This window comes from Synechococcus sp. W70.1, from assembly GCF_047461515.1.
Taxonomy (GTDB): domain Bacteria; phylum Cyanobacteriota; class Cyanobacteriia; order Thermostichales; family Thermostichaceae; genus Thermostichus.
In genome coordinates this window covers 54,227-149,664 of record NZ_JANSHH010000033.1, presented here as the reverse complement: position 1 = coordinate 149,664, position 95,438 = coordinate 54,227, and the positions used below count along the sequence as shown (strand labels likewise).

Genomic DNA, 95,438 nt, shown 5'->3' with positions numbered 1-95,438 from the left:
GCGGAGCGCTTTGACGCGCATGATTCTAGTTTATCAGGGGAAACCTTGGATAAAAAATTTTATCAGGGGAAACCTTGGATAAAATGCTGCGCCTTACATCCCCACCTTCAAAGGCGGGGCCTTACGGCGCTTTTTGGTAGAAGGAGGGTCCCGTGCCCATCCTGGTCCTCAACGCCGGCTCCAGCAGCCTTAAATCCTCTCTCTTTGCAACCGTTGAGAGTACGGTGGAGACCACCCCCCTTTGGCAGGCGCAGGTGGACTTTGCCTACCAGCCCGACCAGGCCCTGATTCAAGTCCGACGGCAGGGCGGTCCCTGGGAGCCTTTTCCCGCCCTTTCCTCTCCCTCCGGCATTAGCGGTTTGGCTCCCCTCTTTCAAAGCCTCTGGCAGGGGGAGGGATCCCTGCTGGCAGGGCCGACTGAGATCAAGGCCATTGGCCACCGGGTGGTGCATGGGGGATCCCTCTACCACCAGCCCACCTTGATCACACCCGAGGTGGAACAGGCCATCGAACAGCTAAGCCCCCTGGCCCCAGCTCACAACCCCCCTGCTCTTGAGGGCATTCGCCTCATGCGCCAGCTATTGCCCGGGATCCCGCAGGTGGCGGTCTTCGACACTGCCTTCCATCAGCAGATGCCCCCGGCAGCCGCCCTTTATCCTCTTCCCTACGCCTGGGCCGAGCAAGGGATCCGCCGCTACGGCTTCCACGGCATCAACCACGAGTACTGTGCCCGCCGCGCCGCTGAGATCCTGGGCCGCCCCCTGGAAGAGCTGCAGCTCATTACCTGCCACCTAGGCAATGGCTGTTCCCTGGCAGCCATTCGCGGGGGCCGAAGCGTCGACACCACCATGGGCTATACCCCCCTAGAGGGCTTGATGATGGGATCCCGCTCCGGCTCGGTGGATCCGGGGATTTTGATCCATCAGTTGCGCCGGGGGATGAGTGTGGAGGAGCTAGACCGGATCTTGAACCGGGAATCGGGCCTGAAGGGCGTGTCTGGCCTGAGCGGCGACATGCGAGTTATCCTGGAAGCCATGCAGGCAGGCCATGCCCGTGCCGAGCTGGCCTTTAACCTCTTTATCCACCGCCTGCGCAGCCAGATCGGGGCCATGCTCATGAGCCTGGATCGGCTGGATGCGTTGGTCTTCTCTGGCGGCATCGGGGAAAACGCGGCGCCAGTACGGGCGGCGGCCTGCGCCAACCTGGGCTTTTTGGGGATCCAGATCGACCCAGTTCTCAATGCTGGATCCCCGCGCAACTGCGACATCAGCACCCACGACGCGCCAGTGCGGGTCCTGGTCATCTCAGCCCAGGAAGACTGGGCCATTGCCAGTGCCTGCCAAAGGCTCCTGCAAGGGGAATAAGCTGCTTCCAGCCAGGTTTTCTTTTCTGATGCCCTAAACCTGAACTTCAAGGTAAGGAGAACCTATGCAGCCTGCGCAGCGCATGGACAGACAGATCCCCCTGCTGCTCCTGGGTGCTGTTTTGGCAGGGTGCGGGGAGACGACTGGCAGTAGCCCCCTGCCCCCACCGCCTCCCCTACCCCCTCCCTCCCTCACCATCACCGATCTTTCCCCGCGTGCTGTCCCCGTAGGGCAGACCCCCACCTTTGTCGTCTCCTTCCGCGTCGAGGCTCCTGCCGGGATCCGCGGATCCAACGCTTTTTTGGCTGCCGTCACCACCCCGCTAGGCAACTTCATCCCCTTGGGGGCTTTCGACGCTTCCCAATTGCCCGGCTGCTTCGTCGGAGCCACTGCCTGTACGGTAACAGGGCTTACCCTGACCCAAAACCGCTTTACCGTCACCCAGACGGGATCCCATCAGCTTACCATCAGCGTTTTCGATCGCCAGGAGCGGCTGGGCAGCGGCAGCTTTACCTTTAGCGGCCTGCTCTAATCCAGCCTCTAGTGGTTGCCAGGCAAAACGCCGCGCCTCACCGCTGCGGACATTGACGAGGCTTTACTACTCTGAGGACAATTTCCAGGAGCCATAGAACGGCTTGAAGAAGGCTGAGGGCCGCAAAGCAGGGAACTAGTCCTGGCCAAGCTCCACCAACCGACAGCCCACCCAACCTTGAGAGAACTTGCCGTCCCAGCAGAAACCTTTGCAGGGCAAGGCCTTGCTGGTCAATGCTAGGCGGCAGTTTGACTTGCTAGCCTGAATGAAGGCTGCTGGCCGGACAGGCGCTAGATTGGCTCACCACCCATGGATACTCGCCTAATCAACATTGGCTTTGGCAACATCGTCGCCGCTGGGCGTGTGATTGCCATTCTTAGTCCCGAGTCAGCTCCCATCAAACGCATCATCAGCGATGCCCGCGAAAGAGGCCAGTTGATCGACGCAACCTACGGTCGCCGCACCCGCGCTGTCATCATCACCGACTCAGGACACGTCATCCTCTCGGCCATTCAGCCGGAAACCGTTGCCAACCGCTTCCTTACTGCCAAAGTCGGGGTGCCGGAGGAACTTGAGTAAAAGCCTCACAGGCAGCCTGCAAAGAGAGGAGTAAGATATCCTAAAGCAAACAAACAACCGTCCAGCCTTCCTCTGTCGATGGCTATGGCCGCCTCTCCTACCGTCCTCCCCTTGCCAGGTTCCCCTGAGGTTGGGCAGGCTCAGGGAGCACCCCAATCTCCTACTCCTCGCGGTCGCCTAGTGGTTTTGACGGGGCCCAGTGGAGTGGGCAAAGGAACTCTGGTCAGCCACCTGCGCCAGCGCCACCCTGAGCTGTATCTTTCTGTCTCGGTCACCACCCGTCCCCCTCGTCCCGGTGAACAGGAAGGTGTCAACTACTACTTCCGCACTCGCGAGGAGTTTCTCAGGCTTGTCGAAGCCGGCGAGTTGCTGGAATGGGCGCAGTATGCAGGCAACTTTTACGGCACCCCTCGCCAGATGGTCTTTGAAAAACTCAGCCGGGGACAGGATGTGCTGCTAGAAATCGAGCTGGCTGGAGCCCGCCAGGTGAGAAAACTGTGTCCAGAGGCCATTCGCATTTTCTTGTCCCCTCCTTCTCTGGAAGAGCTTGAACGCCGCATTCGCCAGCGCGGCCAAGATTCCGAAGACAGCATTGAACGTCGCCTGCAGCAGGCCCGCAAGGAATTGGAGGCCAAAGACGAATTCGACTACGTGATTGTTAACGACAACCTAGAGCGAGCTTTGCAGGAGCTGGAAGCTTTACTTTATCCTCCGTCTCTGGGGAAGAACCAGACGTAGTTAAGCTGCCGCAAGCCAAGGTCTACATTCGAAAAGCGCAAGCAGGCCTCAGCCCTAGGAATGAAGCCACCAAATCTTTACCCATCCCCTCGCAACGTCCTGCTGTCCTCAAACAGAACCTCGAAAATCCAAACTTGGCAGGAGGTACAGCGGTGGCGCTCGGCTTTGAGAGGGGCGGCAGGAGAGCTGTATTCCTACCTTCCGGGAGTTGCTATCAGGCGGTGCGCCAGTAGGACGTTTGGCTTGGCAAAGCCTGCCTTGGTGCCAGATGGCAAAGAGAGGTTCTGTTGATGCTGGGCAGTTGGTTGTGGATTTTGGCGATGGGCTTTTTTGTCGGCCAGATCGTGGGCCGATTGGGGATGCCGCCGCTGCTGGGGATGATTTTGGTCGGGATCCTGTTGAGGGAGGTCTTGTCTCCGGAGGTGCTGGCAGCAGCCGGGGATCTGCGCCTGGTGGCTGTAGCGATCATCCTCATGAAAGCCGGCCTAGGGCTGGATCGCGAGAAGCTGGCCCAGCAGGGATCCGTGGCCCTGCGGCTGGGGTTTTTGCCGGCAGCCTGTGAGGCGGTGGCGGTGGCGCTCTTAAGCCGCTGGATCCTAGGGCTGGACTGGGAGACGGGGCTGCTTTTGGGGTGTGTGATTGGGTCGGAGTCGCCAGCGGTGATTGTGCCGGGGATGTTGCGCCTCAAAAGCCTGGGCTGGGGGGTGGCCAAAGGGATCCCGGATGCCATTCTCACCGGCAGTGCTCTTTCCGATGTACTGCTGCTGCTGGGCTTTAGCTTGTTGCTGAGCCTCTTGGGCCAGGGATCTACAGAAAACGTTCGCCTGTTGGGCTTGGAGCTGTCGCCGCTGCAGTGGCTGCCGTTTCAGGTGGGGATGGAGATCCTGCTGGGCGTGGCCATCGGCTACCTGGCGGCGCGGGTTTTGGTGGCGCTTTTGGTGCAGCAGAACTGGGCCCGCAACAGCACGCAGGAGGTGTTGCTGGCAGCCTGCCTGGCGCTGGGCTTGGTGCTGGCGCCGCAGGTGTGGCCCTATTTTTCTGGCTACCTGGCGGTGATGGCCATGGGGTTTTTCCTCATCGAGCTGGATGGGCCGCTGGCGCGGCGGCTGCGGGTTGGGTTCGACGCCCTCTGGACAGTGGCGGAGATCGTGCTGTTTGTGCTCCTGGGAGCTTCCCTGGATCTGCAGGTGTTGGGATCCCTGATCCTACCGGGTTTGTTGCTTCTGACCCTGAGCCTGCTGTTGGGTCGGGGCTTGGGTTGGTGGCTTTCTACCCTGGGAAGTAACTGGAACTGGCGGGAGCGGCTCTTTTTGCTGCCGGGTAACATGGCCAAGGCAACGGTGCAGGCAGCCATCGGCGGCATTCCCTTGGCCCAGGGGATCCCTGGCGGGGAGACGATCCTTGCTCTGGCGGCCTTGTCGATTTTGACCACAGCACCCCTGGGGGCTTGGCTAACTCAGGTTTGTGCCCCTCGGCTGCTGGAAAAGGGAGAAGTGGATCCCACCAAGGTGGGCAGCCAGGGCAGGGTTAGCTTTTTGGCAGCAGTGGACACCTCACCTTTAGCCGAGGCGGTGCTGCGCAAGGCAGCGGATCTGGCGCGTCGGGTGGATGGGGAAGTGATCGTGCTCCATGTTACCGACGAGCCGCAGGGGAAAGGAGTACAGGAGCTGCAGCAGCTCACCCAGCGCTTGTTGGCAGATATTCGCCACCAGTTTTGCTTGGCTTCGGGGCCCCTGGCAGAGACCATCGTAACCCTAGCTCAAGAGCGGCAGGTAACCGACATCGTCATAGGCAAGCGGGGCCATCGCGGCTGGGAGCAAGTGCTGGTGGGATCCACTTCCCAAGCCGTGTTGGAAACCAGTCCGATTCCGGTTATTTTGGTAGAGTTTGCTCGAGGTTCCTAGTTGGCTGGCAGCACCTCCTGAGGGCCAATTTCTGAGCAAAAGCTAGAGCAAGCTCCCGAGAAAGAGAATTCCTACCGATATCCTCTCCAGAAAGTTGTGAGATGGCAGTCGGCAGAAACTCCAAAGGGATTAGGAAATGAGAATCCATCTCTTCCCGGTAAGTGTAAAGCACGCCCTCTGTTTTTGAGTAGGGCAACAACTGGCATCGTTAGGGCCATGAACAAGCATGTCCAAGCAAACTGCAGCTTTTTCTTTAGAGCCGCGCTCAATTGAAATGCTTCTAACGTCAACCCTATCGCCAAGAAGCTCAGGCTCTATAAGGATGGTTTTTTCTTCACCGCCCAGCGACCCTGACAAGCTTATCCAGAATCCGGATCCTCCTTGATTTGTTGCTGCAATTACAATGGTATCCCGGAAGCCGTCACTGTTAAGGTCAGCACGTTTTATGTTTAGAATCTCTGCTACAAGAAAACCTTCCTGAAAAGGGCTGGAACCCCGCCGATATTTGCCGTCTTGAAAGCGAACCTGCTCCATCTCCTCTGAAATAGCTACAAGATACTCAGCGTTCAAGGCTGCTTGTCTGTCTATCTTTGACCTTACTAACGCAATGGCCACTAAGATCAAACAGCCACCCAGAAGACAGCAAACCAACTTGAAAATCGTCCTTTTGCGGGCCATTTCCTTGCTCCTCCAACCTAGATAGGCATTGGGATAGGCTACCCCTACTCCTAATTCAAACCAGACAAGCCAAGAGCTTCAACGCCGTCCTACCCAAAAGACTGAGGATCCGGGAGTCAATTTGCGGGGTGCTCGAGGCAGCTTCTTTTCCGCGAGATTCGGTCATGGTCCTCCCCTTCACGGGAGATACCTGACAATACCCCAAAATCCAACAGAGCGATTACTGCCCCTCACGCTCCCCTACCTCAAAAATCCTCTTCCGGAGGGGCCTGGGCTGTCGGTAGGCCGTAGCTCTCAGCAGTGGGCAGGTCGGAGGATCCCTCCAGGGCAGACAGATCTGCCGCTACCTCTTCGGGTGTGGCTAGGATCCCTTCCAAATCCACCAGCCTGCCGCTGAAATGCTCGGCAAAGCGGTGGGCCACCTCCACCAGCTCGTGGGTCAGGTCGTAGAAGGGTGGCCTTGCTGTTTGCGCGGCTGGAGCAGTGTTTTTGAGAGGGGGAGATGGGCTTGAGGGCTCCGCCTGACGGGGATCTGAGGAAGGAGAGCTGTTCCCCAGCTTTGAGGGAGAGAGCGGAGGTTGTGGAGCTTTATCCTGGGCCGAGGCTTGGCCAGCATGCCCCTCACGCGGTCGAGGTGGGCGCTGCACCACTAGCTTTAGCCGCACCGGGTGCTGCAGCAGGTTGTAAAGGGCGGAGCACACCTCGGCTTCTTTGCTGCGCACCTTGTCCACCAGGCCCTTGCTGGGGAAAGCAAGAGTGATCTCCAAGGTCTCTGTCCCGTTGAGGCGGACGAGGGTCTCTTGCTGCAACTGACCAGATCCCAACAAGGCTCTGGTAGTGGGAGAGAGGCCCTTGAGAAACTCCTCCCAGCGAGGCTGCAGCAGCTTGGCAGGGGAAGCGACAGGCTCCGGATCGCGAACTTTGGGCTCTGGCGTTGGCGGCGGGGAACCCTCAGAAGGGAAAAGGGGGTTCTGGAAGGCTGTTGCGGCAGGCTGAGGGCTCTGTCCTGCTGACGCGAGTGGCTCTTCGAGGGCTGGGGCAGCTTGGGCAACTTTCCCATCGAGGTTCCTCTCAGCAGCAGAGGGGCCGACAACAGCCCCAGGCGAGAGAGGAGGGAATGGATCGGCAGGGGAGAGCGGCTCGCCACCCTTGCTCTCCATTGGCGGCAGCGGAACGGCGCCCTGGCGCAGCTGGCCCAGCAGATCCAGAAGGGCAATTTCTAGCCAAAGCTGGGGTTGTCCGCTCTGGCGAATTTGGGGTTCGCAGTGGCGCAGGTGGCTCTGGGCCGCTAGCAGCATCTCCAGCGAGTAGCAAGGAGCCCGCTGTTGCAAGGCTGCCCAGGTAGGATCCGTTACAGCCGCCAGCTGCCGTTGGTGTGGGGCCGTCTTGGCCAGGAGCAGATCCCGGTAGAAAGCCGCCAGGCTCTGCAGCACCACCAGGGGCTCTTTGCCTCGCTCCAGCAATTGCCGCGTTTGGGCCAGCACTCCCTCTACGTTCTGAGCCAGCAGAGCATCGGTCAAATCCAAAAGCTGCTGTTCCGGGATCCCCCCCACCAAGTCCCACACCGCTTCTGGAGTGATGGATCCCTCTAGCAAACTGAGCTGATCCAACAGCCGTTCAGCATCCCTTAGCCCGCCCTGGGCAAGTTGGGCCACTAGGTGCAAGGCTTCTGGTGTAATGGGGATCCCTTCCTGGGCGGCAATTTTGCCCAGGTGGGCCACCATCTCCTCTAGAGGAATGCGGCGGAAGTCAAACCGCTGACAGCGGGAAACGATGGTGGGCAGAACCCGCTGGGGGTCGGTGGTGGCTAGGACAAACACCACGCGGGGAGGCGGCTCCTCCAGAGTCTTCAGCAACGCATTGAAGGCCGCATTGCTGAGCATGTGGCATTCGTCAACCACATAGACCTTGTAGCGGCTATTTACTGGCGCAAACTGGGCCCGCTCGATCAGCTCGCGGATGTTGTCCACACCGGTGTTGCTGGCCGCGTCGATCTCCACTACATCGAGAGAAGAGCCGGCGGTGATGGCGCGGCACTGGCTGCACACCTGACAGGGATCCGGCGTTGGCCCCTGCTCACAATTTAAGGACTTGGCCAGAATGCGGGCGCTGGAGGTTTTTCCGGTGCCCCGCGGCCCACAGAACAAATAAGCCGGCGCCACCCGCCCCAGCCGAATGGCATTGGCCAAAGTCTGCACGACTGCCCCTTGGCCCACCACCTCGGCAAAGCGCTGCGGGCGGTATTTCAGGTGCAGGGGCTCATAGCTGCCAGCGGCGGCCATTTTCCAAATCTCCAAGTAGGCAGCGCCTCGGCTGCGTCTTGGGGCTTGTGCGGCCGAGATGCTTTCCTATTCTGGCTGCTGAACTCTCAAGAGCAAGGCGGAGAGAGGGCTCCCTGAACCGGCAGAGCTTTTGGCGGCTCTTCGGGATCCCGGCGACCCCGGCCAAGGAGAGGGGGCAGGGGCAGCTTCCAGCTTGGCTTATCCAATTGATCCATGCCCTGCAGGCGGTAGCTGAGCTGGTACAGTTCCCGCTTAAGCCGGCGGTTTTCTGCCTGAATGGCGGCGATGCGCTCGCGGATGGGCTGCAGGCGGGCCTGCAACTTGCGCCGATAGAGTTGCGGCAGCTCTTGGAGGATCTGCTCCAACACCTGCTTTTCTTGGTAGAGCTGCTCAATCTCGGCCTCGTAGCTGCGAATCTGTCGGCGTTGCTTTTCTTGGCGCAACTCCAAAAGGTCAATCTGGCTTTGCAACAGGCGGTTACGCTCCTTCAGCGCCTGGATTTCCTGCTCCCGGGCTGCCAAAGCTTGCGCCCACCAGGACTCTGCCCTGCTATCCGGCTTGTTGCCGCCAGTCGTTGCTTGCATTGACTCTCCCTCAACCCACCATCCCCATCCGCTACTCTAGCCGGCCTGCTGGGGCAAGGCCAGGGGTTGCTGGGAAGCCAACGCTTGGTGCGCCTGAGCTTCCAGCTCCGCCAGGGATCCAGAATTGTCCAGCACCACGTCAGCCCGACGGACTTTCTCCGCCAAAGGCCACTGGCTGGCCAGGCGAGCTTCGATTTCTGCCGGTGTCAGGAGGGGATCCCGCAAGGCCAGGCGCTGCCGCTGCTGCTCAGGGGTACAGATCACCACCCAGATCTCGCTGGCCCAGTTTTCCATGCCCGCCTCAAAGAGGAGAGGGATCATGAGGCAGAGGGCTGGAGGGCCATGCCCTTGAGACCGTTGGCAACTGGGCTGAGCCTCAGCCGCCCCGTGGAACTCGAGAAACTCCCGCAGCCGCGCTTTGACAAACGGGTGGATCTGCGCCTCTAGCCAGGCCCGCTCGGCGGCATCGGCAAAGACAATCCGCCCCAACTTTCGGCGATCCAGCTCTCCCGAGGGATCCTGAATGGCCTGGCCGTAGCGCTGCAGGACCCGCTCGCGGATGGGGGATCCCAGCGCCAAGGCCTGGCGGGCCATTTGATCTGCATCGGCCACTGGGATCCCCTGGCGTTCCAAGATGCGGGCTACCGTGGATTTGCCGGTAGCAATGCCGCCCGTCAGGCCAATAATTCTCATGGAAGTTGAAGAACTCCCTTCAAGGCGAGGCTAGTTGGGCAGAGGGTGGGGAAAAGCAAGGTTTTGCCAGGAGGCTGTACTCAAAGCCTTCCACCAAGGCCCGGCAGGAGGCTTCGATGATGTTGGTGGAAACTCCTACCGTGGTCCAGCGGCGATGGCCGTCGCTAAACTCCACCAGCACCCGCGTTTTGGCAGAAGTACCCGCCTGGCCGTCCAGAATCCGCACCTTGTAGTCGGTGAGGTGAATGGCTTCCAGTTGCGGGTAAAACTCCAGCAAGGCCTTGCGCAGCGCCCCATCCAGGGCCGCCACCGGCCCATTGCCTTCGGCTGCTGTCACCCGCGTCTGCCCCTGCACGGCAATCTTCACCGCTGCTAGGGACTGCACCTCGGTTGCCTCACCGCTGGGATCCCAGTCTCTGCTGCTCCAGTCCGAGCGAGTGGTGGCGCTGACATGGAAGCTAAGCACCTCAAAGGGGTGGGAGCGCTGCCCCAACAGGCCCCGCACCAACAGCTCAAAGCTGGCCTCGGCCGCCTCAAACTGGTAGCCCTGCAGCTCCAGAGTTTTCAGCCGCTCCAAAATCAAGCGCGCCCGGGGATCCGACTTGTCCAGCCGGATCCCAAAGCCAGCCACCTTGCTGAGGATATTGCTCAACCCCGCCTGATCCGAAACGACGATGCGCCGGCAGTTGCCCACCTGCTCCGGGGCAATGTGCTCGTAGGTCAGGGGGTTCTTCTGAACAGCGCTGACGTGGATCCCACCCTTGTGGGCAAAGGCGGATCGGCCCACGAAAGGAGCATGGTCGTCCGGGGCCAGGTTGACCACCTCACTGATGGCGCGGGAGATCTCTGTTAGGTGTTGCAGCTTTCCCTCGGGCAGACAGCGGTAGCCTAGCTTGAGTTGTAAGTTGGGGATAACGCTGCACAGGTCGGCGTTGCCACAGCGCTCCCCATAGCCGTTGATGGTGCCCTGCACCATGCGCGCCCCCGCCTGGACTGCCGCTAGAGCATTGGCCACGGCCGTGCCGGAGTCGTTGTGGGTGTGGATCCCCAAAGGCAAATGCCCCAGGTGATGGGATTCCGCCAAGACGGCTGCTGTGATGGCGGCAATCTCGTGGGGCAGGGATCCGCCGTTGGTATCGCAGAGAACCAGCCACTCCGCCCCGGCCTCTGCTGCTGCCACCAGGGTTTGCAGGGCGTAGTCGGGGTTGTGGCGGTAGGCGTCAAACCAGTGCTCGGCATCGTAGATCACCCGCCGCCCCTGGGAGCGCAGGTAGGTGATGGTGTCGCGGATCATGGCCAGGTTCTCGGCCAAGGTGGTGCCCAGCCCCTCCGTAACATGGAGATCCCAGGACTTGCCAAAGACCGTCACGTAACGGGTGCCCGCTGCCAAGATGGCCTGCAGCAGGGGATCCTCGGCTGCCCGCCGCCCCGGCTTGCGAGTGGAACAAAAGGCCACCAGCTCCGCCTGCTCCAGGGGCTCTTCCCGCATCTGCCAGAAAAATTGCACATCTTTGGGATTGGCCCCCGGCCAACCGCCTTCGATGAAAGGGATGCCCAGCCGATCCAGCAGCTTGGCAATTTGCACCTTATCTTGCACCGATAGGGACAACCCCTCCCGCTGCGCCCCGTCTCGCAGCGTCGTGTCGTAGAGGGTGACGGCAACCGGAGAATTGGCGTCAGTCTTCATACCGCATCAGCTTTTTGTAAAAGGCGGTGGTGAAATTCGGCGGCTGACCCCGCTGCACCGCCGCTACCACATCGATGAGGTAGTCCACAAACTCATAGTTGGCTAGGGAGACCTGATAGGTTAGCTCCGGGTCTTGATCGAAAATGACCTGCACCGCTGTTAGATCAGAGGGCAGAGGCGATACAGGCCAACTGGCCAAGAAAGAGACGGGCCTGTCTCCTTCGATGGGCCGCTGCCCTTCTAGGTTGCCCTTTTTGTAGAGACCCACCGCCAGCGGTAGGTACTGCCGGCGGGCAACGGCGTAATAGGGCTGATAGAGGGCCACCTCTGCGGAGCTAGCGGGTTCAAGCTGAAGAGTCATGGGCAGAAGATCCAGAGAAGAAGCAAGGATCTCTCTGCCATCCAGCCTACCGCCTCAGTGGCCCACTGGCCTAGAGAGATTGCCCGCTCACTGCCTTGCCTTTGAGGCAGAAGCGTTGGAAAGTCAGAAAATTCTAGGAAACAATGGAAGAGGAATATCTGCCCCGCTCTAGCCCAGACCCTACGGACTCCCTAGCCTCATGGACGTACCTCTTGGCTCTGCCACCCCCTTGCTGGAGCTAGACCCCGTCCTACAGTACAAGTTTCAGCAGCTTGTCCAGATCTTCGCCGAAATGGGGCGGGTTGTGGTGGCCTACTCGGGAGGGATCGATAGCAGCCTGGTGGCCAAGCTGGCCTGGGATCAGCTGGGGGAGGGGGCTCTGGCCGTTACCGCTGCTTCCCCGGCGCTTTTGCCCGAAGACCTGGAGGAGGCCATCTGGCAAGCCCAGTACCTCGGCATTCGCCACCAGGTCATCCAGACCCAGGAGCTGCAGGATCCCCGCTATGCTGCCAATCCCCCTAGCCGCTGTTACTTCTGCAAAAGTTACTTGCACGACACGCTGCTCCAGCTGGCTAAAACTCAGGGATACGACCACGTGGTCGATGGCCTCAACGCCGACGATCTGGCTGACTACCGGCCAGGGGTGCAAGCAGCTCGGGAGCGTGGTGTGCGATCCCCTTTGGCGGAGGTGGGGATGAGCAAGCTGGAGGTGCGGCAGTTGTCTCGCCACTTGGGTCTGCCCTGGTGGGATAAGCCGGCCCAACCCTGCCTCAGTTCCCGCTTTCCCTACGGCGAGGTCATCACTGCCGAGAAGCTGCGGCGGGTGGGATTGGCTGAGCGCTATCTGCGCAGCTTGGGCTGGCGAGAGGTGCGAGTGCGCTCGGAAAAAGATACTGCCCGCATTGAACTGCCCCCCCACCAGATCCTGGAGTTCGTGCAAAAAACTGACCTGGCAGCGCTGGTTAAAACCCTGCAATCGTTTGGCTATCTCTACGTCAGCCTCGATCTGGAGGGCTACCGCAGCGGCAAGCTCAACCGCGCCCTCAACCCTCCCCAACCTGGTAGCTTAGGCTGAAGCGTTGCACAGGTTTGGGGAGCATGAAAGGGTTTTGGTGGCTCTGGCTTTGCTTGGGGGTGTTTGGTCTGGCAACGGCTGCTCCTACCTCAGCCCAGGGGGAGAAAGGCCAGGTGGCGGCCGCCCAGGCGGGGGATACGACTGCCCTCGACGCCCTTGCGGATCGCACGTTACGGCTGCGCTCCGACCGTCAAACCTTCGACCAGCGGGCGCAGGTTTTCCTGGCTGAGGGCAACGTGGAGATGCGGCTGGGCCGCTCAGTGCTGCGGGCAGACCGCCTGCGCATTGAGCTGCAGCAGCGACGAGCCGTGGCCGAGGGCAACGTCTCCATTGAGTTGGATCAGCAGCGCATCCAGGGATCCCGGCTGGAGTACGACTTTGAACGGGAGCAGGGCTTTTTGGAAGAGGCTTTTGGGCAGGTGGATATTGGCCAGTTGCAGGCCAGCGGCTCTCCGCTGCCCCTCTCGCCTCAGCGGCTGGTGCGCTTTCGCGCTACCCGCATTCGCTTCGATGCCAACAACTGGGAAGGAGAAGAGGTGCGGCTGACCAATGACCCCCTCGATCCGCCGGAGCTGGAGATCCGCAGCCCGCGAGTGACCTCTACCTTGCAGGCGGATGGTTCCAGCCTGTTGATTGCCGAAGCTGGCCAATTGGCTTTCGACCAAGTCTTTTTTCTGCCCCTGCCCCTGCGGCTGCGCTTTGACTCCTTGAACCGCCAGCCTCCGGTCAGCCTTTTCTACGACGATTTCGACCGGAAGGAACTGCGGCGGGGCCTAATCCTGCAGGCCAACATTGAGCTGCTGCAGGAGCCCCATCTCAGCTTGGTGTTTTCCCCGCAGCTCTATCCCCAACGCCTCTGGGGGAGCCTCCAAGGAATCCGCGATGGAGTCGGGCTGCGAGCGGAGTTGCGCTGGCGGCAGCCGCGTGCCCAAACCTTGCTGTTTGCCGAGCTCCGCGGGATCGTCTTTGAGGAATTTGCCCGGCGCTTGCGGGCGCAGGTCGAACACCGCGTTACCACCGGCAACGGCGGCCAAGTCACCTACACCTATGCCTATCGGGAGCGTTTTTTCAGCGGGCGCCTGGGTTTCCAGATTGTGGAGAATCGCTTTGGCGCCAGCTACAGCTCGCCCACCCTTCGCCTTGGCAACACCGGCTTGGATTTCAGCTACCGCATAGCCGCCGACTACCTCGACGCCCTGGGACAACTTGGCAATATCGACACCGATCCCGCTCTGGCCCTGGCCAGAACCACCGAGCGCATCCAGCTTGCTCGGCTGCAACTAGGAGCAACCCTAACTCGCTCTTTTCCCCTCTGGCGGCCCTCCAAGACAACCTCAGATCCGCCGCCCCGCTTTTCCGCTTTGCCCATTGAACAGGGGATCTGGCTCAACACTGGCGTCAGCAGCAGCCAGTCGTTTTACTCCGATGGCCGCGCCCAAAGCTACACTGCTGGCAGTATCGGCCTCGACGCCGTGCTCGGGGCTTTTGTGGCCGATACCTTCGACTACACCAGCCTGAGGGTAACCTACTCCAACGGTTTTTTGACGGGAGCCTCGCCCTTTTTGTTTGACCGCATCACCACGCGGGAGCAGCTGGTCTTAGGCTTCCTGCAACAGCTGTATGGCCCGCTGCGGGTGGGGGCTGAAACCACCCTGGACTTACAGTCAGGCCAGCAGGTGGACCTTACCTATCGCCTGGGTTACGACCGCCGCACCTACGGCCTTAGCTTGCACTACAACCCGGTGCGCCAGTCAGGGGCTCTGGAGCTACGGGTAGAAGGCCTGAACTGGGATCCCCACCCACCTCAGCCAAGCTCAGCGACCGGCTCGAGCCTCAATGGGCCCTGATTCCAAAGTGTAATCTCGACTACTAATACCTAAGGGTTTTCTATGGCAATTGCGCCGCTTCGAGAAGGGATCCCTGCCCAAATCCACCCCGCCTCCGAAGGGAGTTTTGGAGTCAAACGGTAAGATCAAATACAGAAGTCCTCTAGGACTTATTTTTGTCAATCGGGATCGCCGTATCGCAGACTACTGCAGTGATCTCCAAGCAGTGCTAGCCTGGATGACAGGCTGAGCAAGGCAGGCTAGTGAGCTAATTATGCAAACCCTCGATGCGATCCCGGCAAAAAAACAAGCAGAGCGAATAACCTGCAGCTACATCAATGCAACCAGCTCCATTCAAGTGGTTCGCATCACAAATATCGAAAACTGGTACTTTGAGCGGGTGGTATTTCCTGGGCAGCGGTTGCTGTTTGAGGCGCTACCAGGAGCCAAGCTGGAGATCCACACGGGCATGATGGCCAGCTCTACCTTGACAGATATCCTCCCCTGCGAAAAGTTGCGCGTACGAGAAACGGAGCCGGTGACAGTGGTTGCGTAGGTCTCCAAGCCGCAGAGCAAAACCTAGGGCTTTTGGCTTTGCCGCTTCTCCTCTTCTCCTGTGGGGGTAGGGGAAGGGCGAGGCCTGGGCGGCAACGAGATATCCAGGAAACGCGCGCTTAACCGCACCGGGCTGATCTCGCGCCGTTGTGGCGGCCACGAGAGTCCCAGCCAGCGAGCCGTGATCTCCAAAAGGCCAGGGAGCGGCGTTGACGTAGGGGTAGGCATGGGTGGTGGGGTGGGGTAAAGATCTAAGCGCGGCGGGCGGGGGGTGCTGATGCGAAAAGCGTTGGGAGGCGGCTGCGTCAGGGGTACATTCGGATCCCCGCACCCCAACAAGCCTAGCCCACCAGCCAGCAGGAGGAGAGCCAGCCGTGCCGTGTTTCCGTTTAGCAAGGGCTTGAGCATAGGCTAGCAAGATGCCAGAGCGCCGATCCGAGCTTGCAGACCTGCTTCCAGCGCCGAGAGGTGGCGGGCTATGGTTACGTAGCGGTTAGCCGTCAAGTTTTTGGCGACAAACTGCTCCACCAGTTGCTGATCTCGGGCAACCATTTGGTTGAGGTACTGAGCTACGGAGGTTTGCGGATTCTCGATTAAAGCTCTGCACACCTGCAGAGCCATCACCAGTTGGGCCCGCACCTGCAAAAAGAGCGACTGGATATACTTCTGTTCGGCCTCACTGAGTTGGCGAAAATCTTGCCAATAGTGGCCCCCCTCCAGCGATTGTTGCAGCTCTTGCACCCAGCGGTTGTATTCTTTAACCTTGCAGGCGAGATCGCTGGCGAACTCCATGATCTCGGCAGGGCTATTCAGGAGATGGGCCTCTTGCCAGCGCTGACGAATGCGACGCAGGTTTTGCCGCAACTTCAGGAGAGCCCAGAGCAACCCCAGGAAGACCACTCCCAGCAACAGGACGGCCACTGCATAGAGCAGCCAATAACCGGGATCCCGAACTCCCAGGAGGATCACCAAAGCAATCACCAGCAGGCAGAGGGCCAGCATGACCCAAAACCGCAGTTGTTGCTGTTCAAGACGCAGGTACTCTGCCCTCAGGCCAAAAGCCTCACAGCAGGCCTCCAGATCCGCCTCCATGATCTGGCGAAACTCCTCTGCAGAAATTAGCTCGGCAGTGATCATTAGAAGACCCTCCTGACCGGGGTGACCAGCTCCTCAGGATTTGCCTTGCCAATTGCGCGCCGCTTCCGTACTCTCTGGCAGCGGCTCTAGCACCTCGCTGGCGGGAACCACCATCAACCCATAGCCCCCCTCGCGACAAAAATCGACGATCTCCTGCGTGTCGAAGCGCTCGGCTACGGGCTTGGGCAGCCCCTGCTGAGCCAGCCTCTGGGCATACTTTTTCGCCCCAAAGAGGCTCTCAAAGGCAATGACAATGTCCTGGCCCCCAATTTGGCGGGTGCAGATCCCTTCTTGACCGTTGGCTTGGTACAGCAGCACGATCACTTGGGGGGGCAGCCCTTCCGAGCTCACCCCAAACGGTTCCGTCTCCGCCTGGGATCCGTTGCCCAACAACACATCCCGCGCCTCGTTGAGCCGCGCCAGCCGAGCCTCCAGCAAGGGTCTTTGTCGCTCGTCGTCCAGCTCAAGAAGAGCGGCGCTGAGAGCTTGGTATTCCCGAAACCATTTCCTCCGGATTTCCTGTTCGCTGGCATCTGGCGGTAGATTGAGCACCTGGAGAGCCTCAGTAGTATCCATTGATCTGCTCCGCTAGAGTGTCCTCTATCATCGTCTAGACTAGCCGCTCTGAGGATCTCGGGAGGGGAACTTGGGCGTCGACAAAGCTTAGGGGGCAAATCTCGGCAGCGGAGGGTTTTTGCCGAAGAACAGTGGCCTTGAGGCCACACCACGTTTTTCGAGGAAATCCCTGCTGAGCACAAAGCACAGACTAGGCTAGCAGAAGCCATGGCACCGCCAGAGAGGGCCTCCGCTATCTGCCGACCCCAAGGGATCCGGGAACTAGCTGGTATTGCAACACCTGGGGTGGCCGAGCAAAGTAGGGCTCAATAAGCCCACGCCACCGAATAAAGTTTTCCGATTGCCGGAAGGTAACCAGATGAGCCTCCAGGGATAGTAGATATTGCTGGGGGTGCTCCAGACAGCGCTACAGTTGGTGCTGCCGTTATAGACAAAAGCTTGGCCGATGGCGGCTTCAAAAGCAGCTTCCGAGCCTGGAGTGACCTCAAGCTGAGCCACCTCCAGAACAGGAGCAGTGTTCATAGGCTACGTGTGCAGGCCACACTCGGTTTTGGCCATACCCTTCCACCGACCAGAGCGGGGATCCGCGCCTGGCTCCACTGGGGCTGTACAGGGCATACAGCCAATGCTGGGGTAGTTGCGGTCGTGGAGAGGGTTGTAGGGGATCCCGTGCTCGAGGATGTACTTCCACACCTGGCCGCTTGTCCAGTCGGCGAGGGGGTTGAGCTTGAGGCGGTTGCGCTTGCTATCCCACTGCACCTTGCCAATGTTGGCGCGGGTAGGAGCCTGTTCCCGACGCATTCCCGTAATCCAGGTGGTGCAATTGGCCAGAGCGCGGTGCAGGGGCTCCACCTTGCGGAGGTGGCAGCAAAGGTCGGGGTTGGTGCGGTACAGTTCTGGCCCGTATTGCGCCGCCTGCTCTTCCGGTGTCAGCAGAGGCTTAAAGACCTCCAGTTGCAAATGGGGATAGCGAGCCAGCACCTGTTGTTGCAGTTGTAGGGTTTCGGGAAAGTGAAAATCGGTATCCAGGAAAAAGGCGCGCACCTGCGGGCGAATAGCAGTGAGCAAATCAATCAACACCAGGTCTTCTGGGCCAAAGCTGCAGGCAAGTACCAGCCCATCCCCGAACTCAGATACAGCCCAGGCTAGCAAGTCGCTTGCAGAAAGGGGCTCAAAGCGTTCGCTCAGGGCAGCTACCTGGGGCTGATACCGCTTTTGCACCTCCTGGGCTGCCTGTTCCCAGTGGGTAGAGGAAGAAAGGGTTGCACTCATAGGGAGAGACGCCGAGTCCAGCTGCTTTGCCTTCTTAATCTACACTAATTCGGTCGAGCTTTAGGACTTTTATCGAGCTGCAACAGGTAGCAGGGTAGATCGAGCTCCTCTGGCGCGCAGGGGGATCTCTCCCCAGCGATCCCGACGTCTCCCCATCAGGAAACCATGCCAGAGCGGTCTGGGTCCTGGCTCCGGTAGGTGAACCCAGTGGTAGCGCAGGATCCCTCGCCGGGGGTTCAAATCCACCTCGAACAGCCGCAGTGCCGAGACTGGCCCCACCAGGGGAGGGGCTGTCAGGTAGGGGATCCCATCTCGTACATGGACTTTCGGCACATGTAGATGCCCACTCAACACTGCCACCACCCGTCCATGGTCAGCCAAGAGAGCATGGAGGGCGGCAGCTGCTTGCTTCTGGAGCTGGTAGTTGCGGAACACAACCGCGTCCATTTGGGTGGGGGAGATAAAAGGCGGCTGGTGGATTAACAAGATTAGCCATTCTTCTGAAACTGCTTGCAGATGTTCGCCCAGCCAATGCAGTTGCGAGGGGCGCAGCACCCCCTGGGGCAGGGGAAAAGGTCCCAGGCTGGCGTCAAGGGCAATGAGGCGAATCCCGGGCAGAGGAGAAAGGCTGTAATCGACATAGCCCGTAGGAGCCGGAAAGAGGGGAAATTGGCTTTGGCACCAGCGGATAAATTGTTCTCGGTCGAAGCGCCCCTTTCTTTGCAGGGTGTCGACATCGTGGTTGCCAAGACTGAGGTAGTAGGGCATCCGCAGCTGGGCAAGAATCTCCCGGAATAGCTCAAAGCTTTCTGGATCCGCCTGATCCACCAAGTCGCCGGTAAACACGACAAAGTCCAGATCCGGCACCTGGTTGAGATGGGCAACGGCTGCTTCCAACTGGCGGCGAGGGGAATCGGACATCCACCACCAGCGGCATGCCGTCTCCGGCATCAGATGAATGTCTGAGACCTGCGCAAAACGAATCCGTTCCGTGGCCATTGCCTAGGTACTTATTCACACCTCACGCCGCATCATAAGTTAGTAACCTGCCCAGGAGCTATTGACTTTTCTTAACCTCCTTCAGCAGGAGAGGGAAGGTGGCAATGGACAGGTTGCCGCCACTTGGACAGCCAGGCGTGAGTTTGATTCTCGTTTCAGCCTCGTTGTCCAACAACCGCTAGGGTATAGAGACGCGGATCTTCGAAAAGAAGGAGAAAAACCCATGTCTGGCACCCTTGTTCGCTGCGCCTGTGAGCACTGCAACTGCAGCTTCGAGAGCAGCCAAGGCTATCGCTACGAAGGCCAGCTCTACTGCAGCCAAGCTTGTGCTACTCACGACCATGACCACCCCTCCCCTTGCTGCACAGCCGCCCACTGCTGTCAATAGCAACTCGACAGGGATCCGAACCTAGACCCTTTTTGATACGCTCCTAAGGAGCTCTATCCCTAGCCAGCTTGCATGGAGTACCGCTGGGATCTGCTGCCCACTCCGCCTCAGTTTGACCCAGAGCTGAGCCGGGAATACGGCAAGTACGCGGCCAAGGTGCTAGCCTTGCGCGGGCTGCACAGCCGGGAACAGGTGCGGGCTTTCGTGGATCCCAGCTCCTATTCCCCCACCCCGCCGGAATCCCTGCCGGATCTGGAGCGGGCAGTGCGGCGGCTACTGGAGGCCAGGGAAAAAGGAGAAGCCCTCTGCATTTGGGGGGACTTTGACTGCGATGGCGTCACCAGCACCAGTCTTTTGCTCTCGGCGTTACAACCCTTGGGCTTCCAAGTCCAGTTCACCCTACCGCTGCGCAGCCGCGAGGGACATGGGCTCAATGCCCAGCGGCTCCAGCAGGTGCTGGCTCAGGGTTGCCAAGTACTTCTAACGGTGGACTGCGGCATCGGCAATGCTGCCGAGATTGCCCTGGCCCAAGCCCAGGGGGTGGACGTGATCGTGATGGATCACCACGCCCTGCCGGATCCCTTGCCCCCTGCCTATGCGGTAGTCAACCCTTTGCGCCTGCCGGAGGAGCACCCCCTGCGCTTCCTGCCAGGGGTGGGGGTGGCCTACAAGCTAGCGGAGGCCCTCTATCAAGCGCTGGGAATTCCTGGCGTCGAGGAATACCTGGATCTAGTGGCGGTGGGGATCGTGGCCGATGTTGCCGTGTTACAGCGGGAGTGTCGCTACCTAGTACAGCGGGGGTTGCCCGTGCTGGCCAAGACGCAGCGTCCAGGGCTGCGGGCTCTTTTGGATTGGGTGAGCAACGGCTCATCCCCAGGAGCGCTAACAGCTCAGGACATTGCCTTTCGCCTTGCTCCCAGGCTGAACGCCATTGGCCGCTTGGAAGACGCTAGGCTAGCAGTGGAGCTGCTGACCACCTCGGATCCGCAGCGGGCTCAGACGCTGGTGAAGCATTTTGTCGCCCTCAGCGAAGAGTGTCGGCAGCTCACCCAAGAGGTGCTACAGGAAGCCAGGCAGCAGGTGGAGAGCCTCGATCTGGCACGAGAGCGAGCCATCGTCTTGGCCAGCAGTGGCTGGAACCCAGGGGTTTTGGGAGTTGCGGCGGCCCGCTTGGCGGAGGAATACCGTTGCCCAACGGTGTTGATTGCCAAAGACGAGAGCACAGGGCTGGGCTATGGGTCAGGCCGCTCGATTCCAGGGGTAAACCTGCTAGAGGCCCTTGAGGCGGTGCGTCCTCTCCTGCGACGAGGAGGGGGACACCCCATGGCCGCGGGGATCCAACTCGATCTGGCTTGCCTGGCCGCTGTGCAACTGACATTGCGGCGGGAGCTAGCCGCGCGGGTTAGCCCGGATCAGCAAGCTCGCGCCCTGGCGGTGGAGATTCTCCTCGACTGGACTCTGCTGGCCTCTCAGGGCCGGGATGGGGTGGCGGAGCTAGACGAGGTGTATCGGCAGTTGCAGCTTCTACAGCCCTTTGGGCACGGCAACCCCAACCCCATCGTAGCCCTGATGAACTTCCGCCTCACTAAATCCACTCTAAGAGCCTCTGGGGATGGCCGCCATCTCAGGTTTGAGCTCAAAGGTAGGGCGAGATCCCGTACCCTCTGGTTTTGGGGAGCTGGCGAAGAGCTGGAACAGTGGCAAAACTGCCCAGCTGTGGACATTGCCCTGCGGTTGGAAGCCGACAGCAAAGAGCCCTGGCGAGGTACAGTGCTGGCGGTGCGTCCCTCTGGCAACTGGCAGGCCCCTGCTGTTTCCGCCCCTCGCCTCCAAATCCAAGACTACCGGCAACGCCCCCTGCCGGATTCTTTGGAGAAAGCCCTCTGCTACACTGGGCAACCTCTTCCTCTTAGGCAGCCGTTGCCCCCCTCAGCTAAAACAACTCTTGTACTGGCCTGCTGGCCCTGGTTGCCGGCAGATTTGGCCCAACTACTGCAGCAGGTGCAGCCGCAAACCCTGATCCTGGCTGCTTCTGCCCACTCCTGGGATCGCCTCCCTCAGCAACTTGCCCAACTGCGAGAACTAGGGCAGGTAAAACCCTGGGATCCTGCTACCCTGGCAGCAGCTACTGGCCTGCCCCAGCAGTGGCTAGAAGCCCTAGAGGGATCGGAACAGATCTCCACTGGGCTGCTCAGCCGGATCCGCGAATCCCAGGCCTTCCACCGCTGGCTGGACGAGGCTAGCCCAGCCCAGATTGCCCAACTGTGTCAACGGCTGCTGCAACCGGATCCCGTGCCGCTGGCTTTTTCCCCCGCCTGAGCTAAGGTACCCTTTGAGAACACCTCAGCAGGGCATGCGCTGCCCTACCCTTGTTCCCTGTCCCTGTGGTGCTCGCCGAGGAGGATTAGGCAATTTTGTCGTTGTTCAAGACGCAGCAGTTGACCTGATCCAGGCACACCTTTCCCCACTGCAGCGCCCATCGCACCAAAGCAACCCGGTTTGACGTTCGCGTCTTGCTCAAAATGTTGCTGATGTGGTTATCGACCGTGCGCTTGCTGATTTCCAAGCGCTTTGCAATGTCCTGATTGGTCATGCCAGCCGCAACCAACTCCAGGACCTGCAGTTCCCGTTCCGACAGCAGATCCGCGCAATGGTAGTCTGCGCCCATGCCCAACGCCTGAGGTACGAACTGTAAGGATTACCTAGAGTCATTCTAGGGGATCGCCTCCCCAATGGATAATCCGTGAGTTGAGCTTTTTGGACCCTGTCGACGAAAGGGAAAGGGACCAGCCGTCTTTTGCTTTACAAGCTTTACAAAGCATCGGGGTGCTGGCGGGGCAATTCCACCAGAACCCACAGCCCACCGGTTTGCGGATGATTGCGCAAGCGGATCGTACCCCCATGGAGTTCCACAATCTGACGCACAATGGCCAAGCCAAGGCCAGTGCCGCCTTTGCTGCGGGCCCGCGCCGCGTCGGTGCGGTAGAAGGGTTGAAAGACCAGCTCAAATTGATCCTCCAGCAGGCCGGGGCCGTGGTCGTACACCTCCAGCCGCACTTGGGATCCCTCCTCGGAGAGGCTCACGTGGATAGGAGAACCAGGCCCGCCATATTTGACGGCATTATCCAAGAGGTTGAGGATGAGGCGATAGAGGCGTTGCTCATCTCCCCAGAGATAGAGGGGGGAGGAGCTGCTTAGGTGCAGTTCCTGGTGGCGGGGCTTGGCTAGCGGTTCTAGACTCTGCCAGGCTTCTCGCACCAAGGCGGCTAGATCTACCCAGCGCCATTGGGAGCGGGATCCGGCCCCCAAGTTGAGAGCGCTCAGTTCCAGCAAGTCTTGCACCAGCTGACTGAGGCGCAGCGTCTCATTTAGCAGTCGTTCCACCCAAACCGCTTGCGCGGCATCGACTCGGCTTTGCAGAGTTTCCGCCAGAAGACGAATCGAGGTGAGGGGAGTCTTCAGCTCGTGGGCCACGTCCGAGGCCCAGCGATCCCGTTGTTGCGCCAGCAGCGTGGCCTCTAGGCGGTCTTCCAAAAAGATGGCCACATGGGCCTGGGGCAGGGGCAGCCCCCAAGCCCGCAGCGGAACCGGTTTGTCCTCGCCACCGGGAGGGTAGAAGACCCATTCGCGGCTCTGGACGGAAGCGCCAGCTTCCTGGCAGCGGGTGGCTTCGATGAGCTGATCCAACTCGTAGGAGCGCACCCACTCCAGCAAAAGCTTGATGCCCGGCTGCCAGTGGCTAATGCGCAGCAGGCGCTGGGCGGCAGGATTGCACTCTAGCACCACGTTGTTCTCGTCCACCCGCAAATATCCCCAGGGCAGACGCTGGCTGAGATACTGCCAGTCCAGGAGATACTGTCTTTGGCTAGCCTGCTCCAGTTCTTGTTGGCGAAGGTGGCGGCTAAGCCGGCTGAGCATCTGTTCAGGCGGCTGCAGCGGCAGGGCCAGGTGCATCAGGGATCCCAACTCTTGCAGTTGGCGGCTGAAGCGGCGTCGACTCTGCCAGCACAAGATCAGCATGCCGACAAGGCCAATGCTTAACCCAATGAGGATCCCGCCTTCCACTCCCATGAGCCCACCCCCTTTGCCGCCATTGTCGCCCAGGGATGGGGGAGTGAACGGATACGGAGTCCTGCCTCCCTAGCGGCGGTGCACCATCGTCGTGGTGGCCTGGTCGGTGGGCACGAGCAAGACTTCGCTTAGGTTGACGTGGGGGGGACGAGTGACGGCAAATAGCACCACCTCGGCCACATCCATCGCCGTCAAGGGGGTGAGGCCCCGATAGACCGCCGCCGCCCGCTCGCAGTCGCCGCGGAAGCGCACCTGGCTAAACTCGGTTTCCACCAAGCCGGGCTGGATCTCGGTAACGCGAATGGGGGTGCCGAGCAGATCCAGCTTCAGCCCCTCGGAGATGGCCCGCACGGCCGCTTTGGAGGCACAGTAGACAGCGCCGCCAGGGTAGGTCTGCCGACCAGCAATCGAGCCAATGTTGACCACGTGGCCCCGGCCCCGCTCCACCATCCCGGGCAAGACGGCGCGGGTAACATACAGCAAGCCCTTAATGTTGGTATCGATCATCTCCTCCCAATCTTGCACAGCGCCGCTGTGGAGTTTGTCCAAGCCGCGGCTAAGGCCGGCGTTGTTGATCAAAATGTCGATCTCGGCCCAGGCCGGCGGCAAAGACTGTAGCGCCTGCTGCACGGCTGCCCTATCCCGCACATCCAAAGTCAGTAGGTAGGAGGAAGTGCCGTAGGCCTGCTGCAATTCTGTGGCCAGCGCCTGCAGCCGCTCCTGACGGCGGGCCACTAGGATTAGCTTGGCTCCAGAACGGGCAAAAAGCTTGGCACAGGCTGCGCCGATTCCGCTGCTGGCGCCGGTGATGAGCACAATCGCGTTTTCCAGCATAGTCGGCTTGCCCAAAGAGGGGTGCTGGGATCCCTGCCCAACGCCTTGGTTTAACCCCTTCCCTTCTCCGATTGGCTGCCTATCCTCTACTCAGCCCCCCCTTGGGTGATGCGCAGGATCCCATACCCAAGCGCCACGCCCGCCAACGTCAAAACCAGAGAAATTCCCGCAATGGTCAAGATCTCGCTAGCCATGGATTTGCCTTAGATGAAGTGCAGTGTCCTTGTCTTAGGATATCGGATTTTGCTCTTGAACCTTACCAGCAGCGAGGTAGTCTCTCTCGAGCGCAAGAGAGCTGCCAAAGATTGCGCTTTGTAAAGTTCACGGTTACCTCAGACTTGCTAAGAGCGGGTTCCCTGCCTCTATAATGAGAAGCAATTTACAAGTCTTTACTGGCCTGGGCTAAGCAAGGCCAAGGACGGTGAAACTTGTCCGCTGGCTCTGAGGTAGCTTGCCACGAGCCCTGTGGCTTCTCGAGAAGTTCCGGGGTTTGAGTTTTTATACCTAGGCCGCGGTCTTGCCTTTAGGAGGCGAAGTTTGTAGCTTCACTAGCGTTCTCATCTTTAACTGAGGAGAAGATCGTCCTATGACCATAGCAGTGGGACGCGTACGCCAGGAGCGAGGATGGTTTGACGTCGTCGACGACTGGCTCAAGCGCGACAGATTTGTTTTCATCGGTTGGTCAGGGCTGCTCATGTTCCCCTGCGCCTACCTGGCCCTGGGCGGCTGGCTGACCGGCACTACCTTCGTAACTTCCTGGTACACCCACGGCCTAGCCAGCTCCTACCTGGAGGGGTGCAATTTTTTGACGGTGGCCGTTTCCACCCCAGCCGATAGCATGGGGCACAGCTTGCTCCTGCTCTGGGGTCCAGAAGCCCAGGGGAACTTCACCCGCTGGTGTCAAATTGGCGGCCTGTGGACCTTTGTGGCCTTCCACGGCGCCCTGGGCTTGGTTGGCTTCATGCTGCGGCAGTTTGAAATTGCCCGTTTGGTGGGGGTGCGGCCCTACAACGCCATTGCCTTCAGCGCGCCAATTGCCGTGTTTGTGAGCGTGTTTTTGATTTACCCCCTGGGACAGAGCAGTTGGTTTTTCGCTCCCAGCTTTGGGGTAGCCGGCATCTTCCGCTTCTTGCTGTTTTTCCAAGGGTTCCACAACTGGACGCTGAACCCCTTCCACATGATGGGAGTAGCTGGCGTTCTGGGTGGAGCGCTGCTGTGTGCTATCCACGGGGCAACGGTGGAGAATACCCTCTACAAGGATGGGGAGGCAGCAAGCACGTTCCGGGCTTTTGAGCCGACGCAGGCGGAAGAGACCTACTCCATGGTGACGGCAAACCGCTACTGGAGCCAGATTTTTGGGATAGCGTTCTCCAACAAGCGGTGGCTGCACTTCTTCATGTTGTTTGTGCCGGTAACCGGATTGTGGATGTCGAGCATTGGGGTAGTGGGGTTGGCGCTGAACCTGCGGGCGTATGAGTTTATCAGTCAGGAGACGCGGGCGGCGGAAGACCCCGAGTTTGAGACGTTCTACACGAAGAACATCCTGCTCAACGAGGGGATCCGGGCCTGGATGGCGCCTCAGGACCAGCCGCATGAGCACTTTGAGTTCCCTGAGGAAGTCCTCCCCCGCGGCAACGCCCTCTAATCTACCCAGTTAGCTGTAATTGAGCGCCTGCCCAAGGGATCCCCTCCTGCGGATCCCAGCGGCTAGGGATCCCAACGGCAGGTGCTTCCACTTAGCCAATCAATCAATTGTCCTGACGATTGGAGGTTGGTCTCTGTGACCTCAACAACAATTGGTTCTGTAGTGGTGCAAGATCGCACCCAGGGCGGGTTTGCCTGGTGGGCTGGAAATGCCCGCTTGATCAATCTCTCCGGTCGGCTTTTGGGTGCCCATGTAGCCCATGCTGGCCTGATGGTCTTCTGGGCGGGAGCGATGCTGCTCTTCGAGGTGGCTCACTTCACGCCCGATCGGCCCATGTACGAACAGGGCCTAATCCTGATGCCCCATTTGGCTACCTTGGGCTGGGGAGTTGGCCCCGGCGGCGAGGTGGTGGACACCTACCCCTACTTTGTGATTGGTGTGCTGCACCTCATCTCCAGTGCCGTGCTGGGGTTTGGGGGTGTTTATCACGCCATTCGCGGCCCAGAAACCCTGGAGCAGTCTTTCCCCTTCTTCGGCTACGACTGGAAAGACAAGAACAAGATGACCACCATCCTAGGAATTCACCTCATCCTCCTGGGGCTGGGGGCTTTCCTGTTGGTGGCCAAGGCTATGTGGTTTGGCGGTGTCTATGACACCTGGGCTCCCGGCGGTGGAGATGTGCGGGTCATTACCAACCCCACCCTCAACCCAGCGGTAATCTTCGGCTATCTGTTTAAGTCTCCTTTTGGAGGCGAGGGCTGGATTGTTAGCGTCGACAACATGGAGGATGTGATTGGAGGCCACATCTACATCGGCATCATTTGCATTGCCGGTGGGATCTGGCACATCCTCACCAAGCCCTTTGGCTGGGCTCGCCGCGCCTTTATCTGGTCGGGAGAAGCCTATCTCTCCTACAGCTTGGCGGCGGTTTCGCTCATGAGCTTCATTGCCACCTGCTACATCTGGTTTAACAATACTGTCTACCCCAGTGAGTTCTACGGACCTACGGGACCGGAAGCCTCTCAGGCGCAAGCCCTCACCTTTATCGTGCGCGACCAGCGCTTGGGGGCAAACATCGGCCAAGCCCAAGGGCCTACGGGTCTGGGTAAGTACCTAATGCGCTCTCCCACGGGCGAGATCATCTTTGGGGGCGAGACAATGCGCTTCTGGGATGTGCGGGCGCCCTGGAAGGAGCCGCTGCTGGGGCCCAACGGCTTGGATCTGGACAAGCTGAAAAACGACATTCAGCCCTGGCAAGCTCGCCGTGCGGTGGAGTACATGACCCACGCCCCGTTGGGATCCCTGAACTCGGTGGGAGGTGTGGCTACTGAGATCAACACCGTAAACTTCACCAGCCCGCGCACTTGGCTGGCGGCCCACAACTTCATCCTGGGCTTCCTGTTCTTTGTCGGCCACCTGTGGCACGCCGGTCGTGCCCGTGCTGCTGCTGCCGGCTTTGAGAAAGGAATTAGCCGCGAGGACGAGCCTGTCTATCGGATGAAGCCAATCCGATAGAAAGTGCAGGTCTTTCCAACTAGCACCTTTGGCCCCCAGTGGGGGGCCTTTTTTTGGGATCCCCCTGGTCGGGATTGGCGGGGAAGGCGGCGAGGGTAGAGACTGGGAGAGCTGAAGAGCTGAATCTTCGAAGAAGATGCACAAAGTCCCAGTGACCGTCATCACGGGATTTTTGGGATCCGGCAAGACGACGCTGATCCGTCACCTCCTGCTCAACAGCCGGGGTCGCCGCATCGCTGTTGTGGTAAACGAGTTTGGCGAAGTGGGCATCGATGGCGAGTTGCTGCGAGACTGCCAACTCTGCGAGGGAGAGGTCTCCATTCTGGAGCTGGTCAACGGCTGCCTCTGCTGCACAGTGCAGGAGGAGTTTTTGCCGACCCTGGAGGCGCTGCTGCAACGGCGGGCGGAGCTGGACAACATTGTTATTGAGACGTCAGGGTTGGCTTTGCCCAAGCCGCTGGTGCAGGCTTTCCGCTGGCCAACGATTCGCACCGGCGCCACTGTGGATGCGGTGATTGCGGTGGTAGACGGCCAGGCGCTGGCTGCGGGGCAGCTTGTGGGGGATCTGGCGGCCCTGGAGGCCCAGCGGCAGGCAGACGAGAGCCTAGATCACGAGACGCCCATTGAGGAGCTGTTCGAGGATCAGCTAAGCTGTGCCGATCTGGTGTTGCTCACCAAGGTGGATCAGATTACGCCGGCGGAGCGAGCGCAAGTGGAAAGCTGGCTGCGCCAAAAATTGCGCCCTGAGGTTCAAGTCCTCCCTTGCGAGCGGGGCCAGGTTTCCTCAGAAGTGCTCCTGGGCTTCAACGCAGCCGTGGAAGATCAACTCGAGCGCCGCCCCAGCCACCACGACCACGGGGAGGAGCACGAGCACGAGGCCTTTGAGTCTTTCTACCTAAGCCTGGAGGGAGGCTATGAGCCGGGATCCCTAGTTGCCCAGTTGCGTCAACTGGCGCAAGAGGAATGCCTCTACCGGGTGAAGGGCTTTGTAGCCGTGCCCCACAAGCCAATGCGCCTGGTGCTGCAGGGGGTGGGAGGGCGATTTGAAACCTACTACGATCGCCCTTGGCGCCCCCAAGAGCCGCGTTTAACCCGCCTGGTGTTCATTGGACAGAGACTTAACCGGGCGCGCATTGCCGCAGAGCTCCAGGCCCTAGCTGCCACCCGCTGATCCCTGGGATCCCTCAAGAGCGGCCTAGAGGTAGGCCTCTAGGAGGGAGGCTACGGTGGGGAAGTGGCAGGGCAAACCCAGGGCTGCTGGCGAAAGGGCGGGATAGACAAAGTGGCGGTGGCGCAGACAATACTCATCCCACTCTGAAAGCCGCACCCCAAACAGAAAAGCCAGGCGGCGGAGGAAGCCGATGGGCAGAGGCAGGCGGAAGTAGATCCGCTTTTTGAGATAGGCGCACACCTGTTCCACGCACTCGTCTAGGGAGAGGGGAGGATTGCCCAACACCCAATCGCCGCCACCGGGCGGATGGGCCACCCAGTAAGCCACCATCTCGGCCACATCGGCAGCGTGGATGAAGTGGAAGCTGGCATCCACCCGCAAAAAGCGGATGAGATCCAGCCAGCGGAGCACATCCTTGAGGCCGGCAGTGATGTGGGAGTAGGGGTGGTAGGGGCTACCGCCAAACAGCAGGGTGGGATAGAGCGTGAGCAGGCGATCCGGCCAGAAGCAGCTTTCCTGCCGCCGCAGTAGCATCTCGTACTTGCTGCGGATGTAGTCGGTTCCGGCCTGGCCAGCAATGGCCAAGGGCTCGAGATCCTGGTTCAAAAGGCTGGCTGTGGAAAAGTAGATCACCTGCTGACAGCGCTGGGGATCCAGCAGCTGAAAGAGCTCCAAGGTGTGGGTAACATTCACCGCCCAAGCCAGCGAGGGATCCCCCCAAGCCGCTGCCATGTGGATTAACCCATGCATCTGCCGCAGCAAAGCGGCGTGTTCTCTAATGTGCAGGAGATCGCCATGCACCAAGGTAATGGGAGCAGGCAGCCGCTCCAGGGGCAGCCGTAGGCGGCTGGGATTGCGGACAAGGACGTACAGGTGGTAAGCGGGCCGCTCCGGAAACTCGGGATCTCTTTGCTGGGCTAGGCGCTCCAACACATAGTGCCCTAAGCAGCCGCTAGCGCCAGTAAGAAACAGGTTTCGCAAGAGCTCTTCCCAACCAGACTCGGTGAAAAAAAGCTTCTGACTAGTGTACCGCTTTAGAGCCTGCCGGCTGAAGGCAAGCCGCCTGGCTTGGAAAACCCCAGCATTGATCTGGCTGCAAGGAGGTCAGCCAGCTTCCTAAACTCCGGCATGGCAATGGGAGAACTTTAGTCATTCATAGCATGGTAGGTAGCTACTGCAGACGGCGATACACGGTTTAAGTAGCGGAAGATCCAGTACTTAAAGAGCGTATCTAGAAAAACTGGAAAAGTGGCAATAAAGCCGTAGATGAAATTGCGGTTTTCGGGCAAACCCAGGTGCTCAGCTAGACTACTTAGCAAGACTTCCCAGCCATGGGGAGAGTGATAGCCAACAAACACATCGGTGAAGAGAATGATGATGAAAGCCTTGGCGCTATCGCTCAGGCCATAGATTAGGCGATCTAGAAAGGACTTAAGAACTTCAATTTCTTCACGCCCGACAAAGACTAGCCAGCCAAATACCGCCAGGGATAGCAAGTCGGCAAGGATGTTTTTTGGGCCTTCCAAGTTCTTACGGCTGTATTTTTGCAGCAGCTCCTCTGCTTTCAGGGAAAGTTGATCCTCCAACTCTGAGTCCAGCTCTTCTCGAGGTTGGTGACGTAAAGCCCGCTCAAACTCCATTTTTTCCTTGAAAAGCTCAAATTCCGCAACAGCTCTTTCTTGAAGCTCGTGGCTTAAAGCCACAAGGGTAGGCTCCTGAGGCTGCAGCCGATCCACCAACGGCCCAAACAGAAAGTGCTTCGAGAAAATCTGGACAAGTAGCGGCAAAATGGCCAGCAGCAACAAAAACCGAACTGCCACCAGTGTGCGCGTGCGTTGGCTGCGGTACTCCTGGAGCAACTCTTCTTCTGCCTGTGAACTTAACTCTCGGCGAATCTGCCTAGCTGTGCGTAAAAGGGAGCGAGGCAGGACGGCTGTTTTAGAAGCAACGGGGGCACTGCCATCCTCAAGAGGGGTCTTATCAGCCTTGATGGGTTGAGCAGCAGGCTCTGCCTGAGTTGACTCGTCTTGCTCTTGAGGCTGGAGCCGCGTGGCGCTGACCTTGAGTGGAGGGGCAGGGCGCTTGTAGCGGGAGATAACCTGATCGATAAACTCTAGCTTCTCGAAAATGGAGGGATCCCTCTCAGCCCCCTTGCCCTTGGTTGTGGAGGGGCTGCTCTTGGCACTAAGATCCTCGGCGTCGTTGACTTCTGCAGCAACGCGAGGGCCACTGCCATCTAGCTCGGGATCGGGCAGGCGGGAAAAGAGACTGCTGGCTCTAAATTCTGCTAGACTAAGGCTAATCTGCCGCAGGTGCTGGCGCAGTTGGATCTGAAAGTAGTGGCTGGTGTTTTGGCCGTGGCTTCCGTTGCTGCCGATGACTCCTCCCTGGAAGTAGCGGTTTTCAATGGCTTTGATGCGAAGGGCAGCTTGATAGGCCCGATCAAGGGAGCGGAGGGGAGTACTTGAGATCCACTGGCCGAGCCTGCTCAGTACGGATTTCCCCATAGGGCGGTTTTTCTCAGGCCTGATTTTTCAATGGCTAGCTATTGTAACAACTCCCAAGAGGCCAGGCAGGGAACTGCCCTGCAGGAGTTAGGGTTTAGGATCCCTTGAAGTGCTTGAGGGCAAAGCCACAGATCTGCAGCAGCCGCAAGCCGTCGCGCAGATGGTGGATATTGGAGCGGCCATAGGTTCTGGGGAAATAGCGCACTGGAATGTCAAGGATCTTGAGGGTGCGCTTGGCCGCCCCTAGCAACAGGTCGAAATCGCCAAAGGGATCAAAATTCCCCCATTCTTGCCGCAGCTTGGCAATTTGCCAGTAGTCCTCCCGCCAGAGGGCCTTGGTGCCGCAGAGGGTATCTTTGACGCGAATGCCAAGGATATAGGAAAGAAGAGCAGCAAAAAAGCGGTTGGCCCACTGGTTCAGGCGCGGCATCGCCTCCGGCTTTAGCGGATAAATGAGTCGGCAACCGTTGGCAAAATCACAGCGCCCGGAAGCCACCGCCCGGAAGAACTTGGGGAGGTCTTCCGCCTGGACAGTTAGGTCGGCGTCGAGAATGATCACCACGTCGCCCCTGGCTGCGGCAAACCCCTGGCGCACCGCATCTCCTTTGCCCTTGCCCTCTTGCCGGAGAGCCTGGATGGGACGGATCCCTTGGTATTCGGCCTGAACCCGCTGGATCTCAGCCCAAGTGTCGTCGCTGGAATGCCCCTCTACGAAAAGGATCTCGGTGCGGGATCCCATCTCAGGCAGCTGCTCCACGCAGCGGCGAATGTTGCCAGCTTCGTTGCGAGCTGGAATGATCACGGTGCAAGAGGGCTGTTTCTCAGGGGGGGGATCCCAGTTGGGATCCGGTTGGAGACGGGCAATCGTGTATTCCGTCAGGCAGAGGGCGTTGATCCCTGGCAAGGGGGCAATCACGCGGTTCACCAGAGTTGAAAGCAGGGGAATTCGCCGCGGCAACAACAACCGCTTGCCCTGCTGGATAACCTCATACCCCGCCAGATGGAGCAAATTGGCCACATCGGCTGCCGAGAGCCAGTTGGCTGCTGGTAGGGGCCTGCGCTGCTTCAGAAGGGTTGCCAAGTTCAAAAGCGGCTCCCAAAGGGGGTTGTGATGGGAAAGAATAAGGCGAGTGCGCGGGGTGCAGAAACAGCGCAACTGCTCAAGAACCTGCTGAATATCCCTCAGGTAGCTGAGAGTATTGACGAGCAAAATGGCGTCAAAAGGCTGGGCCAAGATCGGATCCCGCTTGTCCAACCTATGGAGATCTTGCAGGCGAAAGTGGAGGTGGGGAAATTGCTGCTGGGCCTGGGCAATGACCTCGGCATCTTGGTCGATCCCCACTCCAAAACTGGGCCGCAAAGCGTTGAGCAGAGCCCCTGTACCGCAGCCAATCTCCAGAATGCGCAGACCTGGAGGCAGAAAGAAGCGGAGCAGCCGCTCCAGATCCTCGTAGTAGTAACGGTTCTTCCGCTGCCAGTAGTGAAGAGGGCATCCAGAGGCTGGCAATAGACTTTGGGAAAGCTGATTTTTTGCGAAGTTCAAGGCCTAACCTTTGCCGCCGCTGCTCAAAGGTTTGCCCGCGGTCAAGCCCTTTGCCAAGGCTTTAGCGGCGACGCACCCTGTCTCTATAGCTAACAATCACGATGGCGCCAAAGAGGAGACCCAGCACTACAGCGCCGTACACCAGGCTCCAGAGGAAGCTAGCCAATGAGGGAGTCATAGAAAGGTTTCCTCCTCGGGCAAATAGCCGTTTCCAACTGCCTCTCAATTATACCCAATTATACCCAGCTTCGTGACCCTGGTTTGCCTCCGTCTCCTAGCGGGGAGACCCTACGGGCTAGCTTGGTATTCCAGGTGTACCTCCTCTAGCGTTTGGCTGGTGCCGGCAAGGGGGTTGTCCGGAGTTAAGAAGAGCAGACAGTGGCATTCTTTTCGCTCCCGCATGGGTACGCAGGGACAGTTCCAATAGCCAGCTTTCACCTCCGCCTCTTTGTCTTCGTAGAAGCGGCAAGGACAGAGCGGGGCGCCCAGTTGCTCTTTGTGCAGAGCTAGGCCCTCAATCACCGCTGTCGTAATTGTGGGGTCGGAGCAGAAAAAAGTGCCGGTACGTTTGGCGTAGGTTTCTGCAAAATGCCGCATCACCTCGAAGGTTTTCTGCGAGGCCTTGTTGTAACCACGACTTTGATTTTCCATACCGATTCCCAGGGGTGCAACCAGTAATCCGGGCTACCTCGCTCTTCGTTGTACAGCAGACTCCTGTTCAGCACGAACAAAAACGGCCTTGCTGTTACACAAGGCAACATTTTGAGACAACTTCAACACACTCCCCGGAAAGAGAAGGTCTGCTCTTCAGGGTACTACCAGCACTGGGCAAGGGGAGAGGTCGATGACCCGGTGGCTGACGGATTCGTTTTTCCGGCCTTCGGCTAGGCTGATGCCGCGGGATCCCATCACAATTAGGCTAATCTCTAGCTCGTCGGCCACGTCGCAGATGACGAAGGGAACTTTTCCCTCGCGATACTCGCTCTTGACGTTTTGGATCCCAATCTGCTGCAGGCCAGCCTCAGCGTGTTTGAGCAGGTTGTGGATAGTTTGGCGGGCTTGCTCCACCTGCTCTGGGTCTAGCTCTGTACTGTCTAGGACGGAGAGCAGATATACCTGACTCTTGTAACGCTGCGCTATGTCCGCCACCAGCGGCAGGGCATGGCTGGTTTCCCGCGAGTTGTCGATGGGAAAGAGCAGTCTTTCGAACATAGTCGCAGATTCCCCCTCCACCCCACCCGGACTACTCTGCCTATTCTACTTCCGCTTCTCTTGAAACAGGGGCAAGCCGTTAAAGTTTTCCGGAAGCAAAGGGATCTAGGGGCGAAAATCCACTAGTCTATTGGCAATTGGGCTTTGGCCAGAACTGTCTAGCCAATTGCTGAGGTGCAACTGTGGAAACGGCCATCGAGTGGATTACCGCCCATGAGATCCTCGACTCGCGGGGACAACCGACCTTAGAAGCTCTGGTGGGCCTGGCCAATGGAGCAACCGGCTTGGCCCAGGTGCCCAGTGGCGCTTCGACTGGCACTTTTGAGGCTCACGAGCTGCGGGATGGGGATCCCAGGCGCTACAGCGGCAAGGGCGTGTTGAGGGCGGTGGAAAACATTCTTGGCCCCATCCAGTCGGAGCTGCGGGGAGAAGATGCCCTCAACCAGGCCCGCATCGACCAGTTGATGATCGATCTGGATGGCACCCCCAACAAGTCGCAACTGGGAGCCAATGCCATCTTGGCGGTCTCTTTGGCCACGGCTAAGGCGGCTGCCAATGCGGTGGGCCTGCCTTTGTACAGGTACCTGGGCGGACCCTTTGCCAACCTGCTGCCAGTGCCGCTCATGAATGTGCTCAACGGCGGCGCCCACGCCGACAACAACCTCGATATTCAAGAGTTCATGCTCGTGCCCATTGGGGCACCCAGCTTTCGCGAGGCGCTGCGCTATGGGGCGGAGGTGTTTGCGGCGCTAAAGCAAGTGCTGCAACAGAAGGGGCTGTCCACGGGGGTAGGAGATGAGGGGGGATTTGCCCCCAACCTCGACTCCAACGCTGCCGCTTTGGATCTGTTGATAACCGCTATTGAACGAGCGGGCTACAAGCCAGGGGAAGAGGTCGCCTTGGCCCTGGATGTAGCGGCCAATGAACTGCTGGAGGATGGGCAGTACCACTTTGAGGGCAAAGCCCGCAGCGCCGAGCAGATGGTCAATTACTACGAGCAACTGCTAGCCAACTATCCCATCCTTTCCATTGAAGATGGTCTGGCCGAAGAAGATTGGGCTGGCTGGCAGGCCATGACTGCTCAACTGGGATCTCGCGTGCAACTGGTAGGGGACGACCTGTTTGTTACCAACCCAGCTCGGCTGCAGAAAGGCATCGACAGCGGTGTGGCCAACGCCATTTTGATCAAGCTCAACCAGATTGGCACGCTGACAGAAACGGTCTCGACCCTTCAACTGGCCGCTCAGGCGGGCTTTCGCACCATCATCAGCCACCGCTCCGGCGAGACGGAAGACACCACCATTGCCGACCTGGCGGTGGCCACCCGCGCCGGCCAGATCAAAACAGGATCCCTTTGTCGCAGCGAGCGCATTGCCAAGTACAACCAACTGCTGCGCATCGAAGACGAGCTGGGGGAAGCAGCAGTTTATGCCGGTCGGGTGGGCCTGGGCCCTCGGGCCCTGCCGGCGCGAAGTCGCTAGTCGGTCTGGATCCCCAGCACCTCCACCAAAAAGGCCCAGCGGTCGGCGGTCTCTTCGATAAGCTTGGTGGTGGGCTTGCCGGCTCCGTGGCCGGCTTTGGTGTCGATGCGAATGAGGATGGGCTGGGATCCCCCCTGGGCTGCTTGCAGGGCAGCGGCAAACTTAAAGCTGTGGGCCGGCACCACGCGGTCGTCGTGATCGGCGGTGGTAATTAGGGTGGCGGGATAGGCAGTGCCGGGCTTGAGGTTGTGCAGGGGGGAATAGGCGTAGAGGGCCTTGAACTCCTCTGGGTCCTCCGGGGATCCATACTCCGAGATCCAGGCCCAGCCGATGGTGAACTTGTGAAAGCGCAGCATGTCGAACACCCCCACGGCGGGCAGGGCTGCCGCAAAGAGATCCGGCCTTTGGGTCAGGCAAGCCCCTACCAAGAGGCCGCCGTTGCTGCCACCAGAGATGGCCAACTTGGAGGGGTTGGTGTAGCCATTGGCCACTAGCCACTCAGCCGCGGCGATGAAGTCGTCGAACACCTTTTGCTTGTTGAGCTTGGTGCCCGCCTGGTGCCAGGCTTCCCCGTATTCGCCGCCGCCGCGCAAATTGGGCTGGGCGTAAACCCCTCCCATCTCCAGCCAGGCCACCAGGCCCACCGAAAAGCTGGGAGTCAGGGAGATGCCAAAGCCGCCGTAGCCGTACAGCAGGGTCGGCTGATCCCCTGTCCGAGCCAGGCCACGGCGGTGGACGAGGAACATGGGGATGCGGGTGCCGTCTTTGCTAGGGTAGAACACCTGCTGCACCTCATAGGCTTGGGGATCGAAGTCCACCTGCGGCTGACGGAATAGGGTGCTCCTGCCAGTGGTGAAGTCGTAGCGGTAGATGGTGGGCGGGGTGGTGAAGCTGGTGAAGGTATAGAAGGTTTCGGTGTCATAGCGTTTGCCGCCAAAGCCGCTGGCGGATCCCAGCCCTGGCAAGGGAATTTCCCCCAGGTAGGTGCCGTCTAGAGCAAAGGTCTTGATCTGGGTGTAGGCGTCTTTGAGGTAGAAGGCAACAAATTGGTTGTTGATGAGGCTAACCCCTTGCAGGGTTTCCTCGGCTTCAGGGATCACCTCTTGCACCTGCCCTGGGTTGTCAAGATCAATGGCCACCAGTCGCCGCCGGGGGGCGTTGAGGTCGGTGAGCAGCCAAAAGCGGGAGCCGTCGTTGCCGACAAAGCTGTACTCGGCCTCGAACTCGCGGATAAGCTCCACCACTGGCGAGTTGGGATCCCGCAGGTCTTTGTAGAAGAGGAGGTTTTTGGGATCCGTGCCCCGCCAGACGGAGATGATGAGGTAGTTGCCATCTTCGGTAACCCCGCCGGCAAAGCCCCACTCTTTTTGGTCAGGGCGGTGGTAGACTAAGGGATCTTCCGACTGGGGAGTGCCCAGGCGGTGGTAGTAGAGCTTTTGGAAGTAGTTGGCGCTTTCGTATTCCCTGCCGGGGGGCGGCTCGTCGTAGCGGCTGTAGAAAAACCCCTGTCCGTCCGGCGTCCAGCTGGCCCCCGAGAACTTAATCCAGCGCAAGTGATCCGGCAGGTCTTCTCCCGTTTCAATATCGCGCACCTTCCACTCTTGCCAGTCGGAGCCGGAGCGGGAGAGGCCATAGGCCAGATAGCGCCCATCGCGGCTGATGGCAATGCCCGAAAGGGCCACGGTGCCATCTTCGGAAAGGGTGTTGGGATCTAGCAAAACCCGGGCCTCGGCCTCCAGGCTCTCTTGGGTATAGAGAACGCTCTGGTTTTGCAGGCCGTCGTTTTTGAAGTAGAAGTAGCGGCCCCCTTCTTTGAAAGGCTGGCTGTATTTTTCGTAGTTCCAGAGCTGGGTTAGGCGCTCCAGGAGCCGCTGCCGCGCCGGGATCCGCTGCAAGTAGTCAAAGGTGAGCCGGTTTTGCGCCTCGACCCAGGCCCGCGTTTGCTCAGAGTCCAGATCCTCCAGCCAGCGATAGGGATCCGGCACTGCTTGCCCATGGTAGACGTCGACAACGGTGGGATCCGGATGGCTAGGAGGGTAGTTGAACATAGAGACGGAGAGCAAGAGGCCAATTCCACTATGGCAGAAGCCTAAAACTGCCGGGGGGCAAGCCTCGCTATAGTAGAAGCCGAGTTGCGCAGACAGGTTTCGTGCTTCCGCGTTCCCCGGTTGGACGAATTGGCGCCTATCCCTTGGGCGAGGGCCGCTATCGCTTCTCGGTTTGGGCGCCTTTGGTTGAACGAGTCGAGCTAAAGCTGACTAGCCCCGTCCGACGGCTCATCCCTCTGACCCAAGATGAGCAGGGCTACTGGCAGGGGGAGGTGGAGGGGATCCCGCCTGGACCGGTGGACTACCTCTACCGCCTGCACACCGCAGTGGGGGTGGTGGAGCGGCCAGATCCCGCTTCCCGCTGCCAGCCCTACGGCGTCCATGGCCCCTCGCGGGTGGTGGATCCCCACTTTGACTGGCAGGATCAGGGGTGGAAGGGGATCCCTCTCTCCCAGTGGATCCTCTACGAGCTGCACGTGGGCACCTTTACCCCGGAGGGCACCTTTGCCGCCATCATTCCTCGCCTGCCGCAACTTGTGGAGCTGGGGGTCAACGTATTGGAGCTGATGCCGGTAGCCCAGTTTCCAGGGGAGCGCAACTGGGGCTATGACGGCGTCTATCCCTATGCCGTGCAGACTAGCTATGGGGGAGCAGCGGGCCTGAAAGCGTTGGTGAACGCCTGCCATCAGCAGGGCCTGGCTGTCGTCTTGGATGTGGTCTACAACCACCTGGGTCCGGAGGGGAACTACTTGGGGGATTTCGGCCCCTACTTTGCCGACAAGTACCGTACGCCGTGGGGGAAGGCCATGAACTTCGACGGCCCCTATTCGGACGGGGTGCGGGAGTTTTTTCTGCAAAACGCCGAGTACTGGCTGGAGGAGTTTCACCTGGATGGCCTGCGGCTGGACGCGGTGCATGCCATCTACGACTTCAGCGCCTACCCTTTTTTGCAGGAATTGGCGGAGCGGGTGGATGCCCTAGAAGCGCGCACGGGCTGGCCCAGGGTGCTTGTAGCTGAAAGCGACCTCAACGACGTCCGCCTCATCACCCCCCGCAAGCAAGGGGGCTACGGGCTAGACGCCCAGTGGTGCGACGACTTTCATCACTCGGTTCACACCCTGCTTACTGGGGAAAAGACAGGCTACTACCAAGACTTCGGCCAATTGGAGCACCTGGCCAAGGCCTACCGGGAGAGCTACGTCTACTCCGGCCAGTACTCCCGCTACCGACTCCGCCGCCACGGCAATTCCGCCGTCAGCAGGCCGGGATCCCAGTTTGTCATCTGCATTCAAAACCACGACCAGGTGGGCAACCGCATGTTGGGGGAGCGCCTCAGCCAGCTCACCTCCTTTGCGGGCCTGAAGTTGGCCGCCGCTGCCCTGCTGCTAGCTCCTATGTTGCCGCTGCTGTTTATGGGGGAAGAGTATGGGGAGGTGGCCCCCTTTCTCTACTTCATCAGCCACGGGGATCCCAACCTGGTGAAAGCAGTGCGCCAGGGACGCTGCCGCGAGTTCAGCGCCTTTGCCTGGCGGGGCGAGCCCCCGGATCCCCAGGCAGAGGAGACCTTCTTGCGCTCCAAGCTGAACTGGGAGTTGAAGGAGGCCGGTCACCACCAGGTTCTCTGGAAGTGGTACCAGACCCTGATCCGGCTGCGCAAAACCCAACCGGCCCTCCAGCACCTAGAGCGGGAGGGGGTGGAAGTGGAGCTGTTTTCCGGCTCTGGCCTGGCCCTGCACCGCCGCCAGGGATCCCAGTCTTTGCTTGCCCTTTTCAATTTCAGCCCCGATCAGCCAGTCACCTATACCCAATGGCCCAGCGGCACCTGGGAGAAGCTTTTGGATAGCCACGAGGCCCAGTGGTTGGGAAAGGGATCCCAACTGCCGGCAGAAAGCCAAGGGGATCCGGTTGAGGTACTGGGCTATGGGGTGGGCCTCTATGGTGCTTTGCACCGCTAACGCAGATGGCTGCGGCCAGAAGGGAAATCTCGACCGCTCCAGACCTGGCAAACGGAAACGGTCTAGCCGATCTTCGCGCCGCGGAAATAGAGGGAGTCAGGCAAGGGCCTGCGGGCGAGGCTGGGATTTCGGGAAGGTTCGCTCACTGGTTGGCCGCGATAGGTCAGCTTGGGCTTGGCAGGGTTACCCGTAGGAGCAGCCTCTGGTTGGGACTGCACGGGTACGCCCGGCGACAGTTGAGCCCACACTTCCGCGTGATTCTCAAACTGCACCACAATGCTAAGAAATCCCCTTTCAATGTCGGCGCGACAGGCAGATATCGCGTCTTGGGCGCATTTGCACACTTGCCGACGGGCGTAGAAGTGATTCTGAAACCTGATCACCTCCACCAAACCCTGAGGAGTCGAAGCCCAGAAGCCACTCTCTGCATCGCTGTAGTCGAGAATAACCATGGCTAACTCCTACACTGACGAGTGGATGGATAAAGAATTCCCAACTCTTCCACTATGGATATCAAACGTCGTGAAACGTAATGGTGATGTCGTGAAACGTAATGGTGATCTTGATTACATTGACAATGTTTCGATATCACTATGGGAATAACTTGTAATCTTGACCGCAGCCGTAGCGCCAAGCCTCGCGGCGCCGCTTCCAGAAGTAGTCTTGGGGGTCGGTTTCCAGCTCCGGGCGATCCGTTAGCCTTTGCAGCAGCTCGTAGAGGCCAAGGGCGCCAAAGTGGCCCGCCCATGCCACCAGCTCCGGCAACCCCAACCGAGGCAAAAGTCTGGCTACCAAGCTGGGATCCCGACGCGTCACCCCCCACAGGGCCTGGGCCAAGCCGCCAAGCTGCACCACATCCTGCAAAAAGGGCTGCACCACCTGGGGTCCGGCGGCAACCATGGCTTCAAATACCCTGCTCAACAGGCGGTTAATGCTATGGGGATCCCAGTTTTCCTCTCCCAAAGGAGGGATCATTGCTTTTTGAAACAGCCAGGTTACCGCCAAATTGGGCTGGTAGGGCTGCAGCAGGGCCAGGGCCGCCCGATCCAACTGCCGCTGGGCTAGAGCCTCGTGGATTCCCTGTTGCAGACGATCCAGATGGCGCAACATTGCCCCAAAGCCGCCAAAGCTCAAAGGCGACTGGCTGCCGCTACTGTCTCCTACTGCCAGAAGGCGATCCCAGGGCAGTTGCAGCGGGCTGCGCCGGTAGGCGGGGAAAACGCCACACAGCTTGCGCACCCAGCGGATTTGCTCCAGCTCAACCCCCTGGTAGGCAGGGAGCAGCCGGCAGTAGTCCTGCCAGAGCCTCTCTAGACTCGGTCGGCGGGGATCCCGGTCGCAGTAGGTAAACAGATAGGTGGTGCGCCCATCGCGGGCGGGGAAGGCCTCCCAGAAGGGCTGGTAGCCGTTCTGGGCTGGGGTAAAGCTGTAGAACAGATCCCCCGTGGGTTGCTCCGGCAGACCCTGGGCACAGGATCCCACCACCAGACAGACGCTGTCCGGCGGCTGCCCTTGGCGAGCCTGGGCCACGATGGGGGAGCGGTGCCCCATGGCATCCACCAGGAGCTGGGCGCTGAGCTGGCCGGTGGTGGTCTGGATGCGGATCCCGTCGGGGTGGATGGTGGCGCCAAGAAAGCCAGTTTGCTCCTGCAACTGCCCTCCCCAGTCTAGGAAGTGCTGCTTGAGGAACTCCAGCAAGCTGACCGGATCCACGCCCACATTGAGCACCCCTTCCACCCACCAGGTGGGGCCCTCCCCAAAGCCAATGCGCCCTCGGGGGTAGTGGGTCACCTGCACCGCCTCCCATTCGGTTGGGGTGAGCAGCTCCAGCTCCAACAGCACTTGTAGCTCTCGCCGGGAGGTGTTCCACTCCTGCTCCCGCCCCCGCAGGATGCCGCGCTCGATTAGGATCACCCGCCAGCCCCGCTTGGCTAAGGCCGCTCCCAAGAGAAGCCCCAGGGTGCCGCCGGCAATCACCACATCGGCATCCGGGCTGCCCAGGCTCTCAGAACAGCAGTGAACCACCGCCGGAGGCAGCACCGTTGGTTTCTGCCGCAGGGATCCCCACCAGCCCTCCAAGGCAGGCAGAGTTTCAGGTGGGGAGACGAGTTCAGCCATGGCGGGAAGGACTAGGCTAGACCAAGCCGCGGCTGCGGAGGCGACGGTAGATCAAAACCAGCGTATCCGCCTCGCCCACGTTGCCCGGAAACAGCACTACCGGCAAGTTGGGAAAGCGGGGATGGTCTGCTGGCGTGAGCACCATGGAGATCCCTGGGTAGATCTGCCCTAGCAGCCGCACCGCTGGCAGGTTGAGGCCAACGCTGAGGATGTTGTTGGAGGTAATGCCGCCCTTGCTGATGAGATAGCCGATCCCTTCCGGCAGCCCCTGCACAATGGCCATCAACAGGCGGGAAACTCTCTGCCCAAAGGCCAGCCGTGCCTCCGGGTTGGCGCCGTCAAACCCCACTTCTTCCCGGCTGGTGTAGACCACCGGCGTCAGGCCCTGCCCGTAGGCGCGGTGGACTTGCTCCAGGATTGCCGGCAGCAGCTCGGCTTCCTTCCCCGGCTCCAAGAGCCGCCTTACCTCCACCTCGATGCCCTGGATCCCTGGCTCCTGGAGCAGGCGGGCCAACTGCTGGCTGGTCTTTTGGACATGGGATCCCACGATCACCACCCCTGGCCGGTCAGAGCGGACAAACTGCCCCATCTCTTCTGGCGGAACCGGCTGCGGCGGCAACTGGGCCAAAGCCGTCAAGAGGCTGGCGGCGCTGCGAAACAAAAAGCGCTTCCCCTGCTCTATGGCCGCCCAGACATCCTGGGCAAAACGATCCAGATCTGCCTGCGTTTCTCCATCCACCACACAGCAGACATTCCCCCCTAGACCTAAAAGCTGCTCCAGACAGCCAGCGCGAATCTGCTCCAGGGTCAATCGCACCACCTGCTCGGCCCGGATCCGCCCCTGGGTCTTTTCCTGCACATACTCGGGCAAATAGCTGTGGTGGTAGCCAAACACCGCATCGCGGGCAAACTCCGTCTCATGGACTGGCACCCAGCGGCCCTCCACCCGTAGATAATGGACACTGTTGCGGGTGATGCGTCCTCCTTCAAAAAAGGCCGGCACCAGAAAGTGGGCATCAAAAGGCCCCAGCTCCGCCGCCATCACATCCGTCTCCAAGGGATAGTGCCCGCGCAGCGTCGAGTCGGAGCGGCTGATGAAAAGGGCCCGCTCCCACCCCAGCTCTCCCATGGCCTGCTTCAGGGCCCGGCAGACCGACCGCGTCACCTCGGCAGCCTCCGCCGCTGGCAGGGATCGCGTGTTGGTGAGGATAAAGCGAATTGGCGAGCTATCCTGTAACCCCAACTTGAGCGTTTCCAGATCCCAGCGGGTCAGCAGCAGGCAGCTATGGACAGTCTGGGATCCGGTAGGGTCATCGTCCAAAACGACAATGGGGAGACGGCTCATCCCTGTCCTCCAGCGCGGAGAGTGGGAGCCAGTTTTCCACTGCTCAAGAAAAGTTTGCCATGATCAAGATCTACAAATGAAATTTACAGGCTCTGGAAGCTGCAAACGACAGCAGCTATTCCCAGGGAGAAAGCCATGGGGCAAGCTGAGCTGCAACTTCAGATCAAGCGGATTCAGCAGGATGTGCTGCGCATGGGGGCGCTGGCGGAAAAATCGCTGGTCTTGGCTCAGCAAGCCCTCTTTGAACAGAACTTAGCTGCCGCCGAACAGGCCATCGACCAAGACAAGCAAATCGACCGCTTCTATCGTCAAATCGAGAAAGACTGTATTGACCTCATCGCCTTGCGCTCGCCAGTGGCGCGGGATCTGCGCTGGATCAGCACCCTGATGCAGCTGGTTCGGGATCTGGAGCGAATTGGCGACTACGCCAAAGACTTGGCTGAGGTGGCTTTGCGCCTGGCTCTCTACCCCCCGCCGCCCCAGCTGGGGCGCATTCGCGTGATGATGCGGCGCTGCCAGAAAATGCTCAGCCATAGTCTTGCGGCCCTGACGGAATTGGATGCCGAGCTGGGCCGACAACTCAAGCGGGAGGACGACGCCGTTGATGAAGATTACACCAACCTTTACAATACGTTGGCGCAGCAGTCTGACGTCAAGGGATCCATCGAGCCTATCCTATTGATGTTGCTGGCTATTCGCTACCTGGAGCGGCTAGCTGACCACAGCGCCAACATTGGCCAGCGGGTGGCGTTCATCGTCACGGGCCACCGCGACTAGCTTCAAGGCGTTGAGTTTGCAGGTTTTGCTCCTCTCTGCTTCCCTGCAATGGACTTCTCTCGGATTTTTCATCATTTTCTCTCCCAACCTGCCGAGCAATGGAGCGATAGAGAGACGCTGCTAGCCCTTGTGCCAACTTCTGATCCCGAAGCAGTGGCAATGCTGGACATTGCCCTCGATGGACTAGTGCGGGCGGGGTTTCTTGAACGAGCGGGGGATCCGCCTCGCTACCGGCGTAAGCCGGATGAATCCTTGGTCGTGGGGCGGTTGCGCTGCTCCAACAAGGGCTTTTGCTTTGCCGTTCGGGATGAGCCGGGAGCAGAGGATGTGTACATCCACGGCAGCAACCTCAATGGCGCTTGGAATGGCGACCAAGTGATAGCCCGGATTACCAAAGAAGGCAATCGCCGCCGCAGCCCCGAGGGAGAGGTGGTGGCTGTAGTGGAGCGGGCCAACCCTACGCTGGTGGGCCGTCTCAAGCAGACGGAGGAAGGCTTTCGGGTAGTGCCCTTGGACGACCGGCTGCTGTTCGAGCTCGTCCTGAGCGAGCCGGATCCCTCCTCCCCAGCGCCTGTTTCTGAGCTGGCTGAAGGTCGGCTGGCCTATGTGGAGGTGAAGCGCTACCCCCTTGGCAACCTGCCGCCGGTGGGCAGCATCCGCAAGATTTTGGGCCATGGTCCCGAGGCTTCTATCGACGTGGATCTGGTCTGCTGTAAGTACGACCTGCCCCAGGAGTTTCCCCCGGCGGTGTTGGAAGCGGCAGCAGCCTTGCCCAAAAAGCTAAGCCGCCCTGACCAGAAGGGCCGTCTGGATCTACGGGATTGGTTTTGCATCACCCTAGAACCGCTGGACTTGCAGCACCCCCACGGCCTCGAGCCCAATGTGGCCGTCTCCCTGCAGCGGCAAGAAGAGGGCCACTGGCTGCTAGGGGTGCACATTGCCGACGTGGCCCACTGGCTGGATCCGGATCACCCGCTGGAGCAGGAGGCGCAGCGGCGCACCGCCACGGTTTACCTGGATAGCGTGGTGCTGCCCCTTTTCCCGCCGGAAGTGCATAGCCGCCTGGCTCTCTTGCCGCAGCAGGAGCGCCTGGCCTATTCGCTGCTAATCACCATTGACGCCGAGGGGGTGGTGCGGAACTTTGAGATCCACCCCAGCCTGGTGCGGTCACGGGCCCACCTCTCCTACGGCCAGGTGCAGGCGCTTTTGGCCACTGCTGCGGATCTTGGCCCCGAGGAGGAGGTGCCAGAATTGATGGCCCTGCTGCAAAACCTGCTCCGTCTTAGCCAAATCCTACGGGTCAAGCGCCACCAAGCTGGTGGGTTCGACCTGCCGCTTTTGGACTTGCTCACCCCCTACTCTGCCGACGAGAGCGGCTACGGGCCCCTCCTGATTAGCGATCGCTTTGGCGCCCACGCCCTGATGACCGAAATTCTTCTGCTGGCCAACCAAGTTCTGGGCCACCACCTGCGCCGGCTGGGGATCCCCTCTTTGGCCCGGGTGCAGAAGCCCCCCACCGCTGAGGCCCTGCAGAACTTCCTGCGCCTGGCCAACGCCATGAAGCTGGATCTGAACTTGCAGGAGCCGGAGACGGTAACGCTGGCCGATTGGCAGCGGATCTGTGCCCGCATCACTGCCCCCGATGTGTTGGCCGCAGGGACTAGCCCAGCCTTGGTGGCCCAGCTGTTGGCTACTCTGCCCCCCGTCGAGTATTGCCTGCAGCCTCTGCAGGATGGACATTTTGGCCTGGGTCTCAAAGAGCCCTATGCCTCTTTTACTGCCCCTTTGCGCCGCTATGCCGATCTGCTCAACTTGCGGGCTCTGGGTCTGGCTCTAAGCAAAGGGCGCAATCGGCGTAGCCCTCGCTCCAAAACCGTGGTGGATCTGCACAGCCCCAGCGGCTACGACCAACTTGATTGGCAGGTGCTGCCGCCAAAAGTGCAGGAGGAGTGGCAGGCCTTTCTCCAAGCGCAACTGCCCAAAATCCAGGCGGGGTATCAGCTCCACCAACAGGCAGAGCGGGAGCTGATGGGCTTGAAGCGGTGCGAGTTTATGCAAAAACACCTCGGGGAGACGTTCCCCGGCCTGATCGTCAGCGTCCAGAGCTACGGCTTTTTCGTGCTAGTAGATCCCATTTTGGCAGAAGGGCTGGTGCGGGTGAGCACCTTGAAAAACGATTGGTACGAATACCGCAAACAAGCCCTGGTGGGGCGAAAAACCCGGCGCCAGTTCCGCCTTGGGGACCGGGTGGAGGTGCAGGTCAAGAACGTGGATTACTACCGCCAACAGATTGACCTGGCGGTGATTGGCGAGGGACGGCCCTGCGAAGAGGAGGAATGAGGCGGGGATCCCTCCCCCGAGGGACGGTTGTTACGAACTCCAACTTTGGCCCAATGGGCGATATCTGGATTGAGAGAACAACTTGCGAACTCCTATGCAGCCCACCAATCCCAACCAATTTACCGAGAAAGCCTGGAGCGCCCTGGTTCAATCCCAGGATGTAGCCCGACGCCACCAACAGCAGCAGTTGGAAACCGAGCACCTGCTTATCTCGCTTTTGGACCAAGAGGGCGGCCTTACCCCAATAATTCTGCAGCGGGCTGGCATTGAGCCAAGGCGGGTGCGGGATCGCGTCGAGGCTTTCATCAACCAGCAGCCAAAATTGGCGCGGGTGGATCAGCTCTACCTGGGCCGCGGCCTGGAGACCACCCTGGATCGGGCCGAGGAGTTTCGCAAAGAGTATGGCGATGATTTCATCTCGGTGGAGCACCTGCTCCTAGGAGCCCTAGACGACGAGCGGGTGGGCAAGCGGGTTCTAGCACCCCTGGGTCTGACGGTCGAGCGCCTTAAACCCGTCATTCAGCAAGTGCGAGGCAAGCAGCGGGTTACCGACAAAAACCCGGAGGCCCGCTACGAAGCCCTGGAGCGCTATGGCCGCGACCTTACCAAGGCTGCTCGCGAAGGGAAGCTGGATCCGGTCATTGGGCGGGACGAGGAGATCCGTCGGGTCATTCAGGTGCTCTCCCGCCGCACCAAAAACAACCCCGTGCTCATCGGCGAGCCGGGCGTGGGCAAAACCGCCATTGTCGAGGGCCTGGCCCAGCGCATCAACCGGGGAGATGTGCCGGAGTCGTTGAAAAACCGGCGGGTCATTGCCTTGGACATGGGATCCCTGATTGCTGGGGCCAAGTACCGCGGCGAATTTGAAGATCGCCTCAAGGCCGTGCTGAAGGAGGTTACCGAATCGGAGGGCCAGATCATCCTCTTCATTGACGAGCTGCACACGGTGGTAGGGGCAGGGGCCGCCGAGGGAGCCATGGATGCTGGCAACCTGCTCAAGCCCATGCTGGCCCGCGGTGAATTGCGCTGCATTGGCGCCACCACCCTGGATGAGTACCGCAAGTACATTGAAAAAGACGCTGCCCTGGAGCGCCGCTTCCAGCCGGTGTATGTGGATCAGCCCTCCGTGGAAGACACCATCTCCATCCTGCGCGGCCTCAAGGAGCGCTACGAGCTGCACCACGGAGTAAAAATCAGCGATTCGGCCCTGGTGGCAGCGGCGGTTCTCTCCAACCGCTACATTTCCGAGCGCTTTTTGCCTGACAAGGCCATTGACCTAGTGGATGAGGCAGCGGCTAAGCTCAAGATGGAGATTACCTCCAAGCCCGTCGAGCTAGACGAGATTGACCGGCGCATCATGCAACTGCAGATGGAGGAGCTTTCCCTCAAGAAAGAAGATGACCCCGCCTCCAAGGAGCGCCTGGGCAAAATTGAGCAGGAGCTAGCCAACTTGATGGAGCGGCAGCGGGAGCTGAGCGCCCGTTGGCAAATGGAAAAAGAGGCCATCGAGCGCCTGCAAAACCTCAAGGCCGAACGGGACGCTGTCAAGCTGCAGATTGAGCAAGCCGAGCAGAAGTACGACCTCAATCGGGCTGCCGAGCTCAAATACGGCAAGCTGATGGAGCTGGAGCGCCAAATCCAAGAACAGGAGGCCTACCTGGCCAAGCTGCAGGCCAACGGCGAGCCCTTGCTGCGGGAACAGGTGACGCCCGAAGACATTGCCGAGATTGTTTCCCGCTGGACCGGGATCCCGGTCACTAGCCTAATGGAGTCGGAAAAGCAAAAGCTGCTGCGCCTAGAAGCCCATTTGCACCAGCGGGTGGTGGGCCAAGACGAGGCGGTAGCGGCAGTAGCGGCAGCCATCCGGCGGGCCCGGGCCGGCCTCAAGGATCCCAATCGGCCCATTGGCTCGTTCCTGTTCATGGGCCCCACTGGCGTCGGCAAAACCGAGCTGGCCCGCGCCTTGGCGGAGTTCCTCTTCGACAGCTCCGAGGCAATGGTGCGCCTCGACATGTCGGAGTATATGGAGAAACACTCGGTCTCCCGCCTCATCGGTGCTCCGCCGGGCTATGTGGGCTACGAAGAAGGCGGGCAGCTTTCCGAAGCGGTGCGGCGCCGCCCCTACTCGGTGGTGCTCTTTGACGAGGTGGAAAAAGCCCATCCCGATGTTTTCAACATCCTGCTGCAGGTACTTGACGATGGCCGCATCACCGACTCCCAGGGCAGGACGGTGGACTTCAAAAACACCATCATCATCATGACCAGTAACATCGGTAGCGAGCTCATCCTAGAAATCGGGGGCGACGAAAGCCGCTACGAGGAGATGAAAAGCCAGGTGCTGACTCTGTTGCGGCAGCACTTCCGGCCGGAGTTCCTCAACCGCGTGGACGAGATCATCATCTTCCACGCCCTCACCCGAGAGCAAATCCGCCAGATCGTCAGTCTGCAGATGCGGCGGGTGGAGCAGTTGCTGGCGGATCAGCAAATCGAGCTCCTGCTTACCGAAGAGGCTAAGGACTACCTGGCCGAGCTGGGCTACGACCCCATGTTTGGGGCCCGCCCGCTGAAGCGGGTGATTCAGCGGGAGATCGAAAACCCCATCGCCACCAAGCTGCTGGAAAACGAGTTCCTGCCCGGCGACCGCATTCTGGTAGATGTGGCCAACGAGCGGCTGGTCTTCCGCAAGATTGGCTCTCAGCCCCGCCAGGAGCCGCCCGCTGCCGTAGCCGTCAGCTAGGCCTGTTACAAGCTGATCACTTGGTCAGGTGGGTTGTCTTTCAAGGCCGCGTAGAGGTCGGGGAAGCAGCCCACCTGCACGCCTTTAACCACGTTTTTGGGAACGCAGTAGCCCGGCTCCTTGCGTCCACGTCCCTGGGCGTCGCACCACTTGGGTTCCCCTTCCGCCAGGTTGCGCTCCAGGGCGCACATATCGCACATCATCAGCAAAATGTTTTGCGCTTCGGCAATCTTGGCTAGGCCCTCGCCGATGGGATCCCCCTGCCGCAAGACAAAGCAGTTGTCGTCGAAAAAGAACATGCCCACCACTTCTGCGCCGTGGACTCCCGCCTCAAGCTGCGGCAGGATCATCTGGCCTAGCTTGTAGGTGCCGCCGCGGGGGGTAATGAATACGTAAGCAACTTTCACGGCTAATTTGCTCCAATCGTCACCAGTTATGATTATCACTGATTATCACTTAGGCAAGCCACTTGCGCCCACGGCGATGCAGAGAGGGCCGGTTCAAGCCCCTCACTCTAGCTTTTTTCTAGAGCTCTGCCTCCCAAAGCCTTACTGGCACCAGTTCCAGACCGACCAAGAGGTCGTGGAAGCCGTCTTGCCGCTTTCCCAAACCCGCTCACCCTCCGCTCGGGGAGCTGCCCATCGTCCACTCAAATCGCTTACGACCCTCGACTGGCGCAAGCAAGATTGTTCCCTCCCTCTACGTGCTCGCTAAGCCAAGGTGCTCGACAAGCCAAACTGGGCACGAGGGTTCCTGCGGATTTTAGCCAAACCAGAGGGATGTAAGGCTGAGCTAAGGGAAAGCTAGCAAGGGTGTCAATCTTGACTTAGACAAGCCAACAATCGCTATCTGCCCCTAGGGAGGTTACCGGGCCGCTGCAGGGCATAGGCCTAGCTCTTCTTGTAGTAATCAGGACCTTTGTTGACAAAGTCCAGGGTGTAGGCAGCTCGGTAGTTGATAGTTGGCTCAAAGACGCCTGCTACAGTCATGGTCTCAAAGAAGCTTTGCCAACGTTCGTGGGTCATGGCGCCAATGCCCTTTTCCAGGGCGTCGCCAGACAAAATGATGCCGTACTCTTTCAACTTCTCAAAGCTGTAGGCCAACTGCTCATCGGTCATCTCTGGGTTATCCCGCTTGATGAGGCGATAGGCGGGGCGGGGATCCTCGAGAAAGCTGTACCAGCCCTTGATGGAGGCATCGACAAATCGCTGCACCAAGTCAGGCTTGGTTTCCACCAATTGGCGCCGCGTCTCGATGGTCGTAGCATAGGGGTTGTAGCCGTAGTCGGCCAGGAGAAAAACGACTGGCTTAAACCCTCCTTGTTTTTCGATGGCAAAAGGCTCAGAGGTGAGGTACCCCTGCTGGGCAGAGCTGGGATCGGCCAAGAAGGGGCCAGGGTTGAAGTTGTAGGGGCGGGTTTGGTCGTCAGTAAAGCCGTACTTGGCTTTCAGGAAGGGCCAGTAGGTGGTAAAGGCCCCCTTGGACACGAAAATGGGTCGGCCCTTGAGCTCCTCCAGGCGCTTGGTGCCGGGATGGGCCAGGAGAACCTGCGGGTCTTTTTGGAAAATAGCCGCCACGCAGATGAGCGGGATCCCTTCCCGCACAGCGTTGATGACTCCCGCGCTTCCCCCCATGGCAAAGTCAGCAGCTCCACCGGCCAAAATCTGGGTGATGTTGACCTGGGGGCTGCCCATCTTGATGGTGACGTCTAGCCCGTACTCGCGGTAAATGCCTGTGGCCACCGCCTGATAGAAGCCGCCATGCTCCGCTTGGGCATACCAGTTGGTAGCATAGGAAACTCGGTCGAGCTTGGATCTCTGCGCCACGATGAGGGTGGGGGAAGTTCGCCGCTGCGCTTGAGCACCTGCTGCGGCCAGCAAACTGCCTCCTAGCGCGGCAGCTCCTGCTTTGAGCAACTGACGACGGCTGAAAGTGCCACTATTGGACTTAGGGGATCCAGCCGAGGCCATAAGCAACCAACTTCTGCAAAAGATGATGCAAGCATTCTACATCCCAGAGGAGACCCTGTGCGCCTGGCTACAGGAAGATCTTGGCCACGGCGATCTCACCAGTGAGCTGACCCTGCCCCCCGGCGTGGAGGGCGAGGCGGTGATCCTAGCCAAGGAGCCAGGGATCCTAGCGGGTTTGGAGATTGCCAAGCGGGTTTTCCGGCTAGTGGATCCCCAGGTGCAGTTCGCCCCCAAGGTAGAGGAAGGGGCCTCTGTGGCTGCTGGCCAGGAGGTAGTCCAGCTCAAGGGATCCCTGCGGGGCATTCTGGCAGCAGAAAGGCTGGCGCTGAACCTTCTCCAAAGGCTTTCCGGCATTGCCACCCTCACCCGCACCTACGTAGAGGCGCTGCGGGGAACCTCAGCCCAGCTTTTGGACACCCGCAAGACCACCCCTGGCTTGCGCGCCCTGGAGAAATACGCCGTTCGAGTCGGGGGCGGCAAAAACCACCGCTTTGGCCTCTTCGACGGCATCTTGATCAAGGAAAACCACATCCGCGGCGCAGGCGGCATCTCGGCAGCCATCCAGCGGGCCAAAGCAGGGGCCCCCCACCACCTCAAGGTCGAGGTTGAGGTACGCAACCTCCAAGAGCTGGAGGAGGCTTTGGCAGCAGGCGCTGATCTAATTCTTCTCGATAACTTCCCCTTGGAGCAGATCCGGGTTGCCGTTCAACGGGTAGGGGGGAAAGTTCCCCTAGAAGCTAGCGGCAACATGAACCTAGAGCGCGCCCGGCAAGCGGCTGAGGCAGGCGTGGATTACATCAGTGTGGGGGCCCTGACTCACTCGGCCAAAGCCTTGGATCTCTCTTTGCTAGTAGTGCGGCCCTGAGGTCTGCCCTGGCGGGGGCTGCTTCTGATGCTAGGCTAGATGAATAGCCCAAGCCCAGCTGCTGGGAACGCCTTGTCTCGGATTTTTTGGCAGGCAGCCTGGCAAAGGCAGGATCTGTACTCGATGGCCGGCCTAGATAGGATGACAGAAGCAACCCTCGTGCAGGAAATAGCTCGGCTCAAGCGAGAAAGGCAGGCGGTTATCCTAGCCCACTCCTACCAACTCCCCGAGGTGCAAGAGGTGGCGGACTTTGTGGGAGACTCGCTGGGCCTGGCCCGTGAGGCGCAGAAAACGAACGCCCAGGTCATCGTCTTTGCGGGCGTCCACTTCATGGCCGAAACGGCAGCCATCCTCAACCCGGAAAAGACGGTGCTGCTGCCGGATCTGGAGGCTGGCTGCTCCCTAGCCGACAGCATCCGCCCGGAGGATGTGCAGCGCTGGAAAGAGGCCAACCCAGAGGGCCTGGTGGTTGCCTACGTCAACACCGCTGCCGAGATCAAGGCCCTAGCCGATGTCTGCGTAACCAGCGCCAACGCCGTTCAAGTGGTGGCTAGCCTGCCGCCGGATCGCCCCATCTTTTTTGTGCCGGATATGTTCCTGGGGGCCTATGTAGCCCAGGCAACGGGGAGGGAGCTGGATCTATTCCCCGGCGAGTGCCACGTCCATGTCGGCATCCGGGAGGAGCACCTCAAGGCGATGGCAGAGAGGCACCCAGAGGCGGAGTTCCTCATCCACCCCGAGTGCAGTTGTGGCTCCAGTTGTCTATTTCTCAAGCCGGACGCCAAGCTCCTTTCTACCGAGGGGATGGTGCGTTATGCCAAAACTTCGGCCAGCCGCGAGTTTGTGGTCGCCACCGAGGTGGGCATTCTCCACCGGCTGCAAAAAGAGGCCCCCAACAAGAGGTTTATCCCTGTCAAAGCAGACGCCGTCTGCGAGTACATGAAAAAAATTACTCTGGAAAAGATCTATCGCTCCCTGCTGGAGATGCGCCACGTGATCCAGGTGCCAGAGGCGGTGGCCGAAAAAGCCCGCAAGTCCCTCCTGGCCATGCTGTCGGTGCCGGCGGGAGCCTAGAAGGGGGGCGCCCCGGTCGAGGGGCGGTTTTGTCCAGTGGTGTCCACGGCTTTCCCGGCGGAAACAGACCTCCTGATCCTGGGAGCAGGGGTGGCAGGGGTCTATGCAGCCCTGTGGGCGGAAGCGGAGGGGGCTAGAGCCCTGGTGGTGAGCAAGGATCCCCTCCCCTCGGGATCCACTCCTTGGGCGCAGGGGGGGGTGGCTTTTCCGCTGGATGCGGCGGATGTGGAGGCCCACCTCCAGGACACCCTGCAGGCAGGCCGGGGCCTGGTGGAGACCGAAGTGGCCCGCTCCATTCTGGAGGAAGCGCCCTTTCACCTAGAGAAGCTTTTGTCCTGGGGGCTCCCCTTCCACCCTGAGCCAGTGCGGGAAGGGGGCCATTCGCGGGCGCGGGTACGCCATCTGGGAGGGGATCGGAGTGGGCTATGGCTTCTCAGAGGCCTGCTGGCTCGCCTGAGCAAGCCGCCTTTGGAGGGCTACACAGCCCTCAGCCTTTTGATGGCAGGGGAGAGAGTGGGAGGAGCCCTGCTCCTCGGGCCGGAGGGCTTTCTTCAGGTAAGGGCGGGGGCGGTTCTCCTGGCTACAGGCGGGTTTGGCAGCCTCTTCCCCCTCTCCACAGCTCCGCCGGGAGCTACTGGCGATGGCATGGCCCTGGCCTGGCGAGCAGGGGCCATTCTCAGGGATCTCGAGTTTGTGCAGTTTCACCCCACCGTTTTGCCCAACGGAGCCCTGGTCAGTGAAGCCGCCCGAGGGGCAGGGGCCGTGCTGCTCAACGCCTGGAGGGAGCGCTTTATGCCTCGCTATGCGGAGCTGGGGGATCTAGCGCCGCGGGATGTGGTGGCCCAGGCAGTGTTCTGGGAGCAGCAGCGGACGGGGGGAGTTTACCTGGACCTCCAAGCTGTGCCCCATCTGGAAGAGCGCTTTCCTACCGTTGTTGCCTCTGCCCGCGCTTTGGGGCTGGATCCCAAAAGAGAGCCCCTGCCGGTTGCTCCCGCTGCCCACTACGTCATGGGCGGCGTGCGAACGGATGCCTTTGGCTGCACGGGCCTGCCAGGCCTCTACGCGGCGGGGGAAGTGGCTTCTACAGGCCTGCACGGGGCAAACCGTTTGGCTTCCAACAGCCTCTTGGAGGGGCTGGTCATGGGCAAGCGGGCTGCCCTAGCTGCCCTGCGGGACCTCCAGGATCCACCGCGGCAGGTGCAGGCTCTACCGCTGCTGACGGCGCCGCCCTCTCTGCTTCCCAAGCTCAGGCAGCAGGTGGGAGAAGCGCTAGGCGTGGTGCGGGAGGGAGAGCAGTTGCGGACTTTTCTGGCTTTTGCAGAGGCCCTACCCCTGGAGGAGAAGCCCTGGGCCAGCCGGGAAGAGGTCGAGGCCGGGAGTTTGCTGCTGCTTGCCCGCCTGGTGGCGCAAGGGGCTCTGTTGCGAGAGGAAAGCCGCGGAGCCCACTTCCGCAAGGATTTCCCCCAAGAAGGAGAGCCTTTCCATACCGAAGTGTGGGGCTTTACGGTTAAGCAGACGCCCCTGGGTCTAGGTGGGGCTTCCCTCTAGGCGCTCCAGGTGTGGTGGAAAACCCCCGGCCTGTCGATGCGTTCAAAGGTATGGGCGCCGAAGAAGTCCCGCTGGGCCTGGGTGAGGTTTTGGGGCAGCTCGGCAGTGCGGTAGCTGTCGTAGTAGGCCAGGGAGGCGCTGATGGCCGGGATCGGGATCCCCAAAGCTGCCGCGGTGGCCACCACCCGCCGCCAGGCTCCCTGCCGTTCCTGGATGGCCTGCTTGAACTCCTCATCCAGAAGCAGGTTGACCAGCTCCGGATCCCGCTGGTAGGCTGCCTGGATTTTGCCCAGGAGGCGGGCGCGGATGATGCAGCCCCCCTTCCAGATGCGAGGGATCTCGCTAAAGGTGTAGATGTAGCCGTGGGCAACGGTGGCTTGCCGGAGCAGCGCCATCCCCTGGGCATAGGAGCAGATCTTGGAACAATAGAGAGCGGCGCGCAGATCCTGAAGGAAGCGGCCGGGATCCCCTTCAAAGGTGGTTCCTGGCCCTTGCAACTGCTTGGAGGCGGCCACCCGCTCTTCCTTCATCGACGAGAGAATGCGGGCCTGCACTGCCGCCTCGATGGTGGGCACTGGCACCCCCAAATCCAGGGCGTCCTTGACCGTCCACAGGCCCGTGCCCTTCTGGCCTGCCTTGTCCAAAATGAGATCCACCAGCGGCCTGCCCGTCTCCGCATCCAGCGTCCCCAAGATCTTGGCGGTAATCTCAATCAGAAACGACTCCAGCTCCGTCTCGTTCCAGGCTTGGAAGATCTCCTGCATCTGGGGTGCCGAAAGCTTTAGCCCCCTGCGCATGAGGTCGTAGACCTCGGCAATGAGTTGCATGTCGCCGTATTCGATGCCGTTGTGCACCATCTTCACGTAGTGCCCGCCCCCTTTGGGCCCCAGGTAGGTGACACAGGGGCCGTCCGGCCCTTGGGCGGCAATTTTGGTGAGGATGGGCTCCAGTAAGTGGTAGGCTTCCAGACTGCCGCCAGGCATGAGGCTAGGGCCGTTGAGGGCGCCTTCTTCCCCGCCGCTCACCCCCATGCCGACAAAGTGGATCCCAGTAGGCTCCAGGGCCGCAGCGCGCCGGTCGGTGTCGCTGTAGAGAGAGTTGCCGCCATCGATGAGGATGTCGCCCGGCTCCAGCAGCGGCTTGAGCTCGTCGATGAGGGCATCCACCGCTGGGCCTGCCTTGACCATGATCAAGATTCTGCGGGGCCGATCCATTTGTTGCACCAACTCCGGCAGGCTGTAGGCGGGGGTAATCTGTTTGCCCTGGGCTCGCCCTTGGATGAACTGCTCGGTTTTGGAGCGGGTGCGGTTGTAGACAACAACTGGAAAGCCGTTGCGTTCGACGTTGAGGGCCAGGTTTTCCCCCATCACCGCCAGGCCGATCACCGCAAAGCTGGGCTTGCTCATGGCTGAGGTACGATCAATGCCTCACCCAATCTAAAGGTCAATCCGGCTGGCGAGGGTCAGGGATCCTGTTTTCTTCACCTTTGCCAGCTTTCAAGGACAGCCGAGACTTGCGCGAGTGGAAACTCCGGTTACGGGATGGGATCCCTCTGCCCGCTGGCACAACTGCCGCAGGGCTGCCCGATCCACATAGGCCTCGCTGAAGTCGGCGCCGGCAATCTGAGCCCCTTCCCAAACGGCCCGCGCGGCGATCGCTCCCCTGAGGTTGGCTCCTCGGAGGTCGGCACCCGCTAGGTTGGCCAGATCCAGCAGGCTGTTGCTCAGATCCGCCCCAGCCAGGTTGGCCCCCGCCAGATTGGCCTTGGTGAAGACCACGCCGGTGAGGTTAGCCCCGTGCAGGTCGGCACCCTGCAGGTTGGCGCTGACAAAGCTGCTGCCTCGCCAATCCTGACGCGACAGATCCTGCCCTCGCAGATCGGCGTTGTTGAAGTTGAGGCGAGTCTGGCCGTTCGCCGCCGATCCCCACAGACCCCACAGCAGCAGCGTCGCCGCCAGCAGGATCCCCAGGGGGATCCGCAGCTGGGATCCCCTCTTGGCTTTTGCTGCCTCAGGACGCTTCAAAGCGCTCAACTTCTTCCGCGAGTTCTTATCATGCTGGTATGAAAGTAGCTTACTTTGACTGCGCAGCGGGCATTGCCGGCGACATGTGCCTGGGGGCGCTGCTGGATTGCGGGGTGCCCCTGGAGTATCTCAACCAGCAGCTCCAGGCCTTGGGCATCGGGGGGGAATACAACCTGCAGGTGAGTCGCGTGCAGCGCTGTGGGCAGCCTGCCCTGCAGGCGGTGGTGGAGGTGCTGGACGGATCCCTGCCCCCTCGCTCCTGGTTGGAGATCCAGGCTTTGATTGCCAGATCCCGCTTGGCTCCTGCGGTCAAGGCCCGCAGCCTCAAGGTTTTCGAGAAGCTGGCCCAGGCAGAGGCAAAAGTTCATCAGGTTCCCCTGGAAAAAGTGCATTTCCACGAGGTGGGGGCTGTCGATGCCCTGGTGGATATCGTCGGCACCTGTGTTGGTCTCGATTGGCTGCAGGTGGAGCAGGTGATCTCTTCTCCCCACCCCATTGGCGGCGGCTGGGTCAGCACCGAACACGGCCAGCTAGCGGTGCCCGTTCCGGCGGTGATTGAGCTGTGGGAAATGGGGCATGTGCCAGTGTTCAGCAACGGCGTGGAAGCCGAGCTGGTTACCCCCACCGGGGCAGCCTTGGCAGTGGCGCTGGCAGAAGAGTTTGGGCCTTGTCCACCGCTGCGGCTGGAAAAAGTGGGGCGGGGGGCTGGCAGCCGTGAGCTGCCCATTCCCAACATCTTTCGCCTTTGGATTGGTCAATCGCAGGGGCATGAGCCGACCGAGATTGTCTCGGTCTTACAAACCCAGATTGACGATCTCAACCCTCAAGTCATTGCCTACACCTGTGAGCAGTTGCTGGCCCTCGGTGCCTGGGACGTGTTTACCCAGCCCATCACCATGAAGCAGGGACGACCAGGGGTATTACTGACGGTCATCTGCCCGCCGGATCGCGTGCTGGAGTGCCAGGATCTCCTCTTCCGGGAAACCACCACCCTGGGCATTCGCCACTCCCTGCAGCAGCGCACCGTCCTGGAGCGGCGGATCGAGCGGGTGGAAACTCCCTACGGCCTGGTGGACGTCAAGGTGGCCTGCCACCACGGCCGCATCGTCAACGCCCAGCCGGAGTTTCGCGACTGTGTGGCCCGCGCCCAAGAGTTCCGCGTGCCGGTGCAGACGGTGTGGCTAGCGGCTCACGCGGCATGGCAAAAGCGGCTGCAAGGGGATCCTGCCTAGCCAGTCGGACTTGCCAGCTAGAGAAGTTGCTCCTGCTGAACAGAGATGGGGATCCCTGGCCTGCTAGCCTGGAAGATGTTGTAAGGCTCCCACGCTCTTGCCGACGGCTGCCAACATGGACTCCCAAACCTATCAGTTTAACTTCGACCGCAAACTTTGGGACCGCTTTATCACCGTAGCTCAGCCATATTTTTACCCGAGGGTGCGCTATGGAGGCTGGATTTTCTTTGGCCTGCTAGCAGCATCCATGGTGTTTGTGGTTGGCCTCATGTTCTTTGTCGAGATTGGGGTAACCCTGGTTGGAAAGGCCCTTTTTCCAGAGTTCTTCCGAACCCTAGCAGCAGGCTTGGTCGAGCAAACAGAGAGAAACCTAGCCTCGCCAGTGCTATGGGTGGCAGCAGCCAGCTTGGCCCTAAGCAGCCTGGCGTTTGGGGTGGTATGGAGGCAGATCCATCGGCGCTGGTTGCAATGGGTGCTCCTTACCTTTTTGCTGTTTCTGTCCCTAACAGTAAACCGGCTCAATGTAATGATTAGCTTTATCTTTCGTTTTATCGACACTGCCCTGCAGCAAAAGGAAGAGAGCACCTTCTGGCAGTTTTTGATCATCTACGGGGTGTTGATTATCTCAGCCATTCCCATCTTGGTGATCTACCGCTATACGCGGCTAAAGCTGGGCCTGTTTTGGCGGGAATGGCTAACCGACTACTTCCTGGATCGCTACTTTGACCGGCGGGCCTACTACGAGCTGGATTCCAACGCTGCCAACACCGAAATCGATAACCCTGACCAGCGCATTTCAGAAGACGTTCGCTCCTTTACTGGCACCACCCTTTCTTTTTTGTTGGATATTCTCGACTCAATCCTCACTCTCTACGCCTTCACCGGCATTCTCTACAGCATTTCCCGCGTGCTGGCGATAGGATTGGTTATCTACGCTACCATTGGCACTGGCATTGCCGTTTTGGCTGGTCGCAGGCTGATTAAAATTAACTTCGATCAACTGCGCTACGAGGCCGACTTTCGCTACAGCCTAGTACACGTGCGAGACAACGCCGAGTCCATTGCCTTTTACCAGGGCGAAAACCTAGAGCTAAGACAGATCCTGAATCGCTTCGCTGCTGCCTTGCGCAACTTTAATTTGTTGATCATTTGGCAAGCAATTATCGATATCTTTCAGTATGCCTATAACTACTTTACCCGCATCGTTCCCTATGTGATTGTGGCTCCCCTTTACTTCAGCGGCGTGCGGGATTTTGGCACCATCACCCAGGCCACCATTGCCTTTAGCCAGGTGCTGAGCGCCCTTTCGATTGTGGCCAACCAGATCCAGAGCATTTCCAGCTTTGCCGCCGGGATCAACCGCCTGGGATCCTTTTACGAAGCTTTGGAGGATCCGGCCCTGCGCCAGCTGCGCCCTCGAGAAAGCGCCATCCAAACCCGCATTGCCCCCCACCTGGCGCTGCAGCATGTTACTTTGCTTACGCCCAATTCGGAACGAACCTTGGTTCGGGATCTGTCCCTAAGTTTGGAGGCAGGCCAACGGCTATTGATTGTGGGGGTCAGCGGCAGCGGCAAGAGCTCCCTGCTGCGAGCCATTGCTGGCCTGTGGAGCAACGGCCAGGGATCCATCGCCCGTCCCGACACCGGCGAGATGCTCTTCCTGCCCCAGAAGCCCTACATGCTCCTGGGATCCCTGCGGGATCAACTCCTCTATCCAGGCCGTCGCCGGGATCTGACCGACGAGGAGCTCCTGCAGATCTTGGCCCAAGTTAACCTCGCTGACTTGCCGGAGCGGGTGGGCGGCTTCGACGTGGAGAAAGATTGGGCCAGCACTCTCTCTTTGGGCGAACAGCAGCGCCTGGCCTTTGCCCGCATCTTAATTACACGGCCCCGCTACGCCATTTTGGACGAGGCCACCAGCGCCCTGGATGTGGCCAACGAAAAACTGCTCTACCTGCAACTGCAACGCCTCAACACCACCTACGTCAGTGTCGGCCACCGCCCCACCCTCCTGGCCTACCACGACCTTGTCTTGGAGCTGCAGGGCAACTCTACGTGGAAGCTCTGGTCGGCGGCAGACTACAGCGCCCGCTTGGGGCTGGCCGGCTAGAGCTTTGAGGCCGGCTGTAAGCGCTACAGCAGGCTGTGGAGAAGCCAAACTGGACGTTGCTGGCAAGAGGTGATACCCTGTTTCACAGGTATTCCGACCGGATTACTGGGGAATTAGATGACCTCCTCTGCCACTTCCGAAGCCAAGCGCTCCAAAGTAGAGCACATCAAGGCTGAAAGCAACTTTCTGCGGGATCCCTTGCAGCAGGAGTTGGCCCAAGACACCACCCACTTCAGCGAAGCGGCGGTGCAGGTGCTCAAGTTCCACGGTGTCTACCAGCAGGACGACCGGGATCTGCGGCAGCAGCGGAAGCAGGAGGGACTGGAGCGGGCCTACCAGATGATGCTGCGCACCCGCATCCCGGGGGGGCATGTGCCGCCACAGCTCTATTTGACCCTAGATCGGCTGGCCGATGAGTACGGCAACGGCACCTTGCGCGCCACCACCCGACAAACCTTGCAATTACACGGGATCCTGAAGAAAAATCTCAAGACCACAGTGGCCAGCATTATTCGGCAGATGGGATCCACCCTGGCTGCCTGTGGAGATGTCAACCGCAACATCACGGCGCCAGCTGCCCCCTACAAGAACCGGCCTGCCTACCGCTATGCCCAGGAGTATGCGCGCAAACTGGCAGATCTCCTAGCGCCGAAGACCTCTGCCTACTATGAGATCTGGGTAGATGGGGAGCCAGTTCCCATCCCGCCGGTGGATCCGGAAGTCCGGGAAGCCGAGCAGTTTGTCGGCAATGGGGTAAGGCTGGAAGGGCCGGAGCCTCTGTATGGCCCAGTCTACTTGCCCCGCAAGTTCAAGACCGCCATCACCGTGGCTGGAGAGAACACGGTCGATATCTACGCCCAGGATCTGGGCCTAATTGTGCTCACCGACCGCAAGGGCAACCTCAAGGGCTTTAACATCGTGGTGGGCGGAGGGATGGGGCGCACCCATGGCAAGGAAGAGACGGAGCCCCTTTTGGCCCAGAAACTCTGCTTTGCCCTGCCGGAGACGGTGTATCGGGTTTGCCAGGCGGTCTTGGCCGTGCAGCGGGATCACGGCAACCGCTACGACCGCAAGCAGGCGCGGCTGAAGTATCTTGTGCGCGACTGGGGGATCCGCAAGTTTCGCCGTGTGGTCGAGCAGTACCTGGGGGAGAAGCTATTGCCCTTCCGGCGCATGCCTAAGTTTGTCCCCAACAGCGACGACTACCTGGGCTGGCACGAGCAGGGGGATGGCCGTTGGTTTTTGGGCATCTCTATTGAAAATGGCCGCATCCAAGATACGCCGGAGCGGCAGCTCAAAACAGCCCTGCGCAAGATTGTGGAGGAATTTGCTCTCCACCTGCGGCTTACCTCCACGCAGGACGTGATCCTCATCGACATCGAGGAGCACCAGCGGGAGGCCATTAACCAGACCCTCAAGTCTCATGGAGTCCCCTCCAAGGAGGAGATCCCAGAGCTGGTGAGGCTGTCCATGGCCTGTCCGGCGCTCCCCACCTGTGGCCTAGCCATCACCGAGTCGGAGCGGGCTCTGCCCAGCTTGATTCGCCAGTTGGATCAGGTGGTGCAGGAGCTGGGGCTACAGGACTCGCCCTTTTTGGTGCGCATGACCGGCTGCCCCAACGGCTGTGCCCGCCCTTACTTGGCGGAGCTGGGATTGGTGGGATCGGCCCCCGATGGCTACTACCAAATCTGGCTGGGGGCCAGCCCGCGAGGGGATCGCTTGGCCCAGCCGTTTCAGGATCGGGTGCATGTTAGCCAAATTGTGCCCCTGATGCGGATTCTCCTGCAGATCTACAAGCAGGAGCGCCAGCCCCAAGAGCGCTTTGGCGACTACTGCCACCGGGTGGGGATCCCCTACCTGCAGGCCCAGGTGCAGCAGCTCCAGCAGGTTCAAAGTTAAGGGAGCTGCCCTTCATGGAGGTCAAAACGAGTTCCTAAGTCTAACCGAGAGGCTGCTGGGCTTCCAGAGGAGCGAATGATAGAGTACAGAGAGATTCTGTGCGAGCTCCTTCATGCCTCAGTCCAAACCTGACAAATCGCCCCTCCGCAAATTCCTAGAAGCCCTAGTGGCGGTGGTCGGCCTAGCGATATTCTTGGGCTTCTCCTTTGGTCCTATCCTCCAGGCACTGGGGCCTTCAGACTCGCAGGACACCGCTAGCTTGGTTACCGAACAACTGCGGGCCCAGGCGGATGGCTATCGCGCCGTGCTGGAACGGGAGCCGGACAACCCCATTGCCCTGCGGGGACTGGTCGACACGCAACTACAGCTCAACGAGCCGCAAGGGGCAATCGAGCCGCTGAAGAAGCTAGTGGAACTGGAGCCGGAAAATCGGCAACTGCGAGCCTTTTTGGCTCAAATTCAGCGGGATACGGGAGATTTTGAAGGAGCATTGGAGCAGCTCCAAATCCTCTACGACAAGGATCCCAAAGACGGCCAAGTGCTGCAGCAGTTAGTGGAGGTACAGCTAGCCCTGGGCCGCACCTCTGAGGCTATTGCTCTGCTGGAGAAGCATCTGGAAGCAGCGCCCGCAGATCGCGAGGCCCGCTTGCGCTTGGCTTTCGCTTATGCCCGCAACGACCAAACGGAAAAAGCCACAGCCCTCTACGACGAGTTAATTGCGGAGGATCCCAGTGACTATGCCCCAATCCTAGGCAAGGCGATGGCCCTTAGCTCCGCCACTGACGAAAACCTACGGGCAAAAGCCCCTGAGCTATTTGAGCAAGCAGCCCGCCTGGCCCCGCCCAAGGTGCGGGAGGAAATCCGGCAACAGGCCAAGCTCTATGCCCAAAGAAACCAGCCTTAGGCTGTAGAGAGTCAGGGGACTGCTGCCTGAGGATGTAGGTAGCAGAACTTGCAACTAGCCGTCCCCCTTATAGGCGTCGGAGAGATTCTTGAGAGCCACTTCCACCGACGGATAAGTCTCGAAGAGAGAGTCCAGACGGGTAACCTTGAGAACCAGCTTGGCTCGTTCTCCTAGGCCGCAGAGCTTGAGATGACAGTCGGCGACGGCGCAGGCGCGTCTTGCCCACACCAAAGCCGAAACCCCCCTGCTGTCGATCCGCGTGACCTGGCTCAGATCCAGCAAGAGGTGCTTGGGTTTCTTGGCGAGAATTTGACTCAGCTCTTTCTGCACCAAAGCACGCTCCAGCTGTCCTGCAGGAAGCTTGACGAGGGCGACAAGGGATCCCCCGGGGCTAAGCTGAGTGGAAACGTCCACAAGGGGCTTAGAAAGAAAAAGCCGAGGGCAAGGGTCACATTGATCCTGAACCAAAGCCACCGGCTTGGGCCTTGCTGGGCAACTTGGAGGTAGGAAGGTAGCTCTAATGGATACGCACGCGATCCCGATGGAGGATGCAGCTGCCTTGGGTTTGTTGGCCCTACAGCTGCCGATGGCGGCGGTGTTGCTGGCCCGGCTGCTGCCCTCTCTGTGGCGTCCTTCTCCTCTTCCTCCTGGTCAACCGGGGATCCCTTTTCCGCCGGGCTTGGTCAGCGTCTTGCTGCCTACCCTCAACGAAGCCGAGCGCCTGGATCCCTGTCTGGAAGGGCTGCACCAACAGGGATCGGTCGTGCGCGAGGTACTGGTGGTGGATAGCTGCTCCCAGGATGGCACCCGCGAAAAAGTGCTGCAGATGGCCAAGCGGGATCCCCGCTTTCGCCTCTTGACCGACGATCCCCTGCCCAGCGGCTGGGTGGGTCGTCCCTGGGCGTTGCACTACGGATTTCTCCATGCGGATCCCGCTTCTGAGTGGATCTTGGGCATTGATGCCGATACCCGCCCCCAGCCGGGCTTGGTGGAGCGCTTGCTGGAAACTGCCCAGGCCAAAGGGCTGGATCTCCTCACCCTGGCGCCGCAGTTTATCCTGCAGCACTGGGGGGAAGGCTGGCTCCAACCAGCTCTTTTGGCAACCCTAATTTACCGCTATGGAGCGCCAGGGGACACTGCTACTACCCTGCCAGAGCGGACGATGGCCAATGGGCAGTGCATGTTGGTGCGCCGCTCGGTGCTAGAAGCCATGAACGGCTACACGCTGGCGCGGGCCTCCTTCTGCGACGATGTCACCCTGGTGCGGCAGATAGCGGCAGCCGGCTTTAAGGTAGCTTTCTGCAACGGTCGGCACCTGCTCAAGGTGCGCATGTACACTTCTTTGGCCGAAACTTGGCGGGAGTGGGGCCGATCCCTGGACTTGAAAGATGCCACTCCTGCAGCTCAACTGTGGGGGGACATCGCCCTACTTGTGCTTACCCAGGGGATCCCAGTCTTGGCGGTTGGGGGGCTGGGGATCAAAGCTGGGCTGGGGTTCCCCTTTTCCCTAACGGAGCAGGTGCTGCTGGGTCTTAACCTGGGCCTAGTTGCCTTGCGACTGGGAGTCCTTGTGGGCATTCGCGGCTCCTACCAAGATCCCCCCTGGACGTTTTGGGCTTCGCCGCTGGCGGATCCCTTGGCCGTCCTGCGAGTGATCCTGTCGGCCCTTAGCCGCCCTCGCTCTTGGCGCGGGCGCACCTACTCGTCATCAGCCGAGCGTAGGAGGAGTGGGGGTTAATCTAAGTGTTCGCCACCCTCGGTTTCGGGGATAGCTGGGAGATCCTGTAGCTGCAGCAAATCTCTCCTTCAGGCAGCAGCCGCTTGGGGGACACGTAGCTGGCGTAGGCTTCACGTTACCCCGCCTGTCAATCCCTACGGCTAAGGTATGCTGGTGGGCAGGGAGCCGATTTCCCGCCTCTTCTGGAGAGAATATGCCCGAGCCGGAATCCTCCTCTGCCCACATTCTGGTGATCGAAGATGAGGCCAAGTTGCCCCGTTTCCTGGAAACTGGGCTGGCCCATGAAGGGTACCGAGTCAGCGTGGTCGGCGATGGCACGGCGGGGCTGGCGGCAGCCCGCACCCAAAACCCCGACCTGGTGCTCTTGGACTGGATGTTGCCCGAGATCTCGGGGTTGGAAGTTTGTCGCCAGTTGCGCTTGACGGGCAACCGCGTGCCGGTGGTGCTAATGACGGCTAGCGATGAGGTGGCAGCTCGGGCGGCAGCACTGGAGGCTGGGGCGGATGATTATGTCGTGAAACCCTTTAGCCTTCAGGAGCTACTGGCGCGGATACGGATCTATTTGCAGCACCCCAAGGGATCCCCTAATGGCCAGTTGGTGTTCATGGATCTAACGCTGGATCCCGTGACACGGGAGGTGAGGCGGGGAGAGCGCCAGGTGGAGCTGACCGCTAAAGAATACGAGCTGTTGCGCTACCTCATGGAACATCCCCGCCAGGTGCTCACCCGCCAGCAGATTCTGGAGCATGTGTGGGGACATAACTTTGCAGGCGACTCTAACATCATTGAGGTTTACATTCGCTACTTGCGTCTTAAGATCGAAGCTCTAGGAGAGAAGCGCCTCATCCAGACGGTGCGCGGGGTAGGCTACGTGTTGCGAGACTAAGAGCGCAACCAGAAAATTCGTCCTACTGGCGCGGCGTGGAAGCTAACTGCTGGAACTAAGTTGGGGGATTGGGGGTGCAGAGCGTGCTGGGGATGAATCTACGGGGTACTGAGCTGCTAGGCCTTACTTTTAGCTCGCCCGGAGAATTTGTCTTCCGCTTTCCCCCCAGCACTCCCCTGGTGGGCGGGCTAGGTTTGCGCTGGTACGGCCTGCTGATGGGCATTGCCGTGTTGGTTGGCCTAATCCTGACCAAAGCCCTAGCGGAGGCCCGTCACCTTGAGAAAGAGCCGGGCAAGGCCAGCGAGCGGGTCGAGGCCCTGGCCCTGTGGCTAGTGGTGTCGGGGTTTCTGGGCGCCCGACTTTACTACGTCCTCACCCATTGGTCAGAGTTCCGAGACAACCCCCTCTTGGCCTTTGCCATCTGGCGGGGAGGCATCATCATCCACGGTGGGATCTTGGCAGGGGCGCTTGCCCTTTACCTCTATTGCCGCGCCACCGGGATCAACGGGTGGAAGTACGCCGATGTGATTACCCCCGGCTTGATCTTAGGCCAAGCCATTGGGCGCTGGGGCAATTTTTTCAACTCCGAGGCCTACGGTGCCCCCATTCCTCCTGACAGCAGTTGGCCTTTGCGGATATATATCCCTCCCGAGGCCCGCGAGCCGGAACACAGCCAGTTTGAGTTTTTTCACCCCATCTTCTTTTACGAAAGCCTCCTTAACCTGGTTCTGTTTGCCCTCTTGATGGGGATGTTCTGGCGCTTTCCCAAGCTTAAGGATGGCACTTGGGTCTGGACCTATGTCGTCGGCTACAGCCTGATTCGCATCCCCTATGAAATCTTACGCGTGTCGGCGGTGGCCTATCTGCCGGGAACTTCCGTTAAGGCTGCCTATGTGGCCAGCGCCGTAGGCCTAGTGCTCGGGATCGGCATGCTAATCTACATGTACCGGCTGCGCTTTGATCCCGACCTGGAACAATTAGCCGCTTGGCTAGCCGAACAAGCGGGGCTGGAGCTGGAAACAGCCGCAGACCTTGTGCAGCGGGCCTGGGCCATCCAGCAACAACATCGCCGTGCCGACTTGCTGGATCGCGTCACCCTAGCCATGCCCCATTTTTCCAGCGCGGTTGCTCCCCACCTCTCTTTGGGCCAGCGGGAGCTATTGATGCGGCAACTGCTCTGCCGTCTGGAAGGTCGGGACTCAGGCCAGTAAACTCCCCCTCAGCTCTTCAGAGTTTGCAGCCACGCTTCCAGGGCGCGGATGGGGGCGGGATCCCGGTAGACCCGTTCCTGGCGGGCTTTTACCTGCCGGCCCACTTTCTCACGCCAGCGGTCGTCCAAGCCCAGCCGCACGGCAATCTGAACGTACTCATCCAGGCTAGAAGCAATGGTTTCGTGGAGCTCCATTTGCTGCAGGATGGCGTAGGTATGGCGGCCCCGCATCAGGGATCCCGGCAAGGTAACAATGGGCAGGCCGTGGGGCAAGGCTTCCAGGGTGGTGTTGCCGCCAGACCAGCCGATGCTGTCTAGGTAAACATCCCCCAGGGCGTTGTAGGCGGCATATTCGGCGGGCGAGAGCCCTGGCAGCAGCAGCACGTAGTCTTCGGCGGCCAGGCCGTAGGCGCGGAAGGCTCGCTGCAGCCGTTGCCAAAAGCGCTGGCGGATCCCTTGGGAAAGGCGGCCCTGGAGGAATAGGAATTGACACCGCCCCACCTCCCGGGCAATGCGGGGGAACACCTCGTCGTATTGGGGCAGGTATTTGAACAAGGATTGGGCACAAAGGTAGAGCACCCTGTCGGGATCCACCCCCCAGGCCTGCCAGTCCACAGAGGCAGGTGCAACCTCCGAGGGGATGTAGTAGGTGCCGAGGCCAGGCAGGAGCAGGAGCTGCTCAGTGTAGTGGCTGGCCCCGTCCGGCGGTTCCATCAGCTCGCTGCTGATGAAGACATCCATTGTTGGTAGACCGGAAGTTTGGGGATGGCCCCAGGCCATGGCCTGTACCGGCGCCAAACGCAGGGCAGCCAGTTGAGCGCAGACCGGGTCGATGCCCACTTCTGGGTAGAGGAGCACGTCCAGTTGGGCCTCTCGAATGACTGCCTGCCACTCCATTAAGCTGCGGGATCCGGCCACAAACTGCTCAAAGCGAGAGGGCAGGGAGCGCGTGATCTCGTCTTGGATGGCCGAGGTGTGGAAGCCGTAGAGGGCCACTTGGGAGCGATCCAAAGCTTCTACCCAGCCGCGAGTTAGGATCTTCCAAACCGAGTGATCCCGGAACAGGCCGGAGACGATGCCTACCCGAAGCCGCCCAGGACGTCGCTGCCGGGGAAGGGAAGGCTGGGGGTAGCGAGCCGCCATGACCTCCCCCACTAGGGATCCGTACAGTTGCTGCAGCTCGCGGTCGTTCTGGCCCTGGTAGGGCAGAAAGAAAGGCTGGACAGAGCCGACGCCGGCAGCCGCTTGCTCCAGGGTTTCTGGATCCCGCGGCAGTTGCTCCCAGCGGGCCTTGACCTCTTCTAGGGCCTGGCGGTAGCGCTGGCGAGCGCTTGCTATCTGTTCCGGGGCGTCGTAGAGTAGGGGCAACTGGCTGACACACCAGCCCAGGGCGGCGGCCAAGTCGGCTGGATCCGCTTGCCAGAGTTGGTAGAACAGCTTGGCCGCTTCCTCCTCTTGCCCGCAATCGCGCAACAAGATGGCCAGGATATGGGCAGCATCGGTAAAGCCCGGCTGCAACTCCAGAGCCTGCAGCAGCGGCACCAGCGCCGCCTCCCACTCCCCCTGCTGCCGTAGCACCAGGCCTAGCTGGTACAGGACCTCTGGATCCGGCCCCCCCTGCTCCAACGCCTGCTGGAGGTAAGCTTTTGCCTCCTCCAGGTAACCTACCTGCTTGAGGGCAATTGCCAGATTGTAGTGGGCGTCGGGAAACCACGGCTGCTGCGCCAAGGCCTGCTGCATCAGGGCAATGGCTTCCTCCAGGACTCCCTGCTGCTGTCGGCAGACCCCCAAAAGGTGCAGCGCTTCCGGGTGGGCGGGCCGGGCCTGCAACACCTGTTGGTAGAGGGAGATGGCCTCTTCCAGTTGCCCCCGCTGGTGATGGTGGACAGCCTGAACCCGCAGGGCCTGCAGGTGCTTTTCTTGGTCCTCTCGGCTGGGGCCCAAGCCTTTTCCTGGCAGCGACATTTAGCCGTTGGGGAGGTTGAGGAAGCCCGCCAAGGCGGGGGCAATTGGCAGCAGGGTCATCACCATCAAAAAGAGGGCTAGCAGCGCCAAGGCATCCCGCTGGCCGTCGGTTTCCGTAATCTCATCTTGCGGGGGACGCTCCGGCTCACGAGCAATAAAGAGAATGAGCAGCGCCCAGTAGAGGGCCAAGACGTTGCTGATGGCTGCCACGGCCAACGCAATGAGGGTAATCACCGTGGCGCGGGCTGCTGTCTTACGCCCATACACGGCCTGCACAATGCGACCCCCGTCCAACTGGCCAGCAGGCAGCAGGCTCAAGGCGGTGATGGCCAGCCCAATCCAGCCCACGGCCACGAAGGGGTGAATGGGCACCAGCTCCGCCTGCAGCTGGGATCCCAGCACCAGCCGCGCCAGGGTGCCCACCAGGATGGAGCTGCGAAAGATCTCCGTAGGCACGTACACGCCTCCAGCGCCCGAGAGCTTCAGGCCAACCAGCAGCACCACCAAGGAAAGGAGGCCGCCCGCTGCTGGTCCAGCAAAGGCGATGTCGAAGAGGGCCTTGCGGTTGGGAACCGGCGATTGGATGCGGTTTAGGGATCCCAGGGTGCCAATCCCTAGGCTGGGGATAACAAAAGCGGGGCTGAGGCGCACCCCATACCTGCCGGCCATCCAGCGGTGTCCGGTCTCGTGCACCAGCAAAATGGCAAAAATCCCAGCTGCCACGGGCAGAGCTTCCACCCAGCGCCCTGGCGCCTCCAGCAGCCGGAAGCCCAGCAAGTTGGCCCCCACCTCTAGGGTGGCCAGAAAGCTAGCTAGCATTAGGCCTGCGGCCAGAATCTGGGCTCCCCTCGAAGCGCGGTAGTTAACTATCTCGTCCGGCAGAACCACCACCGCCGGCTTTTCCGAGGCATCCTCGACCAAAAACAGTTGGTAGCGGCTGCCCACGCGCTCTTTGAGCTTTTCCACCAGTAGGGGTACGACCACCTCGGCGTCCCCGCGGAGGTTGCCCTTAAAGATGGCCCCCTCCCCATAGGGGATGGTTTCAGTAACAAAAAAGGTGTCCAGGCTGAAGATGGACTGAATAGCTTGCAAATCCTCGGCGGAGATCTTGCGCAGAAACCCTGCTGGCTCCGCCGCAGCCTGGGTCGACGCCTCCGCTGCCCCTTCTGGTTGCCCCTCTAAACTAGCCAACTGCTGTCGCCGCGCTTGCAGCTCCTGCTGGGCCAACTGGCGGGTTTTGCGCCCCACGGCAATGTAGAGCCCCGTAAACACCAGCAAGAGCAGCAAGAAGCCGGCAAAGTTGAGGTAAACCCCCACCAGCAGCAGCCCCAGGAAGATCACCCACGGCAAAAGGAGCAGGGATCCCTGCAGCCACATCCAGACGGCTAGGGATCCCCGCCGGCGGGCTCGCCAGAAGCCCCAACCCAAAAAGGCCAGCGTTCCCAGCAAAAAGAGCGGTGTAATCTCAGCAGCAATGTTCATGGCTGACCTAGCAAGGCTGTACGGGTATCCAGCTAGGGCAAGAGGGCTTAGGCGGAAACGGCTGCTCCTTCAAAACGAGGCTCTGGCTCCTCCCACAGGTAGAAGCCAGCTTTGCGCGGCTTGAGCAGAAATAGCCGCAGGAACTGGTAGGCGTTGTTGAGGTAAAGCGGCAGCTTGCGCAGACCCTTGAAGGGGCCAGATCCCCGCTCAATCTCCCTCAGTTTGGCGTTGTTGGCTATACACTTCTGCAGCCGCCGCACAAACTCAGGGTTTTCCACATCCAATACCACTGGGAACACCTTAGCCGCCTCGCGGTTGGTTTTGTAGATCACCTCCATGTCATAGGCATGGGGATCCAGGCCGAGGAGGCGGTAGAAACCCGGGCGCTCGCCCACGTCGTTGAGGTACATGGTGGCAAATACCGACAGCAAGAAGAAGCGGCACCAGAGCTCAGCCACCCATCCCTTGAGCAGTCGCGGCTGGCTAAGAAGCATGAGGGCAAAGAAGTCGCCGTGGCGGTTCTCGTCCTGGCACCAGTTCTTGAAGAAATTGAAGATGGGGTAGATGCGGTTTTCAGGATGGGCCTCTAGGTGGCGGTAGATGAGGATGTAGCGCCAGTAGCCAATCTTCTCGGAAAGATAAGTGGCGTAGAAGATAAAGCGGGGCGCGAAATAGGTGTAGGACTTGTGCTTGGTTAAAAAGCCTAGATCAAAGGCCATGTTGAAGTCGCCCATGGCCCGGTTGAGGAAGCCGGCGTGGCGGGCTTCATCCCGGCTCATGAGGGCAAAGCACTCGGCCAAGATGGGGTTGGTCTTTTTCAGCCGACGGGATAACTCCTTGTAGAGGAGGAAGCCGGAGAACTCTGCCGTGCAGGAGCGCTCCAAGAACTCCACAAACAGCCGCCGTGCTTCCGGATCAAGGCGACTTTCCCAGTCTTGGTTAAACTCCTCGCCGCGGACAAAGTGGTGGCGGTTGTAGTCGGCGCGAAACTCCTCCAGAATGGCTCGGAAGTCGGCCTCCCGATCCCCTAGGCTCATCTTGCCAATGGCTTCGAAATCGGTGGTGTAGAAGCGCGGTGTCAGGATAGTCTCCTTGGGTACTCGCGCCTGAATCTTGGCGGCTTCCAGGCTGGAACTCATAGGTAGCTAAAACAGATAAAAAACCAGCTACACCCTCGCAGTTTACCAGTTCCCTTAGCTGCCGTGGGGATAAGAAGTGTTACCAACAGACCCTGAAACTCCTACGACTGCACTGCCGCTGGCTGGGATCGGGCGGGATCCGTTAGCTCACTGCCCTCTTCGGAAGGGGGAACCACCTGCCAGAAGAGGGGCAGGTAGCGCTCCCAGTTCTTGAGGATGCGCTCAGCTTTGGGGGAATGGGTGCGGCGGTAGTGCTCCTGGACCAGGCCCTTGAGTTGCGCTTCCGCTGCTGCGGTTTGCACCCGCTGAATGCGCACGATCTCGCCGTTGACCTTGGCGGGGAAGTTGCCCTCCTCATCTAGCACGTAGGCCAGGCCGCCGGTCATGCCCGCCCCCAGGTTGCGGCCCACCCGGCCCAGCACCACCACCACGCCGCCGGTCATGTATTCGCAGCAGTGGTCGCCAGCCCCCTCGACGACTGCCTGGGCACCGGAGTTGCGCACGGCAAAGCGCTCTCCCGCCTGGCCGTTGGCAAACAGGGATCCGCCCGTGGCCCCATACAGGCAGGTGTTGCCCAGGATCACGTTTTCCGCCGGATCCCGTGGGGCTTCCGGGGGAGCTAGGATGACGATTTCGCCGCCGCACATGCTCTTGCCCACATAGTCGTTGGCTTCTCCCGTCAGGGTGAGGCGCATGCCCGCCAGGGTAAAGGCCCCAAAGCTCTGGCCGGCCGTGCCCACAAAGCGCAGATCCAGCAGCCCCCCCTGCTGGGCAAAGCCCGCATCCCCATACCGCCGAGCCAGGGTGCCGGCGATGCGCCCGCCCACACAGCGGTCGGTGTTCGCGATGGGGAGTTCCAAGGTGGCCGTGCTGCAGGTCTCAATGGCCTTTTGCACCTCGGGCCGGGCCAGGATCTGCTCGTCCAGCACCGGGCCGTTGGAGTGCACCGGCTCATGGTCTAGCCACTCGGGCTGACGGTGGGGATCAAAGCCAGGAGGAGTCCGCAGCAGACAGTCCAACTGGAGAGACTGGGTTTTTTCCAAAGCCACGTCGGCGCGGGGGCAAAGCAGATCCACCCGCCCAATGACCTCTTTGAGGGAGCGGTAGCCTAGGCGGGCTAGGATCTGGCGCACCTCCTCGGCCACAAAGGTAAAGAAAGTTACTACCTGATCTGGAGTGCCAGGGAAGCGCTTGCGCAGCTCCTCCTTTTGGCTCGTCACCCCTACCGGGCAGTTGTTGGTGTGGCACACCCGCGCCATGATGCACCCCTCGGCAATCATGGCTACGGTTCCAAAGCCAAACTCCTCCGCTCCCAGCATGGCCGCCATCACCACCTCCCAGCCGGTGCGCAGGCCGCCATCCACTCGCAAAATCACTCGCTGCCGCAGGCCGTTTTCCAAGAGGGCGTGATGCACCTCCACTAAGCCCAGCTCCCAGGGTGAGCCTGCGTGTTTGATGGAGCTGAGAGGGGAAGCCCCTGTGCCTCCCTCGTGGCCAGAGATCTGGATGATGTCGGCATTGGCTTTGGCTACCCCTGCTGCCACCGTGCCGATGCCCACCTCCGCCACCAGTTTCACCGACACCTGCGCCTGGGGGTTGACCTGGTGGAGGTCGAAGATCAACTGGGCCAGATCCTCGATGGAGTAGATGTCGTGGTGGGGCGGCGGCGAGATCAGGGTTACCCCTGGCTTGGAGCGGCGCAGCTTGGCAATGTAGGGGCTGACCTTTGAGCCGGGCAGTTGCCCGCCCTCGCCTGGCTTGGCGCCCTGGGCAATCTTAATCTCGATTTGCTGCGCGTTGACCAAGTACTCAGGGGTTACGCCAAAGCGGCCCGAGGCCACCTGCTTCACTGCCGAGCTGGCGTTGTCCCCCATGCGCAAGCCCCTAAGGTGAGGGAACCGCGCCGAGGTTCCCTCCGGCGTCACATCGGTGATGGGGAGGTAGCGCTCTGGGTCCTCTCCGCCCTCGCCGGAGTTAGACTTGCCACCGATGCGGTTCATGGCAATGGCTAGGGTCTCGTGGGCTTCGCGGCTGAGGGCCCCTAGCGACATCCCCCCCGTGGTAAAACGCTTGAAGATGGCTGTAACGGGCTCTACCTCTTCCAGGGGAATGGGATCCCGGTCGCTGCGAAAGTCAAGCAGATCCCGTAGGGCCGTGGGGGGGCGGTTGCGCAAATAGGCCCGGTAGATCTCGTAGTGATCGGGCTGTCCAGAGGCGATGGCCCTGTGCAGCAGCTTGGCCATTTCTGGGCTATTGATGTGGTACTCGCCCTTAGGCCGCGCTTGGATAAAGCCAAAGTTCTCCAGCTTTTTCGAGGTGAGCTGGGGGAAGGCCCGCTGGTGATTTACCATGCCCTCGCGAGCCAAGTCCGCCAGCGTCATTCCCCCCACCTGCGACACCGTGCCGCGGAAGGCCAGGTCAATCACCTCTTGGCTGAGACCGATGGCCTCGAAGATCTGGGCCCCGTGGTAGCTGGAGAGGAGGGAAATGCCCATCTTGGAGAGGATCTTGAGCAACCCCGCCTCAATGGCTGCCCGGTACCGCAATTGGGCTTCGGCCACAGAAATCTGGGGCAGCTTGCCACTGGCCATCTGGGTCTGGGTCTTGGGCTTGTGCCACCACTGGCGCACCGCCTCGTAGGCCAGGTAGGGGCAGACGGCGCTGGCCCCGTAGCCAATTAGGCAAGCAAAGTGGTGAGTGCTCCAGCACTGGGCCGTCTCCACCACCAGAGAAGCGCGTAGGCGCAGCCCCTCCTGGATGAGGTGATGGTGGACGGCTCCCACGGCTAGCAGAGGGGGGATCAAGGCCTGCTCAGAGCTGAGGCCTCGATCCGAGAGGATTAAGATCTCTGCTCCCTCCCGCACTGCTTGCGCTGCCTCTTGGCAAAGGGCCCGCACTTGGGCAGCCATTCCTGCTGGCCCGGCGGCGATTGGGTAGAGGGTCGGCAGCGTGCGACAAGGAAAGGGCGTGCGCTGCAGGGCGGCCAGCTCCGCCTCGTTGAGCACGGGGCTGCGTAGGTGCAGCAGGCGAGCATGCTCGGGCCGGATCTCCAGCAGGTTGCCTTTGGAGCCCAGGTACATGTCCAAAGACATCACCAAGCTTTCCCGCAGGGGATCGATGGGGGGGTTGGTCACCTGGGCAAAGCGCTGCTTGAAGTAGTCATAAAGGGGGTGGGGCTGGGTGGAGAGCACCGCCAGCGGCGCATCATCCCCCATGCTGAAAACCGGCTCTTTGCCTGTGGCCGCCATCTCCTCGATGATCATCTCCACGTCTTCCAAGGAGTAGCCGCAGGCCGTTTGCAGCTGGAGGAGTTGCTCCTCGGTAAGCTGCGGGGCGCTCTCAAAGTCTTGGCTAGGAAGCTGAACGCGGTAAGTCTTCAACCACTCCCCATAGGGGTGCTGAGCTGCCACCTGGGTCTTGATCTCCCAGTTTTTGTAGAGCTGGCCGCTTTGCAGATCCACCATGAGCATCTGCCCTGGCCCCAGCCGCCCCTTTTCTAGGATCTCGGCTTCCGGCAGGGAAACCACCCCCGCTTCCGAGGCGACCACCAGCAATCCATCGCGGCTAAGGGCGTAGCGGGCCGGGCGTAGGCCATTGCGATCCAGCGTGGCTCCAATAGTCTTGCCGTCGCAGAAAACCACCATGGCCGGCCCATCCCATGCTTCCTGCAGGCCGGCAAAAAACTCGTAGAAGTCGGCCACTTCGGGATGATTGGCTAACTCCGGCTGGTGGCGGTAGGCCTCCGGGATCAGCACCATCATTGCCTGCTGGCTGGAGTAGCCCGAGGCAATCAAGAGCTCGAAGACCGCGTCCAGGCCTGCTGAGTCGCTGGTGCCGGGGTCAATGACGGGTTTGAGCTCCTCAATAGCCTCGCCCCAAAAGGGATGGGCCAAAGAGGACTCGCGGGCAGCCATCCAGTTGACATTGCCCAGGTAGGTATTGATCTCGCCGTTGTGGCAGAGGTAGCGGAAGGGTTGGGCCAGGGACCACCGGGGCAGGGTGTTGGTGCTGAAGCGGCGGTGGTAGGTGGCGTAGGCAGTGGTGTAGAGGGGGTTTTGTAGATCGCGGTAAAACTGGCCCAGCGCGGCTGACTGCACCATGCCCTTGTAGACAATCAGCCGGCAGGAGAGGGAGGCAAAGTAGAGGGAATGAACGCCAAACCGGCTCTCCACCTGTCGCCGCAGGCGCCGCCGCAAGAGGTAAAGCTGCCGCTCCAGCTCGTCTCCCTCCAGCGTGGGGTGAGTAAGCAGCATCTGCCAGATGGAGGGCAGGGTCTGCCGTGCCATCGGCCCCAGGCAGTCTGGATTGACTGGCACCTGGCGCCAGATGGGCTGCCCCCACTCCGTGGTCACCAAGTAGTCGTCGATGAGCTGGCGCACTGCCTGGCACTCAGCGGGATCCTGGGGCAAAAACAGCATGCCCACTGCACTGCGGCTGGGATCCCACGCTCGAATGGCCTCAAGCTCTGCCTGCAGCAGCTTCCAGGGAATAGCTGTGGCAATACCGGCTCCATCCCCACTTTGGCTGTCTCCGCCGCAGCCGCCGCGGTGCTCCATGCAGGCAAGGGCAGCGAGGGTTTTTTGCAGCAGCTCGTGGCTGGCTCTTCCCTGGCGATCTACCAAAAACCCGACGCCACAGCTATCCCGCTCTTGGAAGTGCCAGCTTGCGTTCAGGATGGGAGCCGGATTCATAGGGTGAAGAAACAGTCTTGGAGCAGTCCACGCCTTTTGAGATATGGAAGACCAGCATATCGCAATCAATCCTACAGGAAAAGGGGGCAGCCCTAAGTCAGGCTGGACTTTGCCGATGGGGAAAGAAAGGCCAAAAGGTTTGCTATGAACAAAACCAGGGCAAATGCCCCAACTTGCCTTGGTTCACCTGGTTGCCAAGTGGCAATTTTTTTACCTAAGGAAGTCGGGAAATACATTTCGCAGATTAGAGAGCTGCTCGTTAAAGCAGGTGAGGCGATCCCCACTAGCGCTCACCATCGTTAGGTCGGCCCGCCCGGTCGCGCCCTCGGATCCCAAGAGAGGAACGCTCATCCGGCTGGGATCCTCAGGATTCTGGGAGACGCGGATAACAGCTCGCTCGCGGTTGAACTGATAGGCCTCGGCCACGTAGCGGATGGGCTCACTCAAGCTGGGCTCCAACGGCAGACCGGGGGCTGGCAAAAGATCCACTAGCTCGGTAAAGGTGCCGCTCCGCAAGCCCACCACGGCAGCAGCTCCCAACTGGTTGCAGATGGCAATGAGCACGGGTTCCTGGGCGCTGGCGCTGACGTTGGTCAAGGTGACAGTGACATTGGCCCGGCTGGGTGCTGGGGGATAAGTAATCTCAAAGAGGCGGGCAGGGGCGTTGCCCAGCTCGTCGCGGATGCGAAAGCGAAGCTGACCCCTGTAGGGCAAGAGGGAAGAGAAGTAGATACCAAAGCGGTCGCTAGGGCCACGTCCAGGGATGTTGGCCTGGCCAGGGACGTAAGCGAGGACGGCCCGGCTTTGCCAGTTGTTGGGGGGCGCGTAGGGCAACAAGGGGCCGCTGTCAAGGCTAGGGGGATCCTGGGGAGGTGGATCCGGCTGGCCATCCCTGTTTAGATCCAGGCCATTGCCCAAAAAGGCTACTGAGCGCTGGAGCAGGATGGGACGGTTTTGGTTATCGACTAGAGGAGGTCGCCCTTCCGCCAGCCCTGCGTTCTCCACATAGACGTTAAAAGGGCGATTTAAGATCTGGTTGTCCCGCCGCCGCCGCACGTTGAACTGGAGGTAAGGCCCCACCGCACCTGCTGTTGGGGATCCCCCCGTAATTTCAAAGTCATCGGCCCGCAAAAAGACGTTTTCTAGCGGGCTAGGCGGAGTTGTTGCCTCCCCGCAGCCGACTAGGCCAAGGGCAAAGGCTACTAAAGCTACAAAGGCTGCACCAGATCCCCCCTTTCTGGGGAAAGCTCGGTCTTTCCAGGCCGGCAGGCAAGCTTTGGCTTCAGCCTTCATCTCCACAACAGTTGGCAACAGTTTTCCGCCCGCAACCTGCCCAATGGCCTGTACCACTATACCGCTCTGAAAGACTTATACAACCCCGGACAAAGGCGGACTTTTGATCCAGGTTGAGGCTTTCTTCCTGCTTCCACGACCCGTAGCTAGTGGTAGGCTTAACTCCTACTACCCCCCCAGAGGGATCTCCGCAGGCGTGACTTCCCCGCGAGCTGCAGGTAGTTGCTCCTTGCTCTTGATCGAGCACACAGGCTAAAGACGGAGCCTACCTTAGCCTAGGCGAAGTGCCTGCCAGATAAAGATGCACCTGCAAGTCTACTAGCGCAGCTAATCCACGTCAAGGCAGAAAGTTCGTTACGCCACGCAGTGGCGCTCGCGTCAGCGGGACCGAGTCCTCACTGTCCAGTGAATCAAGGACTAGAGGAGAGCCCTAGGCTCGGTTTCTTATGCAGCTTGCTAGCCTAGAGGGAGCGAAAGGTGGATGCCCATGTCAAATACTCCTGCGGTCTTGGTTCAACACCTCCAGAAGCGCTACGGCTCCACGGTGGCTGTGGCGGATGTCTCCTTCCAAGTGGAGCCCGGCCAGATCTACGGCATTCTTGGCCCCAACGGCGCCGGCAAAACCACCACTCTGCACTGCCTGTGCACCCTGCTGCGCCCTGACGCGGGCCGGATCGAGGTGTGCGGGATCCCGGTCAACGAAAACCCCAGGGCGGTACGCGAAAAGCTGGGCTTTGTTGCCCAGGAGGTGGCTTTAGATAAGGTGCTGACGGGGCGAGAATTGCTGCAGTTGCAGGCCGACCTCTACCACCTGCCGCGGTCCTTGGCCCGAGAGCGGATTGCCACCGTCCTTGAATTGCTGGGGCTGGCCGACCGTGCCGACCAACGCATCGGCACCTACTCCAGCGGTCTGCGCAAACGCCTAGATCTGGCGGCAGGGCTGCTCCACCAGCCCCAGGTGCTGGTTTTGGACGAGCCCACGGTGGGCCTGGATATCCCCAGCCGGCAGGCCATCTGGGACTTTCTGCGCCAGCTTAGAAACACCGGCGTCACGGTGGTGCTCAGCAGCCATTACCTGGAAGAGATCGATCTATTGGCTGACCGGGTGGCCATCATCGACCGCGGCAAGCTGATTGCCGAAGGAACCCCAGAAGAGCTGAAAGCCCGCGTCGGCGGCGAGCGCATTACCGTCAAGCTGCAGGAGTTTGCCCCGCCAGAACTGGCCCAGCGGGGTGCCGAACTGCTGGCCTCTCTGCCCTTTGTCCAAAAGGTGGTGATCAACAGCGCCCAGGGCAATGCCCTCAACTTGGTGGTGCAGCGGAATGGGGAGGATCCCCTCAGCCAGATCCGCGCCCACCTTGAGGCCCACGGCCTGGAGGTCTTCAGCAGTACCCAATCTCGCCCCAGCCTGGACGACGTGTATTTGGCGGCAACCGGGCAAACCCTCCTGGATGCAGAGCTGGCAGCTGCCGAGTCCAACTTAGGCAAGAAAAAGTAGTTTTTCCCTGATTCCCAATCCTTACCAAGTTTGCAGGAGCCTTCGTATGACCTCTGCTGCTTCCCCAATTCAATCCAGCCCAATTCCCCTTTTGACAGCAGAATTTTGGCAGGAAACTTTTGCCCTCACCCGCCGCTTGTTTATCCAACTGCAGCGTCGCCCTGTAACCCTGCTGGTTGGAATCATCCAGCCGCTGCTCTGGTTGATTTTGTTTGGAGCCTTGTTTCAGAATGTCCCTACTGGCATTTTTGGGGCCGGGCAAAACTACACCCAGTTTTTGGGAGCAGGCGTGATCGTGTTTACGGCCTTTGGCGGGGCTTTGAATGCGGGGGTGCCGGTGATTTTCGACCGGGAGTTCGGATTTTTAAACCGACTGCTGGTGGCCCCCCTCACCTCTCGCTTCTCCATCGTGCTGGCCTCCAGCCTGTTCATCGTCAGCGTGGCGCTGCTGCAGACGGCGGCAATCGTGGGGGCAGACTACGTCCTCGGCGGCGGGATCCCAGACGTGCGGGGCTTGACGGTGGTGGCCTTGATCGTGGGCCTGTTGGTCTTGGGCTTTACCGCCTTGAGCTTGGGCCTAGCCTTTGCCATGCCGGGGCACCAGCAGTTGCTGGCTTTTATCTTTCTGGTCAACTTGCCTTTGATCTTCTCCAGCACGGCTTTGGCTCCCCTCAGCTTCATGCCCACCTGGCTGCGCTGGGTGGCCAGCCTTAACCCGCTCACCTTTGCCATCGAGCCAATTCGCCACGTCTACCGCACCAGCACCTGGAGCTTTGCCGATGTGGTGCTACAGGCTCCCTGGGGCAATCTCACCCTAGCGGGATCCCTGGGGCTCTTGACGGGGTTTGTGGTGGTGTCAGTGCTGCTGGTGCAGGGGGTGCTGCGCAAGGGCTTGGCCTGAGGGGCTTTGGGACTGGCTCGGGGAAGCCGAGTTGGTCTTGTGCCTTTCAAAGTCAATGGCAAGAAGCAGACTTCTCCTTTTGTCCTGCTACCTGGCTCCTTTTCGGAGGACGTTGGAGATTTTGGCCATGGCAGTTCTTGAAGATTGGCAGCGCTCCAAGTTGGATCCCAGCGACGATGCCCTCTTCTACAGCTACCCCCGCTTCGTAACCCATGTAGATGCTGGCTTCATCGGCCAGCTCACGGATCTCTACCGCCGCTACTTGCAGCCCCAGACCCGCATTCTCGACCTAATGAGCAGTTGGGTTTCCCATTTGCCGCCGGAGATGGATTTTGCCCATGTGGAAGGGCACGGGATGAATGCTGAAGAACTGGCGGCTAACCCTCGGCTTAACCATTTCTTCGTCCAGAACCTCAACCAAAACCCACTCCTGCCTTTCCCGGACTGCACTTTTGATGCCGTGCTGAACGCGGTTTCGGTGCAATACCTGCAGCAGCCGGAGCGAGTGTTTGCCGAGGTGCATCGCATCCTTAAGCCCCAGGGCTTCTTCATTGTCAGCTTCTCCAACCGCATGTTTTTCCAGAAGGCAATCCAAGCCTGGCGAGACAGCTCGGAAGCAGAGCGGGTGGAGCTGGTCAAGCGCTATTTCGAGGCAGTGCCAGGGTTTGAGATCGTCGAAGTCATCCAGCGGCCTGCTCCCCTGAGTTGGCTTGCCTTTCTGGCCGGAGGGGGTGGGGATCCTTTCTACGCCGTGGTTGGGCGGCGAGCTGCAGCTTAAGAGGCAGTAAGCGAAAGCTAGGGCAGCTCTACCGAGGTAGGCTTAGAAGCATAGGTCAGGCCCCAGCCCAATTTCTCACGCATGACCCGGAAGAACTCCGGTCGGCGTAGGCGAATCAGGTCTGTGCAGTAGGGGGCGCGGACGACGCGAATTTGGTCTTCTGGCAGGATGTAGCAGCCAGCATTGCCGTCCGCTACCAAAACCAGCGGCTGAGGGCTGGCGGGGCTGATCCACACCTCTTCCGAATCGGGAAAGACCAGAGCCCGTGAGGCCATCGAGTGGGGACAGATAGGGATCAACTGCAACACCGGCAGGCTGGGAGTGATGACCGGTCCTCCTGCAGAAAGGGCATAGGCGGTAGAACCGGTGGGGGTGGCTAAAATGATGCCGTCGGCGGCCACATCCAGAGGGGAGTGCTCCCCAATGGTGACTTCAAAGTGGCACATGCTGGTCAAAGGCTCGCGGTGGAGCACCATCTCGTTGAGGCTAAGCACTTCCCAGCGCAATTCGTTGCCGCGGTAGGCCTGCACCAGCAACATGCTACGGCGATCCAGAATGTACTCGCCGGCAATGGCTGCCTTGGCCGCCTCTTCTAGGTGGGTTAGGTAGGTCTCCGTCAGAAAGCCCAAGTGGCCAGTGTTCACGGCCAGCAAGGGGATCCCTTTGGGAGCCAACTGCCGGGCTGCTGCCAAAACGGTGCCGTCTCCCCCCAGCACTACGGCAAACTTCATGTTCTCGTCAAAGCCGGCGGGGGCCAGGCTGTCCACCTTGGTCAAGCAGACGGGACTGTCAAGCTTGGCGTAGCCGAGGACGCCGCCCCAATTGGGGGCCACACAGACTTCCCACCCCTGCTCCTGAAACCAGCGGGAAAGGGTTTCGCTGCTGCGTTTAGCGGCAGGCTTGGCGTCGTTGTAGAGGATACCGACCTTGGGCTTGCTCATGGGAGGGGGAAGAGGTAGAGCGGTGCCAAAACTCTATCAGTTCTAGATAGCTGCCGCAAAAAATAGCTGGCCCCCTGGCCCCAGCTCGGGTCACCGCCAGGGATAAGCTGGAAGAGCTCCCCAGCGAGTCTCTGGACGGGCTGAGGGGAGTTGAAAATGCTGTTCGCTTTTTCCCATGCAAGCCTGTACCCTGGTCGCCCGCGCCAAGATCAATCTTTACCTAGAGATCCTCGGATCCCGCCCCGACGGCTATTCCGAGGTGGCCATGATCCTGCAGAGCATCGCTTTGGCGGATCGCGTGCGTCTCCAGCGCCGCCCCCACGGGATCCACCTAATCTGTAACCACCCGGAAGTGCCGGCAGATGCCCGCAACCTGGCCTACCGCGCGGCTGAGCTGCTGCAAAAGGAGTGCCAGACCAATCTGGGGGTGGAGATCCACATCGAGAAGCAGATCCCCGTGGCAGCAGGCTTGGCAGGCGGCTCAGCCGATGCAGCGGCAGTTCTGGTGGGGCTGAACCAGCTCTGGGGCTTGGGCCTGACGGTCGGAGAACTGCAGCACTTGGCGGCCCGCCTGGGATCCGACATTCCCTTTTGCGTGCAAGGGGGCACCCAGCTAGCCACGGGACGGGGAGAAGTTTTACAGCCGCTGGCCGACTGGGAAGGGATCCCCCTGCTGTTGGCCAAGCCCAAGCACCTTGGGATCTCCACTGCCTGGGCCTATCAAGCCTTTCGCGCTCACCGTGCCGCTTCCTTGCCTTCTGCTGGAGCCTCTCTGCCGACCTTGCCCCAAGTCCTCGCTGCTCTGGAGCGTCGGGATCTGCTGGCCTTGGCCCGCAGTTTGCGCAACGACCTGGAGCAGCCAGTTTTGGCCGAGTACGCTATCGTGGGAAAATTGCGCCAGGCCCTGCTGGAGGTAGGGGCGTTGGGATCCCTGATGTCGGGCTCGGGGCCGACAGTATTTGGGCTCATGGCTAGCCTGGAGGGGGCTGCTCAAGCCTGCGAGAGCCTGCGCCGCCGCTTCCCGGAGGTGGACTTCTGGGTAACCCAGTTTGCTCCCACTGGGGTTCTGCTGGAGCCGGATCCCCACCCTCTCGATCCCCCTAGAATTGCTAGCTAGCCTAGCCAGGAAACAGGACCTGATAACCGGTGGAACATTAGAGCTCTGTAGTTCAGACTAAAAATTAGCTTGGCTGCGGGCCCAAGAAGGAGATGAGCGAGAGGACGTTGTTTGACAAAGTCTGGGACGCCCATACGGTGCGGATCTTGCCCTCAGGGCAGACGCAGTTGTTCATTGGGCTACACCTCATCCACGAGGTCACCAGCCCCCAGGCTTTTGCCATGCTGCGGGAGCGCAATCTGCCAGTTCTTTTTCCAGAGCGGACGGTGGCGACGGTAGATCACATCATCCCCACCGACAACCGGACGCGACCTTTTGCGGATCCCTTGGCGGAGGAGATGATCCAGGAGCTAGAGCGCAACTGTCGCCAATACGGCATCCGCTTCTACAACAGCGGCTCCGGCCGGCAGGGGATTGTGCATGTGATTGCGCCGGAGCTGGGGCTGACGCAGCCGGGGATGACCATTGCCTGCGGCGATAGCCACACTTCTACCCACGGCGCCTTTGGAGCCATTGCCTTTGGCATCGGCACCAGCCAAGTGCGGGACGTGCTGGCCACCCAAACTCTGGCCTTGTCCAAGCTCAAGGTGCGTCGCATCGAGGTGCAGGGCACGTTGGGGCCGGGGGTTTACGCCAAGGATGTGATCCTGCACATCATCCGCAAGCTGGGGGTCAAAGGCGGGGTGGGCTACGCCTACGAGTACGGCGGCAGCACTGTCGAGGCGATGAGCATGGAAGAACGCATGACCCTCTGCAACATGTCCATCGAAGGGGGAGCCCGCTGCGGCTATGTCAATCCCGACGCCGTGACCTTTGAGTATTTGCGGGGGCGGGAGTTTGCTCCTCAGGGATCCGATTGGGAAGAGGCTGTGGCCTGGTGGCAAAGCCTAGCCAGCGACCCCGACGCTGTCTATGACGACGTGGTGGTGTTTCAGGCCTCCGAGATTGCTCCCACGGTTACCTGGGGGATTACCCCCGGCCAAAATATCGGGGTGGACGAGCGGATCCCGGCTCCCGAGGAGTTGCCAGAAAGTGAGCGGGAACTGGCTAGGGAAGCCTACGCCTACATGGGCTTGCGACCAGGGGATCCCATTGTAGGCACGCCGGTAGATGTCTGCTTTATTGGCAGCTGCACCAATGGCCGCTTGAGCGATTTGCGGGAGGCAGCCAAGGTTGCCAAAGGCCGGCGGGTAGCGCCTGGAGTGAAAGCGTTTGTGGTGCCTGGCTCCGAGCGGGTCAAGCAGGAGGCCGAACAGGAAGGCTTGCGGGAAATCTTTGAGGCAGCAGGGTTTGAGTGGCGGGATCCCGGCTGCTCCATGTGCTTGGCTATGAACCCAGACCGCTTGGTAGGGCGGCAGATTAGCGCCTCTTCCTCCAACCGCAACTTTAAGGGCCGCCAGGGATCCCCCACAGGGCGCACTCTGCTCATGAGCCCGGCCATGGTGGCGGCAGCAGCAGTGAGCGGCAAAGTGGTGGACGTGCGGACGCTGCTTTAGTCGGAGCTAGAGGAGGCAAGAAGGGGGTAGAAGTGACCCACCGGTCCCTGACCGGCCCCAATGGCCAAAGGATGCCGCAGGGCTTCGGTAACATAGGCCTTGGCCAGCAGCGTTGCCGTCAGGGGATCCTTCCCCCAAGCCAGTTGCGCCGCAATGGCTGCCGAGAGGGTGCAGCCGGTGCCGTGGGTGTGGCGGGTGAGGATCCGCTTGCTTTTGAGCACCTCGAGCCGCTCGCCGTCAAACCACACGTCCACCCCCTGCAGTTCTCCCGGCATGCCTCCCCCCTTGACAAGTACAGCCTTACAGCCTAGGGCGTGGATGCGGCGGGCCGCCGTCTCCATATCCGCCAGCGACTGCAGTTCCATCCCTGCCAAAATCTGGGCTTCGTAGCGGTTGGGGGTAACAACCTGAGCCAGGGGAATTAGCCGCTCGCGGATGGCCTGGATGGCCTCCTCCGCCAGCAGCTTGGCCCCCGTGCGGGAGACCATTACCGGATCTACCACCAGTGGCTGCAGCGCCCAGCGCTCCACTTGGCGGGCCACCTCGCGCACGATCTCGGCATTGAGCAACATGCCGGTTTTGATCCCTTGCACCCCAATGTCCTGCACCACCGCTTCAATTTGAGCAGCCACTGCCTCTGGCGGCAGCGCATCCACGCGGTTGACCCCCAGGGTATTTTGGGCAGTTACGCAGGTGAGGGCGGAAGTGCCATGAACCCGCTGGAAGGCAAAAGTGCGCAGATCCGCTTGAATGCCGGCTCCGCCGCCGCTATCGGATCCGGCAATGGTGAGGGCGACAGGGGGGCGCTGCTCGGCCAAAGTTGGAGCTGGTGAAGCTGGTTCAGATCCAGACATTGGCTAAACGAGAAAAGCTAACGAGGGCACTGCTGGTAGCTATCAGCTTGCTGGCTCCCAACCCCCTAGAGGGGGCTAGAAGCTGGCTAAGCGTGAATCTAGTAGCCATTGTCGGTAGTAGCCACCACCTCTACCCAAACCCTATCCCCCTCCACCGCCGTCAGACTCCAGCGCAGGAGGCGGGCCGTTTGCCCCAGCTCTCGGGCGACTTGGTGGAGAAGGGATCCCTCCAGTTGAGCAGCAGAAAGCGGCAAACTCAGGGGCAAAGCTAGACGCAGAAAATGTAGCTTCACAGGTTCCTCACGCTGAACTCGCGCCAAGCAAGGAGGACAGGGCTAGCGGCCAAACTGCAAACGATAGACTTCTTCCTCCTGATCTGTTTCCACCTCCAGATCGGAGGTAGGATAGGCCACGCACAGCAGGACAAACCCCTGAGCCTTGAGCTCGGGCCCGATCATGGCGTTAGGCTGGGCCACGGATCCCGACTTCAGTCGCCCTGCACAGGTGGTACAGACACCTGCTTGGCAGGAAGAGGGCAGCTCTATGCCGTGTTCAAGAGCCGCCTGTAAAACCGTCTGCTCCGCCGCCGCAGGAAAGCGGTAGGTTTGGCCCCGGTGGTGGACAGTTATCTGGTAAACCATGACGGCCCTCAAGAACCCGCCTGCGAAGAGGTGCGAGCCACTGTTAGCGTCTGCGGCTGGCGCATTTTCTTTATCTGAACCTCGATCTTCTGAACCCCTTCCGCCTTCAGGTCGGCGATATAGCTGCCTTTGTGCGCTTCTGCTTCTTCCAGGCTAGTGAAGGGGCCGTAATAGTAGGTGCAGTCGTCGGTGGCAATCTCGATCCAAACCGCTAAGCCGCGCAGCCTATCCAAGAGGCTGATCAACCTCTTCAGAAGACTAGTCAAAGGGTTGCTCACAGGATCGATCCCCCGCTAAGAAGTGCCAGCAAACATTCGGAACTGCCTGCAGTCACTTAGATTCTACTGCGTTTGTTGAGAATTTGTTGAGAAATGTTTCAGTGCGCTTGAGCTGGTGAGGGGAGCGCTGCCGGTGGATCTCGTAGAGGACGATGCCCGCTGCTACCGAAGCATTCAAGCTTTCCGTGCGGCCCGATAAGGGAATCGACAGCAGTTGGTCGCAGTGGCGCTGGGTAAGCAGGCTAATGCCTTCCCCTTCCGATCCAATCACCAAGGCGACGGGTCGGCGAAAGTCGGCGCTATAGACGGGGGCAGCTCCCTGGCTGGTGGTGCCATAGATCCAAAACCCTTGCTCTTTAAGGTACTCTAGAGCGCGATTTAAGTTCACCACCCGCGCCACGGGCAGGGTGGAGAGGGCGCCAGCTGCCACCTTCATCACTGTCGCGGTCACCCCTGCCGCCCGCCGCTGCGGGATCACCATCCCCTGCATGCCAAACGCCTCTACGCTACGGGCAATAGCCCCTAGGTTGTGGGGATCCTGGATCCCGTCCAGCACCACCAGCACCGGCTGGGGGCTAGCCTGGCGGCTGCGTTCCACCAGCTCTTCTAGATCCACGTATCGATAAGGGGTAGCCTGGGCGGCGATCCCCTGATGGTTGGCTCCACCCGTAAGGAGGTTTAGCCGCTGGGGAGAGACCTCATCGATGACCGTGCCGCGCGCTTTGGCCTCCTCCAAGAGCGACAAAAACTGGGGGCTATACCGTAGCCTCGGCACCACCCAAACCCGGTTGAGGGTAGCACCGCTCCGCAGGGCCGCAAGTAAAGTCTGGCGACCGTAGATGATCTCTTGTTCCGCTTCGGGCTTGGGCTCCATGGGTCGCCGCAACTTGCGTAGGCGAGAAGGCTTAGGCATGAGAGGAAGACCTAAATCATCTCAGCCAAAACATCGGTGAGGGCAAGAATGGAGCGCAAGCGGTCGGGATTGGTGAGGTAGAGGTAGCCCAGGATGGTTTCCAGGCCACTGGCATTTTGATAGTCGGCTAGGGGCAGATGCCGAGGTGGGCGACCGCAACCATTGCGGCCCCAGCAGACAATAGCCTGCTCTTCAGGGCTGAGATATGGTAGCAGCGCTAACAGCAGCTTGGCCTGAGCCGAGCCGCACACCCGCCTCACCACCCGCTGATGGTAGCGCTCTAAGCGATCTGGGGGAAACAACTGTTGCCGCCGCACGTGGAGTTCGTAAATGGCATCCCCCAAGTAAGCTAAGGCAGCCGGCGACAGGCGACGGATCTCGGTCGACGGCAATCTTTCGAAACTGGGATCAAGTCCAAGGAGTGGATCGCTCACGGCTGCTGACATGGAAACTGCTCCCGACTGTTTAGCGAAAGGGGGGCTTCACTCGAGTCCTCGTTGGCGACAGCGGTGCGGAGCACCTTATTCGCTACTTCGTGGCATAATCGGCAACCTTGCCAACGAACCTTCTGACTTAACGTGGATTAGCTAGGCTAGTAGGTTGGCAGGTACATCTCTTCTGGTAGGCATTTTGCCTAGGCTCCAGTTAGCTCCGTCTGTAGCTTGTGCGCCCTCTAAGGGCAGGGAGCAGCTACCGTCAGCTTTTTCTTTCAGAGCGGAAACAGGAGATCGCCATTGAGCAAAAGCAGGTAGGCAACGATGGCTCCTCCCATTCCCCCTATTAAAAAGCCGGCAGCCAATTCGCTCCAGGCCTGGGATCCCTGGACTGGCCCGCCATGGCGCGGCGAGGAGACGGTGCCGTAGAGAGAGAGGGCCGCCGTCAGGATCAAAATGAGACCACAAGCTCCCAGGAAGCCACTCAGCAGGCCAATAGGCTCGTTGCGCAAAGGCCCGAGTTTGGCAAAGGGCCCCACCAACCAATAGCCGTGGGCCATGCCAATTTCCAGACCCCGCCAGATAGGACTGGCTCCCGGTCGGTTGATCGGCAGCCAACTTAGGAAGAGACGAACGGCAGGCGCGTGGTTAATCGGTGTCTGGAGGTTGCCAATTTGCGGATCCCCTTCTGGGGCCGTGATGTATTCCTTGCCAGAGGGAGCAGTGTCGACAGGGGACTCAGGCATGAGGCAATCTTGTGTCCAGGCCAAGAGAAGCAGGGATCCCCGAGGCTCTGTGGGGATCCCTACCCCTTTATTTAGAAGGTCAAAATGTCAGGGAAGAAGCGATTGATCTCAATAAACAGGGCAAGGAAGAAGCTGGAAAACAAAATGAGGGCTACTGGAGCGGTGGTGAGAAATTTGGTGAAGTCAGCCATATCGACCTCTCACAGGGAATGGGTTGACTCAGTTCCTTCCTCAGCGAGGAGAGACAGGGATAGCCTCCTCTGGGGCTTGAATTTCACCGCTGGCAATTTCCTTGAAAGCAGCGGCAGGCCAGGCCAAAGCCGTGAGGAAACAGCGCAGCGCCAAGGGGACGTCAATGATACTTTCTTTCATCTCCGGCTCCTCGCTATCGCGAACGGCAATTAGGTAGGAGCGGCCTGCCCAGCCCAACCAGCCGGCAAGGTAGAGGAAAAGTAAGCCAGGGATGAGAAACTCACCTGCATGGCTCCAGCGGCCATCGGTAACCAGGTGAGGCAAGCCTTCTTCGCCACAGAGCAGCTTGCTGTAGCGCTCAAAACGCTTTTCGGTTTGGACCAACTTTTGCTGGTAAAGGGGAGCCAACTCAGGGCTAGCATTGCGGATTTTCTCTTCAAGGCTGCTTAGGCGCTGATCTCGTAGAGCCTGGAAAGCGGGAACTTCGCTACAAGGCTTCAGGCCAATCAAAGGCTCTGCCTGCACTGCCTGGGTAAAACCAAGCGCTAGGCAAAGGGCCAAAAGGAGACTCAAAAGGGTTCGCATGGCAGGATATGTCCTTGAGCTAGGGACTCAATGGGGAGGAATGCTCAGTGCAGAAACGAGCACTAAACGGTTAGTATCATACTCCTGAGCGCCTTATCCGGAGGGATCTCGGGTTTTAGCTCACACAATTCTTAAGGATCCTGAGGCATTCCCACCCCTTTTTCCCATGGCCTGTGTCCTTGCCATTGAAACCAGTTGCGACGAAACGGCTGTGGCGGTGGTGGAGGCGGAGCCAACCTGGCCAACCTTTGCCCCGCGGCAGCTCAGCTCGGTGGTAGCTAGCCAGATCGACCTCCATGCAGCCTACGGAGGTGTGGTGCCGGAGGTGGCCTCCCGCCGCCATGTGGAAACTTTGCCATTTGTACTGGAGTCAGCGCTGCAGCAGGCCGGGCTAGGCGTAGCCGAGGTGGATGCCATTGCCGTAACTTGTGCGCCGGGCCTGGTGGGATCCCTGCTGGTGGGGCTGATGGCGGCCAAGACCTTGGCGCTGCTCTACGATAAGCCCTTGATTGGGGTACATCACCTGGAGGGCCATCTCTTCAGCGGCTTTTTGGCCACAGCCGACTTGCAACCTCCCTGCCTGTGCCTTTTGGTTTCGGGAGGCCACACCAGCTTGATCTGGATGAAGGATTACGGAGAGTACCAGACGATGGGCCGCACCCGCGACGATGCTGCCGGCGAAGCCTTTGATAAGGTGGCGCGGCTGTTGGGGCTGGGCTACCCGGGGGGGCCCCAGATCGACCGCTGGGCGCAACAAGGGGATCCCCATCGCTTTCCCCTGCCGGAAGGCAAGCTGGACCACCCCTACGACACCAGCTTCAGTGGCCTGAAGACGGCTGTGCTGCGCCTCGTCCAGCACTTGCAGCAGGAAGGCCAGGAGGAGCTGCCCATTGCCGACATTGCCGCCAGCTTTCAGGCCTGCCTAACGCGCGTCCTCACGGAAAAAGCAGTGGCCTGCGCCGAAGCTCTTGGCCTCTCAACCCTGCTGCTGACTGGCGGGGTGGCTGCCAACCGGGAGCTGCGCGCTCGCCTTCTGGAAGCGGGCCAGCAAAAGGGCCTGCGGGTGGTGATCCCGCCTGTTGCCCTCTGTACCGACAACGCCGCCATGATTGGGGCAGCCGGCCTCTGTCACTGGCTGCGCGGGGAGGTCTCCCCCTTGGATTTGGGCGTGGCTTCGCGCATGGCGCTGGAGGAGATCCCTGCTCTCTACACAGCTGGGCGCAAAGATTACCGCGAGCTGCCAACAGGTTCTGCCGTCGCTCTCTGACGCTGTCTCACCTCGAGGTAGATGAGCAAGGCGTTGATGTCGGCAGGGTTGACGCCGCCAATGCGAGCGGCTTGGCCTACAGTCAGAGGCCGGACTGCTGCCAGTTTCTCCCGCGACTCTTTGGAGAGGGTGGGAATGGAGTGGTAGTCCAGATCGGGGGGCAGGGGGCGGTGGTACTGCTTGCTCACCTGCTCGATCTGGGCTTGTTGCCGCTGGATGTAGCCGCTGTATTTGACGGCAATTTCCGCTGCCTCCTGCTCAAAGGGATCCAGCTCCTCATTTCCCAACCCCAGCTCCAGCAGGTTGGCGTAGTGGATCTGGTTGCGGCGCAGGAGCTCAGCCAAGGTGGCGGATCCTTTGATCCCCTGGCCAGTCAGTTGGCTGAGGTGGATCCCGGCGGGGTCGTGGGCCTTAACCCGCTGGGTTTCCAGGCGCTCAATCTCGGCGGCAATACGAGCCTGCTTGGCCTGGAAGAGAGCCCAGCGGCGGTCGTCGATGAGGCCCAACTCTCGCCCTAAAGGAGTGAGGCGCTGGTCGGCGTTGTCGGCGCGCAGGATAAGGCGGTATTCGGAGCGGCTGGTGAGCATGCGGTAGGGCTCCCGCAGCTCTTTGGTGCAGAGGTCGTCGATAAGGGTGCCAATGTAGCTGGACTCGCGCGGCAGCGTGACTAAGGGTTTGCCTTGCACCAACCGGGCGGCGTTGATCCCGGCAATGAGCCCCTGGGCTGCTGCTTCTTCGTAGCCGGTGGTGCCGTTGATCTGGCCGGCGCAGAAGAGCCCCTGCACCTTCTTGGTCATCAGGGTGGGATAGAGCTGGGTGGCCGGCAGATAGTCGTATTCCACCGCGTAGGCAGGCCGCAGCATCACGCACCGCTCTAGGCCGGGCAAGGAGCGCAACATTTGGATCTGGATCTTCTCGGGCATCCCCGTCGAGAACCCTTGGATGTAGAGCTCCGGCAGATCCCGCCCCTCGGGTTCGATAAAGACGGGGTGTCTCTCCTTGTCGGCAAAGCGCACGATCTTGTCTTCAATGCTGGGGCAGTAGCGTGGCCCTTTGGCCTCCACCCAACCGCCGTAGACAGGAGTCTCGTGGAGGTTCTCCCGGATGATGCGGTGCGTCTCCGGCGTGGTGTAGGTGAGGTAGCAGTCCATCTGCTCCCGCGGCACCCACACTTCTGGGTCAAAGCTAAACCAGCGTAGGTCTGGATCCCCTGGCTGCCGCTCCATCACGGAGAAATCAACGCTGCGGCGATCCACGCGGGCAGGGGTGCCCGTCTTCAGCCGGCCTACCTCAAAGCCCAGTTGGCGCAGGGTGTCAGTCAGGCCTTCGACGGCAAATTCCCCCGCACGTCCAGCAGGTTGCCAGTGGCGGCCAATCCAGATGCGCCCTCCCAGAAAGGTGCCCGTGGTCAGGATCACCGCCCGACAGCCGAAGACGCTGCCGAAATGGGTAACCACGCCCACTACTTCGTCGTTGCGCCCCAGCACCAGGTCGGTGACGGTGCCCTCTCGAAGAGTCAGGTTGGGCTGGTTTTCTACCACCGAGCGCATCACCCGCGCGTACTCCCGCTTGTCGGTTTGCGCCCGCAAGGCCCATACTGCTGGGCCCCGCGAGCGATTGAGCACCCGCTTTTGCAAATAGGTGCGGTCGGTAACTTTGCCCATCTCACCGCCGAGGGCGTCAATCTCATGCACCAGTTGCGACTTGGCCGGGCCACCCACGGCGGGGTTACAAGGCTGCCAGGCAATCTTGTCTAGGTTCAACGTCAGCATTAAGGTCCTACAGCCCAGTCGCGCTGACGCTAGGGCCGCTTCACAGCCGGCGTGCCCCCCACCCACGACGATCACGTCGTAGTGGTCAAGAAAGTCCACGTTGTCCCGTCCGACTTTGAGCATACGCTGGCTTCTGCTGGTGAGTACCGGGATCCCAAAGGGCATCAGATTGTTTCAGCTTGTTTTTCCAGTTTAGCGAGAGGGGCAACGCCTGAGATTGTGGGGGCCCTTGACCCCAGCAGCGCCAGCCAGTCCCTTGCTCGTCACTTGACACTCCAGGGTAGGAACCTTCCTGCCTCTTGGCCAGAGCCAAATCCAGACTATTTTAGTCGGGTTTGGTTGACGGGCTAGATCGCGGGTGATAGGATTGACCTCGGGCTGGGTAAGCCAGATCCATTTCTCCCGCTGAAGGCTTCCTATGACGCCAACCCTTTCCCAACGCCTGCTTGGCTCTGCTGATTTGCCCTCCAACTCTGCCTTGCGTAACCCGCAGGTGGGCTTTAGCCGTTTGCGCTGCCGCGAATGTGGGGCCGAGTACGAGCCGGTCGCCAAGCACGTGTGCGACCTGTGTTTTGGCCCCCTGGAAGTGGTCTACGACTACGACTGGCTCAAGAGCGTCGTCAGCCGGCAGAGCATCCAAGCTGGGCCGCTGTCTATCTGGCGCTATCGGCCTTTCCTGCCGGTGGTTTCGGAGCGCCCTATCGATGTCGGCACCGGCATGACTCCCCTAGTGAAAGCGGAGCGGCTGGGGCGGCGACTGGGGTTAAAAAACCTCTACCTCAAGAACGATGCCGTCAACATGCCCACCCTCAGCTTCAAGGATCGGGTGGTGTCGGTAGCCTTGACCCGCGCCAAGGAGCTGGGCTTTACCACGGTCTCTTGCGCTAGCACGGGCAATTTGGCCAACTCCACGGCTGCCATTGCCGCCCATGCCGGCCTAGAGTGCACTATCTTCATCCCGGCGGATCTGGAGGCAGGCAAGGTACTGGGATCCCTCATCTACAGGCCCACCGTCATGGCTGTGGAGGGCAACTACGACCAGGTGAACCGCCTCTGCGCCGAGGTGGCGGATCGCTACGGCTGGGGCTTTGTCAACATCAACCTGCGCCCCTACTACGCAGAAGGCTCGAAAACCTTAGCCTACGAGGTGGCGGAGCAACTGGGCTGGCAACTGCCGGATCAGGTGGTGATCCCGCTGGCGTCGGGATCCCTGTACACTAAGGTTTACAAAGGTTTTCAGGAGTTCGTGAAGGTGGGCCTGGTGGCAGAAAAGCCGGTTATTTTCCACGGCGCCCAGGCCCGGGGCTGTGCGCCCATCGCCCAGGCCTTCCGCGAGGGGCGGGATTTTGTTACTCCCGTTAAGCCGAACACCATCGCCAAATCCATTGCCATCGGCAACCCTGCTGATGGCATCTATGCCCTGGAGATTGCCCGCAAGACCGGCGGCCAGATCGAGACGGCCACGGATCCCGAGATCATTGCCGGCATCAAGCTCCTAGCCGAGACTGAGGGCATCTTCACCGAGACGGCTGGCGGCACCACCGTTGCCGTGCTCAAACGCCTGGCCGAAGCCGGCCAGCTCGATCCCGAGGCGATTACGGTAGCCTATATTACCGGCAATGGCTTGAAAACCCAGGAGGCGGTGCAGGCGCATGTGGGCCACCCGCTGGTAATTTCGCCCAAGCTGGAGAGCTTTGAACAGGCGCTGGAGCGGGCCCGCACCCTGGAGCGGCTGGACTGGCAGGAGGCCTCGGTTTGAAGAGGGGGGATCCCCCAAGAACTTTCCTGGTACAGACCCGCCTTCGGGTCAAGGGGGTCAACGTGAACAATTCACGGCATTGACAGGGTGCTGCTACCTTGGTCTTCTAATGTTGGTCGATGGACGAAGCACTGGGCTTATGGCAGTCAAGGTGTTAATTCCCACCACGCTGCGGGCGCTCACCCGGAACCAGGAGGTGGTGAGTTGCGAGGGATCCACCATCCGTGAACTGCTGGAGGCTTTGGAGCAAAACTATCCAGGCATCAAGGCGCGGCTGTGCGATGAGAGGGGAGAATTGCGCCGCTTTGTCAATCTTTACGTTAACAGCGAAGACATTCGCTTCCTGAAAGGATCCGACACCCCTCTGCAGGATGGAGATGAGGTGAGCATTGTCCCTGCTGTGGCAGGGGGCTGAGGGCTAGTGAGCCTACGGTGGACGCTAGGGACTGGCTGAGCCAGCCAGCGCCGGTGGTAGCGCCTGCTCTGCTAGGCATGGTGCTGGTGCGACAATTTGCCGATGGGCTGCAGGTGCGGGCCCAGATTGTGGAAACAGAAGCCTACACAGCTGGGGATCCGGCCTGCCACGCCTATCGCCGTAAGACCCGCCGCAACCAGGTGATGTTTGGGCCGCCAGGGCATCTCTACGTCTATCGCATCTACGGCCTCTACCACTGTCTGAACATCGTCACCGACGCGGAGGGGATCGCGTCAGCCGTTCTAATCCGCGCAGCCCAGTTGGATTGCCTGCCGGAGTGGATCCCGGCCAATAAGCGCATGAAACCGGCGCGGGTGGCGGCGGGGCCAGGCCTGCTCTGTCAGGCGTTGCGCATTGACGGATCCCACAACGGCTGGCGGCTGGAGCCGGTGGCAGTCGGCCAGGAAGGCATTTGGCTGGAGGGATCCCCTGCCTGGGAAGCGCAGTTCCCCATTGTCCAGACCACCCGCATCGGCATTACCCGTGGGGTGGAGCTCCCGTGGCGCTGGTACATTAAGGGGCATCCGGCGGTATCTTGCTACTAGGAAGGCAAGATGAACCCAAGCCCTTCGCCAGTGAGGGAGCTTGTTGCTTCTGGCTGCTCTGCCGCTTGGGTCAGCCCCACCTCTTTGGCAGCAGAAACCTGGATTGCGCTAGGGGTGCCGGTAGTCCTCAGCTCTGCCTGGGGCGGAGGCAAGCTGGAGGGGTGTCGATCCCCAGAAGCGACGACACCGAAGGCTTCTGCTCGGGATCCCGTCTCTGACCGTTGGGCGAACAAAAACAGACCTGGCTTAGGAAGCATCAGATTGCAGCTGGCTTTTCGAAAGGGATTTGCGTAAGGATAGAGGGAGTGAGGAGTGCAACTCACCCTTTTGGGTGAGACAGATTAAGCATGAGTAGAGTTAGGGTTAAAGGCCCAGGACAGTGGTTCGGGGGCTTCTCCTTGCCGAATAGACGCTGGGGCGTGGCTGTCGGAAGGAAGGCAGCGGGGCAATTTCTGCCGGCTTTTAGGTAGTCGGTGTCAACATGAGGGGTTTGGGTTGCCGCCACTTCCCAGTTTGTGGAAGAGGATGAGCTGCACGATGCAACGATGGGTTTCCCCTGCGCTGCTCTCCCTGCCTGCACTCAGTGCCCTGGTGCTGGCCCTCTCAGCCTGCGGCAAGCTCTCTTCCTCGAATGTCTCTCCCAGCCTTGTTCCCCCTTCTACCCTGCAGCCAGTTTTCACGCCAACTCCCCTTGGTCTTTCCACCTTTGCCCTCACGCTCGAACAGGCCCGCCAATCGGGTTTGACGGTGCCCAGCAACCGCATCGTTTTGCTGCTCCAAGAACAGGGATCCGATCTGGTGGCCCAGCTGCCGGCTTCTGAGGTGGAGCGCTGGCTGGCCCGCACCCCTACCTGGCCGGGGGTGGAAGGGATCGACCTGAGCATTAACCTGGGCAGCTATCGCCAGACTGCCAACGCGCCCCTACGCCCGGGGCAACCAGCCACCTTCACCTTTACCGACCCGCCCGCTGGCGAAGCCGAGCTCAGGGCTGTCGCCTACCGGGGATCCACCACCTTGGCACAAGGAAAGGGATCCCTGACTCTTTCTGCCCGCTCTGGAAGCGCTGACAGCAGCAGTCGCCGCCTGAGCCTGCTGGTGCTCTCCGAGGTGGAAGTGCCGCTGCTGCACGCAGGGGCAGGGGTGCCGGCGCCTGGCCAGCCGTTGTTGCTGTCGGGGGAAAATCTGGAGCGGGTGGAAAGCGTTCTTTTTGCCTCAGCCGCCAATCCGGAGCGCATCCTGAGGGGGGAAATTCGCTCGCGCAGCCGCAACAGTCTGACGGTGATGCCGCCAGCCTCTCTTTCCGGCACGGTCTGGGTGGCGGTGGCCGACGCTGAAGGACAAGGACTGGGAACCTGGATTGACGAGTGGCCCACTCCAACCCCCACTCCTACAGCGGCCTCGGGCTGGCGAGTGGAGACCCTCCTCGATGGCCGCACCGCTGCGGCAGCCAAGCCGGAGGGCAGCAGCTCCGATAACGAGGGGGAGGCCGGGATCTCCCTGCAGCAGATCGGCGGCATTGCCGCAGACCCCGAGGGGTTCTTTTACTTAGCCGACCCGGCCCAGCACCGCATTTTCCGGCTTTCCCCCGAAGGGGAACTGGAGGTGTGGGCGGGCAGCGGCAAGGCCGGCCACCGGGATGGGGTGGCGGAGCAGGCCCAGTTTCACTCCCCCCAAGGGCTACTTTGGG

85 protein-coding genes (1 of these 85 cut by a window edge) are annotated in these 95,438 nt (G+C 60.4%); 38 read left to right on the top strand and 47 right to left on the bottom strand.

What is annotated here, in order from left to right; translation table 11 throughout:
* Window positions 1-152: 152 nt before the first annotated feature.
* The 5 genes from NW808_RS09730 to NW808_RS09710 all read left to right on the top strand — a co-directional run bounded on the left by NW808_RS09730 (window position 153) and on the right by NW808_RS09710 (window position 5,117).
* Window positions 153-1,364, top strand: coding sequence for an acetate kinase (locus NW808_RS09730; RefSeq protein WP_414394810.1), 1,212 nt, complete (start codon window positions 153-155; stop codon window positions 1,362-1,364).
* 64 nt (window positions 1,365-1,428) lie between these two features.
* Complete coding sequence (locus NW808_RS09725; RefSeq protein WP_414421057.1) at window positions 1,429-1,896, top strand: hypothetical protein; 468 nt, start codon at window positions 1,429-1,431, stop codon at window positions 1,894-1,896.
* Between the two features lie 309 nt (window positions 1,897-2,205).
* Window positions 2,206-2,475, top strand: coding sequence for an extracellular matrix/biofilm regulator RemA (gene remA, locus NW808_RS09720; RefSeq protein ID WP_414394807.1), 270 nt, complete (start codon window positions 2,206-2,208; stop codon window positions 2,473-2,475).
* Between the two features lie 84 nt (window positions 2,476-2,559).
* Window positions 2,560-3,213 carry a guanylate kinase gene (gene gmk / locus NW808_RS09715; protein ID WP_414421056.1) on the top strand — a complete coding sequence of 218 codons (654 nt, stop codon included), beginning with the start codon at window positions 2,560-2,562 and terminating at the stop codon, window positions 3,211-3,213.
* 290 nt (window positions 3,214-3,503) lie between these two features.
* A complete protein-coding gene (locus NW808_RS09710; RefSeq protein WP_414421055.1) occupies window positions 3,504-5,117 on the top strand; it encodes a cation:proton antiporter in 1,614 nt (537 codons plus the stop codon).
* Window positions 5,118-5,246: 129 nt separating this feature from the next.
* Here the strand turns inward: NW808_RS09710 and NW808_RS09705 are convergent, their stop codons facing one another.
* The 6 genes from NW808_RS09705 to ebsA form a co-directional block, all read right to left on the bottom strand.
* Window positions 5,247-5,795 (bottom strand): hypothetical protein, encoded by a 549-nt coding sequence (locus tag NW808_RS09705; RefSeq protein ID WP_414421054.1) that lies wholly within the window; start codon window positions 5,793-5,795, stop codon window positions 5,247-5,249.
* Window positions 5,796-6,040: 245 nt separating this feature from the next.
* Window positions 6,041-8,077: a DNA polymerase III subunit gamma/tau gene (locus NW808_RS09700; RefSeq protein WP_414421053.1), complete on the bottom strand. Its 2,037-nt coding sequence runs from the start codon at window positions 8,075-8,077 to the stop codon at window positions 6,041-6,043.
* A gap of 86 nt (window positions 8,078-8,163) precedes the next feature.
* The gene (locus NW808_RS09695) at window positions 8,164-8,661 is read right to left on the bottom strand and encodes a hypothetical protein (RefSeq protein WP_414421052.1); all 498 of its coding nucleotides are present in this window, start codon (window positions 8,659-8,661) and stop codon (window positions 8,164-8,166) included.
* Window positions 8,662-8,697: 36 nt separating this feature from the next.
* A complete protein-coding gene (gene coaE / locus NW808_RS09690) occupies window positions 8,698-9,354 on the bottom strand; it encodes a dephospho-CoA kinase (RefSeq protein WP_414421051.1) in 657 nt (218 codons plus the stop codon).
* Window positions 9,355-9,373: 19 nt separating this feature from the next.
* Window positions 9,374-11,041, bottom strand: a complete 1,668-nt coding sequence (gene cimA, locus NW808_RS09685) for a citramalate synthase (protein WP_414394797.1) — start codon at window positions 11,039-11,041, stop codon at window positions 9,374-9,376.
* A complete protein-coding gene (ebsA, locus tag NW808_RS09680) occupies window positions 11,031-11,402 on the bottom strand; it encodes a type IV pilus biogenesis protein EbsA (RefSeq protein ID WP_414405592.1) in 372 nt (123 codons plus the stop codon). The genes cimA and ebsA overlap by 11 nt, the downstream gene beginning before the upstream one ends.
* 199 nt (window positions 11,403-11,601) lie before the next feature.
* Here ebsA and larE point away from each other — a divergent pair, with 199 nt between their 5' ends.
* The 3 genes from larE to NW808_RS09665 all read left to right on the top strand — a co-directional run bounded on the left by larE (window position 11,602) and on the right by NW808_RS09665 (window position 14,859).
* Window positions 11,602-12,477, top strand: coding sequence for an ATP-dependent sacrificial sulfur transferase LarE (gene larE, locus NW808_RS09675; protein ID WP_414421050.1), 876 nt, complete (start codon window positions 11,602-11,604; stop codon window positions 12,475-12,477).
* Between the two features lie 23 nt (window positions 12,478-12,500).
* Complete coding sequence (locus NW808_RS09670) at window positions 12,501-14,324, top strand: DUF3769 domain-containing protein (protein ID WP_414421049.1); 1,824 nt, start codon at window positions 12,501-12,503, stop codon at window positions 14,322-14,324.
* A 253-nt stretch (window positions 14,325-14,577) separates the two neighbouring features.
* Complete coding sequence (locus NW808_RS09665; protein WP_414421048.1) at window positions 14,578-14,859, top strand: DUF1830 domain-containing protein; 282 nt, start codon at window positions 14,578-14,580, stop codon at window positions 14,857-14,859.
* A gap of 23 nt (window positions 14,860-14,882) precedes the next feature.
* On the opposite strand, the gene NW808_RS09660 is transcribed toward NW808_RS09665, so the two are convergent.
* The 5 genes from NW808_RS09660 to NW808_RS09640 all read right to left on the bottom strand — a co-directional run bounded on the left by NW808_RS09660 (window position 14,883) and on the right by NW808_RS09640 (window position 18,842).
* Window positions 14,883-15,266 carry a hypothetical protein gene (locus NW808_RS09660; RefSeq protein ID WP_414421047.1) on the bottom strand — a complete coding sequence of 128 codons (384 nt, stop codon included), beginning with the start codon at window positions 15,264-15,266 and terminating at the stop codon, window positions 14,883-14,885.
* 3 nt (window positions 15,267-15,269) lie between these two features.
* The gene (locus tag NW808_RS09655) at window positions 15,270-15,995 is read right to left on the bottom strand and encodes a hypothetical protein (protein WP_414421046.1); all 726 of its coding nucleotides are present in this window, start codon (window positions 15,993-15,995) and stop codon (window positions 15,270-15,272) included.
* 33 nt (window positions 15,996-16,028) lie between these two features.
* The gene (locus NW808_RS09650; protein ID WP_414410740.1) at window positions 16,029-16,571 is read right to left on the bottom strand and encodes a DUF3110 domain-containing protein; all 543 of its coding nucleotides are present in this window, start codon (window positions 16,569-16,571) and stop codon (window positions 16,029-16,031) included.
* Between the two features lie 525 nt (window positions 16,572-17,096).
* A complete protein-coding gene (locus NW808_RS09645; protein ID WP_414405598.1) occupies window positions 17,097-17,843 on the bottom strand; it encodes a phosphoadenylyl-sulfate reductase in 747 nt (248 codons plus the stop codon).
* A gap of 69 nt (window positions 17,844-17,912) precedes the next feature.
* On the bottom strand, window positions 17,913-18,842 hold the full coding sequence (locus NW808_RS09640) for a metallophosphoesterase family protein (protein ID WP_414394781.1): 930 nt from the start codon (window positions 18,840-18,842) through the stop codon (window positions 17,913-17,915).
* Between the two features lie 223 nt (window positions 18,843-19,065).
* Here NW808_RS09640 and NW808_RS09635 point away from each other — a divergent pair, with 223 nt between their 5' ends.
* Complete coding sequence (locus tag NW808_RS09635; RefSeq protein ID WP_414421045.1) at window positions 19,066-19,230, top strand: conjugal transfer protein TrbI; 165 nt, start codon at window positions 19,066-19,068, stop codon at window positions 19,228-19,230.
* 72 nt (window positions 19,231-19,302) lie between these two features.
* Window positions 19,303-21,549: a single-stranded-DNA-specific exonuclease RecJ gene (gene recJ / locus NW808_RS09630; RefSeq protein WP_414421044.1), complete on the top strand. Its 2,247-nt coding sequence runs from the start codon at window positions 19,303-19,305 to the stop codon at window positions 21,547-21,549.
* Window positions 21,550-21,634: 85 nt separating this feature from the next.
* Here the strand turns inward: recJ and NW808_RS09625 are convergent, their stop codons facing one another.
* The 4 genes from NW808_RS09625 to NW808_RS09610 all read right to left on the bottom strand — a co-directional run bounded on the left by NW808_RS09625 (window position 21,635) and on the right by NW808_RS09610 (window position 24,329).
* The gene (locus NW808_RS09625) at window positions 21,635-21,898 is read right to left on the bottom strand and encodes a helix-turn-helix domain-containing protein (RefSeq protein WP_414394776.1); all 264 of its coding nucleotides are present in this window, start codon (window positions 21,896-21,898) and stop codon (window positions 21,635-21,637) included.
* A 143-nt stretch (window positions 21,899-22,041) separates the two neighbouring features.
* Entirely contained in the window at window positions 22,042-23,301 is a 1,260-nt protein-coding gene (locus tag NW808_RS09620) for a sensor histidine kinase (RefSeq protein WP_414421043.1), read from the bottom strand.
* A gap of 69 nt (window positions 23,302-23,370) precedes the next feature.
* Window positions 23,371-24,135: an SDR family oxidoreductase gene (locus NW808_RS09615; protein WP_414405601.1), complete on the bottom strand. Its 765-nt coding sequence runs from the start codon at window positions 24,133-24,135 to the stop codon at window positions 23,371-23,373.
* Between the two features lie 86 nt (window positions 24,136-24,221).
* Complete coding sequence (locus NW808_RS09610) at window positions 24,222-24,329, bottom strand: PetM family cytochrome b6-f complex subunit 7 (protein WP_414394772.1); 108 nt, start codon at window positions 24,327-24,329, stop codon at window positions 24,222-24,224.
* 392 nt (window positions 24,330-24,721) lie between these two features.
* Here NW808_RS09610 and psbD point away from each other — a divergent pair, with 392 nt between their 5' ends.
* From psbD to cobW, 3 genes are all read left to right on the top strand, one after another.
* Entirely contained in the window at window positions 24,722-25,780 is a 1,059-nt protein-coding gene (gene psbD / locus NW808_RS09605) for a photosystem II D2 protein (photosystem q(a) protein) (protein WP_414405602.1), read from the top strand.
* 135 nt (window positions 25,781-25,915) lie between these two features.
* Window positions 25,916-27,295 carry a photosystem II reaction center protein CP43 gene (gene psbC, locus NW808_RS09600; protein WP_414410745.1) on the top strand — a complete coding sequence of 460 codons (1,380 nt, stop codon included), beginning with the start codon at window positions 25,916-25,918 and terminating at the stop codon, window positions 27,293-27,295.
* Between the two features lie 136 nt (window positions 27,296-27,431).
* Complete coding sequence (gene cobW, locus NW808_RS09595) at window positions 27,432-28,466, top strand: cobalamin biosynthesis protein CobW (RefSeq protein ID WP_414421042.1); 1,035 nt, start codon at window positions 27,432-27,434, stop codon at window positions 28,464-28,466.
* 24 nt (window positions 28,467-28,490) lie between these two features.
* Here the strand turns inward: cobW and NW808_RS09590 are convergent, their stop codons facing one another.
* From NW808_RS09590 to NW808_RS09565, 6 genes are all read right to left on the bottom strand, one after another.
* Window positions 28,491-29,447: an NAD-dependent epimerase/dehydratase family protein gene (locus NW808_RS09590; protein WP_414421041.1), complete on the bottom strand. Its 957-nt coding sequence runs from the start codon at window positions 29,445-29,447 to the stop codon at window positions 28,491-28,493.
* 164 nt (window positions 29,448-29,611) lie between these two features.
* Window positions 29,612-30,973, bottom strand: coding sequence for a proton extrusion protein PcxA (gene pxcA, locus NW808_RS09585; protein WP_414421040.1), 1,362 nt, complete (start codon window positions 30,971-30,973; stop codon window positions 29,612-29,614).
* A 94-nt stretch (window positions 30,974-31,067) separates the two neighbouring features.
* On the bottom strand, window positions 31,068-32,516 hold the full coding sequence (locus NW808_RS09580) for a glycosyltransferase (RefSeq protein ID WP_414421039.1): 1,449 nt from the start codon (window positions 32,514-32,516) through the stop codon (window positions 31,068-31,070).
* 61 nt (window positions 32,517-32,577) lie between these two features.
* Window positions 32,578-32,694: a photosystem II reaction center X protein gene (locus NW808_RS09575; protein ID WP_414361544.1), complete on the bottom strand. Its 117-nt coding sequence runs from the start codon at window positions 32,692-32,694 to the stop codon at window positions 32,578-32,580.
* 110 nt (window positions 32,695-32,804) lie between these two features.
* Entirely contained in the window at window positions 32,805-33,167 is a 363-nt protein-coding gene (locus NW808_RS09570) for a ferredoxin-thioredoxin reductase catalytic domain-containing protein (RefSeq protein ID WP_414410750.1), read from the bottom strand.
* Between the two features lie 156 nt (window positions 33,168-33,323).
* Complete coding sequence (locus NW808_RS09565; protein WP_414394759.1) at window positions 33,324-33,728, bottom strand: universal stress protein; 405 nt, start codon at window positions 33,726-33,728, stop codon at window positions 33,324-33,326.
* Window positions 33,729-33,910: 182 nt separating this feature from the next.
* Here NW808_RS09565 and eno point away from each other — a divergent pair, with 182 nt between their 5' ends.
* On the top strand, window positions 33,911-35,209 hold the full coding sequence (gene eno / locus NW808_RS09560; RefSeq protein ID WP_414394758.1) for a phosphopyruvate hydratase: 1,299 nt from the start codon (window positions 33,911-33,913) through the stop codon (window positions 35,207-35,209).
* Here eno and NW808_RS09555 read toward each other — a convergent pair.
* Window positions 35,206-37,257 (bottom strand): prolyl oligopeptidase family serine peptidase, encoded by a 2,052-nt coding sequence (locus tag NW808_RS09555; protein ID WP_414421038.1) that lies wholly within the window; start codon window positions 37,255-37,257, stop codon window positions 35,206-35,208. The two genes, eno and NW808_RS09555, sit on opposite strands and share 4 nt — an antisense overlap.
* Before the next feature lie 101 nt (window positions 37,258-37,358).
* On the opposite strand from NW808_RS09555, the gene treZ reads away from it, so the two are divergent.
* Complete coding sequence (gene treZ / locus NW808_RS09550) at window positions 37,359-39,212, top strand: malto-oligosyltrehalose trehalohydrolase (protein WP_414421037.1); 1,854 nt, start codon at window positions 37,359-37,361, stop codon at window positions 39,210-39,212.
* Window positions 39,213-39,274: 62 nt separating this feature from the next.
* Here treZ and NW808_RS09545 read toward each other — a convergent pair whose 3' ends face one another.
* The 3 genes from NW808_RS09545 to NW808_RS09535 form a co-directional block, all read right to left on the bottom strand.
* Window positions 39,275-39,664 carry a hypothetical protein gene (locus NW808_RS09545; RefSeq protein ID WP_414421036.1) on the bottom strand — a complete coding sequence of 130 codons (390 nt, stop codon included), beginning with the start codon at window positions 39,662-39,664 and terminating at the stop codon, window positions 39,275-39,277.
* Window positions 39,665-39,803: 139 nt separating this feature from the next.
* A complete protein-coding gene (locus NW808_RS09540) occupies window positions 39,804-41,330 on the bottom strand; it encodes an FAD-binding oxidoreductase (RefSeq protein ID WP_414421035.1) in 1,527 nt (508 codons plus the stop codon).
* A 16-nt stretch (window positions 41,331-41,346) separates the two neighbouring features.
* Complete coding sequence (locus NW808_RS09535) at window positions 41,347-42,675, bottom strand: four-carbon acid sugar kinase family protein (protein WP_414421034.1); 1,329 nt, start codon at window positions 42,673-42,675, stop codon at window positions 41,347-41,349.
* A gap of 135 nt (window positions 42,676-42,810) precedes the next feature.
* Between NW808_RS09535 and phoU the strand changes: the two genes are divergently transcribed.
* The 3 genes from phoU (at window position 42,811) to clpB (ending at window position 48,529) form a co-directional block, all read left to right on the top strand.
* On the top strand, window positions 42,811-43,452 hold the full coding sequence (phoU, locus tag NW808_RS09530) for a phosphate signaling complex protein PhoU (protein ID WP_414421033.1): 642 nt from the start codon (window positions 42,811-42,813) through the stop codon (window positions 43,450-43,452).
* A 48-nt stretch (window positions 43,453-43,500) separates the two neighbouring features.
* Window positions 43,501-45,792: a ribonuclease R family protein gene (locus NW808_RS09525; protein ID WP_414394748.1), complete on the top strand. Its 2,292-nt coding sequence runs from the start codon at window positions 43,501-43,503 to the stop codon at window positions 45,790-45,792.
* 94 nt (window positions 45,793-45,886) lie between these two features.
* A complete protein-coding gene (clpB, locus tag NW808_RS09520) occupies window positions 45,887-48,529 on the top strand; it encodes an ATP-dependent chaperone ClpB (RefSeq protein WP_414394818.1) in 2,643 nt (880 codons plus the stop codon).
* Between the two features lie 5 nt (window positions 48,530-48,534).
* Here clpB and NW808_RS09515 read toward each other — a convergent pair whose 3' ends face one another.
* Both NW808_RS09515 and NW808_RS09510 read right to left on the bottom strand, forming a co-directional pair.
* Entirely contained in the window at window positions 48,535-48,936 is a 402-nt protein-coding gene (locus NW808_RS09515; RefSeq protein WP_414421032.1) for a SaoD/DsrE family protein, read from the bottom strand.
* 483 nt (window positions 48,937-49,419) lie between these two features.
* On the bottom strand, window positions 49,420-50,499 hold the full coding sequence (locus tag NW808_RS09510) for an ABC transporter substrate-binding protein (RefSeq protein ID WP_414421031.1): 1,080 nt from the start codon (window positions 50,497-50,499) through the stop codon (window positions 49,420-49,422).
* A gap of 22 nt (window positions 50,500-50,521) precedes the next feature.
* On the opposite strand from NW808_RS09510, the gene nadC reads away from it, so the two are divergent.
* The 3 genes from nadC to NW808_RS09495 all read left to right on the top strand — a co-directional run bounded on the left by nadC (window position 50,522) and on the right by NW808_RS09495 (window position 53,986).
* Window positions 50,522-51,364: a carboxylating nicotinate-nucleotide diphosphorylase gene (gene nadC, locus NW808_RS09505; RefSeq protein WP_414421030.1), complete on the top strand. Its 843-nt coding sequence runs from the start codon at window positions 50,522-50,524 to the stop codon at window positions 51,362-51,364.
* 141 nt (window positions 51,365-51,505) lie between these two features.
* Window positions 51,506-52,438 carry a quinolinate synthase NadA gene (gene nadA, locus NW808_RS09500; protein ID WP_414394741.1) on the top strand — a complete coding sequence of 311 codons (933 nt, stop codon included), beginning with the start codon at window positions 51,506-51,508 and terminating at the stop codon, window positions 52,436-52,438.
* A gap of 36 nt (window positions 52,439-52,474) precedes the next feature.
* The gene (locus tag NW808_RS09495) at window positions 52,475-53,986 is read left to right on the top strand and encodes an L-aspartate oxidase (protein WP_414421029.1); all 1,512 of its coding nucleotides are present in this window, start codon (window positions 52,475-52,477) and stop codon (window positions 53,984-53,986) included.
* Here NW808_RS09495 and gndA read toward each other — a convergent pair.
* Together gndA and NW808_RS09485 are read right to left on the bottom strand one after the other, a co-directional pair.
* Window positions 53,983-55,392, bottom strand: coding sequence for an NADP-dependent phosphogluconate dehydrogenase (gene gndA / locus NW808_RS09490; protein WP_414421028.1), 1,410 nt, complete (start codon window positions 55,390-55,392; stop codon window positions 53,983-53,985). The genes NW808_RS09495 and gndA overlap by 4 nt on opposite strands.
* 90 nt (window positions 55,393-55,482) lie before the next feature.
* Window positions 55,483-56,010, bottom strand: a complete 528-nt coding sequence (locus NW808_RS09485; RefSeq protein ID WP_414394737.1) for a pentapeptide repeat-containing protein — start codon at window positions 56,008-56,010, stop codon at window positions 55,483-55,485.
* Window positions 56,011-56,048: 38 nt separating this feature from the next.
* Between NW808_RS09485 and larC the strand changes: the two genes are divergently transcribed.
* The 4 genes from larC to NW808_RS09465 all read left to right on the top strand — a co-directional run bounded on the left by larC (window position 56,049) and on the right by NW808_RS09465 (window position 62,155).
* Window positions 56,049-57,242 carry a nickel pincer cofactor biosynthesis protein LarC gene (larC, locus tag NW808_RS09480; protein ID WP_414421027.1) on the top strand — a complete coding sequence of 398 codons (1,194 nt, stop codon included), beginning with the start codon at window positions 56,049-56,051 and terminating at the stop codon, window positions 57,240-57,242.
* 115 nt (window positions 57,243-57,357) lie between these two features.
* Window positions 57,358-59,352: an ABC transporter ATP-binding protein/permease gene (locus NW808_RS09475; protein WP_414421026.1), complete on the top strand. Its 1,995-nt coding sequence runs from the start codon at window positions 57,358-57,360 to the stop codon at window positions 59,350-59,352.
* A 117-nt stretch (window positions 59,353-59,469) separates the two neighbouring features.
* The gene (locus NW808_RS09470; protein ID WP_414421025.1) at window positions 59,470-61,251 is read left to right on the top strand and encodes an NADPH-dependent assimilatory sulfite reductase hemoprotein subunit; all 1,782 of its coding nucleotides are present in this window, start codon (window positions 59,470-59,472) and stop codon (window positions 61,249-61,251) included.
* Window positions 61,252-61,363: 112 nt separating this feature from the next.
* Window positions 61,364-62,155, top strand: coding sequence for a tetratricopeptide repeat protein (locus NW808_RS09465; RefSeq protein WP_414421024.1), 792 nt, complete (start codon window positions 61,364-61,366; stop codon window positions 62,153-62,155).
* Window positions 62,156-62,209: 54 nt separating this feature from the next.
* Here NW808_RS09465 and NW808_RS09460 read toward each other — a convergent pair whose 3' ends face one another.
* Complete coding sequence (locus NW808_RS09460; RefSeq protein WP_414421023.1) at window positions 62,210-62,569, bottom strand: STAS domain-containing protein; 360 nt, start codon at window positions 62,567-62,569, stop codon at window positions 62,210-62,212.
* Between the two features lie 106 nt (window positions 62,570-62,675).
* On the opposite strand from NW808_RS09460, the gene NW808_RS09455 reads away from it, so the two are divergent.
* The 3 genes from NW808_RS09455 to lgt all read left to right on the top strand — a co-directional run bounded on the left by NW808_RS09455 (window position 62,676) and on the right by lgt (window position 65,990).
* Window positions 62,676-63,893 (top strand): glycosyltransferase family 2 protein, encoded by a 1,218-nt coding sequence (locus NW808_RS09455; protein ID WP_414421022.1) that lies wholly within the window; start codon window positions 62,676-62,678, stop codon window positions 63,891-63,893.
* Window positions 63,894-64,086: 193 nt separating this feature from the next.
* Complete coding sequence (locus NW808_RS09450; RefSeq protein ID WP_414421021.1) at window positions 64,087-64,779, top strand: response regulator transcription factor; 693 nt, start codon at window positions 64,087-64,089, stop codon at window positions 64,777-64,779.
* 74 nt (window positions 64,780-64,853) lie between these two features.
* Window positions 64,854-65,990, top strand: coding sequence for a prolipoprotein diacylglyceryl transferase (gene lgt / locus NW808_RS09445; protein ID WP_414421020.1), 1,137 nt, complete (start codon window positions 64,854-64,856; stop codon window positions 65,988-65,990).
* Between the two features lie 8 nt (window positions 65,991-65,998).
* Here the strand turns inward: lgt and NW808_RS09440 are convergent, their stop codons facing one another.
* From NW808_RS09440 to NW808_RS09420, 5 genes are all read right to left on the bottom strand, one after another.
* Window positions 65,999-67,933, bottom strand: a complete 1,935-nt coding sequence (locus NW808_RS09440) for a tetratricopeptide repeat protein (protein WP_414421019.1) — start codon at window positions 67,931-67,933, stop codon at window positions 65,999-66,001.
* Window positions 67,934-67,954: 21 nt separating this feature from the next.
* A complete protein-coding gene (locus NW808_RS09435) occupies window positions 67,955-69,436 on the bottom strand; it encodes a site-2 protease family protein (protein ID WP_414421018.1) in 1,482 nt (493 codons plus the stop codon).
* A gap of 47 nt (window positions 69,437-69,483) precedes the next feature.
* The gene (gene acsF, locus NW808_RS09430) at window positions 69,484-70,575 is read right to left on the bottom strand and encodes a magnesium-protoporphyrin IX monomethyl ester (oxidative) cyclase (RefSeq protein WP_414421017.1); all 1,092 of its coding nucleotides are present in this window, start codon (window positions 70,573-70,575) and stop codon (window positions 69,484-69,486) included.
* 101 nt (window positions 70,576-70,676) lie between these two features.
* Complete coding sequence (locus NW808_RS09425) at window positions 70,677-75,266, bottom strand: glutamate synthase-related protein (RefSeq protein WP_414421016.1); 4,590 nt, start codon at window positions 75,264-75,266, stop codon at window positions 70,677-70,679.
* 210 nt (window positions 75,267-75,476) lie between these two features.
* Window positions 75,477-76,577 carry a hypothetical protein gene (locus NW808_RS09420; RefSeq protein WP_414421015.1) on the bottom strand — a complete coding sequence of 367 codons (1,101 nt, stop codon included), beginning with the start codon at window positions 76,575-76,577 and terminating at the stop codon, window positions 75,477-75,479.
* A gap of 463 nt (window positions 76,578-77,040) precedes the next feature.
* Between NW808_RS09420 and NW808_RS09415 the strand changes: the two genes are divergently transcribed.
* From NW808_RS09415 to NW808_RS09405, 3 genes are all read left to right on the top strand, one after another.
* Window positions 77,041-78,057 (top strand): ATP-binding cassette domain-containing protein, encoded by a 1,017-nt coding sequence (locus NW808_RS09415; protein ID WP_414405632.1) that lies wholly within the window; start codon window positions 77,041-77,043, stop codon window positions 78,055-78,057.
* A gap of 46 nt (window positions 78,058-78,103) precedes the next feature.
* On the top strand, window positions 78,104-78,958 hold the full coding sequence (locus NW808_RS09410) for an ABC transporter permease (protein WP_414421014.1): 855 nt from the start codon (window positions 78,104-78,106) through the stop codon (window positions 78,956-78,958).
* 127 nt (window positions 78,959-79,085) lie between these two features.
* Window positions 79,086-79,736: a class I SAM-dependent methyltransferase gene (locus tag NW808_RS09405; RefSeq protein ID WP_414421013.1), complete on the top strand. Its 651-nt coding sequence runs from the start codon at window positions 79,086-79,088 to the stop codon at window positions 79,734-79,736.
* A 17-nt stretch (window positions 79,737-79,753) separates the two neighbouring features.
* Here the strand turns inward: NW808_RS09405 and NW808_RS09400 are convergent, their stop codons facing one another.
* Complete coding sequence (locus NW808_RS09400) at window positions 79,754-80,677, bottom strand: NAD(+) kinase (RefSeq protein ID WP_414421012.1); 924 nt, start codon at window positions 80,675-80,677, stop codon at window positions 79,754-79,756.
* Between the two features lie 175 nt (window positions 80,678-80,852).
* Here NW808_RS09400 and ispE point away from each other — a divergent pair, with 175 nt between their 5' ends.
* Window positions 80,853-81,794: a 4-(cytidine 5'-diphospho)-2-C-methyl-D-erythritol kinase gene (ispE, locus tag NW808_RS09395; RefSeq protein WP_414421011.1), complete on the top strand. Its 942-nt coding sequence runs from the start codon at window positions 80,853-80,855 to the stop codon at window positions 81,792-81,794.
* Window positions 81,795-81,886: 92 nt separating this feature from the next.
* Window positions 81,887-83,290, top strand: coding sequence for a 3-isopropylmalate dehydratase large subunit (gene leuC / locus NW808_RS09390; protein WP_414410784.1), 1,404 nt, complete (start codon window positions 81,887-81,889; stop codon window positions 83,288-83,290).
* On the opposite strand, the gene thiD is transcribed toward leuC, so the two are convergent.
* The 9 genes from thiD to NW808_RS09345 form a co-directional block, all read right to left on the bottom strand.
* Window positions 83,287-84,144, bottom strand: a complete 858-nt coding sequence (gene thiD / locus NW808_RS09385; RefSeq protein ID WP_414421010.1) for a bifunctional hydroxymethylpyrimidine kinase/phosphomethylpyrimidine kinase — start codon at window positions 84,142-84,144, stop codon at window positions 83,287-83,289. The two genes, leuC and thiD, sit on opposite strands and share 4 nt — an antisense overlap.
* 98 nt (window positions 84,145-84,242) lie before the next feature.
* Entirely contained in the window at window positions 84,243-84,437 is a 195-nt protein-coding gene (locus tag NW808_RS09380; RefSeq protein ID WP_414421009.1) for a hypothetical protein, read from the bottom strand.
* A gap of 42 nt (window positions 84,438-84,479) precedes the next feature.
* Window positions 84,480-84,785: a 2Fe-2S iron-sulfur cluster-binding protein gene (locus tag NW808_RS09375; RefSeq protein ID WP_414394701.1), complete on the bottom strand. Its 306-nt coding sequence runs from the start codon at window positions 84,783-84,785 to the stop codon at window positions 84,480-84,482.
* An 8-nt stretch (window positions 84,786-84,793) separates the two neighbouring features.
* Window positions 84,794-85,051, bottom strand: a complete 258-nt coding sequence (locus NW808_RS09370) for a DUF1816 domain-containing protein (protein WP_414409866.1) — start codon at window positions 85,049-85,051, stop codon at window positions 84,794-84,796.
* A gap of 64 nt (window positions 85,052-85,115) precedes the next feature.
* Window positions 85,116-85,976, bottom strand: coding sequence for a 23S rRNA (guanosine(2251)-2'-O)-methyltransferase RlmB (rlmB, locus tag NW808_RS09365; RefSeq protein WP_414409867.1), 861 nt, complete (start codon window positions 85,974-85,976; stop codon window positions 85,116-85,118).
* An 11-nt stretch (window positions 85,977-85,987) separates the two neighbouring features.
* Entirely contained in the window at window positions 85,988-86,368 is a 381-nt protein-coding gene (locus tag NW808_RS09360) for a ribonuclease III domain-containing protein (RefSeq protein ID WP_414394695.1), read from the bottom strand.
* A 317-nt stretch (window positions 86,369-86,685) separates the two neighbouring features.
* Window positions 86,686-87,156, bottom strand: coding sequence for a photosystem I reaction center subunit XI (locus NW808_RS09355; protein WP_414421008.1), 471 nt, complete (start codon window positions 87,154-87,156; stop codon window positions 86,686-86,688).
* A gap of 71 nt (window positions 87,157-87,227) precedes the next feature.
* Window positions 87,228-87,347: a Photosystem I reaction center subunit IX gene (locus NW808_RS09350; protein WP_099812540.1), complete on the bottom strand. Its 120-nt coding sequence runs from the start codon at window positions 87,345-87,347 to the stop codon at window positions 87,228-87,230.
* 40 nt (window positions 87,348-87,387) lie between these two features.
* Window positions 87,388-87,933 (bottom strand): Photosystem I reaction center subunit III, encoded by a 546-nt coding sequence (locus NW808_RS09345; protein WP_414421007.1) that lies wholly within the window; start codon window positions 87,931-87,933, stop codon window positions 87,388-87,390.
* Window positions 87,934-88,099: 166 nt separating this feature from the next.
* On the opposite strand from NW808_RS09345, the gene tsaD reads away from it, so the two are divergent.
* Window positions 88,100-89,200 carry a tRNA (adenosine(37)-N6)-threonylcarbamoyltransferase complex transferase subunit TsaD gene (gene tsaD, locus NW808_RS09340; RefSeq protein WP_414421006.1) on the top strand — a complete coding sequence of 367 codons (1,101 nt, stop codon included), beginning with the start codon at window positions 88,100-88,102 and terminating at the stop codon, window positions 89,198-89,200.
* Here tsaD and mnmG read toward each other — a convergent pair.
* Window positions 89,161-91,095: a tRNA uridine-5-carboxymethylaminomethyl(34) synthesis enzyme MnmG gene (gene mnmG / locus NW808_RS09335; RefSeq protein ID WP_414421005.1), complete on the bottom strand. Its 1,935-nt coding sequence runs from the start codon at window positions 91,093-91,095 to the stop codon at window positions 89,161-89,163. The genes tsaD and mnmG overlap by 40 nt on opposite strands.
* A 295-nt stretch (window positions 91,096-91,390) precedes the next feature.
* On the opposite strand from mnmG, the gene thrC reads away from it, so the two are divergent.
* The 3 genes from thrC (at window position 91,391) to NW808_RS09320 (ending at window position 93,751) form a co-directional block, all read left to right on the top strand.
* The gene (gene thrC, locus NW808_RS09330; RefSeq protein ID WP_414405713.1) at window positions 91,391-92,731 is read left to right on the top strand and encodes a threonine synthase; all 1,341 of its coding nucleotides are present in this window, start codon (window positions 91,391-91,393) and stop codon (window positions 92,729-92,731) included.
* Window positions 92,732-92,870: 139 nt separating this feature from the next.
* Window positions 92,871-93,146, top strand: coding sequence for a ubiquitin-like small modifier protein 1 (locus tag NW808_RS09325; protein ID WP_414405712.1), 276 nt, complete (start codon window positions 92,871-92,873; stop codon window positions 93,144-93,146).
* Between the two features lie 17 nt (window positions 93,147-93,163).
* Complete coding sequence (locus tag NW808_RS09320) at window positions 93,164-93,751, top strand: DNA-3-methyladenine glycosylase (protein WP_414421004.1); 588 nt, start codon at window positions 93,164-93,166, stop codon at window positions 93,749-93,751.
* Here the strand turns inward: NW808_RS09320 and NW808_RS09315 are convergent.
* On the bottom strand, window positions 93,748-94,008 hold the full coding sequence (locus NW808_RS09315) for a hypothetical protein (RefSeq protein ID WP_414421003.1): 261 nt from the start codon (window positions 94,006-94,008) through the stop codon (window positions 93,748-93,750). The genes NW808_RS09320 and NW808_RS09315 overlap by 4 nt on opposite strands.
* A gap of 280 nt (window positions 94,009-94,288) precedes the next feature.
* Between NW808_RS09315 and NW808_RS09310 the strand changes: the two genes are divergently transcribed.
* Window positions 94,289-95,438: the 5' portion of an NHL repeat-containing protein gene (locus tag NW808_RS09310; protein WP_414421002.1), read on the top strand. Its footprint extends 713 nt past the window's final position; 1,150 of the gene's 1,863 nt are visible here — the first part of the coding sequence; the start codon lies at window positions 94,289-94,291; its stop codon lies beyond the right edge, outside the window.

Bases quoted from the DNA above. Each gene is read 5' to 3' on its own strand.
- NW808_RS09725 (WP_414421057.1), top strand. From the start codon at position 1,429: ATGCAGCCTGCGCAGCGCATGGACAGACAGATCCCCCTGCTGCTCCTG.
- remA (WP_414394807.1), top strand. From the start codon at position 2,206: ATGGATACTCGCCTAATCAACATTGGCTTTGGCAACATCGTCGCCGCT.
- gmk (WP_414421056.1), top strand. From the start codon at position 2,560: ATGGCCGCCTCTCCTACCGTCCTCCCCTTGCCAGGTTCCCCTGAGGTT.
- NW808_RS09710 (WP_414421055.1), top strand. From the start codon at position 3,504: ATGCTGGGCAGTTGGTTGTGGATTTTGGCGATGGGCTTTTTTGTCGGC.
- NW808_RS09705 (WP_414421054.1), bottom strand. From the start codon at position 5,795: ATGGCCCGCAAAAGGACGATTTTCAAGTTGGTTTGCTGTCTTCTGGGT.
- NW808_RS09700 (WP_414421053.1), bottom strand. From the start codon at position 8,077: ATGGCCGCCGCTGGCAGCTATGAGCCCCTGCACCTGAAATACCGCCCG.
- NW808_RS09695 (WP_414421052.1), bottom strand. From the start codon at position 8,661: ATGCAAGCAACGACTGGCGGCAACAAGCCGGATAGCAGGGCAGAGTCC.
- coaE (WP_414421051.1), bottom strand. From the start codon at position 9,354: ATGAGAATTATTGGCCTGACGGGCGGCATTGCTACCGGCAAATCCACG.
- cimA (WP_414394797.1), bottom strand. From the start codon at position 11,041: ATGAAGACTGACGCCAATTCTCCGGTTGCCGTCACCCTCTACGACACG.
- ebsA (WP_414405592.1), bottom strand. From the start codon at position 11,402: ATGACTCTTCAGCTTGAACCCGCTAGCTCCGCAGAGGTGGCCCTCTAT.
- larE (WP_414421050.1), top strand. From the start codon at position 11,602: ATGGACGTACCTCTTGGCTCTGCCACCCCCTTGCTGGAGCTAGACCCC.
- NW808_RS09670 (WP_414421049.1), top strand. From the start codon at position 12,501: ATGAAAGGGTTTTGGTGGCTCTGGCTTTGCTTGGGGGTGTTTGGTCTG.
- NW808_RS09665 (WP_414421048.1), top strand. From the start codon at position 14,578: ATGCAAACCCTCGATGCGATCCCGGCAAAAAAACAAGCAGAGCGAATA.
- NW808_RS09660 (WP_414421047.1), bottom strand. From the start codon at position 15,266: ATGCTCAAGCCCTTGCTAAACGGAAACACGGCACGGCTGGCTCTCCTC.
- NW808_RS09655 (WP_414421046.1), bottom strand. From the start codon at position 15,995: ATGATCACTGCCGAGCTAATTTCTGCAGAGGAGTTTCGCCAGATCATG.
- NW808_RS09650 (WP_414410740.1), bottom strand. From the start codon at position 16,571: ATGGATACTACTGAGGCTCTCCAGGTGCTCAATCTACCGCCAGATGCC.
- NW808_RS09645 (WP_414405598.1), bottom strand. From the start codon at position 17,843: ATGAGTGCAACCCTTTCTTCCTCTACCCACTGGGAACAGGCAGCCCAG.
- NW808_RS09640 (WP_414394781.1), bottom strand. From the start codon at position 18,842: ATGGCCACGGAACGGATTCGTTTTGCGCAGGTCTCAGACATTCATCTG.
- NW808_RS09635 (WP_414421045.1), top strand. From the start codon at position 19,066: ATGTCTGGCACCCTTGTTCGCTGCGCCTGTGAGCACTGCAACTGCAGC.
- recJ (WP_414421044.1), top strand. From the start codon at position 19,303: ATGGAGTACCGCTGGGATCTGCTGCCCACTCCGCCTCAGTTTGACCCA.
- NW808_RS09625 (WP_414394776.1), bottom strand. From the start codon at position 21,898: ATGGGCGCAGACTACCATTGCGCGGATCTGCTGTCGGAACGGGAACTG.
- NW808_RS09620 (WP_414421043.1), bottom strand. From the start codon at position 23,301: ATGGGAGTGGAAGGCGGGATCCTCATTGGGTTAAGCATTGGCCTTGTC.
- NW808_RS09615 (WP_414405601.1), bottom strand. From the start codon at position 24,135: ATGCTGGAAAACGCGATTGTGCTCATCACCGGCGCCAGCAGCGGAATC.
- NW808_RS09610 (WP_414394772.1), bottom strand. From the start codon at position 24,329: ATGGCTAGCGAGATCTTGACCATTGCGGGAATTTCTCTGGTTTTGACG.
- psbD (WP_414405602.1), top strand. From the start codon at position 24,722: ATGACCATAGCAGTGGGACGCGTACGCCAGGAGCGAGGATGGTTTGAC.
- cobW (WP_414421042.1), top strand. From the start codon at position 27,432: ATGCACAAAGTCCCAGTGACCGTCATCACGGGATTTTTGGGATCCGGC.
- pxcA (WP_414421040.1), bottom strand. From the start codon at position 30,973: ATGGGGAAATCCGTACTGAGCAGGCTCGGCCAGTGGATCTCAAGTACT.
- NW808_RS09575 (WP_414361544.1), bottom strand. From the start codon at position 32,694: ATGACTCCCTCATTGGCTAGCTTCCTCTGGAGCCTGGTGTACGGCGCT.
- NW808_RS09570 (WP_414410750.1), bottom strand. From the start codon at position 33,167: ATGGAAAATCAAAGTCGTGGTTACAACAAGGCCTCGCAGAAAACCTTC.
- NW808_RS09565 (WP_414394759.1), bottom strand. From the start codon at position 33,728: ATGTTCGAAAGACTGCTCTTTCCCATCGACAACTCGCGGGAAACCAGC.
- NW808_RS09555 (WP_414421038.1), bottom strand. From the start codon at position 37,257: ATGTTCAACTACCCTCCTAGCCATCCGGATCCCACCGTTGTCGACGTC.
- NW808_RS09545 (WP_414421036.1), bottom strand. From the start codon at position 39,664: ATGGTTATTCTCGACTACAGCGATGCAGAGAGTGGCTTCTGGGCTTCG.
- NW808_RS09540 (WP_414421035.1), bottom strand. From the start codon at position 41,330: ATGGCTGAACTCGTCTCCCCACCTGAAACTCTGCCTGCCTTGGAGGGC.
- NW808_RS09535 (WP_414421034.1), bottom strand. From the start codon at position 42,675: ATGAGCCGTCTCCCCATTGTCGTTTTGGACGATGACCCTACCGGATCC.
- phoU (WP_414421033.1), top strand. From the start codon at position 42,811: ATGGGGCAAGCTGAGCTGCAACTTCAGATCAAGCGGATTCAGCAGGAT.
- NW808_RS09525 (WP_414394748.1), top strand. From the start codon at position 43,501: ATGGACTTCTCTCGGATTTTTCATCATTTTCTCTCCCAACCTGCCGAG.
- clpB (WP_414394818.1), top strand. From the start codon at position 45,887: ATGCAGCCCACCAATCCCAACCAATTTACCGAGAAAGCCTGGAGCGCC.
- NW808_RS09510 (WP_414421031.1), bottom strand. From the start codon at position 50,499: ATGGCCTCGGCTGGATCCCCTAAGTCCAATAGTGGCACTTTCAGCCGT.
- nadC (WP_414421030.1), top strand. From the start codon at position 50,522: ATGATGCAAGCATTCTACATCCCAGAGGAGACCCTGTGCGCCTGGCTA.
- nadA (WP_414394741.1), top strand. From the start codon at position 51,506: ATGACAGAAGCAACCCTCGTGCAGGAAATAGCTCGGCTCAAGCGAGAA.
- gndA (WP_414421028.1), bottom strand. From the start codon at position 55,392: ATGAGCAAGCCCAGCTTTGCGGTGATCGGCCTGGCGGTGATGGGGGAA.
- larC (WP_414421027.1), top strand. From the start codon at position 56,049: ATGAAAGTAGCTTACTTTGACTGCGCAGCGGGCATTGCCGGCGACATG.
- NW808_RS09475 (WP_414421026.1), top strand. From the start codon at position 57,358: ATGGACTCCCAAACCTATCAGTTTAACTTCGACCGCAAACTTTGGGAC.
- NW808_RS09470 (WP_414421025.1), top strand. From the start codon at position 59,470: ATGACCTCCTCTGCCACTTCCGAAGCCAAGCGCTCCAAAGTAGAGCAC.
- NW808_RS09465 (WP_414421024.1), top strand. From the start codon at position 61,364: ATGCCTCAGTCCAAACCTGACAAATCGCCCCTCCGCAAATTCCTAGAA.
- NW808_RS09455 (WP_414421022.1), top strand. From the start codon at position 62,676: ATGGATACGCACGCGATCCCGATGGAGGATGCAGCTGCCTTGGGTTTG.
- NW808_RS09450 (WP_414421021.1), top strand. From the start codon at position 64,087: ATGCCCGAGCCGGAATCCTCCTCTGCCCACATTCTGGTGATCGAAGAT.
- NW808_RS09435 (WP_414421018.1), bottom strand. From the start codon at position 69,436: ATGAACATTGCTGCTGAGATTACACCGCTCTTTTTGCTGGGAACGCTG.
- acsF (WP_414421017.1), bottom strand. From the start codon at position 70,575: ATGAGTTCCAGCCTGGAAGCCGCCAAGATTCAGGCGCGAGTACCCAAG.
- NW808_RS09425 (WP_414421016.1), bottom strand. From the start codon at position 75,266: ATGAATCCGGCTCCCATCCTGAACGCAAGCTGGCACTTCCAAGAGCGG.
- NW808_RS09415 (WP_414405632.1), top strand. From the start codon at position 77,041: ATGCCCATGTCAAATACTCCTGCGGTCTTGGTTCAACACCTCCAGAAG.
- NW808_RS09410 (WP_414421014.1), top strand. From the start codon at position 78,104: ATGACCTCTGCTGCTTCCCCAATTCAATCCAGCCCAATTCCCCTTTTG.
- NW808_RS09405 (WP_414421013.1), top strand. From the start codon at position 79,086: ATGGCAGTTCTTGAAGATTGGCAGCGCTCCAAGTTGGATCCCAGCGAC.
- NW808_RS09400 (WP_414421012.1), bottom strand. From the start codon at position 80,677: ATGAGCAAGCCCAAGGTCGGTATCCTCTACAACGACGCCAAGCCTGCC.
- ispE (WP_414421011.1), top strand. From the start codon at position 80,853: ATGCAAGCCTGTACCCTGGTCGCCCGCGCCAAGATCAATCTTTACCTA.
- leuC (WP_414410784.1), top strand. From the start codon at position 81,887: ATGAGCGAGAGGACGTTGTTTGACAAAGTCTGGGACGCCCATACGGTG.
- thiD (WP_414421010.1), bottom strand. From the start codon at position 84,144: ATGTCTGGATCTGAACCAGCTTCACCAGCTCCAACTTTGGCCGAGCAG.
- NW808_RS09375 (WP_414394701.1), bottom strand. From the start codon at position 84,785: ATGGTTTACCAGATAACTGTCCACCACCGGGGCCAAACCTACCGCTTT.
- rlmB (WP_414409867.1), bottom strand. From the start codon at position 85,976: ATGCCTAAGCCTTCTCGCCTACGCAAGTTGCGGCGACCCATGGAGCCC.
- NW808_RS09355 (WP_414421008.1), bottom strand. From the start codon at position 87,156: ATGCCTGAGTCCCCTGTCGACACTGCTCCCTCTGGCAAGGAATACATC.
- NW808_RS09350 (WP_099812540.1), bottom strand. From the start codon at position 87,347: ATGGCTGACTTCACCAAATTTCTCACCACCGCTCCAGTAGCCCTCATT.
- NW808_RS09345 (WP_414421007.1), bottom strand. From the start codon at position 87,933: ATGCGAACCCTTTTGAGTCTCCTTTTGGCCCTTTGCCTAGCGCTTGGT.
- tsaD (WP_414421006.1), top strand. From the start codon at position 88,100: ATGGCCTGTGTCCTTGCCATTGAAACCAGTTGCGACGAAACGGCTGTG.
- mnmG (WP_414421005.1), bottom strand. From the start codon at position 91,095: ATGCTCAAAGTCGGACGGGACAACGTGGACTTTCTTGACCACTACGAC.
- thrC (WP_414405713.1), top strand. From the start codon at position 91,391: ATGACGCCAACCCTTTCCCAACGCCTGCTTGGCTCTGCTGATTTGCCC.
- NW808_RS09325 (WP_414405712.1), top strand. From the start codon at position 92,871: ATGGCAGTCAAGGTGTTAATTCCCACCACGCTGCGGGCGCTCACCCGG.
- NW808_RS09315 (WP_414421003.1), bottom strand. From the start codon at position 94,008: ATGCTTCCTAAGCCAGGTCTGTTTTTGTTCGCCCAACGGTCAGAGACG.